This is a genomic window from Lactococcus muris, assembly GCF_042849115.1.
In the GTDB taxonomy this organism is placed as follows: domain Bacteria; phylum Bacillota; class Bacilli; order Lactobacillales; family Streptococcaceae; genus Lactococcus; species Lactococcus muris.
Genome location: NZ_BAAFQO010000008.1, coordinates 1 through 111664, shown reverse-complemented (window position 1 = coordinate 111664; position 111664 = coordinate 1). Strand labels below are relative to the sequence as shown.

The following is a 111664-nucleotide window of genomic DNA, read 5'->3' as shown; positions in this document are numbered from 1 at the left end:
GCTGGTTGAAGGCTTGGAAGGCGAAGGTGCCGCCTACCAAGAGCAATAAGAGGGACAGGAGCGCGAGGTTGCGCAGCCACCGCTGGTTTTTCTTTTCTGGTGTCATAAACTCCTCCTTTGACGTAACCTGTGGTTTAGATTTTCATTACATTTGTATTTCTAATGTTACGTTTACTTTCTGAGTCTATAGTATAAAAAAAAAAAAAGGTCAAATGAAATGAGTGTTTGATGAGAAAAGGGTGTTTGATTTGGCTGGGGGCTTTGCTTGTTTCTCTCTTCTGAACCAAGGAAAGCATGAGAAAAGAAGCCCCGACTGGAGCTTCTTGACTCTATGTTATTGACAGTTGACTGTCTTTTATTTGCGACGGCTGTAGTTCGCAACGTCTGCTTGGATATTTTCGATAAATCGATCCAAACTGATGACTTCTGTGTCATTTGAACCGTAACGGCGGATGTTTACTGTACCATCTGCCATTTCTTGGTCACCGACAACGATTTGATATGGAACTTTACGTGTTTGGGCTTGACGAATCTTATAACCCATTTTTTCATTAGATTCATCAACAACGATACGCAAGCCTTTTTCTTGTAGACGTTTTTTGATTTCCCATGCGTAATCCGCATGAATTTCGTTGTTTACTGGAATAATAATCGCCTGAGTAGGTGCCAACCAAGTTGGGAATGCCCCTTTATAAAGTTCAATCAAGTAAGCTGTAAAGCGTTCCAAGGTAGAGATTACACCACGGTGAATCATGACAGGGCGATGTTTTTCACCATCTGCACCAACATATGTGATGTCGAAGTTTTCAGGGTTAAGGAAGTCCAGCTGGATAGTTGAAAGTGTTTCTTCATTACCCAAGGCAGTTTTTACTTGGATATCTAGTTTTGGACCGTAGAAGGCTGCTTCGCCTTCTGCTTCAACGTAATCAAGATTCATGTCATCCATTGTTGCCTTAAGCATACGTTGTGATTTTTCCCACATTGCATCGTCTGGGAAGTATTTTTCTGTATCTTCTGGATCACGGTATGACAGACGGAAGCTGTAATCATCGATACCGAAGTCACGGTACATTTCCATAATCAATTCAAGAATTTTACCAAATTCTTCTTGAATCTGGTCTGGTGTGACAAATGTATGCCCGTCGTTCAACTGCATGACACGTACACGTTGAAGGCCTGAAAGAGCACCTGATTTTTCATAACGGTGCATTGTTCCAAACTCTGCGATACGGATAGGTAACTCGCGGTAGCTGTGTACATGATGCTTGTAGATAGCGATGTGTGATGGGCAGTTCATTGGACGAAGTTCCATTTGTTCGCCGTCACCCATATCCATTGGCGGGAACATGTCTTCATGATAGTGCTGCCAGTGCCCAGATTGTTTATAGATGTCCAAGTTCATCAGATTCGGTGTATGTACATGCAAGTAGCCTGCAGCGATTTCACGGTCTTCTACGAAACGTTGGATTGTACGGCGAATAGTTGCACCATCTGGAAGCCAATAAGCTGTACCGGCACCCAAAGATGCTTCGTTGAAGAAAAGGTCTAATTCGCGGCCCAGTTTACGGTGGTCACGTTCTTTCGCTTCTTCACGCATTTTCAGGTTTTCTTCCAGGTCTTCTTTAGTAAACCAAGCTGTACCGTAAACACGTTGCATCATCGCGTTATCGCTATTTCCACGCCAGTAAGCGCCGGCTACGTTGAGCAATTTAAAGTATTTGATGAAGCCTGTTGACGGCACATGTGGCCCACGGCAAAGGTCAGTATATTCACCTTGGCTATAAATAGTCAAACCGCCTTCATCGCCGTTATGCTCTTCAATAAGTTCGAGTTTATAAGGGTCATTCGCAAAGATTTCTTTTGCTTCTTCTTTAGTGACTTCTCTACGAATGGAAGGGAAATTTTCTTTCGAAATGCGGTGCATCTCTTCTTCTATCTTTTCCAAATCCTCGTTAGAAATTTGTCCTTCTTCATTATCTGTATCATAGTAAAAGCCATTCTCAATAGCTGGACCTACCCCAAGATGGATATTGGGAAAATGACGGCGTGCCGCTTGGGCAAAGAGGTGAGCCGCTGAGTGGCGAAGCAAGTCAAAAGCATCTTCATGCTCTGGAGTCACAATTTCGAAAGTTGCATCTTCCTCAATCGGACGAGTCACATCAATAAGCTTACCATTGACTTTACCAGCTAGGGCTTTTTTTGCCAAACCTGGTGAGATGGATTTTGCGATTTCAAGTGTTGAGATGCCTGCCTCAAATTCTTTGACAGCACCATCAGGGAAAGTAATTTTAACCATATAAGCCTCCTATTTTTTGTTAACATTAGTTAGTTTGTACGATGAGACTCGAAGAAAATAAAAAAAACGCAGACCAGCTTCCTCATATAAAGGACGCCGGCTGCGTGTTACCACCTTCTTAATTTTCTAGGCACAAAAAGCCTCAAAAATTGTCTCATCTTTGACGTAACGTGTCAGCGACGCTCCCTGTTCGCAGGGAGTAGAAATAGAGTGGTATCCTTAACAATCACAATACGAGTTTGCACCGACCACTCGCTCTCTTGAAAAGAATTGCTTAAAGACTTGTCTCTGATAATTATTTTATGTCTTTCTTTATCTTTTGTCAAGTCTTTTTATGCAATTTTTTGATTTTTTAGAAAAATATATTTACTTTTTCTTCACAATTTCTTTTACAAGTTCAGCAAAAGCCTTATCGTCATTAAAAGGTGGGAGATAGATATATTTTTCACCTCCATTTTCCAAGAAGTATGTCCTGTTTTCTTCCTCTAGTTCTTCAAGAGTTTCTAGACAATCTACTACAAATCCAGGTGCAACAATAAGGACTTTTTTCACACCTTGCCCAGGTAACTTTTTTAGGGTATCGTCTGTTGCGGGGGTCAACCACTCGGCAGGGCCAAATTTCGACTGATAAGTTTGATAATGCGGAAAATCGCCAATTTCTTCCATGATTAAGCGTGTCGTTTCCGTGCATTCTTCTGGATAAGTGTCGCCATCCGTTACGTAAGAAAGCGGAATACCATGATAGGAAAAAATAAGCGCCTCGATATCTGTTTCTTTTGCTAAGGCATTTTTTATCTTGTCGGCAAAATATTTGATATAGAGCGGTTCCTGATAGAAAGAACGAATAAAGCTCAAATCAACAATATTATCTTTTTTCAAGAAGTAGTTCATCACACTGTCAAAGACTGAACCTACTGTCGTTCCTGAATATTGCGGATACATGGGGAGAACAGTTAACTCTTCTACACCTTTATTCAAAAGATTCTCCAGACTGGTTTCAATGCTAGGTGCGCTGTAAGACATCCCCATAGCCACTTCAACATCGGGACAAAGTTCCTGAAGATTTTTTTCTTGGGCTGCTGTATAGGTAAGCAGCGGGAACTCCCCCTCTTGAACAATCTTCTCATAAAGTCGCGCTGATTTTCGCGGTCGAGTATTGAGGATAATACCGTGTAAGAGCGGTTGCCAGACCAAGGGATGTGTCTTGATGACACGCCTGTCAGACAAAAATTTCTTCAAATATTTTCTTAGTGCTCGAGGGGAGGTGTTCTCGGGTGTCCCAAGATTAACTAAGAGGAGGCCTCTTTTTTTCATGCTATATATTTCTCCTGTATTTTCTAAATTTCAACAAACAATACAATCATCTGCTTACTATTTTACCTGAATTTCACAAGTTCGTCATTAATAGTGTAGAAAAGTTGGAATCTCAACAGCACTCAAGTAAAAGAGAAGGGAAATAGAAAAATGCTCAACCCAGCATTATTATGCACATGATTAAGCATTTTTTCATTTTTGGAACTTCTTTCAGTAAAGCTTTACACTGGAAAATAAAATTTTCCGCTGACCTATGCTTCACTTTTTCAAACTAGGACTGATTATTTTTTGTTCTTTTTCCGTAAAACAACTGCACTGACTAGAGCTGCCAAGCCTGCAATTCCAAGACCGATGCCAATCATATCCCCCGTACTTGGTAATTCTGCTCTGATTTTTTGGATATTTTCAATGTCTCTCTCATCGTCTTGCCTAACTTCATCTTCAAGAGGTCTATCTTCTTCCGAAGGATAGCCCTTGTCCTGCTCATTGCTTTCCCCTGTATCACCTGTTTCAGTGTCTGGACGATTGTTTTGCTCCCCTGTATTGTCGTTATCTGGTCGACCATTTTCTCCTCCTGGTTCCCCATTATCAGACTGAGGCGGTGCTTCTCCTAAAGTCACAACAGTGGCACCAGCAATTATCTCTCCCTCGTAGCGATTATGATGTTCTGCTTGGCGGGCGAAGAGGAAATATTCTGTACCTGGTAACAAATCTGTGAAAAGAGTAGATTGCTGCCAAGCAGCTGCATCCAAATCTTCAGGATTTTCTGTTCTTGAAACTGCGTATTCAACCTGATAAGGTCCTGGATCAAAGTCAGTAGCTGATGCCAATAGATCGCCCAATCCTGTAAGTTCTGTCCCCACCACGTTAAAGGCAAGTGGTTCAAAGACAAAAGGCATATCTTCTAGGAAAAAGTCATGGCATCATGATTTGAGAGTGGAAAAGCTCAATCTCCGTCTTCTCCACACGTGCCGCTTGCGGTCTAGTAACCGAGAAACCTTGTGCCTTTGTGATACGACCAATCGTTTCAACATTGTCAGCAAAGACATACTCATAGTTACGGTTAACATTTCCGTCCGCATCACGCAGTTCAACAAGAACATCCGCTCTTTCGATAACATTACCTTGGGCATCAACAAAGACCAACTCATCCTCAGCAACGTGAGGCTGGCCATTAGCCAAACGTGACATTTGATTGACAAAAGTTATGGTTAAGTAGTGACCTCCGATAGCATCCATAGGCTCACCTGTATCCACATTGGTCCATTTTTCTGGTCTGTCGAAACCAGCTTCAACGCCATACTCGTAGGTTTTATCTTCTGCCATGAAATAGTAATCATAGTTGAAGACCCGCTCCGCAATCTTTCGACCATTAAAGCTTAGTCGAACAGGGTCAATGACTTGGCTTTCAAACAATGGATTAACGGACTGCACTGGTCGAGGGCTGAAGGATAAGAGCGCTTGACGTGCTGGGAGAATGGAGTTTAACGCACTGCTCATTGAAGGCTGCAACCAATAGTTGCCTGAGTATTCTCCTGAAATACTCCACTCACCTGTTCCTAAAGCATGAACGGGCATAGCAATAACATTTCCCTCGTCATCAAAGCGTACATTAGCATCATCAAACTGAGCTTGACCGGTCTGAATATTTACTCTAGGTTTATCAACTGCTAAGATAGGCAAGCTTGGCATCGCAGCAGCAGCAATTTTTGCTTCTGCTGTGCCATCATAGCGACGTCTTTCGACCTGCCCTTGTGTCCATTGGATAACCATAGGAGTAATTTCTCCAGTCAGCAAATGTTCGCTCATCCAATCCTTAAAGTCACTCTGCAAGGATACATTTCGTGAATCCAGATAGAAGCCTTTTATGGTTACCTGCTTATCATTGCCTGCATGGCGATCCTCAAAGACAATCTCATAGTCTTCACCAAAGAGGATGGGAATAACAACCTCCGTGCCCACAATCTCAATCCCAAGCTCTGGGAAGAGCTTAATATTCTCTCCAGCATTGTTTGGGTCAGGAATTTCTGGAACAGTCCAAGCTGTTTCACCATTATACTCCTTTCGGATAAGGGAATCGCCCACAAGAGAAATGACGGCTTCATCAAGATATGATTTGTTAAGTTCCCACGGTGTGATTCGTCCCGTGAAAAGCAGTGCCTTAATCTCACTTAATCCAGCATCAGAAAGCTCAACGTTGGCAAGGTTAAGACCATCAACACTTGTGATAACCCCTTTATCTGCAACATTTCCGTTATCATAAGCAACATTCTCATCTTGGAAGCGAACACTTAGATTTTCCAAGTTTTCAAGTGTTAATTTGATATCCTGCCCTTGTTCATTACGCAAGCTTAACTCTGGGCTGACTTCTACATCATCTGGGAGGTTGATTCGGTCAGTGCCATTATACTGCCGTTCGATATAACCGGATTGGATATAAAGAATGTTGTTCTTCATGTCGGATGGATTTTCTGGCATTGGCTGGACGTCCGTAATAGACACTGGCCAAATATTGGCTGAGGCAAAGTGAGGCTGTAGCATTTCTCCTGCCTCGCTATCGCTTCCAAAAGTGTAATTGGTTAATGGATGCTCGTCTTCTTTATCTGAATCTACCACCAGTTGCCAGTTATCATCTGAAACTACTGGAATATCCTCGCCCACCTCTGTCTGAGTAAACTGTGCGCCGCCCTCAGCCTCGGTAATAATGCCCCAATCACGCGCAACAATAGCACTTTCGAGCACAGTCACTTCTGGAGCCTCCACTCTTGAACCATCCTCTTCTGTATCAAGCAGACGAATTAACCTAGGGGGGTTAAAAATATTGTGAACCTTATCAGTATTATCCCATTCCTTATCTGAAGCTTGTCCTTCTGTCCAAGCAATACGGCGTGGCGTAATCTCAGCCTCTCGGAAGTTGAGAATATACTGTTCAATCTCCTCAATAATTTCTGCGATAGCACTTTCTTCAAAAAAGTTAATTTTCTCGTCAAGGACAATCCCGTTAAGGGCAAATTCAAGCTCTCTTGTACCCGCATTGTGATTGGCAAAACGCAATCCTTCTACACGGTAAGGCAAGGTAATCTCATGGTCGCCTTCAAGGGCAATCACAGCTACAAAGTCATTGTCTGAAATTTCAGTTTGTCCATCATACTCTCGGCTCTCCACGGTAAAGCCAGTCCCTATAATATCTTCTTTGACTATATTTACGGGGAGGATTGATGCGCTAGCTTTTCCCAATTCTGGTACAACATAGTTGCCCCTATGCCTTGGGTCTGCAAATTCGATGCTTAACCCCACAGCTTCAAACCAGTTAAAGGTATAGCTTCCTATCGCCGTATCAGGGAAGACAAGTTCAGATAAGAGATTTGAATTATGAGTAACCTCCACATGATTCGCTAAAATCTCATGTCCCACTTCTGATCTAACAAGTTCTGGCAAGCTAATCGTCCCTATAATATCAGTGCTAGAATTATAGGGGCGCGACGGGATACTCCCATTTTCCCAACGCAAGATACGCGGTGTGATTTCTGCTACAAAAAGGCTGTTGAAGTCAAAATCCTCAGCTAGAACTTGATTTCCTCTAAACAGGGTCTCTAACTGTGCACGAACCTTATCGGTATTTTCGATAGTAAGACTACGCTCTCTACCCGCATCTGCTGAATCAAAAGTCAGTCCCCAGCCCTCAACGTTTAAAACATCAGGATTTCGGACCCTACCAAAGCTTGGTAATCTATTGAGGGGTCTATTGAATTGATCTTCCAAGACTTTATTTGTATCATCAAAAATCTTAGTCGCAAATCCAGCTTGTGCACCTACTACATCTTGCCAAGAATTGATTTGCTTGACAGTGATTTCCCATTCGATATCAGGAGAGTTTATTAAGCGATAGTTGGTATGGTGTGTGCCACCAATATCCCAACCAGATAGAGCTGAAACTGCTGTCCCCACTTCACGGTTGTTCGTGTGAACAAGGCCTCCTTCAACTACTGTTATTCGATCGTTCATCTCACGCTCTAATAAGTCTTGCTTGTCCTCAAAAACTGTACTTAAGGTTGGCAGCAGGAAATCGGATAATTCTGGTCTTATCGGTCTTCCCGTGTAAGTTCTGCTTGAGTCAATCAAAGAACCGTTTGTGAAATGAACATCTAATGGACGGATTGTCGCATCAGCAAAGCTTGGCTTCATAAGCGCTGTATAAAAGAAATTCGGCATTCCAAAAGCAGATTGGCCAAAAAGGTTATCAGGCAAGTCAAAAGCGGCAGTTTCTCCAGTTCTATCTGGATCTGGCACTATCTCATAGTTACGCGCAAGGTAACCACTGATTGTCCAGCCCTCTGTTGCAACAACAGGCTGTGCGATAACATCTCCTTGGTCATCACGGGCAACATTTCTAGACTGAAATTCAGCTGAACCATGGTTCAGTGTGATGTATTCTTTGTCTAAGTCATGTATCGCGAAGTCATCCCTATCTATTGCTGAGAAAAGTTGTGGCATTCCTGTATCCGTAAGCGTAGCTGACTTATTTCCATCATAATCTTTGTCTTTCACTTGGCCCATGCCCCAGAAAATTTGACGAGGTGTAATTTGGCCAAGGAAAAGCTTATTGCGTAGATAATCCTGTAAGTTCTCAGAGAGTTCAACAGGCTGCGTTTCTCCTCCTTGACGTTGCAAGAGAATGGTTGACTCTTCTAAATAAACTTCCACATGATTGGCCGTGACACTATTGTCTTCAAAGCGAAGCACACCATCTTCAGAAAAGAGCAATTGATAAATATGTTCTTCTCCTTCATCAACCCCATTGATTGTGACAAAAATTGGGTCCAAACTTCCCTTATAGATAGCCGTCCTATCGTATTGACGAGACACCTTATTTCTCACAAATGTAAGGCGGTTGAAATCGTTAACCTCCAAAACTAAGGGACGGATGGTAGCAAGCTCAAACTGAGGCTGATCCATAATCTGATAGTTGAAATTACCACCACCGGCATGGTCCTTACGATTGAGCATACGCTCATCAAAGTCAAGTCCCTCAATTTCCCAGCTTCCCGGCAAACTATTGGCAAAGCGGAGACGCTCTGTCAAGGTGCCAAATTCAACGTCAATAATATTGTCATCACCAGCAACGAAGCCTTTTAATCGAGGGGGAACAATGCCCGATACGCGAGCAGTCCCATCATAGACCTTGTCATCAACACGTCCTGCTATCCACGTTACTGGCTTAGGAGTGATTGTCGCTTCGTTAAAGAGACCACCATTTTCCGCCATAATCCGAATGCTTTTTTCTATCTGCCCTCCGTAAGCCTCTATAAAATCACTCAGGTCTTCGGGATTAAGGATATCTCGTTCCCCACTTCTTATCTGTAAGTTCATACTAGAAGCCGCACGTAGATTAATCTTATGTGTCCCTACATTGACATGCTCAAACTCCAGATCGTTAGGGTTTATCACTAAGCTTGCTGTAACAAAACGTAGCGTCCCTTCACCCGCAGGATTCGCCCTCATGATTCCAAACTCAATCCTATATCCCTCCTGTACACCTGAGACAGTATTCGTATTATCAAACACCTTGTCTGGCACGCTTTGAAGATTTCCTAGAATCATCGGCGTAAAGCCTTCTTCTGCAAGAGTAATCTGCCCGTCATAGAGTCCATTTGAGTTGCCTGTAAGGTTGTGGACAGCTGACTGCGTGAGGATGCTCTGAGTTAACTCTCTGAGCATCTCATCGCTAAGGTCGTATGAAAGACCTGCTGCTGCCGTAAGCACAGCTTGATGCACTTCATCAAAGCGATTATTTCCTACCAGATGAACGAAGGAAGCCCAGAGACTTGCGCGGTCGTAACGTAAGATATCCACGGGGAGCTGTACTTGCAGAGGAGGAGGAAGAACAGGATTATCTTCAGGGTTAGCCATTTGAATCTCAAAGCTAAGTGAAATGTGCTGTTCAATAGACTGTACCATACGCGTGCCATCAAATGGACGCGTATGTACTCGACCACGATTAACCTGAATATTATGAAGCGCTACAGGAACATTTTCCAAAACGTTCCCATTATAAAAGAGACCTGTGCCAGTGAGGCTGTCACGGAGAGCTGCTGGGATCTCTACCCTATAGTACTGACCTACAGGAAGATTGTCTTGCGCATTGAGTGCATCTGCAATCTCCTGTTCAATCATGCTCCAACTCACATTCCCATAGTTGATTCGTGATGCCCCTACTTGTGTTACTCTTGCAAAAACAATGTCTGCTATTTTACTGGTAAAATCAAGATTTCCTCTAAACCCAAAGTCTGACAGGTCCAAGTGTGGCCAGTGCTCAACATCAGCTTCTGGTTCATCACCAACAAATTTGTCAGCAACCCTCCCTTGATGAATGTGCCTCTCTGTAAGAACTATAGGAACGAAAGGACTAGGACGTAAGAAAGCACCATCGAGACGGAAAGAGTTTTCATTATCTGGATCACCTACATAAACAGTGATATCACCAAAGGCTTCCTCCGTTATGCCTTCTAAGATAATACGGTAGAGTCCCCCTCCCGCATTTTCTCCAGAGTAGAAGGATACATTATCTAAAAACTTATCTCCTTCTCCTATCTCTACTACAAATTCCATTTTGCCAATCTGGCCAGTACCTAGCGTTTCATCATTGGAAAGTTCTCTTTTAAAAGTAATCTCAACCTGATCTTCACCTACCCACCTTGTATGAGTAATTTCCGCCCAAGGCCAGTTCTCTTTACCCACCCAGTTCACCGCTAAAGGCGCAATGCCCAAATAAGCATCATTCCCCTCAAAACTAGTCAATCCCCCCTCTGAAAAACTCGGAGCCACAAACGTTTGAGGAGCTTCAAAAGCTGGGAGAGTTCCTAAATCTTCTTGAATTTCTTGCTCTTTGCTAGCTTCTTCCTCTTCGATTATTTCTTCTGCAAGTGCTTCTGGTAGCACGATGTCTGCGATCTCCTGTTCTGAAACCTCAACCATCTGTTCAATACCCAGTGCCTCTTCATTGTGCCGACCCCGTACAAGCGTTGCAACTGGTGCTCCTTTAGAAACCACAAGAGGCAGTATCGCAGCGACAGTCCCCGCTTTTTTCAGTCGAGCACGACGTATCGCCTGCTTTCTTGCCTTGATTACTTTTCTTTCCGTCATATATTGTTCTCCTAAAATTTATTTGCACTTGTTTCATCACAGGTTCCAATATTCTTATATATCAAACTCCGCATAATAGTAAGCGCTTACTTCATAATTGCAGTAAAAGTCTTTGATGATATGATACCCCTTAAAATATTCCCTACATTACAAATTATATCAAATGTAAAAGTTAAAAAGAAATAATATTACGATTAGTTGTTTATGTTAAACAATGCACACATTAATGTTGCTTTTGTGTGATTTTTGAAACTAGCGTATATGCATAAAAATAATTACTGTCTAACTTTTTACCTCAATTGGCGAACAAAAAAAGCAGGTTCTTAAAGAATCTGCTTTAATGTTTACGGTTGATTTCTTGTTTAACTTTATATTCTAAAAAATCTTTTGCGACTTCTTTATCAAAATCATTGAGTTGCTTCACAACTTGATTTTGAATCGTATCAATCTCAATCTTTTCAAATGGAAGCTCGGCAATTACCTTTTCTACAACCTTGGCAACATTATTTGCAATCATGTTGGCATGCAAGGGTTTATCTGCGTATTTTCCATTAATAGCTGCCTTAAAAACAGCCGTTTGAATACGAAATGAATCCCAGTCAACTACTCGTCCGTTACGCTTAATAACTACTTTATTGAGCAATTTTGCTTCCATGTATTCTCTCCTTATTTGTGGTTTTATCTCTACTCACTTCAACAGTTTACTGTTTTATTATAGCAAATTATCGTTTTCCCTACAAAAAAAAATCTCAAAACTTGGGAAGGATACAAAATAGAGCGCTTCAATCTAAATATGCAAAAATAGAACCGCATGATTGAGCGATTCCACTTTTATCTTATGCTTTGCGGCTTTTTCCCTGCTTTGGATTTTTTAACTTATTTCACAACGATGAAACGGTCATCATCTTCCATATAAGTTTTCTCACCTGCTTCATCCTCAATGGAACCAAATACAAGCTGTCCACGTAATTTCCAGTTTGATGGAATATTCCATTCTTTAGCAACAGCTTCATCAATCACTGGATTGTAGTGTTGCAGGTTTGCACCGATACCAAGTTCAGCAAGTGCAGTCCACGCATTTACAGTAGTAATACCTGAAGCTTGTTCGCTCCATACGGGGAAGTTTTCGGCATAAAGGGCAAACTGTTCTTGCAAGCCTTTAACAACATCTTGATCTTCGAAGAAGAGGGCCGTACCATAGGCCGCTTTGAAACCATCGAGTTTTGCTTTTGTTCCTTCCCAAGCTGACTCTGGAACGCCTTGAGCTTTCATCGCTGCTTTCAATTCGTCAGCAACGATTTGCCCCCAAAGTTTTTCCTGTGCATCTCCTGTAACGATAAGGACGCGTGTTGTTTGGCTGTTAAATGCTGTTGGGCTGTGTTTCACAGCTTCTTTAATTGTTTCGATAGCTTGATCCGTATCTTTAATATGTTTGCCAAGTGCATAGATTGAGCGACGTTTTTTGAGTGCGTTGATAAATGACATGTTATGTCTCCTTTTTAAATTACTTATTTTTGTTTACAAACGTAATCTTATCACATAAATTTACGTTTGTAAACTATTTAGTTTGAAATATTTTTATAAAAAAACACTGAAAGCTGAGTTCAACTTTAAGTGTTTTAAATTGACTTTTTATTTTGTTCCAAACAAACGGTCTCCAGCATCACCAAGACCTGGAACAATGTAACCATGCTCGTTTAGATGATCATCAAGTGCTGCAACATAGATATCAATATCTGGATGTGCTTCTTGAACTGCTTTAATCCCTTCTGGTGCAGCCACAAGGCAAACAAATTTGATGTTGTTGGCGTTACGTTTTTTAAGGCTATCAATAGCAAGGATGGCAGAGCCTCCGGTAGCCAACATCGGATCAACTAGAAAGATCTGACGTTCTGCAATATCCGTTGGAAGTTTTACCAAATACTCCACTGGTGTAAGTGTTTCTTCGTCACGATACATACCGATATGACCTACACGCGCAGCTGGGATGAGTTTCAAGATACCATCCACCATACCAATACCTGCACGAAGAATCGGTACAATAGCAAGCTTTTTACCTGCAAGTTCTTGTGCTGTCATATGTGCAACAGGTGTATCAATCTCCACATCTTGTAAAGGCAAATCTCGTGATACTTCATAAGCCATGAGCATACCAATCTCATCGACAAGTTCACGAAACTCTTTTGTTGATACATCCGCACGGCGTAAGATTGAAAGTTTGTGTTGGATAAGTGGATGTTTTACTACTTGAAAGTTTGACATAAGAAACCCCTTCATTTTATATACTTTGACTATTTTATCATTTTTTTCCTTATAAGTCTGTTATTATTGTCAGCTTATTCCCTTTTTCAAAGATTGCTTAATCAAAAATGGTGCGATAAGTGTACTCAAGATAATGACGATGACAAGTTCTGAATAAATGTCACTGTTAATCACTTGTGAAGCCAACCCAATCTGCGCGATGATGAGTGCCATCTCCCCACGAGAAACCATACCAGTACCAACCAAGGCACTCTCTGATGTTGTGAGCCCCGTGGATTTTCCAATAAAGTATGCTGGGATAAACTTGGTTAAGACCGCTAGAAGTGTAAAGAAGAGAATCAAGAGAGGCTGTTCAAAGATACTCTCAAAAGTAACCGATATAGCTATGGAAACAAAGAAAACAGGGATAAAGACGACATAAGCAATAGCTGAGCTGTATTCTTCAATCTTATGTGAAACATCGGTTTGACTCAGTGCCAAGCCCGCAAAAAAAGAACCAATTACTGCTGACATTCCTGCAGCATCAGCTAAAAGACTCAAAACCAAGCAAAGAATCAGTGCTGCGGTTGTGTTTTTCGCATAGATGGGCAGTTTCTCAACAAATCGCCAAATTTTTGGTACAGACTTGTGAACAAGAACCAAAAAGACGAGGAACAGAAATTCCATAAAGAACTGTTGCGGCAAGTTTCCTGAAGAACTGTTTGCTGATGTAAAAATAGATAAGGCAAGAACAGCCAGGATATCATCCACAACTGCTGCACCCAAGATAATCGAACCTGCTTTTGTCGAAAGTTTACCATACTCTTGCAGAACTTCGACCGTAATCGATACAGAAGTTGCTGCAAAGACAATCCCATAAAAGATGGCTGTAGAGAAAGCATAACCCATCAGAGCAGTAACACCCCAGAATACCAGCAAAGGGACAAGTACACCTGCTAAGGCAACCAGTAAAGCGGGTTTAAAATTTTTCTTAAGTACACTAAGGTCACTCTCTAAACCAGCAAGGAACATGAGCAAAATCACGCCTATTTCAGAAAGAACCTCAATCGTATGTCCACCATGTAACCAGCCTAAAGCAGCAGGAGCTAAAACAATACCAATAAGTATCTGTCCAACTACTGCTGGAATTCTTATTCTTCTTGCAAACAAGGTTGCAACCAAAGAAGCAACCAAAATCAATGTAAGTTGGAAAATATCATTCATACCTTCTATTATAACAATTTACGCCTTGTTTTTCCTCTCAGCCTTCTTAAAAAATAGAAAAAAGATAGCGCTATGTCTATCTTTGACCGTTAATTTATTTCGACAACATAGGTACAAGTAAATTTTTCTTGAGGGTCAAGTTGATTCATACCGAACTTCTCCGTCAACTGCCCATTGGTAGCAACTTCATCAGCAATCCCCGCCCAAGGCTCAATGCAAACAAAACTTGCCTCAGCTGGATAAGGGCTCCAAAGTCCAAAGAAAGGCATCTCTTTCCAAGTTACTTTCACGCTCCGCTTGTCTAAACTGTTTGTCAATGCCACGGACATTTCATCTGAAGAAGTATAGACAAGGGCATCCTTAGCAAAGAGTTCATGCTTTAGTGGCAACTCACTCACTTCTACTTCTGCTTGTTCCTCTCTTTTAAGCATACCTGTCGGCAAGTCTAAAGGAATAAAGGTGCGCTTTTCTGAAGGAGAAACTGTCAATTTATAGTCTTCAAAAGTCCCCTTTTCTATAGGAACGTTAAAGGCAGGATGTGCTCCAAGACCGAAAATCATCTGTTTATGGCCCTTGTTTTCAACCTGATAGCGCACACGAATCTGATTATCCATGAGTTTATAGCCTACTTTAAAGCTAAACTCAAAAGGATAGCTTGCAAGAGTTTCAGCGGTTGATACAAGCTCATAAATGAGTTCATCTTCTTCCTCTTTGACAAGTGTAAACACGCTATCACGGGCAAAACCATGTCCAGACATAGCATAGACCTTGTTCTCATAAATGTATTGGCCCTCTTTAAGCTTCCCAACGATGGGGAAGAGCACCGGCGCATGACGTCCCCAAAAGTCTGCATCTGCCTGCCAAAGGTACTCAATGCCATCCTTTTTAACAGAGTTCAGTTCTGCGCCAAAAGCGTTAACTTCGACAGTTAATGTGTCATTTTTCAGTGTATGTTTCATCTTTTCTTTCTATACTAGTTATTCAAGGGCTTGTAAAAGTTACGGTTTTCCAAGGCAAAGACACGCTGGCTGGATTGTCCGGGATCGACATTGTTAAGGGCAGTCATCATCATCATCATGCTGGCATCCATCATGTCAATCTGATGTATGATTTCAGCTTCCATGATTTTAGGGCGCACAGGGCTGCCATACTCCAGCTGTCCATGGTGACTCAATAACACATGTCGCAGCAAAAGTAAGTCTTCTTTCTCCTCATCAATTCCTAACTCCATGGCTGCTTTACTCACTTCTTCATCAATAAGTACAATATGCCCTAAAAGATTTCCTCGCAGAGTATAGCTTGTGTTTTCAACACCGGTAAACTCTATGCATTTAGCCATATCATGCAAAAGAATTCCTGCAAACATTAAAGATTCGTTGAGCTGAGGATAAACTTCACAAACCTTTTCAGCCAGCTGGAGCATGGTTGTCGTATGGTAGGCCAAGCCACCCTCAAAAGCATGGTGATTGGTTTTGGCTGCTGGGAACTGGTAAAACTCACGGTCAAACTTCTTCAAAATATGACGTACAATGCGATTCCATGTCGCGTTTTCGATTCGAAAAAGAATGCTTTCAACATATTCCCGAAGCTCCGTCTCATTTACAGGGGACTTTTCTCGATAATCTTCTGGATTTATCGGCTCATTTCCCTCTGCTAAGCGTAAACTGATGCGGTTGACTTGGGGCATGCCATTATAAAGCTCTTTTAATGCCTTCATATGCACCACGCGCCCCGCAACGAACTGTTTTATAGCTTTCGGATTTGCATCCCAAATATTTCCTGAGATAGTTCCTGTACGATCTTGAAAAACAATCGCAAGAAAGTCTTTGCCTGCACGTGTTTGACGGAGTTCAACTGATTTTATCAGGTAAAAACCCTCAAAAAATTCACCAATGGATAGATTTTTTATCAGAACCATATTAGTCCCCTTCTATTTCTAAAAGCGCAGCACTCGTCTCTTTATCAATGGCATCAATCGTGCGCAATTTACGATTCATGACATTTGTTCTTGTCGTAATCAGCGTGTTGATTTCCTTTTCAGACTGTTGCAAACGTTCATGAACTTTCTTGAGCGAGGTTTCAAATTTGCCAAATTCGGTCTTGACTGCCCCAAGCATTTCGTACACTTCACTGGATTTTTGTTCAATCTGTAAGGTCTTAAAGCCCATTTGTAAGCTGTTCAAAACAGCTGTCATGGTTGTTGGACCAGTAATATTCACTTTATAATCACGGCTGAGTTGCTCATAAAGCTCTGTATTATTCACCACTTCCATGAAAAGTCCCTCAATAGGTAAAAACATAATGGCAAAATCCGTTGTCTTTGGCGGTAAAATGTATTTTTCCGAAATTGATTTTGCCTGAGCTTTAACCGCCGCAAACAGAGCTTTTCTTGATGCTTCAATCGCCACCGTATCGTTTGTTTCAAGAGCAGCCTGCAAGCGCTGATAGTCTTCCAAAGGAAACTTTGAGTCAATCGGCAATAAAACATCGCTGCCCTCTAATTTACCAGGCATCACAACCGCAAAGTCCACAGCATTTCGCTCTTGAATATTGACTTGTTCCTGATATTGTCCTGCGGTAAAAATCTGATCCAAAATCCGCCCAAGTTGCACTTCACCAATAATTCCTCGCGTTTTCACGCCTGTCATCACTTTTTGCAAACTGTCAACATCGCTGGCGAGATTGCGCATCTCTCCCAGTCCTTTGTCCACAGAAGTCAGAAGATTAGTGACTTGCTCAAAGCTTTGAGAAATTCTTTTATTCAGCGTTTCCTGAAGTTTTTCATCTACTGTGTTCTGGATTTGACTTAATTTTTTATCGTTAGCTTCTTGCAATTCTTGGAACTTTCGGTCAAATTTTTCAGTCATTGCCTCTGACATCTCTGCTAAGTTGAGGGCAATCTTATCCAGTTTTTGCTCATTGGAACTTTGTAAATCCTTAAACTGATGGTCAAATTTGGTATTGATATTTTCTGTCAAATTCGACAGGTTTTCATTCAGATTATGGGAAAGGTTTAATACAGTACCCGACATTTCTTGACGATTTTGCCCCAGCTGTTGAGACATTTCTAAACGTAGTTCTGTTAAATTTGACGAAAGGTTTTCCACTCTGGCATTCAGTTTGGAGTCTATGGCTGGTTTTTTGAAAAGATTAGCTGTTCCTATCAGAAGAGCTAAAATCAAAAGAATAATGATAAATATGTTCATAACTTATCTCTCAACTTCTGAACCTTAGCAGCTACATCTCCCTTGAAAACAAAGGACCCAGCCACAAATACATTTGCCCCTGCATCACGTGCTTGCTCTATCGTTTTATCGTCAATGCCACCATCTACCTCAATCTCAAAAATCAAGCCTTTGGTTTCACGTATTTTCACAAGCTCACGAACTTTATCCATGGTTTCTGGAATAAAAGCTTGACCTCCAAAACCAGGATTGACAGTCATTACTAAAACCATATCAACCATACTGAGAACGGGCTCAATGGCTGAGACGGGTGTTCCAGGATTGATGACCACGCTTGCTTTCATCCCCGCAGCTTTGATCTTCTGCAATGCCCCGTGGATATGCGCTGTCGCTTCAACATGAATGCTCATGATATCTGCACCAGCCTGAGCAAATTCTTCAACATATTTTTCTGGATTTTCGACCATCATGTGCACATCCAAAACCATATCTGTATGTGGGCGAAGTGCTGCAACCACGCCCGAACCAAAGGTCAGATTATCGACAAAGTGACCATCCATAACATCAATATGTACATAATCTGCACCAGCAGCTTTAATCTTTGCGACTTCTGCTGTAAAGGCACCAAAGTCAGCTGCGAGAATAGACGGTGCTATTTTATTTGTAAATTGTTGCATGTTTCCTCCTATTTTTTCAAGCCAAAGAAGGCTTTATTGATTTGATATAAACCCCAAACAGTCAAGACAACCAGAAAAGCAAATAACGGCCACTTCCAGTCTCCCAAGCTATTTTTAAAGAAAATGATTAAAGCCCAAAGAATCACTAAACCTAAGAAGCCGGCCTGCTTCATCCAAATGTTTCCTTTAATTTTGTTTTTTTCTTTGTTTGGCATAAGTTTCCCTCGTGTTATTTATTTCTGTTAATAATTGCAGATAGTCCTCATAGCGACTCGCTAAAATTCTGCCTTCTTCAAGTGCAAGCTTGACAGCACAAGAAGGCTCATGTGTATGGGTACATTCTCTAAACTTACACCCATGACTCTCTCGTAAAATTTCTGGAAAGGCTGCATTTAAATCTGGTTGGTTAGAAACATCATAGTCTAGATTTGAGAAACCTGGTGTATCTGCAATTAAGCCTGATGCAACTTCAAAGAACTCCACATGACGTGTTGTGTGACGGCCACGGCCTAACTTGTCTGAGGTTTCGCCAGTCGCCAAATTCATGCCCGGTGCAATCAAATTTAGCAAGGTCGTTTTCCCTGCCCCTGTTTGTCCCATAAAAACAGTTACCTTACCAGCCAAAGACTTTTCCAGCTCTTTCCAGTCAAAGAAAATCTGATACCCAATCTGTTCATAGTCTTGTTTAAATTTTTGATAAGTGCTTAAATCCTCCATCAGGTCAAGCTTGGAAATATAGATAAGGGGACGGATATTTTTATGTTCCAGAAAAACAAGAAACCGATCCAGCAGATTCAATGAAAAATCTGGGTTAACCGTCGACATGATGATAACCGCCTGATCAATATTTGCAATCGAAGGACGAATCAAACTGTTTTTCCGTTCGTGTATATCTAAGATATAGCCTTCTGAGTTTTCTTCAGCTGAAAAGTCCACAAAATCGCCAACGATTGGCTTCATTCCTTTCTTCCGAAAGTTCCCCCGCGCACGCGTTTGATAAACTTGTCCCTCAGATTCTACATTGTAAAATCCTGCTAAAGATTTAATAATACGTCCTTTTTTTACCATATTGATATTTTAGCAGAAATTATGTTTTTATTCTCTTTGCACTCCTCTATGCTGCTCTCTTTCTACGATGCGCTGCTTTTTCTAGAGTTAAAAACAATAATAACTTTCCTCTTGCTCCCCCTCTCCTCTAGCTCTCGCTTAGTTTTTCAGCTTAACCCTTTCGTTCCAGTATAGGTTTGTTTACATCCTTTCCTTCACTTTCATCCCCCTCCATAAGCACGGCTTTTTGAAAGAAGTTAGACCAAAAGTTTTTTTACACCTACAAGTAGAGATACTTTTCCTTTGACAGTTTTTTATCAGACCGTTTATCTCGCCTTTGCTGGCAGGAAAGAAAATATGTGTACTTCTCTATTATAACATTTTCTCGTACTGTTCTTGCTTATCCCCCACATGTTTATAATCTTCCGATAAACTTAAATCTAGGGAAGATTATAACCTTTACAAATATCTTCCTATCTTTGATAGACATCTTGGACAAGCTGATGCGTATCCAAAAGTTATAAGCACTTGCCTCCATTATCTAAATGTTTATCACCAGTTCCTTTCTTGACAAAAGATGTAATTGCATGTACAATATTAAATGCATTTGCATGTATTTTTCAGTGAAAGGATTTTATTATATGGATACTATTGCTAAAACGATCGATCCTAAAATACGGTTGATTGTTACTCTCTTGTTATTGTTTACTTGTTTTGTTAGTTTAGCTAGTCAAACAATGATGGTCACTGCTCTACCTGTCATTGGACATGATATGAATGTTTCACTGTCTTTAGTCCAATGGCTTACAACAGGTTATACTTTAATGATGGGAGTTATCACACCCCTGTCATCAAACCTGTATGAAAAATTCAAAAAGCGCAATATTTTTTTGTCTTCTCTTACGCTCTTTGTTTTGGGAACTTTGCTCGGCTGTTTTGCGACTAGCTTTTGGATGTTACTCTTTGCACGCTTAATCCAAGCCTGTGCTGGTGGTATATTAATGTCCTTTCAGATGACCACGATGATTTCAATCTATCCCAGCGAAAAACGTGGAACAATCCTCGGTTTGTCAGGTTTAGTCATTGCCTTTGGACCAGCAATTGGGCCTACTCTTTCAGGATTAATTGTTAACACGTTAGGATGGCGCTATATTTTCATCTTAGTTTTACCGCTGATGCTTTTCGTGTTATTGGTGGGTTGGCTTGCCTTCCCTAACTTTTCTGAACCAAAAGATATCCAGATTGATTTTACCTCTGTAACATTATCCTTGATTGGATCAGGCTTGACTCTTGCCAGCTTGACTGTTTTCCAAACTTCGGCTATTCAGGGTTGGAGCATGCTGGCTATCGGAATCCTTGTCTTGTTCATCTTTATCAAGCGACAATTGCGTTTAAAGCAACCCATGCTCAAAGTTCAGTTGGTTAAGAACCGTCCATTTAGACTGATGACCTTAGTTGGTATCTGTGCTTTTATGGTTTTACTTGGAACTGAACAAATGTTACCAATCTTTACTCAGAATGTTTTACACCTCGACAGTATGGTATCCGGGATGATTCTTTTACCTGGAGCAATTCTAAATGCACTTTGTGCCGCCCTAGTGGGACGGCTTTATGATCGGTACGGCCCTAAGTACCTTATTATCTCAGGAGGGCTCTTAATGCTGATTGCAGCAATTCCTTTTGTCATGATTTCAGATACAACTCCCGTATGGCTGTTGACCATAGCTTATATGGTGCGTATGATAGGCAATGCTCTGGTCTTTTCACCTGCGATGTCAGAAGCTTTTATAGCCATTGCTCCTGATGAGATTAGTCACGCCACAGCACTTAATAATAGTTTACGCCAAGCTTTTGGAGCTTCAGCGATAACTGTTTTGATTGTCTTAGCTGATATTCCAAGCAATTTTGTTACTGGAATGCGTCTTGCAATGTGGGCAACAATCTTCATCGTTGTTTTGATGTTAAGCTTCTTCGGACTTTATCTACGTCAAAGTTCTCGAAAGGATGCTTAATTATGGAATTTAGAATGGACAAGTTAACTTTTATTTTGAATCATAAGTTACATACGGAACTCAACTTTCAATATAAAAAAATAGGTCTAAATAGCAAAAACTATATCTATCTTGAAAAAATAGACGAAAATCCAGGTGTTAGTCAAGCATTCTTTATCAAGGAGTTCCATCGCGAACAAAGTATCGTAACGCGACAGATAAATGAACTTGTCTCTGCCGGCTGGGTCAGAAAGCAACCTGCCTCTGATGATCATCGTCGCTCTGAATTATATTTAACTCCAAAAGCTCAGCAAGCTTTACCCACGGTCAAAAAAATCTACTGTCAAGTTATCCGTCAAGCGCTTGATGGATTGACAGCAGATGAGTCGCAACTGTTCGCTTCACTTTTATCACGCCTTGTCAACACCTATCAGCCACTGAGTGATAAAGAACCGCCTATCAATTGATAATATTGAATGGCACAAGCCCCGTAATGGCTTTCCCTAGAACCTGTGTTTTTTCATACAGAAAATGTAACCGAAACCCGAATTGACAAATCCTAAGTTACTCCCCGTCTGGGACCTGTCCAACAAGCCTTTATTTTATAAATTTCATCATCTTTCACATAATCATTGCCCGATCCTACTAGATAATAAAAGCTCCACCGCTTTCTCACAGACAGGCTCTTCTCTTGCATTATGTCTTTTATTGATTTTTTCAATTTTTACACTTGACTTTCAACCCTTATTAACTTATAATATTGATAAATTCAATAAAAGAGGTTGAGGTATGAATTTAGGACAAAACCTTAAAAAGTTGCGTAAAAAGCATCATTTTACTCAAAAAGAGCTTGCTGAAATGCTTGATATCACTCAAGGAACTTATGCACTTTGGGAGAAAAAAACAGGCAATCCAGCTCTAGAGATGATTGTCAAGCTCGGGGACATTTACAATACCCCTATTGACCTTATTCTCAATGAACAAAAATCTGATTCTCCTTTTATTGAGCTTCTCAATATTTACAATACACTAGATGCTGAACAACAGAACAGTATTCTGGATTTTTCTAGGTTTCTCGCCACTCAAAAAGCTGAACCTCTCCCTCCCTCAGATAACATTATCCCTTTGCAAACTTATCGCCGTGAGGAGCTCTATACGATTGAGGTTGCTGATGAACAACTTTCTGCTGGATTTGGTCAGTCTTTAAACGATACACAGGAAACTTATACCGTATTCACAGATATTCGCCCCGGGCGTTATGATGGTGCTGCGCGTATCAAAGGTGACTCCATGCAACCAGAATATCCTGACTCCTCTATTGTAACTTTTATTGCAACTGGGTTTGATCGGGATGGAGATATCTATGTGATTTCGGAAGGTGGTCCTGGAGAGGAACAGCTCTACTGCAAGCAAGTTTTCCGAGAAGAAGAGAGTTTTCGCTGTCACTCTCTCAACCCTGACCCTCAATACAAGGACTTCTATCTTGATGAGGAAACATCAAGAATCGTAGGACCTGTGGTTGATTGTATCGAAGCGATAGATCCTGAATTAATAGAAAACTAAGAAAAGCTAAAAGAAGGTCTAAGATGGAATATATAGAGATTGTTTTAATATTTGGTGGTATGGGTTTAGGTTTTGCAGCTCTCTATGAGCTCGTCCTCTGGTTTAGCCCAGAAGAAAGAGAGTTACGCGAGGCTAAACAGAGCAAAAATAATGAATCAAAAAAACTTATTGATTTAGCTGCAACGTTAAAGCTTAAAGCGAGACAAAAAGTCTCGTGACAGTAAAAAAGATAGAAAGCTTCCTAAAAAACATAAAACGTTCAAAAGAACCATAAATGGTTCAATATTGAACGTTTTTTATTTATTTCATTGGTTTTGTTAACGGATGATAAGGGCTGGGCGGAGACCGCCACTACCAGCAGTCCAACCATGTCCAACAACACTCAATTCGCCACCAATACCATCACCATTGTTTACGAACCAACCTCTGACCGAGGATTCGCCATGGGTACGTAGCCTCCACCAAGTATCACCGCCCCCCACACGTTCTGCATGGTTAGGGAAAGCACGGCCTGGCCCTGATAAGCGTGTCACATCAGCCAAGGAAAGGGAAAAGGCACGGGAAGTTCCGCCAGTATCCACCCGAGTCACATCGGCCGCAACCTCTGGAAAATCGTCCAGATTGTTGGGGATCCAGCGCGGTCCTGGCCCGTCAAAGGTAATATCTCCATAAGGAACATTTCCTGTCACAAAGTCATCAGACACAGGTTGCACTCGATCTTGAACTGCTGGTTCTAGCCCATCAAACCAAGAATCGAAAACTTCTTCTTCCTGAGCAAAGCTTGTGTTAGCAAAGGTATGGTTTCGGATAATCATGTGATTACCAGAACCCATATTTTCCAGATAACGGTACTGTTCACCCGCCATGGTGAAAACACGTCCTGGGTTCATGGCACTAAAGTTAAACGCCTCTGGCTGTGCATCCTCAAAAACGCCTGGATTACCGTCATTATTTGTGATTTCTTGGAGTAAAAGAGACAAGTGAATATGCGGAATTGTTCCATCTGCTTCAAGTGTCAAGAATTCCTGAGTTTGATCTGAACTGATCAACTGACTGTCCACATGAATACTGTAATAGTATTGACCCGGGATGTTACCAGCAGCCGCAGCCATCTCTGCCGCATCAATCAAGTAAGAAGTCGCTTGCCCTGACTGGAGCGTATTGGCCCAATAGGCCCAGCCCGTCCGGCTATCAATCACCCAAAAATTACCTGTTTTATCTGCAGCTGGTAGGGCATACCACTGGTCTATCGTCATCGGAGCACGGTCTTGTTGTAAGTTTTGTGCAGCATCGTTTGTGATAGTTTCTCCCGGCCAAGTCCCGCCACTATTGTCAAAATCATCGCCTGATGACCAGTAAGCATCTGTACCGTCACCGGGATGAGTCGCGCCATCTGTTACCGCATCTGTAGCTCCGCCACCTGCTATCCAGTCACGGGCGTGCCCTGCAGCTGCTGTCATTAGGTCTGTGTTATCATGGTTAAAAGTTGGCATGAACCATGGCGCATCTTGTCCTGCACGTTCCCAACCAAAGGTCAGTCGCGAGTAGCGATTGAAAGCTGCTGAGGCACCTGTACGAGTATTTAGATCATTTGCAGCTGGTCGCATGATTGTCCAGCTGTCCACATCATCACGGGTGGTGCCTGGTACCAGAGGCTCAAAACCTGTTGTACCCCCTCTTTGAATTTCCATAAATTCCGACAATCTGATGCGCACCATGATTTCAACATCACCGAAGTTTTCAACGAAAACATCTTTGTTTTCAGTATCACGGTTATAGTAGTCGTGGGTACGTCCGCCGACCGAGTTCTCCCGAATGCGGTCATTGATGGCCCGCTGATTGAAGGCTTGGAAGGCAAAGGTGCCGCCTACCAAGAGCAGTAAGAGCGATAAGAGTGCGAGATTGCGCAGCTGCCGCCGTTTTTTCTTTTCTGGTGTCATAAACTCCTCCTTTGACGTAACATTTACTTTTGGGTTTTCATTACATATGCATTTCTAATGTTACGTTTACTTTCTGAGTCTATAGTATAAAAAAAAAAAAAGGTCAAATGAAATGAGTGTTTGATGAGAAAAGCAAACTCTGGATTTAAAATGACTATCGGAATTAGCCTTAGAAACTATAAGAATAACAGTATTCCCTACATAGTAAGTCTGCTTTTCGTAATCTTTATAGAATGGACATTTAGAATACTGTCTCTATAGCAAAATAAAAAGCAGTTGTGTAAAGCTCCTTTCATAGAGCTTCACACAACTGCCTCTGTACAAGAGGGTTCTAACCTTACTTATTAACTCAACACGTTAATCTGAAGTGTTTTACGTCCCCACGCCTGAGCTTGGGCTGTAGTAGGAAAGTGGACATCGATAATATTCCCCACAATCGCGCCTCCTGTATCTCCCGCAATCGCTATACCATATCCCGGTACTTCAACCATCGTTCCTAAAGGAATCACAGAAGGATCTACAGCGATGCACATAGGGTTCAGATGGAGGTTTATGCCCGTTGCCGTAATAAATCCTAGTCCATTATCTGAAGCGTAAGCTGTAGCTGAAACGATTAATGAATGAGCTCCGCCGCCCGATGGCGTCATTATAGAATTGCTCTCATCAGAAACTTCTGAATCTACTGTCCTATCGACTGAAAGGGAATCTATTTTTGATTTTCCTGAATCTCTATTGAGCGTTGCAGCCTTTATACGCATTTCATCAAGGATACTCTGATTATCTGTCACCTTGTTTTTGAGTAGAGCTATGCTTTCCTCAAGTTTTTCTACCTGCTTCTCATAATCCGTTTGAGCTGCTTCCAACTCAGTTTTTGCTTTAAGAAGCGAGTGTTTCATTCTCTCTAAGTTTTGCTGAGTATCAACCAAGGACTTGGCTTGGGCATCTTCTGCATGTAAGATAAGCCTTAAGTTCGTCAGCGCTTGCACAGCTTCGTGAAAATCTGCTGCGTTGAGCACTATATCAAGAACTGAAGGAAAAACGCCGCCGCGCTCCTGCATTGCACGCATTTGACCCGCTACAGTTTCCTTTAAAGAATTATATTTTTCTTCGGTTTTCTCAATCTCTGTATTCAAATGTTCAATCTTTTCCTGAGTTGCTTTGAGTTCAGTTTGTGAATCATTTGCTTTGGTATAAATTGCATTCGCCTGAGAAAGTTCTGCATTGAGTTGCCTTTGAAAGTTTTCGATTTTTGCATCTATCGAACTTTCATCAGCTTGCACAGCTGGTAAGCCTAAAGTAAGCATGCCAACCGATAAAACCAGTATAGCTGCTTGCTTTTTCCAATTTTTCTTTTTCATATTTTACCATTCTAACACAAAAGTAGTTCAGAAAGATTTCATATGCTTTACATGTGGTTATTTAAACTTAATATAAAACGCTTTTATTAACACTTCATCTCTTGACTTTTTAGAATTCTTATATGAAGCAGAAAAAAGTTCGTGGTCTGCTACATTTTTTGCATATTAACATTCTTTTTGTGAAAGTAGTCAAGATCTAATCAAAGTGTACAAATAAAAATACTCAAAATAGCTTTCTTCGCTATCATGAGCATTTTTCTGTTTTTTAAGACAGCTGTACCAACTTCTGTCCTTTGTTAACGGATTTCAGCATTGAGTTTTTCTACAAGATTTTTTGTAATTTTAGCCATAGCTCTGGCAATTTCTTCTTCTGTCATTGTATTTTCACGACTTTGGAAGGTCAAGCTATAGGCCATTGACTTCTTGCCTTCTGGTAAGTTATCACCTTGATAGATATCGAAGAGCTCTACTTTACTCAAGCTTCTCACTTTGCTTGATGTAATCACTTCTACGATGTCAGCATGTGTTTTGTCTCTATCAACAAGCATAGCAATATCACGGTTTACAGCTTGTACTTTTGGAATATCGACAAAAACCGTTTGGGCTGGAGCAAGCTCAAGCATCGCTTCCAAGTCAAGGGAAGCCACGTAAGTTTCCTTAATATCATAAGCTTTTGCTGTTGCAGGGTGTACTTGTCCAACAAAACCAACTTGACGATTGCCCACTAAAACTCGCGCTGTGCGCCCTGGATGCATTTCTTTGATATCTGAGTCGGCTTCAAAGGAAAGATTTTCATAGCCTGCCAAAAGCTGTTCAACAATGGCTTTTGCATGATAAAAGTCAACGGCTACAGCTGCTGAATTATAGGTTTTGTCCTCTACATTTCCAGAGATGGCAAAGGCAAGATGAGGAATTTCTAAAGGACGGGAATCTTCTGAATCTGATGCAAGGAAAATGTTGCCTATCTCATAGATGGCTACATCTGCATTTTTACGGTTCTGGTTATAATTGATGATATCCAAAAGTCCTGGAATTTGGCTAATCCGTAATGTTTGACGATCTTCGGTCATTGGCAAGAGTAATGAAGTTGTTGGTTTTTGCCCATTAACAAATTCCCGAGCTTTTTCAGAGCTTGTCAATGAGTAGCCAATAACTTCCGAAAGTCCGGCAGCTTCAACGTTGGTGCGTACTTTTCGGCGTAATTTCTGCATAGCTGTTAACTCTCCAACTGTAGCTCCTGCAGGCAAGGTACTTGGCAAGTTGTCATACCCATAAATTCGTGCGATTTCTTCAACAATATCTGCTTCAATCTTGATATCCCACCGACGTGATGGGATTTGAATATGGAATTCGCCCTTGTTTTCTTGGGTTTCAAATCCAAGTTGCGCTAAAATTTCTAACACTTTCTCCACTGTAAGATTTGTTCCAAGAGAAGCATTGATACGTTCTAAAGTAGTTTTAACCTCTTGAGGTTCTGGCATAAAGTCGTTTGACTCAACCACACCAGAAAGAACTTCACCACCAGCAAGCTCTTGAATCATTGCGGCTGCAAAATCCAAAGCTTCACGGACTGTGCCTTGATTAATTCCTTTTTCAAAGCGGCTTGATGATTCTGAACGTAGTGCAAACTTGTGCGATGTTTTCCGGATTGATGTGCCATTGAAAAGCGCAGCCTCCAAAGCAACATTTGTGGTTTGCTCTGTGATTTCGCTATCCAGCCCTCCCATGACACCACCAAGTGCTACTGGTTTTCCGTTGGCTGTGATGACTATGTCTTCTCTGCTGAGCTCACGCTCTTGCTCATCAAGGGTCACAATCTTTTCACCGTCTTGCGCTTGACGCACCAAGATTTCGTCTGCACCAAATTTGTCAAAATCAAAAGCATGCAATGGCTGTCCATAATACATCAAGACATAATTCGTTACGTCAACGACATTATTTATTGGACGAATACCCGCATTCATCAGTGTATTTTGGAGCCAAAGCGGAGATGGGGCGATCTTTACATTTTCAATTATACGAATTTTATAGGTTGGTACTTGTTCTGTACTTGTCTCTACCTTTACAGCAATTTTATCTGTAGCTTTTCTGTCAACCTCTGTTAGTTTTTTATCTTCAAAATTAACTGTTTTGCCGTAGATAGCTGCTACTTCATAGGCCACACCGCGCATAGACATCGCATCTGCACGATTTGCCAAGATATCTGGCTCAATGATTTCATCATCCAAGTCAAGATAAGGAAGGACACTGTCGCCAACCACAGCGTCTTCAGGCAGGATATAGATACCTTCCTCGTGTTTCATCGGATTTACAGACTCCGGAATACCGATTTCATCAAGTGCACAAAGCATCCCTAGTGAAACAATACCTCGGATTTTTCCTTTTTTAATTTTATAATTATCGGCAATGCGTGCTCCCACGAGCGCAGTGATTGCTTTAATTCCTGCTTTTACGTTTGGCGCACCACAAACGATTTGAAGAGGTTCTTCTTCACCAACATCAACTTGGCAAATATGAAGATGAGTGTCCGGTACATCTTCACAGGTTAATACTTCACCGACTACTATTTTTGATAAACCCTCTCCCGGTACTGTGACACCCTCAATTTCAATACCAGACAAGGACATTTTTTCTGCCAAATCTGTGACAGGAATGTCATCAATGCCGTTGACTAATTTTTTTAACCATTTGTATGATACTAACATTTTACTTTTCCTTTTATTCTGCTTACTTCTGTGTTCAGTTCTGAAATTATTTTCCAAATTGTTCTAAGAAACGCAAATCGCCTTGGTAGAATCCTCGAATATCATTGATACCATAACGTAGCATTGCGATGCGTTCTTGCCCCATACCAAAGGCAAATCCAGAATATTCTTTACTGTCAATGCCACTCATCTCTAAGACGTTCGGATGGACCATGCCGGCACCGAGAATTTCGATCCATCCGGTGTGTTTGCAGACGTTACATCCCTTGCCGCCGCATTTAAAACAGCTCACATCCACTTCAACTGAAGGCTCAGTAAACGGGAAATAGGAAGGACGGAGACGGATTTCACGATTGGCACCAAACATCTTTTGTATAACAAATTCAAGGGTGCCTTTAAGGTCAGCCATCGTGATATTTTTATCCACAACCAGTCCTTCAACTTGGTGAAATTGGTGGCTGTGTGTCGCATCATCTGTATCACGACGGTAAACGCGACCTGGCGCTATCATACGGAGACCGCCTTTATTAAAGTCATGCTTATCCATGGTACGCGCCTGCATAGGTGAGGTGTGGGTACGCAGTAAGACCTCATTTGTGATATAAAAACTATCTTGCATATCACGCGCAGGATGATCTTTGGGAAGATTCATGCGTTCAAAGTTATAGTGGTCTGTTTCAACTTCATAGCCATCAACAATTTCATAGCCCATACCTAAGAAGATTTCTTCTATCTCTTCTGCTGTCTGAGTCAAAATATGACGTGTTCCTTTTTTCAAAGCAGCCCCTGGTAAAGTGACATCCAAAGTTTCAGCGCTCAAAGCTGCATTTAGCGCTCTCTCTTCAAGCTCTGCCTTTTTCTCTTCCAGTTTCGCTCCAAATTCATCACGGAAAGCATTGGCTAAAGCGCCAATAACAGGACGTTCTTCATTTGTGAGCTCTTTCATTCCTTTGAGAATTTCTGTCAATTCTCCTTTTTTACCCATGATAGCTGTGCGCAGATCATTTAACATTCTTTCTTCAACGGCAGCTGTCAAGTTGTCCAAGGCCTGCTCTCGCAAAGCTTCAATTTTCTCTTGTAAGTTCATTCTTTCTCCTCATGTACTCTTGCGGTGATTATAAAAAGACCACGATTTTCTCCCCTACTAATTAAGGAGCGAAAACCGCGGTACCATCCCATTTTATCACTTAGTTAAAGCTTCTTTTAAATTTAGAATGAGGTGAACTTCAATCACTTTCCCGTGTGGTGATTTTCAGTCAACGACACCACTCCCTCAAACGTTTCAGTAATCTACTCTTCTCATTCTTGCTATGTACTTATTTTAGCAGATTTCTTTGATTTGTCAATTTTTAATACGCTGCTCTCATTGTGCCTAAAGGCACTAAGGAGAGGCGACAATTCTTATATGAATTGCCTTAGCGTCTTATTGGTTCTCAATCAAAAAAATATCGTTTTTGATTGAAAACGGCATCGCTGCTCTCATTGTGCCTAAAGGCATTAAGGAGAGGCGGCATTTCTTATATGAATTGCCTTAGCGTCTTATTGGTTCTCAATCAAAAAAATATCGTTTTTGATTGAAAACGGCATCGCTGCTCTCATCACGAGAGTAAGAAACGATGAAAAATCTTGGAGGAGGGCTAAGAGAAAGCAAAAAGACAGAAAATTAATCCGATTCTTTCGCATTAATAATCACATCCACTGTGCTTTCAGTAATTTTCTCTTCTTGTTCTTTCTCATAAAACTCTAATAAAATCTGTGCTTTATGTTCCCCCTGCAAGTGTTCGTTTTTCAGTGGAATCTCCGATACACCGTACCCCGGATCAAGTAATTCTGAACGAAAGAATGGCTCTGTTTCCCCTTCTCCTATCACTGAAAATCTTAAGCGTGTCTCGTTTGTGGGTAAATTTTGCACAACAACTCTGCCGACTTTCCTACTCTTTTCCACTTTAATCTCTAGAGATACGCGGACTCTTGCCATATCATCGTCAATAGGAACATCAGTTTCTTGCTCCAAGTCTTGTTCACTCATCTGTCGCGGTCTGCTTTGAACTTCCGCTTCATATCTAAGTGGGAAATGTCCGCCCAAAATTTGAAGAAATTTCCCTCCTGCCATCGCAAGAGTAATAAGTAATACTAAAAGAACAAGTAAAATCACAACTCTCTTAGGCCACTTTTTTACTTTTCTTTTCCTAACACCCGATGAGCGGGAGCTCTGCGAGGAATGAGTCGGTTCTAAAACATGTGTCATTTGGTCCAGCAAATTTTCTGACTCCGCAAATAATTCTTCATACTGACTTTGACTCATTTACTCACCTCCTCCTGCTCCAGAATATAAACTTCAAAAGCTCACTTCCATATTTCCAAGCCATTCGCTCAAAAAGCGCCTTATCAGCGCTTTACTTTTTTAGCTATTTTTTAATTTAATCACTTCTAAATTCCAAGTTTCATCAGTTCACCCAAACGGCCGATTAACTCTTTTGCTGCATTCTTCGTGTCTGCTATCTGACCATTGAGTTCCGTTAATTTTTGCTCTGTCTCATCCAGCTTCTCTTGACCTTTTTGCTCTGCTGCCTCAATAATTGTTTCTGCTTCCTTTTGCTTTTGAACCACATAAGCATTTGCTTCTTCTTTTATCTTTTCAGACTCTTTGTGCGCTTCAAGACGTAATGCTCTATTTTCTTCTTCAATGCCATTTTTTACAACGACGGCATCTTTTTCCAGTTGTTCTATATCTTGCTCTGCTTTTGCTTTTAGCGCTTCGTGTTCTTTAAGCATGGCTGCTTTACGATTTTCTGATTCTTGAGCCATTTTTTCAATCTCACGTCTAGCATTTACTTTGAATTGCTCAGCTTCTTTTTGGGCTTCCTTTTTCAAAGTTCCCATCTCTTGAATCATCGTTTCAGCTTCTTTTTTCGCGTTTGCCTTGAGCTCACTAATTTCTCTCTCTGCTTTATACTTCATCTGGTTACATTCGAGCTTTGTTTTCTCCAAAACATCTTTTTTCTCTTGCTCGAGTACCTCTTGACGCTTTTCATTCTCTTTTTGCAGCTCTAATAAATAGTCTGCAATTTGAGCACGAATATCTACGTTCTCTTTTTTCAAGGCTTCATTTTCTTGCTTTAGTTCTTCAAAGGCTTGCATATTTTCTTGACCATTTTGAATGTTTTGTTCAAGAGACTCTTCCAACTTTTTTACCTCTTCCTCTTTTTCCAAGAGCTTCTTTTCTTTTTCTTCTTTTAGTTTTTGGAGTTCTTCTTCCAATTTTTTCTTTTCAAAAATGACCTTATGCTTCTCTCCTTCTGTTTTAAGAAGCGCATCCTTTAAGCTTCTGTTATTTATCTCTAAATCTTCTCTGAGCTTATTAAATTCTTCAAGATGTACCATCGTTCTGCCTTCCCTCTGAGTCGAAGTATTTTCTTCATTGCGACTGTTTCCAAATAGGTTCTTCATTTTATCTTCCTCATTGCTTCCGGGCAAACAAAACCCTTCCATCCACTATATAAATTCCATCTCTCGCATTGTTATTTTGTATAATTATATTATATATCCGTATCATTTGTAATGTAAAGCAATAATTAAATTAACCACTTTCGTCAATATTATGTCGAAAAAACCATATAAATATTTATATAGTTGTGAAATACTTGTATAAAAAGATTGTTTCAATCTTTTTATTATTATTTTTAAATTATATTGATAAATAATATATGAATAAAGCCCGAAAATACGGGTTAATTATATATAAAATGATTGTTTAGATTTATATTTATCATTGCTTTAGATTACTTTGGTAATAATTTTGTTTCGTCTTGACAACATTTTCTAATATAATAAAATAAAAAGGACATAAGGGAGATTGTGATATGGCCAAAAATACTAAAGAAATAGTCATCCGAACCTTGCTCAATATCGCAGCGGAGGATGGTGTCGTTAATGTCGAAGAAATTACACGACGTACCGGTATTACCCGAAATACTATTCGACATAACTTTGGAAATAAAGGTATTGATAGCATTATTGCTCACATCTATACAGAAATTTTCCAAGAGATAAATGAACAGCTTTTTCGCCATGACCCCAGTGAAATTCCTGTCGAAATTTTTGCTGATATCTTACTCCCCATCTTATGGAAGCACCGTGATGTCGCACACATCCTTGTAACAAGCAACTTGCTTTACCGAACAGCTGATGGGGCAACCGATTTTGTTTTTCCTTGGGCGAAAGAACATTATGATTATCTTGTAAAAGAACATCAGCTAAGCCCTTACTTCTCCTCTAAACAATTGCTTTCCTTTTGGATTTCATATTTGGATATCATCTTCACGCTGTGGTTTAGCTCACAAATCCCCCTTGAACCCGAAAAATTCAAACCTATATTTATCAAACTTATCAAAACATCAATGTATGATTTAATCTATAAGGGAATCGGTCATTGACCCTTTCTGCCGTTCAAAAAGCTCCTCAGTTTGAGGGGCTTTATTTGTCTATTTTAAGCACATATTCCTTACGTCCGTTAACTTTTTTCTCCTCCACCTCTGTTTCTGGTGGAAGTGTGAAGGCTGGGCGGATATGGGCGGGATAGGGAACACCCCCACCTCCCAACTTCCCTTCATAGCTAACTACTTTAACCACTACAGAATCCGTCGCAAATGCAGTACGGAGCCACCAGCTATAAGGAGTTGAATCCCCTTCTAAACAAGCTAATCTGTCCTCTTTTACTCCACCTTTTCTCTTAAAATACAGTAAGTTACGCTCATCCCCCATACGATGCTTGCCTCTATCGTTTCCAACATCAATGTCCGAAAGTAAAAATAATTTCCGCTTTATTTTTTCTATATGCCCCATTCCTGCATTTTCTGCCGAAGGTTTTATCCCCAACTCTGTAAGGGGGATGTTCCCTTGTATATCTTTAGACAAACGCTTGATAAAGTCTTTGTTCATAAAAGCATCGGGTATGCTATGTCCGTAGTAGGCTTCTTCCCAACCATCCCGAAAAGACATTGGCGGATCCAGCAAGTATTTTCGAAGCAGCAAGACATTCCCTTGACCAATATAGTTTTTCGCGAGAACAAGATAGGGCACTAGCTTGCCTTCTTCTTTGATGTGAACGGTATAGCCTAAGCGTTTATCCTTGTCATAAGCTAAATCTCTTAGGATTTGGGGTTCTTTAACAGGAAGCAAATATACAAGTTCCTCTCTCTTTATGAGGACAATTGAGAGGACAATGCTTATGAGCAGTGAAGCAATAAGAAAAAATATTTTTTTACCGGTTCTTTTGGTCATCTAATCTCCACCTCCCCTTTCTTACTTATCCATTTTAAGCACATATTCCTTATGCCCATTGATTTCTTTCTCCTCCACCTCTGTTTCTGGTGGAAGTGTGAAGGCTGGGCGGACATGGGCGGGGTAGGCAACTCCATTCCCTCCAAACTTCCCATCATTAATCGTATCTGCTACTGCAGAAGCCGTTTCAAAAGCAGTACGAAGCCACCAAGTATAAGCGACAGGGTCGTTTTCCAAATAAGCGAGTCTAGTCGTATTTCCACCATCCTTTCTCTTGAAATATAACAAATTTTCCTCTTCTTCCAAACGAATTCTTTGCTTATAGTTCCCTACATCAATATCCGAAAGCAAGAAAAGTTTCCGCTTTATTTTATCTATATGCCTACTTTCAAAGTTAGGTTTTAGAGCTTTTATCCCAAGCTCTGTGAGGGGAATATTTTCTTGCACATTTTTAGGCAAACGATTAATATACTCTTTGTTCATAAAGGCATCAATCATACTATGCCCGTAATAAAATCTTTTCCAGCCTTCTTGAAAGGGCATGGGCGGATCCAGCAAGTATTTTCGAAGCAGTAAGACATTGCCTTGACCGATATAATTTTTTGTGAGAACTAGATAGGGCACTAACTTACCATCTTCTTTGATATGAACGGTATAACCTAAGCGTTTGTCTTTATCATAGGCTATATCTCTTAGGATTTGGGGGTCTTTTGCAGGAAACAAATATACAAGTTCCTCTCTCTTTATGAGGACAATTGAGAGGACAATGCTTAAGAGTAGTGAAGCAATAAGTAAAAATATTTTTTTACTGGTTATTTTGTTCATCTAATCTCCCCTTTCTTACTTATCTATTTTAAGCACATATTCCTTACGTCCGTTAACTTTTTTCTCCTCCACCTCCGTTTCTGGTGAAAGTGTGAAGGCTGGACGGACATAAGAAATGTAGGCAACACCATTTCCTCCAAACATCCCTTCATAGTCAACTACCTTAGCTACCGCAGAATCCGTCGCAAAAGCAGTACGGAGCCACCAGCTATAAGGAGTTGAATCCCCTTCTGAATAAGCTAACCTGTCTTCTTTTACTCCACCTTTTCGCTTAAAATACAGTAAATTACGATCATCTCCCTTGCGATGTTTGCCTCTACTATTTCCAATATCAACGTCTGAAAGCAAGAAAAATTTCCGCTTTATTTTTTCTATATGCCCCCTTCCAGCATGTTCTGCCGAAGGCTTTATCCCCAGCTCTGTGAGAGCAATATTTTCTTGTATACCTTTAGACAAACGCTTGATAAAGTCCTTGTGCATAAAGGCATCCGGTATGCTATGTCCATAATAGGCTTCCTCCCAACCATCCCGAAAAGACATGGGTGGATCTACGAGGTGTTTTCTTAAAAGCAAAACATTACCTTGTCCGATATAATTTTTCGTGAGCACCAGATAGGGCACTAGCTTCTCATTTTCCTTAATATGAACGGTATAACCTAAACGCTTATCCTTGTCATAAGCTAAATCTCTTAGGATTTGGGGTTCTTTAACAGGAAGCAAATATACAAGTTCCTCTCTCTTTATGAGGACAATTGAGAGGACAATGCTTAAGAGTAGTGACGAAATAAGAAAAAATATTTTTTTACTGGTCATTTGGCTTTACCTCTCTAAACTTCGCAACAAGTTCTTCCTCAGCTTTTACTTGGTGCTGATAAGTATTTTCCGAAGATAAAAGCACATCTCCTTTGTACCAACCCACAAACTCCGCATTTTCTCGTGGAAGAGCATATAAGGGCGAATAGTTGGCAAAGCGAGTCATTCCACCCCCTAGGACAAAGCCTAGGTTTTCGTTTTCCACTCTAATATTTGTCGAGTAATATTTTGATGACTCTTCTTTACCGCTCGTTTCTGAGCTTAGCTGTTCTCCCTCCTTGACGAGTTCTGTAGCTTTATCTTCTGATTCTTTATAGAGGTTTATCTCAACTTTTTCTCCCGCATTTAGTTCAACATCTTCAAACTCTTCGGTCAGAACTACGCTTCCGTCCTTATTATCAATGGTCTGTACAGTATAATCCACCTTTGTCGCCTCGCTGGCTTGGACAAGGACTGTCGTGTCTTCTGCTGCTGAAGTGGAAAGCTCCATGACTTCATCCGTCGAATATTTCTCCATTTCTCCTGTTTCACGTTTTACCTTAATGTCTACATCTCCTGCTATTAGGATACGTTTTGAGGTTTTGCTTGGCTCAGGAGCCTCAATCTTTTTCTTTTGATAATTTTCATCCTGCGCCCTCAACCATGCGAGGCAAAGGTCAGGATGATGGGCTTGGGCAACTGGGTCTAAGTTTGCTATGAGAGTCACTGAAAGATTAGGATGTTTAATCATAAATTTGAACACAAGCTCTCGAAAAGTCTCTGCTAAAGACTCAATTCGTACCTCTGAATGATTGACCAACCCCATGTTTCTCAACCAATCAATAACAAAATTTTTCACCCTCGTTGCATTACTTCCTAACATCATAGAGGTGACAAGATTTTTAAATAAACTTTTTGTAAGTTTTTCCCTATCTTCAACCCGTGTTGTGAAATAGAGTTCAGCTAGTATTCGTATGTCCTCTTGATACACGTTAACATACTTATTTCTATGCTTTATTTGCTCAACTGCAAAGGTTCTGATGATGTCATCCAGAGATTCATTCATTCTCTTACCCTCTGGATCATCCACAATTAAGCCATTAAAAATATCCAGTATACTTATTTTTTTAGCTTGAAATTCTTCTAGTTTATAGTTTAAGTTAGAGTCTAGCTTTTTTAATTCCGCTTCCATTCGACTTTTGGCAGATTCATAAACCTCTTGGGGAAGTAGAGTTTTATCAGGCAAAGACGAATCCTGCCCATAACGTGTAAACTCAAACGGATAGACCTCCGGTCCCACTTTAGTCACCACATCATTGACATTAATAACATTGACAATATTATCATGTCGTTCATTATCATTCCCCGTTCCCTTCAAAGTCCCCGCAGGTGCTTCAAAGCAGAAAGCATACATATCTTCTGCTTTGAGTTCACCACTGGCCAACTTTCGCCCCTTATTTAAAGCGCCAGCGGTCAAGTTGGTTACTGCAGCTGCTCGGCTATAGCCGTTAATCCAGAGCTTTATCTTGCCTGTCACCTTGTTTTCTTTCAAGTATTGGTCTAAAAAGGTCAACACTTTTTCGCTGGCTTCTCTAAAACCTTGATGCTCGCCTGACCGTCCTAAAGTCAGGTTACTGGCCCACTCTGCTTCGTAACCCCCGCCTCGGATGGCTAGAGCTATCAAGGTGTAGTCTTCTTCTTTGACGGTCAGTTTTTTCTGGGCAATGACCGCACCAATCGAGTCTTTCGAGGGTCTTTCTTGAAAATGCTGGTTAGCCTTGAATTTTTCAAAACCGATTTCTTCCAGTAGCTGCTTCGCATTTCTATTTTTTAAAAGATAGTTTTTTTCTTGGATACTGGACCAAGCAGCAAGTTCTAGGTTGAGGGACATGGTCGCTAGCCTTGGGTCATAAGGGCGATTTTTCTCCTTGCGATAAGCATAGGCACTCTGCTCAAAATAAGAATCACTGTAGTGGTAGACGGCTTGAGAATCCTTGACTTCTTTTCCTGCAGGTGCGGAACCATAGTTAAAAGTCCCTGATTGGAAATCCTTTCCCGCCTCCTTACTTTTAAAAACAAAATCCATATCTTGTACATCTTTAAAATCAAAGGCCCCATCTGTTTGAATATTTTGGAAAAAGGTTCGGGCAAATGCTTTGGTCGAGTCCACAATCTTATCCATAAATACGAAAGTCCGAAAGCTTACCTGCTGTTCTGCTTTCATCTTTTGCGCCAGATTATTCGCCGCATTGGCAAACTGATAGCTGTAGATGTCTTTGCTTCCATACTTTCCTGTATTTACTTTTTCCCCTGCGGTTGGTGTCCGGTCACTGATGATGAAGATATTTTTTTGCCCCTCATCCTTGACTTCTTGCAGGAGCTGCTCTGCACGTTTCAAACCACTGTATAAGTTGGTCTTCCCTCGTGTTTCTATCTTTTCCAAAGCGGACAGCAGTTGTTTCTCATCAGGAGTAAAAGCTTGAAGCACAGTTGCCTCATCTCCAAAACCCACAAGCGCAATTTGATGCTCCTGCTTGGACGCACCCGACTCTTTTACAAACTTGCCAACCATATCTTTGGTCTGCTTGACACTTCTTCCACCCATACTTCTGGAGCTATCCATCAGAAAAATACTGTACTGCTTTCTCTTACTGTCATCAGGAGCTTCAAAGCTTATCTTTTGTCTTTGAACTTCTGACAAACTGATACTTAAATCCAAATCTTTCACTGCTGTAGCAGATACACGTGTACCAAAAAATATGGGTTGACACAGCATAAATAGCAATAAACATAATTTTTTAAACATCTTCTTCTCCTTTATTTATCTGTCTTAAGCACATACACTGTCTGGCCGTCACTCTCTTTTTTCTCTACCTCTGTTTCTGGCGGAAGCGTAAAGGCTGGACGGACATGGGCGGGATAGACAACACCCCCGCCTGACAACATCCCCTCGTAATCAACTCCTTTAACTACTGTGGAGGCCGTCGCAAAAGCCGTACGGAGCCACCAGCTATAAGGGGTAGGATCCTCTTCTAAATAAGCTAACCTGTCCTCCTTTACTCCCCCTTTTCGCTTAAAATACATTAAGTTACGGTCATCTTCAAAACGAACTCTACCCTTGTAATTTCCTACATCAATGTCTGAAAGCAAGAAAAGTTTCCGCTTTATTTTTTCTATGTGCCCCATTCCTGCATTTTTTGCCGAGGGTTTTATTCCCAGCTCTGTGAGGGGGATATTTTCCTGCACATCTTTAGACAAACGCTTGATAAAGTCCTTGTGCATAAAGGCATCCGGTATGCTGTGCCCGTAGTAGGCTTCTTCCCAACCATCCCGAAAAGACATGGGCGGCTCTACGAGATGCTTTCGAAGCAATAAAACATTGCCTTGATCAATATAATTTTTCGTAAGCACCAGATAGGGCACTAACTTGCCATTTTCCTTAATGTGAACGGTGTAGCCCAAGCGCTTGTCTTTGTCATAGGCTAAATCTCTTAATACTTGTGGCTCTTTTGCGGGAAGTAAATACACATGTTTTTCTCTACTTGCCAAAAGAACCGTTACTGCGATACTAAAAAGCAAAGAAAATACAATCAGAAATACTTTTTTTATGGTCATTTGAATCCACTCCTTTATTTATCAGTCTTAAGCACATACACTGTCTGGCCGTCACTCTCTTTTTTCTCTACCTCTGTTTCTGGCGGAAGCGTAAAGGCTGGACGGACATAAGCAGGATAGGGAACACCCCCACCTCCAAACATCCCCTCATAGTCAATGACCTTAGCTACTACAGAATCCGTCGCAAAAGCAGTACGGAGCCACCAGCTATAAGGAGTTGACTCCCCTTCTAAATAAGCTAACCTGTCCTCTTTTACTCCACCTTTTCGCTTAAAATACAGTAAGTTACGATCATCTTCAAAACGAACTCTACCCTTGTAATTTCCTACATCAATGTCTGAAAGCAAGAAAAGTTTCCGCTTTATTTTTTCTATGTGCCCCATTCCTGCATTTTTTGCCGAGGGTTTTATTCCCAGCTCTGTGAGGGGGATATTTTCCTGCACATCTTTAGACAAACGCTTGATAAAGTCCTTGTGCATAAAGGCATCCGGTATGCTGTGTCCGTAGTAGGCTTCTTCCCAACCATCCCGAAAAGACATGGGCGGCTCTACAAGATGCTTTCGAAGTAGTAAGACATTCCCTTGATCAATATAATTTTTCGTAAGCACCAGATAAGGTACTAACTTGCCATTTTCCTTAATGTGAACGGTGTAGCCCAAACGCCTATCTTTGTCATAGGCTAACTCTCTTAAGGTTTGCGGTTCCTTTGCGGGAAATATATAAATAAAATCCTCTCTTTTCACAACTATAAACACAGCAATAAGTATTTGTACAAGACTTAATCCTAAAAACAACACCAGCTTTTTTCTACTTTTCAAGAGCCTCTCTCCTTAAAATACCATGATAACTTTTTCACTAACTAATACGATAAAAAAGATGTATTCTCACCAAAAAAAAGCAACCAAATCAATGGTTGCTTGCTTTTGAAATTTATTTAATTAAGCTTCCCAAACATTTTCTAAAACATTTGTCTGGTCGCGATCTGGACCAACTGAAAATGTTGAGATACGAACACCTACAAGTTCAGCGACACGAAGAACATAGTTGCGCGCTGTTTCTGGTAACTCCTCAAGTGTACGCACTCCTGTGATGTCTTCAGACCAACCCGGCATTTCCTCATAGATTGGTTTACAACGCTCTAGCTCTTTAAGGCTTGCTGGGTAGTGCGTGATTTCTTTTCCATCAAGTTCGTAAGCCACACAGATTTTTACCGTTGGCAAACCTGAAAGAACATCAATCGAGTTCAAGCTAAGATGAGTCAAACCTGAAACACGGCGTGAGTGACGCATAACAACTGCATCGAACCAACCTACACGACGTGGTCGACCTGTTGTTGTGCCATATTCATGGCCAACTTCACGAATTTGATGACCTGTTTCATCAAAAAGTTCTGTTGGAAATGGACCGTCTCCAACACGTGAAGTATAGGCTTTGCATACACCAACTACTTTATCAACTTTTGTTGGACCAACACCTGAACCGATAGCTACTCCGCCTGCCAATGGGTTTGATGATGTGACGAACGGATAAGTTCCTTGGTCGATATCTAGCATCACACCTTGGGCACCTTCAAAGAGGACACGGTGACCTTCGTCAAGCGCATCGTTCAAGATAACTGAAGTGTCCGCTACATATTTTTTAATTTGTTGACCGTATTCATAGTATTCGTTAAAGATTTCATCGAAATCAAGTGCTTCACTGTCGTAAAGTTTAACGAATTCACGGTTTTTGTTTTCGAGATTTGTACGTAGACGTTCTTCAAAAATCTCCTTATCCAAAAGGTCTGCGATACGGATACCAACACGAGCTGCTTTATCCATATAAGCTGGTCCAATACCTTTGATTGTTGTACCAATCTTTTGATCGCCTTTCGCTTCTTCTTGAAGGGCGTCTAATTTGATATGGTAAGGCAAAATAACGTGGGCGCGGTCTGAGATACGCAGGTTATCTGTTGTTACACCGTTTTCGTGGAGGTAAGCAATTTCTTTAACCAAAGCTTTGGGATTGATCACCACACCATTACCGATAACAGATGTTTTCTCCGGGAAGAAAATACCTGATGGAATAAGGTGAAGTTTGTACTTAAAGCCGTCAATCACAATCGTGTGACCGGCATTATCCCCTCCCTGGTAACGCGCAATAACTTCGGCATCTGAACTGAGGAAATCTGTAATTTTACCTTTCCCTTCATCTCCCCACTGCGTTCCTACAACAACAACTGATGGCATAATAGCTCTCTTTTCTTTTAATATTTGTACGCTCTATATCTCTCTTGTGATGATACAGCTGGCATTTTGATATTGAAAAGCTCCTATCGCACTATTCCCATTATAGCAAAAATTATTTTTGAAAATCTAGAACAAATAAATGTCTTTTATAAAAAATATGCTTTTGTTCGGAAATATCAAACTTTATTTCAACTTTTCCTAAAAATATTGACTTTTTGACCGCCCTTATACTTTATGTAAAACATCACTTTAGAAATACAGGCATAACAATCACTGTCCTTAAAAATATGTTAAAATAGAAGGAGTTATGACTGATAAAATACTAAAATCCATTTCAAAAAATGGTCACTTTCGTGCTTTTGCTCTTGATTCAACATTGACAGTCCGTGAAGCGCAAGAGCGGCATCAAACGATGCCTTCTTCTACTGTTGCGCTCGGTCGTACCCTGATTGCTGCTCAAATTTTGGGCGCTAATGAAAAAGGGGACAGTAAAATTACGGTCAAAATCTTGGGTGATGGTGCTATGGGTGCAATTATTGCTGTCGCTGATGCTAATGGAAACGTTAAAGGTTATGTCCAAAACAAAGAGCTCGACTACAAAAAAACCTCGACTGGCGAAGTACTCGTTGCTCCTTTCATTGGAAATGGCTTCTTTGTTGTTATTAAAGACATGGGGTTACGTCAACCTTATACTGGGCAAACGGATCTCATCACAGGGGAAATTGGAGAAGATTTAGCTTGGTACTTCCTCTCAAGTGAGCAAACTCCTTCTTCTGTTGGTCTAAATGTCCTGCTGAACGAGGGAGAAGACAGTGTCAAAATTGCTGGTGGGTTTATGCTACAGGCCCTGCCAGATGCAACTGATGATGAAATTGCCTTGATAGAAAAAAATATCAAAACAATGCCAAGTATTTCAGAAATACTTTTAAATGAGAATCCCCTTGAATCAATGTTCGCCGCAATTTATGGAGAAATGGACTACACTGTTCTTGCTGAATCCTCTTTAGCTTTTAGATGCGACTGTTCAAAAGAACGCTTCGCTAAAGGATTACAAGGTCTTGGTAGCAAAGCGATTACCGAGATGATTGAAGAAGACCATGGTGCTGAAATTGTTTGCCAGTTTTGTAATCGTAAATATGAATTTACAGAAAAAGAGCTTAATGATTTAATTTTAGGAGCTGTTCAAAAATGAAGCTGCTGCTTAAAGATTTGTCACAATCCTCAAACAAAAATATAGGTTTAATTTTTTTAAGCCTATTGGTTGGACTTACAGCTGGCTTCCTTGCCAGCTTTTATCGTTTAGCTCTTTCCGCGGCTGAAAAATTTGGGGCCTTCTTATATCAGCAAGCTGGAAGACATCTCATCTATGTTCTTCTCTTACTTCCCGCTTTGCTTCTCCTCGCGTTTATTGTCAGTACTTTAATGAAAAAATATCCCATGTCTACCGGCAGTGGAATTCCTCAAATCAAGGGGCAGCTACTTGGATATTTCCAACCTGACTGGTTTACGACTGCCTGGGCTAAGTTTGTCGGTGGAACTCTGGCTATGTTTGCAGGTCTTTCTTTGGGGCGTGAGGGACCTTCTATCCAACTTGGAGCTGCTATGGGACAAGCCATTGGAGAAAAATTTGCTGCTACTGAGCGTCATCAGCGTTTGCTGATTGCTTCAGGTGCTGCAGCAGGTTTATCCGCAGCCTTTAACGCACCACTCTCTGGTATCATGTTTGTTTTAGAGGAAATTTTCAGCTACTTTTCACCACTGATTTTATTAACCTGTATGACCTCTGTTATCATTGCAGATGCTGCCTCCCGTGTTATTTTTGGGTCTGCAAGTATCTTTAACTTTCAGATCGTCAGTGGCTTTCCTCTTTCAGACTACTGGCTTCTCTTGCTTTTAGGCATACTCATGGGAATCTTCGGTGCTGTGTATAACTACGCTCTTGTAAAAGGGCAAGATCTCGTGCAAGATAAAATAAAAAGTCCTTTTCTTCGTGTTTTTTTGAGTTTTATCATTTCTGCTCTTGCAGCGCTCTTTTTTCCAATAATCAGCGGAAGTGGTCATCACTTAATCGCTCAACTCACTCTAGGTTGGGGGCTTGCTTTTCTCTGCCTCATCTTTGTATCGAAATTTATAATTTCTATCATAAGCTATATCTCTGGAGTTCCGGGAGGAATTTTCTTTCCACTTTTAATTCTAGGTGCCAGTTTGGGTAGTATTTTTGCTACAGTGGTTATTTCCTCTTTGCATCTGTCTCCCAACCTCTTTCCTAATTTTATAATTTTAGCCATGGCTGCGACATTTACTGCTATTGTTCGTGCACCAATGACAGGTATCTTACTTTTGGTCGAAATGACCGGCTCTTTTGATCATCTTTTACCTCTGGCTTTTGTTTCTCTTATTTCCTATCTTGTCGCTGAACTTTTGCATTCTGAACCAATCTATCATTCATTACTCCACAATCTTCTCACCACAGATTCTGAAATTGCTACTGAAAAAGGGGGGCATATTATGATTGAAGCCTTGGTACAGTTTGATTCTGAAGCCGACCATCAGCCTGTTCAAAATCTTCACCTGCCACAAGACAGTCTTCTCATTTCCATTCAGCGCAATGGGGAAAAGATTATTCCACATGGAGATACACTACTCCACGCCGGCGATATTGCAACTTTTTTGACAACCCAAACCCAAGAAGTTTCCGTTCGCCAAAAAATAAAGCGGTTATTTACCACTTAAAAAATTCAAAAGCCTTCGCAAAATAACCTGCGGAGGTTTTTTCAGTGCAAAGTTTGAGTAAATCTTCTAAAAAATGTTAAAATATTCTCTATGACTATGGATTCAAAATACACACGCCCTTGGAAAATTGGGGATATAGAAATTGCTAATAAAATCGTACTCGCCCCAATGGCGGGGATTAATAATAAAGCCTTCCTGACAACAGCTAAAGAGTTTGGAGCCGGTCTTGTCGTTACCGAAATGATTTCTGATAAAGGGATCGAGCACCGCAACAAAAAAACCCTTCAAATGATGGACTTTGAAGGCGTGCCTCATCCACTTTCGATGCAAATTTTTGGTGGCGAAGTTGATACACTGGTTGAAGCGGCTAAATTTGTGCAAGAGAATACAGTAGCTGATATCATTGATATCAATATGGGCTGTCCTGTTCCTAAAGTCACTAAAAATGAAGCAGGCAGCCGCTTACTTCTCAATCCAGATAAGGTTTACGATGTCGTGAAAGCTGTCAGTTCAGCGATTGATCTGCCACTGACTGTAAAAATCCGTATCGGCTGGGATTCTGATCATCTCTACGCTGTCGAAAATGCCAAGGCTATCGAAGCGGCCGGTGGCGCAGCTGTTGCCATGCATGCACGGACACGCGCCCAACTTTATGAAGGTAAAGCCGACTGGACATGGCTTGAGAAAGTAGCAGGCAACATTAACATTCCTTTTATCGGAAATGGTGATGTGAAAACACCTGAAGATGCCAAACGTATGATTGATGAAACGGGTGTTGATGCAGTCATGATCGGTCGTGCTGCTCTCGGAAATCCGTGGATGCTTCATCGTACAGAACACTATCTTCGTACAGGTGAGCTCCTTCCTGAACCCACTGTAGATGAAAAAATGCGCATCGCTAAGATTCACTTGCAACGTCTTGTTGACCTCAAAGGCGATAATCTCGCTTCACGTGAATTTCGCCAACATGCAGCTTACTACCTCAAGGGAGCCAAACGTGCAGCCAAAGTTAAAGTTGCAGTAAATCAGGCAACAACTCAGGAAGAAATCGTTACTATTTTAGATGATTTCGTTGCGCAGAACTAATGGATCAGCTCTTTTGTTGGTCTTTTTTTATCGACTCCCAGTTTTCTATTAGACCAAAGTCAAAAGTTGGATGTTTCTTGACTTTGGCCTTGATCGCAAATTATAGAAAAGCAGATTCTTTACTTTTCTGTTATAATAAGGTTAGTACTATAAAACAAGGAGGGACTCTATGCGTACATCAAAGGCTATTGTCGAAATTGAAAAAGCTATCATTCATCTTAAGAAAGCTAAACGTGAGATTAGCAACTATAGTTTTGAAAACCAAACACAAAGTTTGATTCAAATCAACCAAGCTATTGATCGCTTACAAATTATCAAAGATGGTGTCAATGCAGATTCTTCTGACGTAGAAGGTGTTTCTTCTGTTGGTCGACTTGAGGGTGAACGCTTGACATCTAAGTTGTTCCAATAACAGCTGGTCAAAATAAAAAAGAAGAGTCTTGATGATTCTTCTTTTTTATTACTCACTTTTTCTTACGTTTATACTTACTTTGAGGATAAGTAAAGTCTCCCATAACTTCATGGACATTTATTACTGTTGAAAAGGCTTGAGGATCTATCTCCCCAATCAAGGCCTTAACGGTCATAACTTCTCGAGGGTTAAGCACCACATAGACGACGCGTTTCTCAGTTCCAGAGTAAGCTCCTTCTCCATGTAAAAATGTCGCACCGCGTCCAAGCTCTGCAAGAATCGCATTTGCAATTTCTTGATACTTGGGACTGATAATGAGCATTCCCCGAACAGTATATCCTCCTGACTGGATAAGGTTGATGACCTGAGCCGCAACGAAACTTGCAATTAGTGTGTAAACCATATGATTCACATCAATGTAAGTAAGAGAGAGTGTCATTACAAAAAGGTCAATCGTGAAAATGACACGTCCCACTGCTGTACCGCGCTTAATTTGCAACAGCTGTGCAATGATATCTGACCCCCCAGTTGTTCCGCCAAAACGGAAGATGATTCCAACTCCTGCTCCAGCAAAGACCCCAGCTAAGAGAGCTGCAACTAAGTTATCATGCAGAAGATTGATATTAAAATCAAAGGTCTGAAAGACAGAAAGGAAAAGCGAAACATTAACAATCGCATAAACTGTATAGATAAAAGTCCGCTGTCCTAAGAAACGGTACCCAATAAAAAGCAAAGGAATATTCAGAATGAACTGGCTAATAGCCGGATCCAATCCGAGTAAGGCATGTAATATCAAGGTTATCCCAGAAAGTCCCCCAGCAGCCAGCTGATTGGCCATGTTTAACTTTACAAATCCAAAAGCAAAGATGACTGCTCCTAAACTAATGGCAATAAAGTTGCGAAAATGGATTTTAATGAGGCTCATATCCTTCATACAACTCTCCAATCTAATACTATTTTTATTAATATTGTAAAAATAGCTTTGTAATTTCTCGTAAAACCTCTGTCAAAAATGACAGAGGCTTTCTCTAATTTATACTAAAACAACCGTTTTGTCAACTTAATCTGTAATCTCACTAAAGTTACCGATAACACGGACATTTTCCGAGATGGAAACAAAGGCTTTTGGGTCATATTTAGTAATGATTTCTTTAAAATCTTGATATTCGTACATTGTAATAACTGTAAACAAGATTGTCCGTTTTTCATGTGAATAAGCACCTTCAGCATTATTCAAAATTGTTGCACTATGATGCATCTTTTCAAAGAGTTTGCGGATGATGATTTCAGGATTCTCGGTGACAATCATGACCTGCATCCGTTTTTGACGTGTAAAGATAGCATCTGTGACACGTGAGCTCACAAAAATAGCAATCATGGAGTAAAGCATGTATTCCCAGCCAAAAAGCACTCCAGCAGTAAAGATAATCACACCATTAACGATAAATCCTAGTGTTCCAACATTATGTCCCGTTTTCTTGCGGATATAAAGGGCAATGATATCCGTACCCCCACTTGAAATACCATTACGCATGGCATAACCAACTCCTGCACCCATAATAGTACCACCAAAGATGGCATTGATGATCGGATCAGGTGTCAGCGTTGTTTCTGGGACAAAGTGGATAAAAACAGAACTCATGGTAACAGTCAGCAAAGTAAACAAGGTAAACTGTTTTCCCAAGCGGAACCATGCCAAAATCATCAAGGGAACATTAATCAGAAAGAGCGTTACCGATATGGGCAGATAGTTATACCCCATCATCCGTGTAAAAATCTCAGTTGCCACCTGGGCTGCACCTGTAGCACCACTAGAATAGACTCTTCCAGGTTGGTAAAAGAAATTCAGTGCAAAAGCAGAAGTGATTCCATATAAGACAGATGCTGAGAAACGATGTGTCAACTTTTCCCAGCCACCAAGCATGTTGATAAATTTAGTCAAGTTTTTCAAGTTTAATTCTCAATTCTTCCAGTTGGCTTTCACTGACTACTGATGGCGCTTGTGTCATCGGGTCTGTGGCTTTATTATTCTTAGGAAAAGCAATGACTTCACGAATATTGTCTTTGCCTGCAAGCAACATCACGAAACGGTCCAAACCAAGGGCCAATCCTCCGTGTGGTGGGAAGCCATAGTCTAAAGCTTCCAACAAGAAACCAAATTGCGCATTGGCATCTTCTAAACTAAAGCCGAGTGCTTTAAGCATTTCTTCTTGCAATTCACGGGTATTAATACGGAGTGAACCACCACCGAGTTCGTAGCCATTCAAAACGATGTCGTAAGCATGCGCACGGACTTTACTAAGGTCTCCTGAAAGTTCCCCTTGTGTTTCAGCAGTTGGTAAAGTGAACGGGTGATGCGCACTCATATAACGGCCTTCTTCTTCTGACCACTCAAACATTGGCCAATCAATAACCCAGAGGAAATTGAATTTCGAATAATCAATTAAGCCTTGCTCTTTGGCAATCGTTTGACGTAAAGCACCCAGTGCTGAATTTGCCACTTCTAAACTGTCTGCCACAAAGAGAACCAAGTCGTTGTTTTCTAAGCCCAAAGTTTCAACGAATTCTGATGTTTTATCTGTCAAGAATTTAGCAATAGGACCAGCCAATTTATCGTCTTCAAACTTGATCCAAGCCAAGCCTTTGGCCCCATTTTGCTTGGCTTGCTCTGTTAATTTATCAATAGCTTTACGAGAGTACTTATCGGCATTATTTTTAACGACAATGGCTTTAACAACAGGTGCTTCGCTAAAGACTTTGAAATCTACAGTTTTCGCAAGGTCTGTCAAGTCCTGCAAGAGCATCTCGTAGCGTGTATCTGGCTTATCTGAACCATAGAAGTTCATGGCATCATCGTATTTCATACGTGGGAACGGTAAAGTTATATCGACATTTTTAACGTCTTTCATAACTTTCGCAATCAAGCCTTCCGTCAAATCTTGAATTTCTTCTTCCCCAAGGAAGCTTGTTTCTAAGTCGACCTGTGTAAATTCTGGTTGACGGTCGCCACGCAAGTCTTCGTCACGGAAACATTTTACGATTTGGTAGTAGCGATCGAGACCTGCAGTCATCAACAATTGTTTCATAAGCTGTGGACTTTGTGGCAAAGCATAAAACTCGCCTTTATTGACACGAGAAGGGACAAGATAATCACGTGCACCTTCTGGTGTTGACTTGTTCAAGAAAGGTGTTTCGACATCGATGAATCCTTGATCGTCCAAGTAACTACGAATAGCACGCGTTGTCGCATGACGCATCGTAATGTTGTTCAGCATTTCTGGGCGGCGTAAGTCGAGATAACGATATTTCAAACGCGTATCGTCAAGCACTTCCACACCATCTTTAATCTCAAATGGTGTTGTTTTTGAAGTACTAAGAATTTTCATTTGATTCGCTTCAATTTCAATTCCACCTGTTTTAATATTTTCGTTTTTGCTGGCACGCTCAACAACTTTACCTGTAACTTCAAGTACGTATTCGTTACGAACTTTATCTGCAGCTTCTACGATTTCTTTTGTTGCTGTTTCAGGATTAACCACAATCTGGACAATGCCTTCACGGTCGCGCAAATCAATAAAGATTAAGCCGCCAAGATTACGGCGCTTTGCAACCCAACCTTTTACGGTAACTTCTTGGTTTAAATACTCTTCTGTAATATTTCCTGCATAGTTTGTTCTCTTCAAGTTTAATCTCCTTACGTTTCTTTAGTCCTCAGGTTCCTTGGAACTACTGAACTTTTTATTCTCCAAGCGCTTCTTCAAAGATAGGCGCAAAACCTTTCGCAACTTCTGCCAAAGTTGTTTTTACTTCTTTACGCGTTTGGTTATGTTTAACTGTAATTTCACTTGTTTCCACTTCATTGTCACCAAGCGTAATTATCACTTCTGCTTTTGCCTTTTCAGCTGATTTAAATTGAGCACCTAGTTTACGGTTAGAAAAATCTCGTTCAACTTTAAAGGCTTGAGCACGAAGACTTTCTGCAAGTTGTGTCGCTGCTAAGCTGGCTTTGTTTCCCATAACGGCAATATAAACATCAAGTGTATCTTCTTCATGGAAATCAACGCCTTGCATTTCAGCAACCATCAACAAGCGCTCTACACCCAGTCCAAATCCAAAACCTGGTGTGGCAGGTCCATCAAAGTATTCAACCAGACCATCATAACGGCCACCTGCACAAACCGTCAATTCTTGTCCTTTGACATCCACGATAAATTCAAAGATTGTATCATTGTAGTAATCCAGACCGCGAACCATATTGGTATCAATGACATAATCAATACCCAAACCATCGAGCAGTTCACGGGTCATGTCAAAGTGATTTTGAGACTCTTCTGTAAGATAGTCCAAGATAGATGGTGCACCCTTGACGATTTCCTTGTCTTCTTTTTCCTTGCTGTCAAGTACTCGCAGAGGGTTTTCGTGAAGGCGGCGTTGGCTGTCTTTCGAAAGCTGACTTTCAAAAGGTGTCAAATAATCAATCAAAGCTGTACGATAAGCCTTACGTGTCTCTAAGTCACCCAAAGAATTCAAGTGAAGTGTTACACCAGAGATACCGATTTGTTCAAATAATGATTGCGCCATGGCGATAATTTCGACATCAATCGCTGGATTTTTCGCTCCGAAACATTCCACACCAAATTGGTGGAATTCGCGTAATCGTCCAGATTGAGGACGTTCGTAACGGAACATCGAACCCATATAATACATTTTTACTGGTTTGGGCACTTCTGGAGCAAAGAGTTTATTTTCAATATAAGCGCGAACAGTTGAAGCTGTCCCTTCAGGACGCAAAGCGATATGACGTCCACCTTTGTCGTCAAAATCATACATTTCTTTAGTTACGATGTCACTTGTTTCACCTGTTGCCCGACTGAACAGCTCGTAACTTTCAAAAAGTGGTGTACGGATTTCTCTGAAATTATAATCTTCAAATACTGCACGGGCCATCATTTCTACATATTGCCATTTTTGTGACTCTTGAGGCAGAATGTCTGCCGTACCTTTTGGTTTTTGTAATTTCATATTATCTCCTTTGTAATTGAATACATTTGTGGTTAAAACATTATCAGGAAAGCCCTTGTGAGACCTGCTGACCAACATTAACAGTCTTAGCTATAGGATAAGGCATTATCAGGTAAGGCCTTGTAAGGCTTGCCGCCCAGCATGAGTACCTTCAAGCACGCGATGGTATATTATGACGGTAAAGTGCAAAAAACGATAATTTTTTTGCATTTTACCTAATAAAGTGTTTAGGCAAGGTCCTATAGGGCTTGCCGCCCAGCATTAGCGCCTTCAGGCGCAATGCTGGTAACACATTAAAACGCCCCAAGCAAGAGCTCTAGGGCGTCAGTAATCTTATCGCGGTACCACCTAAATTTGTCCTGTCTTCCAGAACCTCAGTTTAGCTATAACGTTGCTATCGTTTTATACAGTCACATTAACTTTATGTAAGCTTTCAGCCGAGTCTTACTCTCTTTAAGTTAAGTATAACGCAGACCTTCTTTTTTTTCAAGCCCTAATATTGAATTAGTCCTTAAATACTTGCATATTTTTGGCAAAGTAATCATAGCCGGAATAAATCGTGAAGATAAGGCAAACATAAAGTAAGAGTGTGCCAATATAAATAGGATCACCAATTAACAAGAAAATAATCGACAACATTTGTGTAAATGTTTTAATTTTCCCTGGCATAGCTGCAGCCAAGACTGCACCACCTTGTTCAACCAATAAAAGGCGAAGTCCGGTCACAGCAAGTTCACGACATACGATGATGGCAACAACCCAAGCTGGAGCTAATCCTAGTGCAATTAACATCACAAATGCAGCCATTGTTAACATTTTATCCGCTAACGGATCTGCAAACTTACCAAAATTAGAAACAACTTTCCATTTGCGTGCCAAATAGCCATCAAGCCAGTCAGTGATTGAGGCTACAGCAAAGATAATCGCTGCAACAATCCACGAAACATAGCTTGTACCAACAGCTGCACCATGTGGCAGATAAAGAACAATAAGAAAGAGTGGAATCATAAAGATTCTTAGTATCGTTAGTTGATTAGGGAGTTTTTCTTTTTTCATAATTGCTTTCTTTTATAATTTTAACAGTGTCTCATTCTGCTGGAGTGGCTGTTGTACTTGCATAAGTTATAGTAAGCTGGATGTTTACTGGAACGCCCTGTCTTAAGTTAGACAAGTCAACATTATTACCATTAATCGTCATCGTAAGTCCTTGTGTATTTGAAAGTCTTATCGTTGACTCTGTCAAGCCCGTACCTATGATTGCTGTTGCTGTATTTTCTGCATCAGATAACGTACGCGCTGTAGCCCAATCCGCATTTGTCAGTGAAATGGTGGTGACTGTCCCTGCTGCTGTCGTGAATACAATTTGAGAAGGAAGGCTCGCATTCGTCAAGTTAACATTGAGCTGCGTTCCACTCCCTGTGACCGCAAGTTGATTTTCTGGCTCTGGTTTTGTCTCATCTGCTTTTTCTGTTGATTCTGCTGTTTTTTCATCTTCTGTCGTTTTTGCAGTTTCACTGGTCTGATAAGTGTAAGAAACATCGTTCAAATTACTATTTTGCGGACGATTTAAAAGTACGACAGCAGTAACACTTCCAACAATCGCTAAAGCAACGGTAGAAAGTAAAATAATCGGAAGGTAGTAGCGCCATGCAGGTTTATTGTTCTCCTCTTCCTCTTCTTCTACACGTTCACTCGGTTTTACAAAACGATAAGTTTCCTGGATGTCCTCGTGTTCTTCAACAGACATCGAACCATCTTTTTCATAAGCCAACATGATTTGATCTGCATCAAGTTCTAGCTTCTCAGCGTATTGTTTAAGGTAGGCTTTAATATAAAAATCACCAGGTAAAGCCTTATAGTCACCTGTTTCTAAGGCAATAATATATAATTTCGGAATATTTGTAAGTTTTTCGGCTTCACTCAGCCCAAGGCCAAGTTCTGTTCTCTTGTCTTTGAGGACTTCGCCTATTGTTTTAATTGCCACCATGTCCTCCTCTCAGATTTATAAAATACATGGATTTACTCATAACTGTTCGTATTATTTGGGGTAGATAATAAAATCTACAATTTGCATATTCGCTACAAATTTTTCAGCATGCCTGCTGATTTTTTCAAGGGTCAACTCGGATAAAATCTCAGGAAGATCAAAGAAGTTAAGATCGCCATAAATATTTGAAGAAAATTGATTGGCTATGTAGTCTAAAGAGTTTAAGGATTTATAATAATCTCCTAATGTTTCACGCTTCAGTATTTCTAGATTTTCTTTTTCAAAATCTTTATCTATTTTATAACTTTTTAAAGCTTCCTGCAAAACTTTACTTACTTGTTCTGGTTTTTCAGTATCTGCTGTAATATTCGCAAAGTGAAAACTCTTGTCCATGTCAAAACCATATCCAAAAGAATCATCCACTAAGCCTGCATTGTACATCTCCTCGTATCGGTGACTCGTTTTGCCAAAAAGCATATCTAGAAGCAACTGATTAGAAAGCTTATACTCTAACAATTCACGCGCATCCGTTGGAAGCGGGTCTTCTCCACGAAAACCCAGAGCCAGCTTAGGCATCGCGACTTCAAATTTTAAGGTTCTTCCTTGAATTGGCTGACTGCCTTCAACTATTTTTCTCTGAATCGCTTCTGTCTTAACAAAAGTTTTTTTCTCCTGATTTTCACTCACAAACTTCGCCATCTGCTCAACATCAAAAGGTCCTGTTAAAAAGAGATTCATATTTGATGGGTGGTAGAACGTTTCATAGTTTATGTAGAGATCTTCTGCTGTTATTTCTTTAATGGATTGTGGCGTTCCAGCAATGTCATCTGCTAGGGGTGAATCAGGGTAAAGTGAAGCCAAAAGTCCTGAAAATAAGCGCCAATCGCTATCATCTTGATACATCTGAATTTCTTGCTGAATAATTCCCTGCTCTTTGGCGACATTTTCTGCTGTAAAATAAGGCTTTTGGACAAAATCAAGCAGCAAGGCGACACACGCATAAATATTTTCACGTGTCGAAAAAAGATAAGACGTTCTTGAAAAACTGGTAAATGCATTTGTTTGAGCACCATAGGCACCAAACTTGCCCATCACATCGCCTTCCTCTTTCTCAAAAAGTTTATGTTCTAGAAAATGAGCAATTCCTTCCGGAAAGGTCTTCATTTCTTGGCTACCCAAGGGAACAAATGATGTGTCAAGCGACCCAAAATTGGTGGTAAAAAGCCCATATGTACGATTATAATCCGGCTTTGGCAGGTAATAAACGGTCAAGCCATTTGCCAAAACATCAGTATAGAGAATTTCTCCTGTTTTTTCATAACTCTTCTTCTGCATAGACTTCCCCTTTCATGAAATATTGGGCCTGTAGTGTTAAGTTTTGCGCCAAGCGCATGATATCTTCCTTAGTCACAGCCTCCAGTTCCTTCAAAAAGGTTGCTTCATCAATATAGAGTTCAGGTAAAACTTCATGAATAAAAGCTTGCTCAATCAAGTTTGAAGAAGAATCGAGCGACATGAAGTAAGAATTTTTAAGCATTATCTTCGTTTGCTCGACTTCTTGTGCTGTAAAGTCTCCAGACTGGAGAGCCTGAAGCTGCTCTAAAATAAGTGCACGGGCTTGCTGATAATTTCCTGCATCGATTCCAGCATTGACCCTTAATAAACCTGTAAAACTATCAAATGCTGAACTCGCATAGTAAGCCAGACCTGCCTTTTCACGGACATTCATAAATAATTTAGAATGAGCGAAGCCACCAAAAAGACCGTTCATCACTTGTAAAGTCATATAGTCCGGGCTACCATAAGTCGCTGGTTGTGCAAAAGCCATTTGCAAAATAGACTGTTGCACCTCTTTCTCTTCAGTTTTTTCCTGATAATCTTTAATTCCCTGTTTATAAAAAATATCGGAATGTCCCTGACGGTCCTTGAAGTCAAAGGTCTGGAACAAGCGCACAACTTCAGTTTTTTCCACATCACCTAGGACAAAAATATCAATAAGGTTGTGATTGAGCATCTCTGTATAGTAATTAAAGACAGCTTCTGCTGTTTCACTCTCTAAAAGTTCTACAGTAGCCACACCCGGAAGGGCTTGATTTTCATCAGTAAAAAAAAGGGTAGCCAACTGACGACTCGCATAATAAGAACGGTCTTCGTTCATTGCCTTAAGATAGTTAATAAGATTTGTCTTTTCACGTTGGAAGACCTCAACATTCTTATCTGGGCTAAAGAGTGCCTTATGCATAAAATCAACAGCACCTGCCAAAGTATCCACACCAACAAACTTAGGATTGACAAGACTCATATGGATGCTTAAAAGATGTTGACTGCCCTTTTTATTCACTGCTGTTGAAAAAGAGGTGCCATAGAGTTCTGATAAACGACTCGAAAAAGCTTGAGCCGTTGGATATGCTGTATTAGTAGTTTCCCATAGATTAGAAATAATCACACGTTTAGCAATATTTTCTCGTGAAAGTTCTTCACGTAAACGTACCATGATACGTATTGTTTTAAATTTTGTTTCCCTTATAACATGGAGATTTACTCCGTTGGCTAGTTTCATAGTTATCCCTTGTCTACTCCTCCTTTTAAAGGATGAAAAAACACATTCCAAGCTAAAAGAGCAAGAGCTGTAATATATCTATTATAGCAAAATTTCCACTATTTTTGAGACTCTTTATGCTAAAATAGTATTATGCAAAATTATACTTTATTTGAAGAATATATTACATTAGGGCAAGTCATCAAAGAGTTAGCTATCGTGAATACAGGAGGACAAGCCAAGCTCTTTCTTGCTGAAAATGAGGGCAATATTTTCTTAAACAAGACAGCTGAAAACCGCCGAGGAAAAAAACTCCGTGCAGGTGATATTTTAGAAATTCCGAAATTTGAGCTATTCATCAAGTTTGTTCAGGCCTCTGCTGAGGAAGTTGCTGCATATGAAGAAGACAGGGCTGAAGAAGAACGTGTCAAAGCTCTTGTTAAAAAGATGAACGCTCAGGTCAAAAGCCAAAAACCTAAGAAAGCCACTAAGCCAAGATTTCCTGGCGCTAAATAAACATGAAACTTAACAATATTCAGCTTTATAATTTTCGAAATTATACTCATCTCTCCCTTGACTTCCATCCTCATCTGAATATCTTTTTGGGGCAAAATGCTCAGGGGAAAACTAACATTTTAGAGAGCATCTACTTTCTCGCCCTCACAAGAAGCCATCGCACACATCACGATCGTGAGTTGATACGCTGGGACGCGAAAGAAATGAAGGTTTCAGGAACGGTTTATAAAGGACACAGCAATGTGCCATTAGAAGTTGCCTTGACTCCTAAAGGGCGTACCGCTCAGGTTAATCATCTCAAAGAAAACCGTTTGGCTGACTACATCGGTCAGCTTAATCTCATCATGTTTGCGCCCGAAGATTTAGAGCTCATCAAGGGAGCACCGAGCGTTCGTCGCCGCTTTCTTGACATGGAGATTGGCCAAATTCGTCCTGTTTATCTCCATAATTCTGTTCGCTATAACCGCGCTTTGAAGGAGCGCAACGCTTATCTTAAATTAGAGCGCAAGCAGATTGATACTACTTTTTTAGACGTCCTCGATAGTCAGCTAGCTGAACATGGGCAAAAGATTAGTGCGGAACGTCACAGTTTTATTTCCAAGTTAGAAAACTTAGCGCAAAAAATTCATCATCAACTCACACACGGTTTGGAAGAGCTAAAGATTGGCTATAAAATAAGTTCTGAATCTCTCCTTGATGATTTAGAAAAAGCGCGGGATAAAGATATTTTTCGCCATCAAACCTCTGTCGGTCCTCATCGTGACGATCTCACTTTTTTTGTCAATGGCATCAATGTTGCTGACTTTGGTAGTCAAGGGCAGCAAAGAACAGTGGCCTTATCGATTAAGTTAGCCGAAATTGATTTGATCTTTGAGGAAACAGGCGAATATCCTATCCTTTTGCTTGATGATGTTATGAGTGAACTTGACAATAACCGTCAGCTGGATCTTTTAGAAACAAGTCTTGGAAAAACACAGACCTTTATTACCACAACAACACTTGATCATCTCAAAAATTTACCTGAAAACTTGAGTATTTTCAATGTGAAACAAGGAGAAATTATAAAACATGAATAAGAAAGAGCCACCACTGACAGCAAAGCGTCTCAGTAAATTTAGGTCCCTATCTCAAGAGGGAGACGCTACATTACTGGAAAGAATTTCACTTCTTGTAGAGCAAGAACACGCCTTACGTCAACAAAAGGATAAGCTAGAAGAAGAGCTTCGGATTTTGGTCCACATCAAAAATGACCACTACTCAAAATTAGAACAAAAAAATTCGGAACTCTGATTCCGAATTTTTAATACTCTTTACAATCCGAGTAACTCTCTTAAACCATAATGATTACCCGCCAAGCCAATAACTGCAAAAATTGACAATGTAATAATCAAAAGAATCGACAGTACTTCGACATGAGAAAGTTTGCTCTTATTTTCTTTCTTCGCCATATGATAGAAGACAAAACCGATAGCATACAGAATAGACCCCATCCAAACATATTGCCAGCCAGAAAGCCAAAGTGCTAAAGCTTGAAAAGCAAAAGCAATGAATCCTATCCACATATTTTTAATATTTTTTTCTTCCCAGCCATGTTTCATCATATAAGCACCAACCAAAGCATAACAAATCATGATACAGGCAGTACAGAGATAAACCATGACATTATAAGCATTGGCTACAAAGAAAGTGACAATGATGAAAAGTTGAACAAAAATTTGCGTGAGCCACAGCGAATTTGCCGGTGCATTATACTTGTTCAAACGGCCAAACCACTCTGGGAGTAATTTTTGGTTGGCCAGCTGTGTTGTTGACTCCACTGGAAGCATAGTCCATGAAAGCCAAGCACCTAGTACCGAGACGACTAAACCAACTGCCATCAAAGCCCCACCAAAATCACCAAGCATATCTTTTAAAATATAAACCATCCCTGGTGTTTTCATAGCAGCCAACTCGGCTTGTTCATAATAACCGAACGGCAATAAGGAAAGTAAAACATAGATAAAAAGTAAAACGATGAGTCCAACGATGGTTGCACGCCCCGCATCAGATTTTTTCTTGGCGCGATCTCCCATCATCGCAGCTCCCTCTATACCAACAAAGACCCAAATCATGACTATAAGGGAGCTTTTGACTTGTTCAAGTAAACCGCCTGCTGTCATAGCCCCCTGTATTTGAATCATACCTTGAGCATTTTCAGAAACATTGTTCCAAAACTCTGTCGTGAAGATGCCTAGCTTAAACATCAAAATCCCGGCAATCATAAAGACAAAAATCGGTATCAGTTTACACACTAAGACGATAGCATTAACAACCGCCGCAGACTCCACACCCTTGCTGACAAGTAAAGATAGAAGCCAAGAAAGAGCAGATACTGTAACAACTGCAAGTATGGTTAAGCTCCCATTCGGATTTGCAAATTTTCCGGGAAAAAAATAATCCATGGAAATCATCATCAGTACTGCAAAAGCGATATTTCCAAGCCAAGTGGAAAGCCAATAGCCCCAGCCAGAAAGAAAACCAACCAGATCCCCAAAACCCTCCCGAGCATAGTCAGAAACCCCTGAGAGTTCTGGTTTATTAATAATAAGATGGTTTAAGCTTAAAACAAGAGTCAAGAGCCCCAAACCTACAAAGAACCATGCGACAATAACACCGCCAGCCGTGGCTCCATTGGCCAAATCATTGGAAAGGTTAAATACCCCTCCACCTATGGCACTTGACACAACGATGGATATCAGGGCTATTAGTCCCATTCCTTTTTTATTTTCCATTTATTTTCCTATAATTTCACTTTCATTTACATCAAAAACATTTCCTTAATATAACATTTTTTGCATTTTCATGCAACTTTTATCTGCTTATTTTCTCTCCTTGTTTATATTTTTACATTTTTTATTTTTTCTCTCAAAAGCAAAAAATAGCCTTTCTATTAAGGCTACTTTTGCTTTTCTTAATATCCATTTGGATGTGAGCTATGCCATTTCCAAGCATTCTCAATAATGTGTTCCAAATCATTTTTTACATGCCAGTCTAAGATTTTACCCGCCTTGGTTGAGTCTGCAACAAGCATATCCGGATCACCCGGGCGACGTTCTCCCATCTTTGCAGGGATTTCTTTGCCCGTCACACGACGTGCTGTTTCTAAGACTTCGAGATTTGAGTAACCTTTAGAAGAACCAAGATTAAACTGGTCAGAAGCTCCGCCAGACTTTAGATATTCCAAGGCTTTAATGTGCGCTTCGATCAAATCTTCCATATCGATATAATCACGAACACAAGTGCCATCAGGGGTATTGTAATCATCACCATAAATCGTGATAAAATCACGCTGTCCCAGCGCTGTCTGTAAGATAAGTGGAATCAGGTGGGTTTCGTTTTTATGCGCTTCACCGATACTGCCGTCATCTTTTGCCCCTGCAACATTGAAATAGCGTAGTGCTACATAAGTCATATCTGTTGCTTGAGATTGCCATTTCATCATTTTTTCCATGATGAGCTTACTTTCACCGTATGGATTTATCGGTTTTTGTGGTGTTTTTTCAGAAATTGGACTTTCTTCTGGTATACCGAAAGTTGCTGCTGTACTTGAGAAAACGATATGTTTGATACCAAATTCTTCCATAGCTTCCAGTATAACCTGCGCTCCCCCCACATTGTTATTAAAATACATCAGCGGTTTTTGCATCGACTCCCCCACTAATGAATAGGCGCAAAAATGCATCAGGCCTTCAATGTTATCTTCTTTTTTGAAAACCTCAGCCAAAAAGTCATGATCGCGGACATCTCCTTCATAGAAACGAACCTTTGCAGGTACTGCTTCACGATGCCCTGTCACCAGATTGTCTATCACTGCAACATCATAGCCACGCGCCAGCAGCATATCAACAGCATGACTTCCCACATAGCCTGCGCCTCCAAGCACTAAGACTGTCATTTTATTTTACCCTCCATTACTTTGAGTCACAAAGTTTTTCATTAATAATATTTAAGTACAAGTATAGCTTTATTCATTTATAAAAGCAACATACACATGTCTGCATTTTCCTAGACTCTAGATACTGATGTCTACCTTTTTCTACTCATATTTTAAACGTTCAATTTTAACGCCCGTATATTGACCAATCACATCAATGGCATGATAGTAACGGCTGAGATAAGCATGAGTATCACGAGCTGTTTCCTTATCATCCAAACATACCATTTTATCTGTCAACCCCTGCTTCTCTATCTCTTTCAAAAGAGAGGCGTCTTTATTTGAGGGAATGAGGAGAACCAAGTCCATGTTTGGTGCTAAGTTATTATCAATAAAGACCAATCCCTGATTTCCCGAAGAAACAAGAGCCTTTTCAATGTCTTTTGCAAAAGGCGCATCGTTAAAAGAGCGCGCTAAACGTCGAGCTAAGGTTGTCTTACCACTCTGCTTCCCTCCAACAACTCCAACAATTTTAGTAAAATGACGGCGAAAAACAGGATTTATATCCTGCCAATGCAGCAAAGGATCTTCACGGATTTCTGTTGCCGATATCTTGACATCTTGTCTGTCTGCAATTTCTACCCTGTACTCGCGTTCGTCTTTCGGAAAACGAGCCTGCAACTCTGTCACATAATCAGGCTCCCCTACATAAAAGGTAATCCTCTGACTGTCATAATCTTTTAGCAATTCCAGCAAGCGAGAAAACCAATCGTCCCAGCCTTGAGGCATTGGTGGCAAGTCTGTTTCATCCAACTTTGCAACAGAAATATCAGCCTCATCTGCAAAAGCTTCTTGCAAGTAACGATAGCGCTGCTCCAGAGGTAAACCAATCTTATCTCCTCTATCCTTTGCATAACCTGATACAACCAAAAGCACTTGATCATTAAGCGCCGCGCACTTGTATATTTGCTGCTGATGCCCTTTATGCAAAGGAGCAAATGTACCAAAATAAACACCCAGTTTTTTCTTTTCAATCATTGCATGCCCTTACTCTATTTTTTAGGCACGGACAGTCTTTGCTGCGCCTGATTTATCATAGAGGTTGATTAAACCAGCCCCTGATTTCCGAATCATGTCACCAGGCTTCACAGGGGTTTCCACATCAATATACAAAAGTGTCATTGGGTTTGGTGCGCGATCAATTGGTTCACCGGTTTCTGCTAAACGCAAGTTTTGGATTGTGGTTTCAGAATGACGGAAACCTGGTCCATAAAACTCAATCGTGTCCCCCTCTGTAATCACATTACGCTGGCGAATCGTCGCCACTTTGCGCTCTGCATCGTATGCCACAACTTCTCCGATAAACTTGTATTCTGGAATCTTGCGACGTGCGCCAAAGAGTTGCTTGTTTTCATCAGGAATACCGTAATAAAAGCCTGTATCTAGTTCACGCTGTGCAACCTTCCACAGTTCATCAATCAGATCCTGCTTGATTTCTTCAAACTTTTCAGGACTTTCGAGATAAGCATCGATAGCTGCTTTGTAAACGTTAGAAACTGTAGAAACATAATGAATAGACTTCATACGCCCTTCAATTTTTAGAGAATTTACACCATTTTTAATCATATCTGGAATATGTTCAATCATACTCATGTCAACAGCTGACATTGAGAACTCTTCAGGAATTTCTCCATTGATGGACTTACGTTCCCTGCCAAAAGGCATATCATAAAGGTCATATTTCCAGCGGCAAGACTGAGAGCATCCTCCACGGTTAGCATCACGCATACTCATATAGTTTGAAAGAACGCAGCGTCCGCTGTAGGAAATACACATGGCCCCGTGAACAAAGGCTTCGATTTCAACAGTCGTATGTTTCCGGATTTCCGCTAATTCTTCCATAGAAACCTCGCGCGCCAATACCACACGCTCTAAACCTAGCCCTTTCCAGAATTCCAGAGTTTCATAGTTCGTTGCTGAAGACTGGGTAGACAGATGGATAGGAAGGCCAGGTGCTTCTGCAGCACAGATGGCAATTAGTGCTGGGTCGGAAACGATAACCGCAGATATTCCTAAATCACGCAGGGTACGGAACCACTCGCCTGCTCCTTCTTCATTTCCCTCATGTGTCACCATGTTTGCTGCAACATAAACTTTGGCATTGTGTGCAGCTGCATATTCAACTCCCTCACGCATTTCTTCAAAGGTGAAATTTCCCGCACGTGAGCGTAAACCATAGGCTTGACCGCCAATATACACAGCATCTGCACCATAATCAATAGCGACTTTAAGCTTTTCGAGTGTGCCTGCCGGTGCAAGTACCTCAGGTCTTGTATAATTTTTTTGCATTTTTTCTCCTATTTTCAAGATAAGATTTTTGATAAGGTCTGCCGACCAAAACTTTTTTTATTTTTTAAACTTAGCTACAACTCGTTTTTATTTAATTTCGTTCGGGTCAAAATCATAGAAACCATGAGATAAAGTCCGTCCAGCTGGATGCAATTTGCGAACTTCTTCTTCGAGTTGAAAGGCTTTATCTGCTGTAAACTCTCCTGCTTCAATACATTTTTTCGCCTCAATAAATCGTTTTGTTACTTGAACAAAAACATCACCACGTGTATAAATCCCGTCAAGTTTCCAGTGGTCAAAGCCCATTTTCGTCAAGTCTGACAGTTCACTCATCATATTAAGATCGTCGTTGGCAAAGATATGTGTCCCATGATTGTCTTCAAAAATACTGTAATGGGTATCCTCTTTTTTAGGCTCCGAGACAAAAAGATTACGCTCGCGGTCTTTGCCAGTTTCCTTTGTCTTGATAAAATTATAGTAATTCTGAATCAAAGGACGCTTACTTTGATGAATGACCGTCGCACCGTAGACTAGAATTTCTCCCGGCACTTCCAGATTTCCCGTCATCGCTTCAAGTTCTGCCTTGGGAAGCTCGCGAGCTAAAACAGCTTCTACAGCCCCTTGTCCTGCCCAAAAATTTACCTGACGGCTTGATGTAACCATCGTTGAAGCATCATAAACAAAGGGTAGATTATACTTGTCTCTTTGAAGGACAAAAATGACACCTGCATCTCCCACCGCTATCTTGTCTACTCTAATTTCTTGCAAGAAGTCTAAGAAGGGTTTGATTTTAGCCATCATATCCACGTGCATCAAGGCATTCACCGCAACAGTAACTGTCTTTCCTGCCTCATGCGCCAAAGCAGTAATTTCTCGTATTTCTTCATAGCTAAGTGCCGTGGGTAAACGCAAGCCAAACTCAGCTTCACCAATATAAAGATTGTCAGTTCCAGCTTCAAGGAGCGCTTTGGCTTGCTCCACACTTTCTGCTGTTGTAGTAATTTTAATCATAATCTCAATTATAACAAAAAAGCAACAAAGCTGCCTTTCATCAGAAATATCATACTCTGACAAGGTCTGAACAGCTGATTTTTACTGTATTTTATTTTTTTCTCAAATGAATTGTAACATTTGTTACGAAATCACCTTGCAAACATTTGCATAATTTGTTATCATGTAATATAGAACTTAATTATCGGGAAAACTTAGGAAGTAAATATGGAATTAAAAAATTTAAACGATTTTTATGAAAAACAGGAATATTATTCGTATGATGAGCTGAACTCCGAACAAACGCACCTTAATAAACGTGTGCATGAGCTAACTTTCTTTCTCAACGTTGCCAGCTTTTCAATTATCATGGCAATGATGATTTACATTTTCACCACAGTAACAAGTAGTCTAGTCGCTGTTCCAGCTGCACTTGTCGTTGGTTTTATCGTTTTTCTTCTCTGTAAGAAGGGGATTAAAAAACTTGTTTACCTCATCACAAAATAATAATTTTTAATTCCTAGTAAAAGCTAGCTCAAAGTCAAAATAGCACAAAAACCTCAGTTGAGGTTTTTTATTTTGTTCCAATTAAAACTTGGACATGGATTGTTGCCTGAGTTGGTGGCTTTTCTCTCGCTTTCTCCTTTACTTCAGAAGAAGCAGCCCATTCTAGAGGGCTCATTTCCAGAAAATCCAGATACAGCTCTTCTGGCAACTCAAAACAGTAATGCAATTCTTTTTGTAAAGCATCTGGGTATTCCTGCTTAAAGCGTTGAATAACGTCACTGTTGTCATAATCTATAGGCAGACCATAAACGGCACGTAACTCTTGCAAGTAAAACCTGTCTGGTATGATTTTGATGATTTTCCCTTCATTCTTTAAAACGCGTTTAAATTCCTCGTAATTTGAAGGACTAAAGATATTTAATACGGTTGACATGGAGGCATCTGCAAAAGGAAGATTTGTCAGATCAGCCAAACTGAGGAAGACTGAAAAAGGCAAATCTGTCGCCATCTCAATCCCGTCTCTTGCAATATCAAAGCCAAACTTATTCCCTTCAAGAGACAGCAACTTTAAAAACTTTCCCTCACCGGTTCCAACATCAAGAAGATTTCCTGCTTGCAGATGTTTTTCAATTTCTTCCAGTACCGGCGTGTACATCCCAGCAGCAATCAAACGACGCCTCGGCTCAAACATCCTTTTCGTATAGTGTGCCGTATCGGGCTTCGTTTGCAAGAAGTTCACATAGCCTTTTTTATTCAAATTAAAGGTATGATTTTTGTCGCAGCGGAGCGCATAAGGCTCCAAAGTAAAAGAATGGTGACATAAAGGGCAGCGTAGATTATCTATATTTTTTTCTAAGTATAGATAAGCTTTCTCGATTTTTTTTAACATGGTTTTATTATAACATTTAGCTCCAAGCTTTAAATTTTAAAACTCTGCCAGCTGAAGTCAGAATAATAAATCCAAATAAAGTCTCTCACTCTCTTTTTCGATCGTTTTCATTTTTTCATAACCCATTTTCTTTTTGCTATAATATATAAAAAGCCAGAAAAGGAAAAATAGATGATATGATTATTCGTGAACTTTGTGTCGAAAACTTTACTGAAATCCCTCGTGCCGTTGCTGCTGGAGTCGAACGTATAGAACTTTGTGATAACCTTACTGTCGGAGGAACAACACCAAGCTACGGCGTGATTCAACAAGCGGCTGAATTTATCGGTGATCAAAAAACTACTTTAGCTGTCATCATCCGTCCACGTGGGGGGAATTTTGTTTATAATTCCTATGAATTAAAAATCATGGAAAATGATATCTTAAAAGCTATTGAAGCAGGGGCTCAAAACCTAGTTTGGGGTGCCTTGACAGAAGACAATAAGATTGATACCGAAGCTCTCGAAACACTCATGGTCGCCTCACAGGGACTTCCTGTTACTTTCCACATGGCTTTTGATGAAATCGAAGATCAGTATGAAGCTATTGATACTCTGATTGAAGCAGGCGTGGACAAAATTCTCATGCACGGTGACAGCTTAGATAAGCCTCTCAATACAGCCAAAATCGCAGAACTGGTGCAATATGCCCAAGGTAAAATCACGATTATTATCGGTGGTGGTGTAACTGTTGATAACTTTGAAGAATACGCAAGTTTGACTGGAACAAATTTCGTACACGGTACAAAAATTCTTTCAGAATGAGAGACTGCTTAGAAACGATAATAAAAATCATGACAAATAAAACAAGGAATCGCTCAATGCTCACGATTCCTTGTTTTGTGTTTCTTAGACAAACTCGCCTTTTTCACAGCCGCGATTAAAGACGAGCTTTTTCTTTATTTCTCGGAAGTTTATTTTAAATAGCTTTGCTTCTTATTTGCCTCACCAGTTATTTTTTATCACTTTTCAACTGCTCCTTTTGCTCAGTTATTGTTGAACAATAAGGGCTGGACGAATCCCTCCAGAAGAACTTACTGTGTTAGTCCGAGTTGAATGCAACCGTCCGTAACCAGCAGCATTAGATATTTGCCAATTAAATTCATTGTTTGAATCAGCAAAGGTTCGAAGAGCCCAATAAGTATCATTAGAGCCCACCCGTTCATCGTGGTTAGAGAAAGCTAGCCCTGATCCGGATAAACGTGTCACATCTGCTAATGAGAGTGCAAAGGCACGAGGGGCACCGCTTGTGTCAACTTGGGTAATGTCTGCCGCGACAACTGGGAAGTCATTTAAATTCGTTGGTCGCCATCTAAACTCTCCCTCCCAAATAATATCATTTGCCGTTACATTTCCCACTGTAAAGCTATTCGCAACAGGTTGAACCATCATTTGGACTGTTAAATCAAGAGCATCATACCAAGTGTTTAATGCTGTGTCTTTTCCTTCAAAACTCACGGAACGTATACTTTCATTCCGGATAATCAAATGATTCCCACCACCTTGATTCTCCAAATAACGATACTGCTCATTAGCCATGGTGAAGATAGTTCCCGGTGCCATGATACTAAAGTTGATTTGGTCGGGTTGGACATTGTCATCTGGTCCCGGGTTCCCCCAGTTGTTATCAATGGAACCATTCTGTACAGCTGTCAAGAAGTCAGACAAGTCATCATGGTGGGTAAAGCTTCCATCTGCAGCCAAGAAATCATTGATACGGTCAGGACTGATCAGTTGCCCGTCCACATGGATACCGTAGTAATATTCTCCCGGGATAGCATTCGCTGCTGCGGTCATCTGTGCTGCATCCAAGAGGTAAGAGGTGGTCTCTCCTGCTTGGAGTTGATTGGCCCAGTAAGCCCAACCTGTTTGGTGGTCGATGACCCAGAAGTTCCCAACTTTCAGGTTATTAGGCAAGGCTGCCCACTGGCTGATGGTCATCGGGGCACGCTCTTGTTGCAGGTTTTGGGCTGCATCATGGCTGACTTCTTCGCCCGGCCAAACTGGACCGCTATTGTCAAAGCTGCCGCCAGAGGACCAGTAGGCATCTGTACCATCTCCGGGGTGAGTAGCGCCGTCTGTTACCCCGTCTGTGGCTGTACTTGTGAGCCAGTCACGGGCATGTCCTGCGGCTGCTGTCATCAGGTCTTGGTTGTCCCGGTTGAAGGTCGGCATAAACCATGGGGCATCTTGACCTGAACGGCTCCAACCAAAGGTCAGGTTAGAGTAGGTGTTGAAGGCTGCCGAGTCATCTACACGGGTGTTCAGGTTGGTTTCTGAGGGACGCATGACCGTCCAAGTGTCCACTTGGTCACGGATGGTGCCGTTCACTATAGGGGTGAAGTCTGTATCTCCTGTTGAGCGTTTCTCCATGAACTCGGAGAGGCGGATACGGGCCATGAGGGGCACATTGCCATAGTTCTCCACGAAGACGTCCTTGTTTTCGGTGTCACGGTTGTAGTAGTCGTGGACGCGGCCTCCGGGGATGTTTTCTCGGATGCGGTCATTGATGGCCCGCTGGTTGAAGGCTTGGAAGGCGAAGGTACCGCCTACCAAGAGCAATAAGAGGGACAGGAACGCGAGGTTGCGCAGCCGCCGTTGGTTTTTCTTTTCTGGTGTCATAAACTCCTCCTTTGACGTAACGTTTGGTTTAGATTTTTCTTTACATTTATATTTCTAATGTTACGTTTACTTTCTGAGTCTATAGTATAAAAAAAAAAAAAGGTCAAATGAAATGAGTGTTTGATGAGAAAAGGGTGCTTGGTTTGGATTGGGGCTTGCTTGGTCTTCTCTGCTGGAAATGTGAAACTGCTAAACCTAAAAAACCTTACTAAGTTAGAACCTCCTCTATGAAGTTCATTACTTACATTTTCTTGCAGCACTTTCCCTCTCTACTCCACATTTTTCTAATTCGTGCAAATTTGTTAAAATAAGGTGTAGATAAAATAATTAAAGGGAGTGAAAGAATATGAAAAGGAAAGATCGCCGAAAGAAAAAAAGTATGACCAAAATTTTATTACTGCTTTTGGTTTTGATAATAGGCGTGATTGTGTATGTCTTCCTCAATCAAAAACAAGCTGATAAAAAGGCTGAAAACTCTGTAGCAAATATTGCTTCAAAAGAAAAAAATACTGTTTCAAAAAATTCCTCTGAAAAGAAAGTGTTGCTTTCTAAAGACGAAAATCACTTGCCTATATTAATGTATCATTATGTTACTTCAAATTCTGATGAGCTCCCTCAAGATTCTAATAATATAGACATTGTGGCTTTCGAAAATCAACTAAAGGCCCTAAAAGAAAACAACTACAAAACTGTCAGTGCTGCCGAAGCACAGCAGTTGCTAACAAAAAAGGAAAAGTTGGATAATAAACTGGTCTGGCTCACATTTGACGATGGCTCCGTTACAATGTACACAAGAATTTTCCCATTACTAAAAAAATATAACATGCACGCCACCTCATTTATTATTACAGATTATGTGAATAACGGACAAGGTGGAATCCTTACATGGGACCAAATCAAAGAGATGAAAGAAAGCGGGCTAGTGGATTTTGGAAGCCATACAGCCCAACACTTTGATCTAGGTCTACAAACTGCCGAACAACAGCAAGAGGAACTTTTGAAGTCCAAATCAGATTTAGACAAAGAGCTAAACCAGAATACCGATATGATCTGTTACCCAGCTGGTGGATACAATCAAGATACGCTTAATATTGCTGATAAACTTGGCTATAAATTTGGGGTTCTTGATCCTGGGCGTAATGGTGCTATCGAATCTGATGCTAAAGAGAGTGACGGACTTCTTATGCTTCCTCGCTATAGAATGTTAGATACAACAACACCCAATGACTTGTTGAAAATGCTTGAACAATCTACCGTCTATAATACAGAAAACACGATTGAAAAATAATCAAGCTTATCACAGAAGAACGGACTTAATTTCGACCTAAAAATAATTTTTCACAAACACAAAAACCTCTCTATTAAGCGGTTTTCATAATCATGTAAAGTCATGTAGGTGTATATTTAAGGCGCCTAAGCCTTGGCGACTCACAAAATTTGACAAACTCGGTCGTTATGATATAATGGTTTCAACGAATATTGTAGTGAGCATTGCTCACCGCTTAAACCGAGGACTGGCAAATTTCCTCGGTTTTTTGTTTTTCAAATTTCAAACAGCAAAAAATGCCCCTCTGGCAAAGGGGCGAAATAGTGGACTAACGGCGCTTACGTCGGTCTTTCAACCAATCCTTGACCAGCTCAAGGACTACTCCGACCACTATCGGAGCGACAACTGATACGAATATTGTAATGAGCATAAACTCACCTCCTTTCTAAGACGTGATTGCATCAGAAAGGTGCGCCGAAAGTTATTATAGCATAGTCTGACAAGTCTATCGGTTAAAACCAAAAAATCCACCCCTAGACTTTCCAAAGTTCAGGACGGTTTTAAACTACACATCTAAGAAATTAGGAGTGCCAAGAAATCTTTCTCTACAAGATATGTACATCAAACATAACATTTGACAAGTCATTCAAGAATTGATAGACTAATCTTGTGCATCAAGATTGCACAATTAATATAGTTAAATCATCTCTTGATAGTAAACCCCCCACATATCCGGGAAAGGTTGAGGTCAGGAGATTTTTGTATTTTAAGGAGAAAAAATGACTAAAGTTGCAATATTAGTAGATGGTGGATTTTATCGCAGAATATCGAATAATGTTAAAGGACATAAAACAGCAAAAGAAAAAGCTGATGAGCTTTACGGTTACTGCTTACGCCATCTTAAAGGCATACATAAAGAGGACGAATATGATGAATTATATCGTATTTTCTACTACGACAGTGCACCGCTCAATAAAGTTGTCTACCATCCATTAACCAAGAAAAATATAGATTTTTCTCGATTAGATAGCAAAAAATGGGCAGAGGATTTTTATAGTGAACTTTCACGAAAAAGAAAAGTCGCTTTAAGATTTGGAGAACTTAGCGATGGTAGCGCTGCTTATAACATAAAGGCAGAAACAACTAAAAAACTTCTTAAAGGTTCTAAGAAAATCGAAGATTTACAAGAACATGATTTATCATTGAATGTTCAACAAAAAGGCGTTGATATGCGTATTGGGTTAGATATAGCTACCCTTGCTTTCAAAAACCAAGTTGATAAAATTGTTCTCATAGCAGGCGATAGTGATTTTGTTCCGGCTGCAAAATTAGCACGTAGAGAAGGGATTGATTTTATGCTTGATTCCTTGGGAAATAATATCAAGGACTCATTATCAATGCATATTGATGGTCGAAGAACCTGCGATAATGATTACATCAAGAGATATTAAAACAAAAAAGCCACCCAAGTTTGGCGACTGCGGAACGGCTTTAGATTAAGTACAAAAACAACACGGCACTTGTGTCTTTTCTTGTACTCCGTTTTACAAGAAAAAAGGAGTTAAATGAAATTATGGCAAGTTTCAGAAAGCGTGGAAAAACATGGGAATTTACAATTTCAAGAGCAAAAGAAAATAAACCACCACTCACAAAAGGTGGCTTTAGAACCAAAGCTGATGTAATTGAAGCAGCTGATAAAGCGAAGACCGAACTTAAAAACGAGTCACAATTTGCATGAGACATTACCCTATATGATATATGATTATTTTGAGCATGTATGACTTTACTTGATTTTTGAAACACAAAAACCGCTCTATTAAGCGGTTTTTAATATAATACACTATAATACAATGCATTAGGAAAGGCGGCAGACGGATTTGAACCGACGATCAAGCTTTTGCAGAGCCATGCCTTACCACTTGGCTATGCCGCCACAACATTAATCATTATATCGAAATCTAAGCGTAAAAGCAAGAACTTTTGTGGCTTTTTCCCCATCAAATTCCTGTTTCATTCTTCCATTTTAACAAGCACCTGCTAAAGACGAATGTATATCTTCTCTTGAACATCACGCGTTTTTGAGCCAACTCTTGGTGCTTCAGAGCAATCAATAGCCCAGAATACATGTAAAAACAAAAAGTACTCAACCTCACCATTCTTATGTATGGGCTTGAGTACTTTTTCACTTTTGGGAATGTTGTCCCAAATCGTTTATTTTTCTCAAAGTTTTTGTCTATTATATTACTGGTTTTCCAGCGCTTGAATACGTTTTTCCTGACCGATGATTTCACCAGCCAAGTCTTTGAAGGTAATTGCGTTCATCAGATGGTCTTGAGCATGTACCATATAGAGGTCTATTTCTGTATGGATACCCTGTGCTTCCTTCGTCAACATATCTGTCTGAACATCATGGGCTTGAAGCAACTCTTGATTAGACTCCTGAAGGGACTTTTCTGCTGCTTCAAAATCTCCTTCTTTTGCCTGTTGGATTGCTTGAAAGGCCAGACCTTTAGCATTTCCTCCATGCATGATAATGCCCATCACAATTTCCATTCTTTCTTCGTTCATTACATCCCCTTTATTTCCTAATCTTTATCTCTGTTTTACTTCATCAGTGCTTCTGCTGCTTCTAGGACTTTATCTCCTCGCATCATGCCATAATCTTGCATTTTTATCACATCCATCGGCACATCAGCGGCAGCTGCTTTCTTTTGTACTTCTGCCTTCATGAAGCCTACTTGTGGTCCTAAAAGAAGAACATCTGGTTTAGGATTGGCAGCGAGCATATTGTCAATATCCGCTGTTGATTTTGCAAAAATTTCGTAGTCTTTTCCCTTGTCTGCAGCTGCTTTTTGCATTTTTGAAACCAAAAGAGATGTGGACATCCCCGCTGCACAAGCCAAAGCGATTATTTTATCAGCCATATTAATTTTTCCCCTTTTTCTTTTATAGTTTTAAGTATACCGCTTTCATTTCTGTTTTGCAAGTGCTCTCACTAATGAAGACAAGGTATTTTATAAGTAATCACCATTATTTTCGATTAAGCTCTTATACCAGTAATAAGAATCTTTAGGAATTCGTTTTAAACTCCCTTCCATACGCTCATCTTGGTCAACATAAACGAAGCCATAGCGTTTTTGATAACCATTCAGCCAACTTAACAAATCTGTATAAGACCATGTATGATAACCTATAACCTGAGCACCATCTGACATTGCTTCTTTTATGGCTTTCACGTGAGCTTCTAGATAGTTGATCCGGTGGGCATCATGAACTTTTCCAGATTCCAACTTATCATATTCTCCAAGACCATTTTCCGTAATCATCACTGGGATACGATAGCGGCTAGTGATACGGCGTAATGCAATCCGCAAACCTACAGGGTCTATTTCCCAATCCCAGTTTGTCCGCTCAACAGCTGGATTAGTCACGCGCTTGTACAGTCCCGGAATCCCTTGCTCACCACCAGAGCCCTTGACACCAGTCGTGTTCATTTTACCCAGAGTTACCCCACCTTCTTTTGGATTCCACGCATTTGCAGCAGTTTGATAGTAATTAATCCCTAAAAAATCAGGTTTGGCGGACTTTAACAGTTCAAAATCACTTACTTCTGTTTCAAACATCAAGTCATTTTCTTTAAGATAACTTAAAGCTGCGATGGGATACTCCCCATAACAATAAACATCCATCCAAAAGTGCGCAAGCATTTCTTCGGCATTTTCAGCAGCTAAAACATTAAGAGGATTTGCATCTATCGCATAGTTCGGCGTGTAGGCAAAGGAAGGACCTATTTGCCCCGGCATTGCCATATCATGAAATTTATTGATAACTGCTGCATTTGCTAAGTTTGCATGGTGATTCACCTGATAAAACAGTTTCATATCAACCTTCCCCGGCGGATGTGTCGCTAATACCCAGCCGTGCTGAGTAAAAATATTTTGCTCATTAAGGGAAACCCAATATTTTACTTTTCCTTTGAAGGCTATAAATAAAGTTTCAGCATAATTGACAAAATCCTCAATGATTCGACGACTTTCCCACCCACGGTACTCATCTTCCAAAGCCTGAGGCAAATCCCAATGGTAAAGGGTGACCACAGGTTCAATATCATGTGCAAGCAGTTCGTCTACTAGGTCCGTATAAAATTTCAAACCTTTTCTGTTGATTTCTCCTCGTCCTTCAGGAAAAATACGTGTCCAAGCAATCGAGAAACGGTAGGATTTCAGTCCCATTTCTGCCATAAGTGCCACGTCTTCCTTATAGCGATGATAGTGATCAACAGCTATATCACCAGTTGTTCCTTGAAATGTTTTCCCCGGAATTCGGACAAAATTATCCCAAACAGAAAGTCCTTTGCCATCTTCATCATGTGCCCCCTCAACTTGATAAGCCGCTGATGCAGAGCCCCATAAAAAGTTTTTCGGGAAAGCTTTAAGTTTTTTATGTTCCATTATAGTTCCTCTCCATTTGAGGCAATGACTTTACTGTACCAAGCAAAAGAATCTTTCTTCGAGCGTTCCAAAGTTCCATTTCCTTCGTTATCTTTATCCACATAAATAAAGCCATAACGTTTCTTCATTTCACCTGTTCCAGCAGAAACAAGGTCAATAAAGCCCCAAGGTGTATAACCTATCAAGTCCACGCCATCGTAGTTCACTGCCTCCTTCATCGCTTCAATGTGGGCTTTCAAGTATTCCACACGATATGGATCATGAATGCTGCCATCTTCTTCGACTTTATCCACGGCTCCAAAACCATTTTCAACGATAAAGAGTGGTTTTTCATAACGTTCATTGAACCAGTTCAAACTGTAGCGTAGCCCTAATGGATCGATTTGCCAGCCCCATTCTGACACTTGGACATATTGGTTTTTTACTAAATCTCGGTTTTCAATATAATCAAAAGTTGGAGCCCCTAGCTTCTCTTGCTTTTCCGATTTTTCAGCTGTACTTGGCATATAGTTCAGTTTAAGACTTGGGTCAATCTTTTCAGCCTGATCTTTGATGGCAAAACTCATATAATAACTAAAGCCGATATAATCTACTTCTCCTTTAGCGAGTTTTTTAATATCTTCTTCTGTTATATCCAAGTCAAAACCTTTGCGTTCAAAGTATTTGAGAATATAGCTTGGATAATGTCCACGCGCATACACATCAGTAAACCATAGACGTCGTTGCATCGCAATCTGCGCCGCCATCATATCTTCTGGTTTACATGTCGCCGGATAGATAGGACACATGGCAATCATACATCCTATTTGAAACTCCGGATTAATTTTGTGGCCGAGCTCAACAACCCGTGCTGAAGCGACCAGCTCATAGTGTGCAGCCTGATACATAATCTTTTCACGATTTTCACCTTCCACAAACTTCAGGCCCGAGTTAGTAAAGGGGGCAAAATCCATGTCAAAATTCGCCTGATTATTAATCTCGTTAAAAGTCATCCAATATTTGACTTTATCTTTATAACGTGTCATCACGACTTCAGCAAATCTTACAAAGAAGTCAATCAATTGACGATTACGCCAGCCTCCATATGCCGTAACCAAATGATAAGGCATTTCAAAGTGCGAAAGCGTAATGACTGGTTCGATACCATTTTTCAAGCATTCATCAAACAAATCATCGTAAAATTGTAAACCTTCTTCATTTGGTTCCTGTTCATCCCCATTTGGGAAAATACGCGTCCAAGCAATGGAAGTGCGGAAACAATTCACACCCAATTCTGCAAAAAGTTTGACATCATCCTTATAACGATGATAGAAGTCAATGGCTTCATGATTAGGGTAATTTTCACCGGGTAATACCCCATCGGTAATCCGACGCTCAACCCCATTTGCTCCAGCAGTCATGACATCAGCAACGGAAACACCTTTTCCACCAGCCTTCCAGCCACCTTCAAGTTGATGGGCAGCTACCGCGCCGCCCCACAGAAAATCTTTTCTTAAAGTCATTTTTCCTCTCTCTTTTCTCTAATTCTAAGGTTTGAACCTGCGTTTCTTTGCATTCTAAACATCCTCCCCTTTTCTAAACGCTCAGCTCCCCTCTATAAATATAATCTCATATGCCACTTTGTGAAATTACATTTATAGAAGGGAGATCAAGCATTGGCTTAATCTCAACTTTCTATTATGCTTGTTCGGCTTGCTCTGCTTCGTATGCTTCTTTTTCTTGTTGTACAAGAATCGCATCATATTTCTTAGCAAATGGCCAATAAATAATCCCTGTGACAAAAATCATTAATGCCTGCCATAAAGCCCCTTGCCAACCTCCAACAATCAAACCTGAAAGGATAGGTGGTGTTGTCCAAGGCACATACATCCCATTAAATGGAGGGATAATATGTAGTGCAATAGCTGCATAGGTTCCGAAACCTGAAACCAGCGGTGCAATCAAGAACGGGAAAGCCAAGATTGGGTTCAGGACAATAGGCATACCAAAGAGTACAGGCTCATTGATATTGAAGAATGCAGGTGCCAGAGTCAATTTCCCAATCGTTCTCATTTGAACGGAACGTGCACGATAAATCATAAAGATAACGAAACCAAAAGTCATTCCTGAACCTGTTACTGTAATAAATTGGTCCATGAAAGCTTGCGTTACAATGTGTGCACCATGTTCAAGTGACAGCTTTCCTTCTTGGAAAAGTTTAAGGTTATCTGCGTTATTTGCTAAAAGCAATGGACTCATAATACCGCCAATAACTGTTGCACCATGCACACCAAACCACCAGATAAACACAGGGAGGAAAGCAATTAGGAAGACACCTAGAGGCCCATCTGCAACATGTTGCAATGGTGTTTGAATCAAAGTATAAATCCACTCAATTGGTGTTTGGTCTGTTGTCAATACAGACAGGGCATAGACCAACATAGCGCCAAATGTAATCGCAAATGCAGGAATCAAAGCCCCAAACGAATCAGCAACATTCGCTGGCACTTGTTCAGGAAGTTTGATACGGATGTTTTTCTTCATGAACCAAGAATATGACCAGCCGACAAGCAAACCACCTACAATCGCAAGAATCATCCCTTTGCCGCCCAACCAGGCCGCATCAATAACTCCATTAACTTGATATTCCCCAACTACAGCAGAACCATCAATAATTTTAGTCACTGTTGAAATGGAGCTTGGTTGAAGCATAACCATAACGATAATAGCAGTCAACCCTGCAGAAGCGCCTTCAAAACCTTCACTTTTTACCCACGAATAAGCAATACCAAAGGTTGCAAACAAGGCCATAATACCAAATGATGCAGCATATGCTTGATTAAAAATCGGTGTCCAACCAATCTGTGAAATCCAATCTGCAACATTTTGTTGCGGGAAGTTTGCTAAGATAAGGAAGATTGCCCCAATAATGATGAAAGGAATAGGATATAGCATACCGTTTTTAATCGCGGTCACGGCTTTTGTATTCAAAAATTTCATCATTGGAGGCATTAGTTTTTCATTGATAAATTTATTCATATTTATACTCCAAAATTTTATTTTATATATTAACGCATTAAGGCCTCTGCAGCCGCAACTACATTTTTGCCGTTCATCATACCGTAATCCTGCATTTTGATGACGTCACATGGAACGCCTGCTGCAGCTGCTTTTTTTATGGCTTCTGCCTTCATGTAGGCCACTTGCGGACCAAGTAATAACACATCCGGTTTATTTGTTCCAGAACCTACTAACATGTTATCAATCTCTGCTACTGATTTAGCAAAAATTTCATAGTCTTTTCCTGCTTCTTTAGCTGCTTGCTGCATCTTGGTAACAAGCAGCGAAGTAGACATGCCTGCTGCACATGCAAGTGCAATAACTTTTTCTGCCATTTCCTCCTCTTTCTCCTTTCTTTTTCTTTTGAGCTCATAATTATTATAACGCTTTCAGAAAAGGCTTTCAATGCGTGGTCTTCTGCGGTTTTTGTAAAATGAAACAAAATAAAAAACGCTTAAAATCGCGGTTTTTGAGATTTTCATTATTTAAAAAAGCAAAAAAACTTGCACAAATTCGCAAGTTTTTTAAAACATGTTTCTCTTTTTGAAACAAATCTCCTTTTCAATTTTCTAAAAAATGGAGTGTTTTATGCGCAAGAACTTCAAGGACGGCAACAACAGGCAACTGAGTTGTCAAATTTCCTAAAGGATAAAGTTTGGACCACTCTGGAGTCAAGTTATAAAAAAGTTGTAAGTCTGCAAGTCTCCCTACTGTACTGTCTTCATTATTAGTTAAAGAAATGATTTGCGCTCCTTCCTGCTTAAATTCTAACTCCTTATTGATAATCTGGATTGTTTCTCCTGAAGCAGAGAGAATCAGAGCAATAACATTTCCTGTATCATTAATTTGAATGGCCTGAAAAGGATCATTGATGACAAAGGCCCGCAAACCAGCATTAACAAAGTACTTACATGCATAATCAGCCAAAGAACCTGAATTTCCAATCCCCATAAAAACAGTATAATCTGCCTTAGCAATCATTTTTGCCGCTTCATTTAAACGTTTTTGATAACTTTCGGAATTCATACGACGTAAAAACATGTCAAACTCTAACATGTTGTCATAATGCTGTTCTTCCGCTGTTTTGGGTTTGCTTTGATTTTTAAGAAAGAATTTTAGTTCTGACCAGCCATTAAAGCCTAACTTTGTACTCATTCTTACAATCGTTGTCGTTGAAACATGGAGCTGGCTTGCCAAACTCCGAATGGTTGACTTTTGCACCTTTTCTGGCGATTTTATGATAAAATCAAGAACCAGCGTTTCTAGCTCATTGAGCTTGCTTATCTGTTCTGGCTGAAACATCTGAAAACTCCTTTATACAGCTGAAAATAGTGTGAATTTAATTAAATAATAGCCCAGAGCCAAGGTCTCTCTAGCATAATGCCCAGCAACTCGCAGAGGAGACGTGCGAGTTACAGCAGCATAGCCTTGGTAATTCTCATATCCTGACTTTGAAGCCAAATAAAGGCTGCGATACAAATGAAAATCACTAGTGACAATGAGTACCTTCCCTCGAACATACTTTTTAGAAAACGCGAAATTCTCAACAGTATTTCGCGCTTTCTTTTCCTCAATAATCCGACTAGCCTTAAGTCCATGTGCTTTAAGATAGTCCGCCATACCTTCAGCTTCCGTCACGGGAGAACCCGCACTCTGATAACCCGAAACAATCACACGCGCTTGTGGATGCTGTTGCGCAAGTTTCAAACTCACATCTAGTCTCTCCTGAGTCGTCGGCTCTGGTTTTCCATTTGGAGCGATTCGACTTCCAAGAACCACTATCGTTTCTAATCCCTCTATGTTTTCTGGGCGATGATTAGAGGCACTCAAAATCAAGCCTAGGCAAAATAAGGCATAAACACATCCCAAGGCAAGAACTATATTTAAAACCCTAAAGAATTTTTTCATTAAAATTTTTGTTTACGCGCTTCACGTTGCTTACGTGCATTTTTGTTATACTCTGCACGACGCTTTTTCATATTTTCTTCTTCTATAGCCCATTTTAGAGCACGTTTGTAACCTGGTTTGACCTTTTTCTTACTTTTAGCCAGTTGACCACGTAACTTGTTAGACAATTCACCCGTCTTGGCTGTACGTTTTTCACGACGGTCACGATCATAGGAGTCTACAATTTCGCCGTTCTTCACAGCTTTAGGTTGGAATCTTATTCCCATTTTTTCGATTTCACGAATGGCTGTGTCATCTGCTGGGCTATAAAGTGTAATAGCCGTTCCAGATAGGCCATTGCGCCCTGAACGCCCCACGCGGTGAACAAAGAAAGACAGGTCACGTGGAAGCTCGTCATTAATAACATGGCTCACCCCTTCAATGTCAATACCGCGTGCTGCAATATCTGTAGCAACAACAAACTGATAGTCCAAGTTTTTGATGCTGGCCATGGTACGTTTGCGCTCACGTGGAGGAATATCCCCATGAATTTTAGCCACTTTTATACCATTACTTACAAGAAAATGGTGAATATCATCCACGCGACCTTTTGTATTTGCAAAAATCATTGCCATATAAGGATTTGTTGCTTTTGAAAGCTGAAGCAAGATTTGATTATGTGAGGCGCCTTTTGTTGATATCAACCAGTTTTCAATCGTATCTGAGATCACCGTTTTCGTTGCAATCTTTTCCATAACTGGATTATTCAAATATTTTTTGAGGAAAGGCTGCAATTTTTGAGGAATAGTTGCAGAAAAGACCAGCATTTGTACTTTTTTACCAAAACTTGCGGCAATCTTATCCACATCCGTCAAGAAGCCCATATCCAAAGTCATGTCCGCTTCATCAACAACAAAGGTAGAGGCTGTATGAACATCCAAAGCCCCTGACTTGATTAAATCTTGAATACGCCCTGGTGTACCAATAACAATATGCGGTTGTGCTGTTTCGAGCTTCTTAATCTGGCGTGCCTTATCTGTCCCTCCGACATAGTTCACCACTCGAATCGCCTCGTTAAATTTAACAAATTCTTGAGCAGCATGATAAATTTGTGTGGCAAGCTCACGTGAGGGCGCAGTAATAACAGCTTGGACCTCATCAAGATCTGTATTCAATTGTTGGAAAATAGGGAGTAAGAAAGTATGTGTCTTTCCTGAACCAGTTTTAGATTCCCCTACCAAATCACGGCCTGATAAAACGACAGGAATCAGTTTTTCCTGAACGGGGGTCGGCGAAACAAACTTGATTGCCTCAAGCGTTTCATTGATATAATTCTTAAAGTTAAATTCTGTAAATTTCATAGCTCCTATTATAGCATGAATAAAGTATTTATAAAACCAGAGTCAAGTTTCAAGTGTAATTCTGTCATAAAAACTTCGCTTTAAAAAGAAGTTTCCTTTAAAGAGTCATTTCACATAAGGAGCTGTTTTAGCTCATGGATTATTTCTAGAAATGGCATTGATAGGCTGCCCTTCCTGTTTCCAACAGTTTCAAAACCCTGAAGCATCTCCTGACCAAAGCAAAAATAGTCAAACCGAACTCTGACTATTTACTTCATATTCTTTTTCATTTTATATGTGTATAAGAAAAAATCCAACGCTTTATAAACTTAAGTCTTATAAAGTATTTTTTGTCAGTTGACTTAATAAATCTTCAAAGGCAACTTCATATTGTTGGATATTTCCAGCACCCATAAAGACATAAACACCACGATCGTGGTCCAATAAAGGTGAAACATTTTCTACCGAAATCACACGGGCAGGTTTACGCACTTTATTTGCAAGGTCTTGCGCCGTGATTTCATGATGATCAACTTCACGTGCTGAACCATAAATTTCTGCAAGATAAACCGTATCTGCCGAATCCAGCACTTGAGCAAACTCATCTGCAAAAGCAATTGTCCGTGTAAATGTATGCGGTTGGAAAACAGCAACGATTTCACGATCTGGATATTTTTGGCGTGCAGCATCGATAGTCGCTTCAATTTCTGTTGGATGATGTGCAAAGTCATCAATAATAATTGTCTCCCCGACCCTTTTCTCTGTAAAGCGGCGTTTTACACCGGAGAAAGTCAAGAGATAATCAGCAATATCATTCATATCTAAGCCAAGCTGATGTGTCACACCGACCACAGCCAAAGCATTGGCAATGTTGTGCTTTCCATAAGCAGGTACAACAAAGTGTCCTATCTTCTCACCACGGAAGTAAGCGTCAAATGATGAACCACGTGTGGAGCGAATAATATTCTTTGCTTGATAATCATCCCCATCTTCAAAACCATAGTAGTAAATAGGTACTTCTGCCTTAATTTTACGCAAATAAGGATCTTCACCAAAAACAAAAATACCTTTTTTAATATTTTGAGCGTAATCTTGGAAAGCAGAAGCGACATCCTCAATATTTTGGAAGTAGTCTGGGTGATCAAAGTCAACATTTGTGATGATTGTATACTCTGGATGATAAGGCATGAAATGGCGCTCATATTCATCAGACTCAAAAACAAAATACTTACTCTCTGCGTTCCCGCGTCCTGTACCATCCCCAATCAAATATGAAGTATCCGCAGCATTTTTCATAACATGAGCAAGGATGCCTGTAGTTGAAGTTTTTCCATGAGCGCCAGCCACACCGATGCTGATAAAGTCTTCCATAAAGTGCCCCAGAAATTCGTGATAGCGCTTGAAGTCAAAGCCATTTTTTTCAGCAAAAGCAACTTCTATATTATTGTCTACACGAAAAGCATTACCCGCAATTATTTCGACATCTGGTGTGATATTTTTCTCATCGAAAGGCAGGAGAGGAATTCCAGCTTCTTCAAGGCCTCGTTGGGTAAAGTAGTAATCTGTCGTATCAGATCCTTGAACCTTTTTCCCCATTTGGTGGAGCATAAGCGCGAGTGCACTCATACCTGCGCCTTTAATTCCGATAAAATGATATACTTTTTCCATGATAAATAAGAAATTTCAGCCGGAACTGAAATCTTTTCTCCTTCTTTTATTTAAAGTCCACGATCAAACAAGTTCTTGCGTTTATTGTCAAAATACTCATTTTTAGCAGTTTTATTTTTATCTTCCACTTTTTGGGGCGAACCTGAAATAATTGCTTCATCAAGATTCAAACCACGTTTTTTCATATCCCGAATAGGATTATTGTTTACCGGACGCCTCGGAGACATCGGTTTTTGCTCAATTGCTTTTTTCTCACCAAGGGGAGATTTAGAAGCATTAAGTATTGCTGATGAACGGCGCATAGAAAAGTCATCCTTGTCGCGCTCTAAAGGATGAACATAGTTTTTGGGACGTTTAGGAGGCACTGCGGCTTCTCTTTTAGCTTTTTCTTTTGACTCGTCCACACTTGTTTTTTTAGGCATCTTATCAAAAGAACTGTAACCACTATGATTGCTATTTAGCGGACGATGCTGTGTACTATAGCTAACCTTAGTTTTTATTGGCTTATAGACATCCGAACGTTTTTTATCAGACATTTGAACATTACTAAAAGAAGCCTCGTCTTGTTGACTAGGATTTTTGGTGATTAACTGTGAGTTCGTCATGATGACACGTGTATCTTTTTCAAGCATTTCATCATCATCGATGATTGGAAATACAACTCTTCTTCCTTGGTTCATTGCTTGTCCTACTTATTTTTGTTGGTCTTAAAGCTTTTTCTTTACATTCGTTAAAAAGCTTATTTTTTCTTATTTTTTTCTTAGGTAAATGATTCAACTATTATTATATCGCATTTTCAGTGATTTTTAAAGTTATAGTCCCAAAATTTCTCGGATTTCTGCTTCACTGAGTGTCTTGTCAATCACATCCCCATCTAAAACATTAGCAATCAAACCCTTCTTACGCTCTTGAATCTCCATTATTTTTTCCTCAATCGTCCCTTGTGTAATCAAACGAATGACTTCAACCGTACTTTTCTGCCCCATACGATGTGCTCGTGCTATTGCTTGTTCTTCTACCGCTGGATTCCACCAGAGATCAACAAGGATAACCAGATCTGCACTGGTAAGATTAAGGCCTACTCCTCCTGCCTTAAGAGAGATAAGGAAAGCATCACGACTTCCCGCATTGAAAGCTTGAACCATTTCTAAGCGCTCTTTTACTGGTGTTGACCCTGTCAACTTATAAGCTGTAAGGTCCAATTTTTCCATCGCTTCTTCAATATGAGGAAAAGTTTTGGTGAATTGTGAAAAAATAAGGGGACGATGACCGGAGCCCTTGACCTGCGCCAAAAGCTCCATCAAACTATCAAGCTTACCAGAGCCCCCTTCATAATTCTCCATGAAGAGAGCTGGTGTATTACAAATTTGACGAAGACGTGTGATACCTGCAAGAATTTCGATGCGCGATTTCTTAAGACTTGCGCTGTCCATTTGACGTACCGAACGTTGCATCAGCTCCAGCTGCGCCAAGTAGATAAGTTTTTGCTCTTCAACCATATGATTACGCAAAGTCATCTCCATCTTATCTGGCAACTCTGTCAAAACATCTTCTTTTTTACGGCGCATAATGAAAGGATGTATGATACGCGCAATAACTTCTGGTGACATTTTATTGAATATCTCACGCTTGGGCAAAAAACCTGGCATGATGACTTGGAAAATGGACCAGATTTCTTCCAAACGGTTTTCCAGTGGTGTTCCTGACAAGGCAAAAGTATGTGCCACATTGAGCTGACTCAGTGCTCTGTTTGTCTTGCTGCTGTAGTTTTTAACAGCTTGCGCCTCATCTAGGAGAAGGTAATCAAGTTCCTTGCTCTGATAATCATCAAAGTCTTTGAGGAAACTTCCATAGCTTGTAATGTATACTTGATGTTTCCCCTGAATCATCGCATCACGTTCTATTTTCATCCCATCTACAACAACATAATCAATCTTATCCGTGAACTGCTCAAACTCACTCGCCCAGTTATAAATAAGACTTGCGGGAGCAGTAACTAAAGCCGTCTCACCTTCCTTCAGATTTGAAAGCAGATAAGTGATGGCCTGGATTGTTTTCCCCAGTCCCATGTCATCCGCTAAAATGCCCCCCAAATGGTAATGCGTAAGCATAGACATCCAACGTACACCCGTTTCCTGATAGCTACGCAACTCTGCTTTCACATGCTCAGGTTTTTCGTAAGGATAGGTTTCCGGATGTGTCAAATGCTTATAGAAGGCCTTAAATTCTGCCGAAAAGCTGCTGCTTGATATATTCTCAAATATCTTAGAAACCTGAAAACTCCGTGTGACATTGACTTCCAAGCTCGTTCCACTGATAGTAAAATTATCATCAAGCTCGCGTAAAGCCGACTTCAGCTGGCTAAATTTCTGGTCAAAGATAAATAATTTGCCATTTTCACTGACATAATACGCTGCATTATTTTGCAATTGTGCAATGACATCGGCAAACTCATTTTCACCGATACTTGGCATTTCAAAGGCAATATCGAGCAAACTCCCACGACGGTCAATTACGATTTCGGGAACTTCATCAACTCTCATAGCCTTCAAAGCAGGTGAAAGTTCCACCTGGCCGAGCTTCTGAAATTGTGGCAAAATGTTGATGAAAAAGGTTTCCGCAAATCCTGCCGAAAGTGTCACACTCCCTGTAAAAGAACGCGCAAAACCAAAACGCGCCATAAGTGTAAATATTTTATTTTCTAGGCGTAAATCACGTGAAAATTCAAGAGTTTCCAGCTCATGGAAATGGGACACTTGGAAATTGCCATAGTCAAACCGGACAGACAATTCGATAGTCTGACCGTCAGGGTTAGAAAAATAAAAAATAGGCCTAAAAGGACGAATAACAAAATTCTCAGGTGCTGAGATTTGGCCTAGAGTAGAAAGCTTCTGAAGGGCTTGAGCTACCTTATCTTTATCCGTGTATGAAAATTGATTGTGTTTTTCACCTTCCAACTCCTTCTGAACCAACTGTAAAAGACGTTTCTGTTCATGGTTGACCTTATAAAAGACGTTCTTGTAATACAGGAGCGAACCGCTATAAAAAGAACTGAACGCATGATCTTCAATCTTTAATTCAATAAAGTCTCTTTGGCTCATAACACTGAACTTGAAAATTTCCGAGTCTTTGTCTAAAGAAGCAAACGTAAAATAGTTAAGCAAACTTCCAAATATTCTTAGGCTAAAGCGTGACAGATTTGAGGCCAAGTCCATAGCTTCCTCAATAAAAAGATAAGGAAAATTAAGATAGCGTCCGTTTTTGATATAGAGCTGATTAGCTATTTGTGTATCTAACTTGCCATGAATCTTTAACAGAAAGTTTAAAAAATCCTGACTGGCCTCATCAAAGTTGTCAAAAAAGAGATCAACATAATGAAGGGCGCCCAATGAATACTGCCCAAAATTTTGTAAAGTTCTCAAAAAATAAGGGATATCTTTGATGACATAGGCTCTTCCTAGACGTTCACTGTATAGGCGCAAGTCAAAATACATGAAATAATCCATAGAGAAAACATCATAAAGTTGCGCACTATCTTCAACATATACCTCAAGCGAAAACTGATCTGCTCCAAAACTTACCTGTGTTTCACCATTCAAAGCATCCAAAAAAGAGACATTGGCAGCCAAGTCATCATTTGCAACCAACTCTATCTTTTCCAGATTTTTCTTATCCACTTTGTTCTCTTTAGCTTCGTTCTTGAGATATTCTTCAACTGCAGCGATATGCTTACAATACCGATGATTACGCTGAAAATCAGGACAGGAACAATAATCCTGTGCGCCATCCATATCATAAATCACCTGCTCTCCATCAACATCAACGGAAAGCTTAAAATCTTCTATTGACGGATCCATCAAAAGCCCCTGATCGTATAGGGCGATTCCCTCACTGCGCACGCGCGCCGGCATCATTCTGCTCATCTTATTTTTATCCTATTTTGATGCCTTCTTGCATCAACTCTCCGTCTTTTTTCTTACTCATCCTATTAAAATGTGCATATATTATACCATATCTCAAAGCTTTTTTCACGACAGTCTCCAGAAAAAGAAGCTTTGCTTTTGACCATAAAAACTCTTTTTATAAGCGGTGTTCATCTTTCAGTAAGTCATTACTTGATGCTGTCAGTAACTCCAAAAATGTTTTCGAAAAAGCTTCTGGTGGTTCAGGAAAATCTTGGTTCAGCCAAGCTGTAACAATGCTGATAATATTTTTAGAGATAATCCTTACTTTGAACTCTTCTGACACATGCATTTTCTTCCGTGAATCATTTTCATCTAAAAATGGCAAAAAGTATGTACTTAGCCTCGTTTCAACTATTCTTCCATAATAAGAATCCATAGAAGTGGTCGTTAAGACCCTAAACCAAATCCTATACTTATAGACAATGGGTAAAATTTCCTTCGCAAAAAATGTAAATGGTGATTCCTCTTCCTTCATAACTGCGCTGTCCAAGCGCTTAAATATTTCCAAATTCATTTTGTTTCTGATGTCTTCCAGTATCTCCTCTGTATTTTTATAATGCTTTTTATAAATAGCCTGTCTGCTTACATTCGCTTCTCTCGCGATTTCACTTAGCGTAAAATGCTGTTTATTTGGCTCTTGTAATGCTAAACGGAAAAAGGAATTGATTATATTTTCACGTGTTCCTAACCCCATCTCTCGTCCACCTTCTCTTTAATTTTTTAATTATTAATTTTTATTAAAAGACTTCAGGGATAATTTTAATAAAAAAGTTGACACTTTGCAACTAGAAACTCATTTAAAGATAATAAACAACTTGTGTTATTGCATTTTTCGATGCTTGAAAACCGCGCAACTCATACAGAGTGTCAACTTTTAACAGATTTACACTTCATGAGAATTGTGTTAATTTTAATATAAAGAAATACACATTCTATATATTCACATTAAATTTATAATGAAAGGATTTTTATGCTTAAATCTCAAAAAATATTAAAGACCTTCCCCTATGTAAGCTGCATACTGCTTCTTATCAGTGGAACATTTTCTGGAATTCCTGCAAGTCCTGCAAGAGCCAATACGCTGCAGGCCCAAGAAAATCCCTCTGGAATTACTGGACTAACCGATGGTATCATACATAAGGGGCAGCCGAAAAAACAGATTCCTGGAAATGGGCAGCCCTATCAGATTGCCCAAGGAATAACAGTATCTGGCAACCAAGGCTCTGCCGAGTGGATATTCACTGCCGATGAAACTGCAATACCTCATACCAGCCTCACTGTCTACGTTTGTGGTGTTGGTAACAGCTATGTTACTTATACAATCACGATATACGGTGCCGGAACATACGTTCTCAATGCAAGCCAATACGGTGCATTTAATCAAGGTTTAGCCCTTGAAGCACCTGAACAGCCCATCGCATTAAGCGGTTCTGTACGCGTCCATTATGTTGATGAGTCTGGTCACTCTATTGCAGCAGTTGAAAACCTAAAAACACTGTCATGGCTTGAAGGGGATCCCGTACCACAGTATCAAACCCTCAATACGCCTCTGTATCGTGAAAGCATAACTTACAATGGGGAAATGTATAAACTTGATACAAATCTCATCCCGAGCAATGCCAACGGCTTTTATCTTCCCGGTCAAACTATTGACATTACTTACTTCTACAAGCTCTCTGCTCCATTAGAAGTGAGTGGTGATGTGGTTGTACGTTATGTTGATGAAGGGGGAAAAAGTATCGCAAACGATAAAAAGCTTTCAACCTTGTCCTGGTTTGTCGATGAAACAGCTCCTGCCTATCAAACCTTAGATACTCCCCTATATCAGGAAAGAATTAACTCTAAGGGAAAGGTTTATGAGCTAGATGTAAACAAGATTCCTGATAACGCGAACGGCTTTTATATGGCCAACCAAACACTCTCTGTAACCTATATTTATAAGTTAAGAGAAATTCCAGAAAAACCAGAAGAAATTTCTGATATTCCAAAGACAAGGGATGACTTCACCCTTGAAACAAAAGCTGTTTCGCCCAAGCCTCTAGACAAATCATATGCAAAAGAGAAGCTCCCAAAAACCGGTGAAAGGCCTACCTCGAGCATCGTAAGCATTGCAGGTAGCGGAATATTGCTCGCCCTGTATTACATTATACGAAGAAACTAAATAGAAGATGTGAGATAATTCCGACAAAAAAGCTTCACACAAGGTATTCTGCCCCTTGTGTGAAGCTTTTTTTAAACTTTTTATCGTCTCCTTCTTCCATTAGTCGTTTCAACAAAAGCCAAGTGCTACAAAGAGCTGTTTTTCTCTACCAGCTCCAGCTTACAAACACAGCTTATTTCCTGTCCTCACAGTTAAAGTAAAAAGCCGACTCAACAGTCAGCTTAAATTTTGAATCAATGTTTCGATGAGTACATCCCTATCCACAATCCATTGCGCTCGATTGTCTGCCAGATGCACCCGATTGGACAGGAAAATCACTGCTTTTTTCATTTCTAAATTCATCAAGATAAACGTTCCTGTATAACCGGTGTGCAACAGCCATTGATTCTGAATGAAATCCCAAGCCAAACTCCTTGGACGTTGACCAAAAGCAAAATTCTTTTGAAGCATCAGATACTTTTCATCTGCAAAATAAGCCTGTACAAACTTCACCAAGTCACCCATTGGCGCAAAAAGCCCTGCGGAGCCACAATGTCTACCAAGCACTTGCGCCTTAGGGTCGTGAACGCTACCTACTTTTACATCTTGACTTGTAGGAACAGCATTTAAGACAGGACCAAATGATGTATCATACATCTCCCATTTCTCAAATACCTGCGCTTTCAAAATTTCATCTAGAGGTCGATCATAAACTTTTTCAAGCATAAAGCCCAGTAAGATGAAGTTAATATCCGTATAGTGGCAACTCTTGTCCGCTGTCACTTCAATGTTATCAATGGCAGCCTTCAAACCAAAAAAATCCAACTCATCACGATTCTTTATAAAAGGATTAATTCCTGTTGTATGTGTCAGAAGCTGCCGTAACGTTAGCGTATCATCATGAAAGTCAGGATAATACTGTGTGAAAGGAGCATCAATGTCCAACTTGCCAGACAAAACTAGATTAATCACGGCTGTGCCCGTGCCCACAACCTTAGATACAGAAGCCAAATCCCATTTTTTGCCCGAAACCAATAGTTTTTCTTCTGGTACAATTTCCTGATTCCCGCGAATAAACTCTCGGACATGCTGTCCTTCCAAAAGAGCAAACTGACAGCCAGGAAAAACGCCTTGATTGACGTAGTCATCAATCTTCTCTAAAAACTCTTTTTCTTTTTTCATAAGCCTTGCTTTGTGAACCAAAGTTCCATATGCTGCGGAATATCAACCGCAAGTGTCTTCGCTTTTCTATCCAAATACAGTTTGTCTGTGGATAAACTCTCTGCAAAGCGCACGAGGTCAAAGTCTTGAGACACCTGAAAACGCAAAAGCATCAAGTCTAACTTTTCATCCACAGATGCTGACAGATCAGGGCCCTCATCTTCATAAAAGACAAGGCGTAAGTTAGGGAGCTCAATGTTATTCCCCACCGCTTTTACCCCAAGTATGTGTTCGTACGCTGTAACAATAGCTTTGTCCTCTATATTAATCTGAACTTCTTTGACAGAAAAATCTGACAAGCCCAAAAACTCCCCCTCATCAAAGTCCACATCAGACTTATCCACCTCAACTAAATCTGACCAATCCTCTACAGAAACCATTAAAAAAACATCATTTTCTGGAGACACAGCTTCAAAAGCCCAGCTGTCTTTTACTTGATAAAGATGAGAAACTTTGTCTATATTACGAGCGAGAAGCTGCTCAATCTCATCTCCATCTGCCTGAATAACTGTACGGCCGTGTTTTTTTACGCCTTGAACAGAAGCCAAACCTGGAGATTCTTCCAGTATTATTTTTGGATCTTTTACTGTATAACCCGCCAAAAAAACTTCAGCATTTTCTTCATGAAGAACTTTCAAACCTAAAACTTCACGGTAAAAATTTAAATTTTCTTCGCGGTCTAACACGCGATAGCCAGGCAAGCAAACTTCTAAGTTATCTATAAATTCTTTCATTTTATTTCTCCATTAATCTTCTTACATTTTATTAAAAATTATTCAAAGTATCAACGATTATATGTTAGAATTATTTTATGAACAGATTTAAAGACATCATAAAAAAACCTTGGACTTGGACGATACTCCCTGCTCTTCTCTTTGCCCTTCCCTTTTCTTTAGGGAAAGGCTGGCTTCAGTGGTTATGCCTCAGCCTCATTCTTTACCTTATTAGTTTGATTTTTACCTATAAAAAAGCGATATGGTTCGTGTTATTTGTGCTTTCTTTATTACCGAGTTTTACTACGGTACTTATAAGCCAACTGCACTCAGAAAAAGCTTTTTCTTCACTCGAACAAGTCGTCTTCTTTTTTATTTTCTTTCTCTCTTTAGGCTTATCTTATTTTCTAGCGCGGCGCCGAAAGATTATCCCTCCCATTGCACTTAAGGAATTTTCTCTGGGGAAAATTTTTCTAGGTTTTGGTGCTCTTTTCCTCACTTCTCTCTTCGTGAACCTACTTGCCCAAGCTCTTGGACTACATACCAGTACGGAAAACCAAGAGGCCTTAGATAAACTTGCTCAGATAATTCCCCTAGGCATCTTTGCCACTCAAACCATCTTTGCTGGTTTTTTTGAAGAGCTGACTTATCGTGTCGGTCCTTTTGAGATTCTCTTTGAAAAAAACAAAATTTTAGCCTTTCTTACAGCCAGCTTACTTTTTGCTGCTGTGCATAGCCCAACAGACCTTTACAGCTGGCTTCTCTACGGTTCCATGAGCTTAGTCCTAACAAGCTTCTATTTTAAATATCGAAACTTCTACCTCAACATGACTATCCATATGCTCTGGAACTTCCTTGGCATAAGTGCGACATTTTTGATAAACTAAAGCCATTATGATATAGTTAATACTGTAAAATTTAAAAAATTTGCACAATGGGTGCTCTTAGAATCTCTAAGAGCTGAGAAACACCATCTGACCTGATCTGGTTAGTACCAGCGTAGGAATGTGTCTGTATAGGAGGTCTTTATCCTCCTTCTCTTTGACCCTCCTTTGTGCCTACAAAAGGAGATTTTTTTATGTCTAATTCTAAAGCTATAGAGCTTACTGAAACGGCTATCGCAGCTGCCTTAGCACTTATCTTGAGCTTTATTTCTGTCAACTATGCTCAGGTGTTCTACCTTGAACTTGCAGTCATCCCACTGCTTGTTTTAGCCTTGCGCCGAGGGGCGGTTTGGGGAATGGCTGGTGGTCTTATCTTTGGCTTACTCTTGATTGTTTTAGGGCAAGCGACAGTGCTTACACCTGTCCAAGTTATTTTAGAGTATATCGTTGCGCCGGTTTCTCTTGGAGTAGCCGGAACTTTACGGCGAAAAGACTCAAGTAAGCCTGAAACAATCTTAGCCCTTGTCTTTTTCGGTGTCCTCAGCAAATATTTTTGGCACTTTATCGCAGGTGTTATCTTTTGGGGACAGTATGCTTGGAAGGGTTGGGGAGCTATTCCCTACTCACTGGTTGCTAATGGCATCAGCGGGCTCGCAACGGCTACGCTTGCCTCTCTTGTTTTACTCCTTATATCAAAGGGAGCACCTCAAATTTTTCAGAGGAAAAAGTGATATGATATAATGAAAATATGAGCAAGAAAAGAAAACTAAAGAAAACACTGGTTGAACAAATCTTGGACAAGCATCACATTAGTCACGAAGCTCTTGCCATAAATGCCTTGGAAGATAAGCTGCTGCCTAGTGATATTGAGCGCAGTGACATTTACAAAACACTTGCACTTAGAGGTGATAAGAGCGGACCTATCATTGGTATCCTCCCCTTAACAGAACATCTTTCGGAGAAAAAGTTAGCCAAAGTTTCAGGCAATAAAAAAGTCCACATGATTCCACAAAAAGATTTGCAAAAGACTACGGGGTATATCCATGGTGCGAACAATCCTGTAGGGATTTGGCAAACTAAAAAATTCCCTATCTATATCGATACTCTCGCACTTGAAGCAGATAAGATTATCGTATCAGCAGGAGAAGTCGGGCGTTCCATCCGTCTCAAGCCTAGGGATTTGGCAGCTTTTGTCCATGCAGAATTTGCTGACATCCGTGAATTTTAGAGAAAAGGGAAAAACTAGTTTCGCCCAATGATAGCTTTCTCTTTTTTCGCCTTCTCAACCTCCTACTCTATAAAATAACACTTTACAAAACTGGCTAAAACAGCTAAAATTAAGCTATGTTACCTAAGATTATTGCCACTTTGTATCCTCTTATCACATGGCTTATACTTGTTTTTGCTTTTAAATTTTTGCGTATCCGTCAGTTGACACGTCGTAAACTCCTTATTGCCGATGTGTATGTTCTGTTCTTGATTTATGGACTTCAACTTTTTTCAGAGCAACTCACTGCTGTAAACATTTTACCCTACTATCTTTTAATCTTATCAATCTTGGCTCTAATCTTGCTGTTGCTTGATTTATTCTACTATAAAGCTTTCAGCTACAAACGCTTCTTTAAGCTTTTTTGGCGTATCACCTTTATAGTAACGCTGGCTCTCTATATCGCCATGATTGTGATGATTTATTTACATTAGGAAACAAAACATTTTTTCAATGCTTCTTAAGTTAGGAAGATAAGGATAAAATCCCAAAACAAAAAACGCTTAACTCTGTGCACAAGGATGCCGCAGTTGAGCGTTTTTTCTTCTCGTTTCAAGCGCTTCTACTCTTTTTGTTTCTGAAAAAGCTGTCTTATTGGCGAACGATTAGGGCTGGGCGTGTACCTCTAAGTCCCCACATGTTATCTCTGGCGCCACCATCGCTGAGCCCTCCACTACCAGGGAATACATTCCAAGCATGTATGTCTGTTGCAGGTGTACGAAGCCACCATCCAGAATCTCCTGTTGCCAGTCTTTCTGAATTACTAGGAAAAGCACGGTCTGAACCTGATAAACGTGCCACATCAGCTAAAGAAAGGGAAAAAGCACGCGGCGTTCCACTTAAATCAACTTGGGTTTCATCGGCCACCACCTCTGGGAATTCATGCAGATTTTCAGGAAGAAAGCCAGCATCTATAATGACGCTCCCCAAACCCGTTTCTCCTGTGGTAAAACTATCCGACACAGGTCGCACCATGGCTTGGACATCTAAGCTAAGTTGACTATACCATTGATTATTACGGTCATTTTGACTATTGAAGCTTGCACCTAGCACTCCATTCCGAATAATCAAATGATTCCCACCCCCTTGATTCTCCAAATAACGGTACTGTTCCCCAGCCATAGTAAAGATGGTCCCCGGTGCCATAATGCTAAAGTTGATTTGGTCGGGTTGGACATTCTCCTCAGGGCCCGGGTTCCCCCAGTTGTTATCAATGGAACCCGTCTGTACAGCTGTCAAGAAGTCTGACAAGTCATCATGATGGGTAAAGTTTGCATCTGCAGCCAAGAAGTCATTGATACGATCAGGACTGATCAGTTGCCCGTCCACATGGATACCGTAGTAATATTCTCCCGGGATAGCGTTCGCTGCTGCGGTCATCTCTGCTGCATCCAAGAGGTAAGAGGTGGTCTCTCCTGCTTGGAGTTGATTCGCCCAGTAAGCCCAGCCTGTTTGGTGGTCGATGACCCAGAAGTTCCCGACTTTCAGGTTATTAGGTAAGGCTGCCCACTGGCTGATGGTCATCGGGGCACGGTCTTGTTGCAGGTTTTGGGCTGCATCATGGGTGACTTCTTCTCCCGGCCAAACTGGTCCGCTGTTATCAAAGCTGTCGCCAGAAGACCAGTAGGCATCTGTGCCGTCTCCGGGGTGAGTGGCGCCGTCTGTTACCCCATCTGTGGCTGTGCTTGTGACCCAGTCACGGGCATGTCCTGCAGAGGCGGTCATCAGGTCTTGGTTGTCCCGGTTGAAGGTCGGCATGAACCATGGGGCATCTTGACCTGAGCGGTTCCAACCAAAGGTCAGGTTGGAGTAGGTGTTGAAGGCTGCCGAGTCTCCTACACGGGTGTTCAAGTTGTTCTCTGAGGGACGCATGACCGTCCAAGTGTCCACTTGCTCACGGATGGTGCCGTTCACTATAGGGGTGAAGTCTGTATCTCCTACTGAACGTTTCTCCATGAACTCGGAGAGGCGGATACGGGCCATGAGCGGCACATTGCCATAGTTCTCCACGAAGACGTCCTTATTTTCCGTGTCACGGTTGTAGTAGTCGTGGACACGGCCTCCGGGGATGTTTTCTCGGATACGGTCATTGATGGCCCGCTGGTTGAAGGCTTGGAAGGCAAAGGTGCCGCCTACCAAGAGCAATAAGAGGGACAGGAGCGCGAGGTTGCGCAGCCGCCGCTGGTTTTTCTTTTCTGGTGTCATAAACTCCTCCTTTGACGTAACGTGTGGTTTAGATTTTTCATTACATTTGTATTTCTAATGTTACGTTTACTTTCTGAGTCTATAGTATAAAAAAAAAAAAGGTCAAATGAAATGAGTGTTTGATGAGAAAAGGGCTGCTTTTTGAATCTATAAAAAACTGCTCAGTCGGTTTCCATAACCAACTGAGCAGGTCTTATTCAATAAATCTAAACATTCATTTTCCTTTTAAGCGAAGTTTTATATAGAATTTCACTAAAAAGAAGTTGACGAGTAGCACGAGTAAAATATAAAGTTTGACATGCAAAAAAATTAAGCCAAACACAAGCTCTACAGCTGTGACAAAGAGCATTATACGCGACAGAACGCATTTAATAGCCGCAAACTTTGAGGAGCGACGCAGTGGGTAAATACGTGTCAAAAGTTGATAATCAAAGGATTCTTGCAAAGCAAACAATTGAAAAAGCAACAGATAGTTAAACACAGCCACCAAAATCACCGCAACAACAGGATTCCCAATAAAAATTAAGGATAAAATCGCCAGGAACAGTAAGCGCAAAGTCAGTGATAAATAATCCCCAGAACGTAAAAAGGCACGGCTAAAGAGATATTCATAGGTACGAAGTGTTTTCGGTAATAGAAAGTCCAGATATCTCCGGCGACGACTTTGTGTTTTTAAGCCCTTGACATTGGTAAAGAGCGCAAAAAATCTCAAAGTATTCGTCTTACGGTTTTCTTCATAGGAAATTAATGCCTCCCAAGCAATAATCCCTTTTGGAAGCATCTGGCTTAGGCGAAAAGCCAAAGTAGCTGCTTTCAAGAGGAACAATAGAGCAAACCACAGCCCAAGAGAAAGCAGGGACCAGTTTAAAAGAGGCGCAGAAAGCCCAATCAGGCTAAAGCTAATAAAGGCTGGTAAGATTAAGGAACGTAACCAGGAAACATATAGATGTTTACGAACTGCTCTCTCTTGTGGCAGAAGGAAAACCTTATCAGCAGACTCAACAAAGCTCGCCAGTCTTCCAAAAGCTTGACTCAGAGCTGATATTAAAACGATCAAGACCACTTTGCCAGCCGTATTTAAACTATGCGCTTGTAAAAATTGAGCATACTGCACAGCCAGTGCACCCAACAAAATCATCAAGAAAAGCACAAAATGATCATTAAAAACATAGCGCAAGTATTTGAGGTTTTGCCGGTAGTATGCTTTGCGGCGTTCTTCAAACAAGCTATTCATGAGCATTTACACCTTTCGTCAGTTCTAAATAAATTTCATCAAGGCTGGCATTTTCCTTGCCGAACTTTGCGCGTAATTCATCAATAGTACCAGCAACCAGCACTTGTCCTTCATGTAGGATAACAAACTTATCACAGAACTTTTCTGCTGTCGAAAGTATATGTGTACTCATCAAAATGGAAGCTCCAGCATCACGCATAGAAAGCATCAACGTAATCAAGTCTTGAATGGCTAAAGGATCCAATCCTAAAAATGGTTCATCAATAATATATAGGCTTGGGTCTGTCAAAAAAGCGCAAATAATCATCACTTTTTGCTTCATCCCTTTAGAAAAGTTAACTGGGAACCAGTCCAACTTATCTTCCAGACGAAAGGTTTTCAAGAGCTTCTCTGCACGAGGCATAGCCTCCTCCACAGGTACTCCATAAGCCAAAGCTGTTACTTCAATGTGTTCACGTAGCGTCAACTCTTCATAAAGACTTGGGGTTTCAGGTATGAAACCGATCTTCCGACGATAGCCTTCCAAATCTTCCTGCAAGGTAATACCGTCTAACTCAATTTGACCAGAATAAGGCGTTAAAAGTCCGATGACTTCCTGAATTGTTGTTGATTTTCCCGCACCATTAAGACCGATAAGACCAACCAACTCCCCATCTGCTATATCGAAACTCACGTCATTAAGGACTGGATGGCCAAAATATCCTCCAGTCAGATTACTTATTTTAAGAGCCACATTAATATCTCCACTTCTTTTCAAATTTGTTATACGTTAATTTTATCATATCCCCCCTTCTTTTGCTCCCCTCTACTGCATAAGGCCTTTAGTCCAGCTTTTAATTAGCTAACTCATATTTCCCTTCATTATCGCGCCCATAAAATGTAATAAAGCTGGGACAAAAGTCGAAAGCGATTGCTTCTAGGCAAAATCACAAGATGAAAAACGCTCAACCACGGCATTCTTGTTTGTCATGATGGAGCGTTTTTTCATTATTTCGGACTTTTGTCCCGGTCTCTATTTTTCATGTACAGCCCTCTTGGACTTCAATCCTGTTTAGCTTCGCTTACGCCTTATTAATGCCAGTAACACTTAGAACGATCAATAATGCTCCAAATGGGCTGGCGTTTATCTTCTTTTCATCCTTTAAAACAAGAAAACACGGAAAAGGAGAATATCTTAATGGATACTCCTCTTTCATCTTTTTAAATATGGACAGCAGCCCTCACTAATCTGTTTAAAAATTCCCCTTAATTCTAAGGCACTTATTTCCGATAATATTTTTAGAGAACGGCTAACAAGTTTTTTCCTGCAATTTTATTGTCAAATGGATAAAACCAGCATCCCTTTACAAAAAGTAAAGCAAAATCTAACTTATCAAATGAAATAAGCGTCTTACCATTTTCAAAGAGGACAAGATTGATTTTGACAAACAAAAACAGATTGTTCGAATCTAAAAGCATGAGGCATTCTAACTTAAAACCTATAGCTTCAGCAAATCTTCTACATGATTAATCAAAAAATTCGGCGCTTCATTATCTAAATCCTCAAAACTATGTGCTCCCCATGACACAGCACAGGTCTTAATCCCTGCTGCTTTTCCCATTTGGATATCAAAGGATGCATCACCTATCATAATCGAATCTTCCGGATCAATCCTATAAGTTTTTAAGATATATAAGACCCCGTCAGGCGCTGGCTTGTAATGTTCAACTTGGTCAGAACCAACAACACCTTCAAAATATACAGCAATATCCAGATATTCTAAATTTCTTTTTAAGGCGACTGAATGTTTACTAGACACAACATATAATCTTTTCCCCAAGCTCTTTAGTTTCTGAAGTACTTCTTTAATGTGAGGAAACAGTGTCAGATTTTCTTGCTCATATTCCTTGTAGTATTGTCGAAAAGCAGAGAGCAAAGCTTGAAACTCTGTTTCCCTGAAAGCATAATCTGGAAGCATTTTTTTAAAGGACTTTTCAATTGGGATACCTGTATAATAATTAATCATTTTTTCTGAAGGAACCTTTAAATTAAATTCTTGAAACGCAGATTGGGTTGCCAATATCCCCGTCTTTCCTGAGTTAGCCAAAGTACCATCAAAATCAAAAATATATGCTTCCATTGTCAACCTTCTCCTTTGTAACGGATATAATTTATTAGAAATTATTATAACACAAATGTAATTGATTTTGTTTTTTGCTTAGCCCTCACACAAGATGAAGCGCAAGCACAGCTGTTCTCTGCTTTGCTCTACAAGCAGCGGGCGAACTCTTATAAATTTTATTTGTCTCTTTTTATTTCCTTATTAATTTTGGCCAGTTTATTTGAAACAACATTCTTTGACCAGTTAGACTAAGCAAAATTAAAAGATTTTGTTATAATTTACTTATAACAATGCAATAAGCCACCGCTGGCTTCTGCTACTAAACAGGGAGATTTCTTATGGATAATTGTATTTTTTGTAAAATCATTGCGGGCGAAATCCCAAGCACTAAAGTTTACGAAGATGAGCATTTAATCGCTTTTCTAGACATTACACAAACCACAAAAGGTCATACGCTTGTTGTGCCTAAAAAACATACACGAAACTTGCTGGCTATGGCCCCTGAGGAAGCTTCACAACTTTTTGCCAAAATTCCGGAAATTGGCAATAAACTTGTGAACTCTTTTGGCGCAAAAGGCATGAACATCTTACAAAATAATGAAGAAACAGCTGGTCAAACCGTCTTCCACACTCATGTACATTTGATTCCTCGCTATGCTGAAGATGACGGTTTCCACGCTAAATTTACAGCACATACTTATGATTTACGTGCCATTGCGGAGGAAATCCAATGAAAGAGTTCATCCATGATATCTCAGAAATCTTTTCAAAGCTCGGTAAAGAAATAGATGACGTCAAAGTTAACTTGGAAAAAGTAAAACTTGAAGCAAAAAAAGCTGAACTCACAGGTCAAGAAATTCAAAGAAAAATAAATGAATTTCAAGCTGTCGCTCAGCCTAAAGTTGATAAAATCAACGAAATCTTAGAAAAACTTGCAGAAAAAAGCAGCGAAAAATAAGAATCTATTGTAACTGGGCAAGCGCTATAATCAAAAAACGTTCAGCTTTGGTACATTTTGTATCAAAATTGAACGTTTTCTATTGTTAAAAATTATGTTCCCTCTTTAATTTTCTCAATTTTATTGATACTTTTCAGCAAATTAAAAAATAAGTACTACTTTTTATGATTATCCATATAAAACTGCCTGCCCCAGAAAATGCCTACACATTGGGAAATAACAAAAAATCCCGCAACTACTAAAATTTCGGTCAATGCACCATTGTAGCGAAAATATGTAAAAAAATAACGTGACGTATAAAGGACAAAAAGCAGAATAAACAACATCACATCTATTACAATTAGGTGAGTCCAAGCTTGTCGTCCGTCTTTTTTTATAAGCCAAAAACTCGCAAAAAGTAATAAAATTGAAATCAATTGTAAACTCAGCATCGGAAATCCAAGTATTGTTCCCATAATTATGATTGTCCAAATCATTACTGTAAAGGTTAGCAGGAAGATAATTCGTTTCATATTATCATTGTATCATGAAAGTGTCATTTTCTCTAATATAAATTACTAAACATTTCCTTTATGTTTCTAAAAGAAGACTGTCCAGTCTTTCCAAAGATTATAATAGCAACAAAAAAAGAGAAAAAGACTGCAGTCAAAAGTCACAAATAAAAAAGGGCCTAACCTCAGCATTGCTATGCACAGGTCAAGCACTTTTTTCATGTTTGGGACTTTTTTCAGTCACTTGTATTTATCGACTTAGAAGCTTGTTGTGTCAACTTTAACACCAGCACCCATAGTTGTAGTCACTGAAAGGTTTGTGATGTAAGTACCTTTAGCTGTAGCTGGCTTAGCAGCCATGATAACAGCATTAAGAGCTTTAAAGTTTTCAACAAGTTTTTCGTTGTCGAATGAAACTTTACCGATTGGTACGTGGATGTTACCAGCCTTATCAGCACGGTAGTTCACTTTACCAGCTTTTGATTCTTCAACAGCTTTAGTTACGTCCATTGTTACAGTACCAGTTTTAGGGTTTGGCATGAGGTTACGTGGACCAAGGACACGACCAAGACGACCTACAACGGCCATCATGTCAGGTGTTGCGATAACAACGTCAAAGTCCAACCAACCACCGTTGATTTTAGTCACGAGTTCATCAGCACCTACGAAGTCTGCACCAGCTGCTTCTGCTTCTTTAGCTTTTTCGCCACGAGCGAAAACAAGAACACGAGCAGTTTTACCAGTACCATTTGGCAATACCATTGCACCACGGATTTGTTGGTCAGATTTTTTAGTATCGATGTTGAGGTTGTATGCAACTTCTACAGATGCATCAAATTTTGCGATTGAAGTTTCTTTAGCAAGTGCTACTGCTTCTTCAACGCTGTAAAGTTTAGTTGCGTCTACTTTTTCAAGAGCAGCGCGCATTGATTTGCTTTTTTTAGCCATTTCTATATTTCTCCTTGTGGTAATATCGGTTGTCTGTTATTATAACAGCCTTCCACTTGTGTGGAATATGAGCGATGATTAATTAAGAATTAACCTTCTACTACAAATCCCATAGATTTTGCAGTACCTTCGATCATTGACATTGCTGCTTCAAGTGAACCAGCGTTAAGGTCAGCCATCTTAGTTTTTGCAATTTCTTCAACTTGTGCTTTTGTTACAGTTGCAACTTTAACTTTGTTAGGTTCACCTGAACCTTTTTCAACCTTAGCTGCTTTTTTCAAAAGAACTGCTGCTGGAGGAGTTTTTGTAATGAATGTAAATGATTTGTCTTCATATACTGAGATTACAACTGGGATGAGCATACCCGCTTGGTCAGCTGTACGCGCGTTAAATTCTTTAGTGAATCCCATGATGTTGATACCTGCTTGACCCAAAGCTGGACCAACTGGTGGAGCTGGTGTTGCTTTACCGGCAGGAATTTGCAATTTAACGAGTTTTTCTACTTGTTTAGCCACGATAAATTTCTCCTTATTATATTGTTTTCGTGATGTGGTATGATGATAGACCTTTCTATCTTCCACGCCTGTATGCTAAAGACATACCTAAGTAGTCTATCAAATATGGACACTTTTGTCAAGTTTCTATATTTCAATGAATTCGTCACATGCCGCAACAACAGCTGGATCATGTGTGACGATGATGACTGTTTTCCCTTTGTCTACCTCTTGCCGAAGCAAGCTTAATATCAGGCCTCTATTTTCTCCATCTAAGGAGCCTGTCGGCTCATCAGCCAAGATAATCTTACTGCGTTTCAGCAAAGCACGCGCCAATGCCACACGCTGTTTTTCGCCACCAGACAGGGCATACACTTTTTCACTCAACTTATGAGTAATTCCGACCTGATTTAAAGCTTCTCTCATCCTGCGACGCTTTTCTTTTCCATTTGTTTTTTCGTAGACCAGAGAAATATTTAAATTTCGCTCAATACTATCGTCTTCAATCAAGGCGAAATTTTGAAAAAGAAAAGAAATAAAGTTACGTCGCATGAGAAGAGCCGCTTTGCTATTTATCTTAGGGACTTGCTGTCCAGCTACATAAATCCTTCCCGCGTCTGCTTCTTCGATCAGTCCAATCAGATTAAGCAGCGTTGACTTTCCGGCACCACTTTTCCCGAGTATCGCTGTCATTTTCTCAGCTGGGATACTTAAGGAATAGTTATCAAAAATCTGATGTTTTCCAAACTTTTTACTCACTTCTTGCAGTTCTATCATGTGTTTTTATGCTCCTTTCAAGGTGGTGACCAGTTCTTTCTTTTCGAGACGGGTGAGGAGGTGGAAGACTAAAGCAAGCTCGATGATTGTAAACAACACATAGGCTTGGATAACCTCTGTATCATAGCCAATAGACCTTGAGTGAAGGGCAAATGCAAGATTTTGAATGAAAATCATCGCAAGTAAGCTACTGTAAGTTCTTATAAATGAGAAACCCTGTACACGATAAAGTACTAACTTTTTTCTGTTACTTTTGAAATAAATTATCGTTGTAGAAAAAATCATCAAAAGGAAAAGAATAAAAACCAAGAGATTTCTAAATACCCAACTCCAAGGCTCTCCTATAGTATGCTTCACATCTGTTTCAGCTATTTTTCTCACAGGAACAAAAGACGTGAAGATACTAGCAATCTTGTCTTTTTTTAAAGCTGGCAAAAGCTCCAGATAAGTTTTCTCCGCATTTTCTTTAATGGGGACCAATACACCCAGAGGGTTAGCCCCTTGAAACATATTAATATAGGTATTATAGCCTGCATTTTTTACTGTATGCACTTCAACCAAATCCGGTTGAATTTTTTCTTGCCTTGCCTCATAGAATCCCGTCTCGTCCATTTCAAAAACAGGAATTTTTTGATTGCCTTTGATCAAGAGGTAACGTATTTCTTTTCCCTGAAACCAAACATCTGGTAATTCTTGTAGCTCTTTATACCCCTTTTTAATTTCAGATATCTTATTTTTCAAATGCTCATTCACCAGAACAATTCCTTCACTACTATGTTTGTCTATATTTACAGGTTTTCCTTCTGTATCTCTAATGGTATATTTTTGTAAATAAGCAGAGTTGATTTCCACAGCCTGATATTTTTCTAAATTTTTCTGAGGTAGATATTTCTTTACTGCATGTAACCCTCCATTATTTTCCAAATAAGTAAAAAGATTTTTACTTCTCACAGCTTGTCCATAACTTTCTGAATAGCCTAGACCACCTTTATAAAATATTCCATAGTCATCTATGGGAGACTTCTGAAATAAACCTAGACTACTGTTGAGCAAAAAGATAAGTCCCATGCAGGCATAAACACTGCCCACAAAAGCAGCTGTTTTTGCAATATAAACGACTATATTTGCCTTTTTCAAGAAAGACTTATCATTGGTTTGATTAACGAGAGAATTTCTAATCACAAGTCCGATAATCCCACTCATAAGAAGCAGACTTAGTATAAAAAGAAAGGCAAAGCGAGACAGGTAATGAATATCAAAGCGCCGTAAAATAAAAACACTGGCAAACAAGGTGATAAAAGTTTGTGTGACAAGAAAAGCTTTAAGATATATTCGCTTAACAATCTCCCAAGCTGAAAGACCGTTAAGAGAATAAATAGCCACTTCCTTACTCCTTAGTATCGTCCATACGAGCAAGAGGATGAAGTAAAAAACGAAAATGACTTTGATAAAAAACTCTAGTCTTTGATTATTTCCCAAAATCGGAGGCATCTCCACATACCACTTGGGTTGCGTAACCAAACTTGTGGGTGTCGTTCTCAAGGAAAATCTTTGATTTAATTTTTGACTGAGTGACTGTAAAACATCTTCTTTTACTTTTGATTTAAAAAGGATAGCTGCGCCTTGGTATTGTTCATCCGTCAGTTTATTTATCGGTGCATTTTCAATACTTACCTGCTCTCCATGGTCTTCAAAAAACTTTTCATCAGAGGACTGAAAGTCTGTTTTGAAAAAAGTAATCTTTGAGAGGGGCTGAGCAAAATTAACCCTGCCTTTTCCATTATCTTCTGCACCAATAAAGCGGGAACGAACGATAAAAGGAGTATTGAACTCCTTTGAGACTTCTTCCATCACTTGAATAAAATCTTTACGCTCCAGAAATTCATGCTCTGAACCTTCCGAGAAGTTTTCTATATGTTTTTCAGGTTGATAGATTTGGGTATATTCTGGGAGCGAAACAGCTTCGATAAGCTTCTTTGCTTCTTTATCATTGTTGCGTATATAGGCAAGCATCAGAGACAAGATTGAAAAAAGGAGCAATAGCGAAATTTTTAAAACTTTATTCATAGATTACCAGCGATTTCCTTGAGCGTAAAAGCCCCAATCATAGGGATCATAATGATCCCCACGAGAAGATGTCCAAACCTTATAACCTGCTGGATACCAGCCACTATAGGTACGTCCTCCTCTTCGAACATAGGCCATACTTTGATGTGGTACAGCCCAGTTATAATACTCCGCTGTCAAGGTCTTCTTCCCCCAGAATGCATCTGGACAGGTCCTAGAGTGTGCCACCTGCCGTCCATGGCGTGTAAAATTATTCTGTAAGATGCGGACTGCGCGCTCTAGCTTTTCCACGCTATCCCCAAAAACACCATCGGCAGAGGCTTTTTCAGCAGTCACTAACTGGCTTGACCCAAACAGAGCAAGTCCTAAAACTGATATAGCAACAAGTTTTTTGATTTTCATAGAAATTCTTCCCTTCAAAGATAAATCTTTTTTAACCGAACCGTACTTGTTAATCTCCTCCCTGTGTCTTCTATTTCCTTTTATCAGTCTAACATAATAAGTTTCTTCTATTTTTTTCAATTCCATGAAAAAGCAGAAATACTTTAAGCTTAAAAAATGCTGCTGCTATATTCCGATGGAAATTAAAAAAAGACCGAAATAATTCTATTTCTTTACTTGTAAATTAAAGTTCGTCTTATCAAGTTCAAAAGAAAAACTGCTCATTTTCTAAACGGTTTAACTTTCAAAAGCTTTATATTTTTTGGTTCTGAACCAAATTCTCCATACATTCTTCTACTTGCCGAACTTATTAAGCTCCTTTCAGAGTCGTGACGAGTTCTTTCTTTTCGAGACGGGTGAGGAGGTGGAAGACTAAAAATAGTTCAATCAAGGCATAAAGTATATAGGCTTCAATAATCGCTAATTCATGTCCCCGCAACATGGAGTGAACTAAGAAAATAAAATTTTGAATAACAATGAGTATAAAAAGTGTTTTATATGTTCTAAAATAGGAAATACCTTGTACTCGACTAAGTACTAACTTTTTCTTATTCACCTTGAAATAGATTACCGTTGTTGATAATATCATCAGGATAAAAAGAACAAAAGCTAAGATATTCATAAAAACCCATGTTATCGGTTCACCAATAAAGCGTTTCACCTCAATTTCTGCGATTTTTGATGTAGGCACGAAAGAAACAAAATTTGAGGATAGCTTATCTTTCTTTAGGCTTGGAAGTATCTCTAAATAGGTTTTTTCTGCACTCTCTTTTATAGGAATCAAAACGCCTAGGGTATTACTACCGTAAAACATATTGCTATAAGTATTAACTCCAGCGTTATTTACCGTATGCACCTCGATTATATCTGCTACAAGCTCTTGTTTTTTACCATTAGAATAAACACCGCCTGCTTCCCCTTCAAATATTGGGATACTTTGTTTATCTTTCATTAAGAACAACTTGATTTCTGTTGCTCGAAACCATGCGCCCTGCATCTCTAGCAAGTCATTATAAGCTTTTTTTATCTCCTCTACTTTACTTTTATAGCGTTCGTTGACAAGTATAACAGCTTCTTTAGTGCTTTTATCTATGTGAATTGGGTTGTTTTCTCTATCTCTAACAGAATATTTATCGAGATAGGCAGAGTTAATCTCTACCCCTTGATAGTCTTTAAGCTTATCATGCCCCAATAATTTCTTGGCAGCGTGTAAACCACCGTTATTTTCGATATATTTAAATATCTCTATGTGTATCGAGTTATCCTTAGCTTCAGAATAACCTAAATTCCAGCCTGCAAAAACACCATAGTCGTCCAAGGGTGTCTTATGCATCAAACCTAGACTGCTATTTAACAAAAGAATAATCCCCATACTTGTAGAGACACTAGCAGCAAAGATATAAACTTTAACCAGATAAACCGAGACGTGGACGCGCTTTAAGAAAGATTTATTATTGGTTTGGGCTACTAAAGATGCTCGACTTACAATACCAATAACAAGTATTACCAGAAGCAGACTTAGTCCCATCAACAGACCGTGACTTATCAAATATTGAAAATCGAAAGTTTTCAGAAGAAATATGCTGTTCAATAACCCTACAAAAAGCTGCACAAACAGAAAACTCCTCATATAAATCCGCAGAAGAATTTCCCAGTTTCCCATTCCATTAAGAGCATAGATAGCAATCTCCTTACTTCGCAAGACCATCCAAACAAGGAGGAAAATAAAATAGAAAAAAAGAATCATCTTGATAAGAAAACGGTACATGTCATTCCCTCGGGTGATTAAAGGCAGAGGATTGTACCATTCAGGTTGAGAGGTTAAGCTGCTTGAACTTGTTGCCAGATTAAATCTTTGGTTTATTTTTTCACTTAAAGCATCTAATATTTTCTCTTTAACATCGGACTCAAAAAATATTGCTGCCCCTTGGTACTGTTCATCGGTCAAGTTTTTTAGCGGTTCATTGCTTACCATTACTTTAGCACCATAATCTGTAAATTCTCTTTGATTTTGCTTTTTATAAGCAGTCTGAAAGTATGTGATATTGGCCATTGGTCGACTAAAGTAGATATTTCCCTTACCATCATAGTCGGCACCAATAAAGCGGGAACGAACAGTAAAAGGAGTATTGAACGCCCTTGATACTTCCTCTATAACTGAGATAAAATCTTTTCGTTCAAGTATTTTTACATCATTTGTCTCATATCGTTCACCCTCGCTTACCTCAGGTGGGTACACTTGTGTATAAGTCGGCTTACTTACATAACGCATCAGCCGATCTGCCTCAATGTCATTAAATCTCATATAGGCAAGCATCACACTCACTAAAGAGAATAAAAGCAACAATGTAATCTTTAAGACTTTATTCATTATTACTTACCACTTATTACCTCTTGCTTCATACCTCCACTCCATTTTCCCATAATAATCACCTGTAGAGGAAGTCCAAACTTTCCAACCAGGTCCATACCAGCCACTCTCCCCTCTCCTGCCTCCAGATACATAGGCACGACTTTGATGAGACACCGCCCAGTTATAATACTCCGCTGTCAAGGTCTTCTTCCCCCAAGAGGCATCTGGCCAGGTCCTAGAGTAGGCTATCTGCCGTCCATGACGTGTAAAATTATTCTGTAAGATACGGACTGCGCGCTCTAGCTTTTCCACGCTATCCCCAAAAACACCATCGGCAGAGGCTTTTTCAGCAGTGGCTAACTGGCTTGCTCCAAACAGAGCGAGTCCTAAAGCTGATACAGCAACAAATTTTTTGATTTTCATAGCAATTCTTCCTTTCAAAGATGAATCTTTTTCTAAAGCAACAGTACTTCTTTTTCCTCTTTTTATCTTAGTATATTCAGTCTAACATAAGAAGACCCTTGTATTTTTTCACTCATATTGGGTTTTTATGAAAAAAACAAAATACTTTAAGCTTAAAAAATACTCCTGCTATATTCAGACGGAAATTAAAAAAAGACCGAAACAGTTCAGTCTTTTTACGTTTTATTTCACTCCGCAATCACTTCAACCTTATAACCATCTGGGTCAATAATGAAGTAATAACGCGTGTCTGAGTTAGGAAGCCCCTTAAGCTCTGTAACTTCAAAGCCCGCTTGTTTTTGCTGTGTGTGCAGTTCTTCCAAGTTATCTACAGAAATAGCGATATGACCATAACCATTTCCCAAATCATAGGCTTCGTGATTATAGTTATAAGTTAGCTCTAACTCATAATCATCACCCGGCAAAGTCAGATAAACTAAAGTAAATTCATACTCCAAAAAGTCGCGGCGACGTTTTTCTTCAAAACCAAAAGCTTCTTGATAAAACTTGATTGAAGCTTCCAAGTCTCTTACGCGGTAACAAGTGTGTGCCATTTTCATTGTTTTTTCCTCCATTTTTAGGCTTCTAAATACATTGCCCAAATATCATCAAAAAGTCCCAGGTTAAAGTAAAAAGGGGCATAAGTTTCCAGATAGGTGGAAATTTCATCAAAGTCCTTTGATTGTTTGGGAAATTGTGTATCCGCAAAAGCCAGATTAGCCAAGCGTGTCACGTCATCCACCTCAACTGGTGCGCGATGGCGCATCAAATAAGTATAAAAGGGCTGTCTCATTTCCAGTTTTCCTCCAAAAACTCATGACGTAAACGGCTAGATAAAGCATAACGCTCTGGATTTTTCTTATAAAAGCCTTGATGATAATCTTCTGCTGGCCAGAACTTTTGCGCAGGTTCTATCGTTGTGACAATCGGGCGATCAAAACGTCCTGAGTTTTGAAGGGCTTCTTTTGACTTCTCCGCAGCTTTCCTTTGAGTTTCACTGGTATAAAAAATCACAGGACGGTAGTTATCCCCACGGTCCTCAAATTGCCCAAACATATCGGTTGGATCTGTCTGTTCCCAGTAAAGTTCTACCAAATCTTTATAAGAAATTTTTTCCTTGTCAAAGATAATCTCCACCGCTTCAGTATGCCCTGTCTGATGGTTACAAACTTGCTCATAAGTAGGATTATCCACATGACCTCCTGTGTAGCCACTTGTCACAGCAAGAATCCCCTCCTGTTCCTCAAAGGGCTGTACCATGCACCAAAAACAGCCGCCGGCAAATATCGCTCTCTCTTTGCTCATCCTCTTCCCCCGTTCTTCTCCGTTGAAGATATTATAACAAAACTCCCTCTCTCATGCACTTATTTTTTTCTTTTATCAGAAACAGTGTTCCTCCTAAAACAAAAAAAGCTGGATCTTTCACCAACTTTTTAATGATGTTTTAGGAAAGAAGCTCTGTTCCTTCAGGACTTTGTTTGATTTTTTTATTCTTCATCAAACCACCAAGCGCTTTCTTAAATTGTCCCTTAGAGATACCAAATGTCGCTTTGATATCATCTGGCGCTGACTTGTCGTTAAAAGGCATTTTTCCGCCCATACTTTCAAGATAAGCAAGAATCATCTGTGCATCAGCATCTAACATTTCATAGGCGCGTGGTTTCGCACTAAGGTTTAAGCTACGGTCTTGATCACGAAAACCAATGACGCGCACTTGAAGTTCTTGCCCAATACGAAGTGTCCCAAAGGTTTCAGTAGGGTGGATAAAACCAAGCATGTTGTTATCTGGAAGATAAACAAAGGAACCTGTTTCTTTGTTACGGTAAACAATCCCTCGTAAGTCTTGGTTTTGCATATTGTTGTAGGCAGGGCCTGACATTTCCCAAAAATCTTGATGCCAAGCTAACTTGCCCCAAAGGCGATTTTTAGAGTCAACGACGATTTTGACAAAGAGCTTATCCCCTTTTTTAGGCCATTGCTCTTTATCTTCAGGTAAGGGAAGGTCATCGAGCGAAACTACGATATCTTTTCCAGCTAAACCGATATCGACAAAGGCGCCCAAGTCGCGACGGACATCTGTCACTGTACCCCAACCGAATTTTTCGCGCGTGGCAGCTGGTTCTTGCGTGGTTAAGCACATCTTATCAGATTTATCCATATAGGCAAAACCAGTGACGATATCCCCTATCTGATGTTCTCCTTCTGATTTTGCCAGACGGAGAATGTTATCATCTTTCTGTAAAAAATAAAATTGATCATTTTCTGCTGTAATAATCGCTGAAAATGTAGTTGCTAATAAATTATTCATTCTTTTTCCTTAAAAACGGCCCCACAGAGCCGTTTATTTTTGATTGTTTTTGTATGCGTACATCAATCATTCTATGTTCATGCTATACAAAATTAAACATCCAAAAGTTCTTTTTCTTTCTCTGCAGCCATTTTGTCTGCTTCTTTAACAGCATTATCTGTTACTGCTTGGATGTCTTTTTCAAGTACTTTCAAGTCGTCCTCTGTAATTTCTTTTGCCTTTTCTTGCTTTTTCGCAGTATCGATAGCATCACGGCGGATGTTACGAATCGCAACTTTTGCACCTTCGATGTATTTGCCCATCTCCTTAACCAGCTCTTTACGACGTTCTTCGGTCAACATCGGAATAACCAAGCGGATAACAGAACCATCATTAGCTGGTGTGATACCAATGTCACTGGCATTCAATGCTTGCTCAATATCTTTCAAGATTGTTTTGTCAAAAGGCGTAATCATCAAAACACGTGCTTCCGGGATTGTGATTGAAGCCAGCTGATTCAGCGGTGTAGGTGCACCATAATATTCTACAGAGATGCGGTCAAGCAAGCTCGCATTGGCACGTCCTGCACGGATGTGTCCCAGCTCACGTTGCAAGCTGTTCAATGAGTTATTCATACGTTCTTTTGCATTGTCAATAATTTCGTTTGCCATGATTTTTCCTTTTTATTTTATTATTATACTTATTCTACTGTAGTTCCGATGTCTTCACCCTGAACAACACGTTTGATATTTCCAGACTCGTTCATATTGAAGACAACGAGCGGAATGTGGTTATCCATTGACATTGTAGAGGCAGTAGAGTCCATAACATGAAGACCTTTTGTGATAACGTCCATGTGTGTCAAATTATCAAATTTAACTGCTGTTTCATCAAGTTTTGGATCGGCATTGTAGACACCATCTACACCATTTTTAGCCATTAAAATAACGTCTGCGTTAATTTCTGCTGCACGAAGTGCTGAGGTTGTATCTGTGGAGAAGTAAGGGGAGCCTGTTCCTCCTGCAAAGATAACAACGCGTCCCTTTTCAAGGTGACGCTCTGCACGACGACGAATATAAGGTTCTGCCACAGCCTTCATCTCGATAGCCGTTTGAACACGTGTTGGCACGCCAAGTGCTTCAAGTGTATCTTGAAGAGCCAAACCATTCATAATCGTAGCCAGCATCCCCATATAGTCTGCTTGCGCGCGCTCCATACCGATTTTTTCACCAGTTACACCACGCCAGATATTACCACCGCCACAAACAATGGCAATTTCTGCCCCCAGAGCATACACTTCCTTGAGCTCCTCAGCAACTTTTTTAACTGTCTCAGGATCAATTCCAAATCCCTTGTCACCTGCCAAAGCTTCTCCCGAAAGTTTTAACAGCACGCGTTTATATTTAATATCAGCCATAGTTACCTATCTCTTCTCTATTCTTTTTTATCCCTACTATTTTACCATAAATTCAATCTGAAAAAAAGACCGTGAGGTCTTTCTAAAAGATTATTTATTTTTTGCGGCTTCGACATCACGTGCAATAACTAATTCTTCGTCTGTCGGAATAACCAAAACTTTAACACGTGACTCTGGGGTAGAAATGATACCATTCGCACCACGCACATTCTTTTCTGGGTCAATTTCCATACCAAACCATGACAAGCCAGCGACGATATCACGACGGGCATCTGTATCATTTTCACCGATGCCAGCTGTAAAGATAAGCGCATCTGCACCATTGAGCACACCAAAATATTGAGCGATAAACTTCTTCAAGCGGTCAATAAACATTTCGTAAGCCAGCAAGGCTTTTTCATTGCCGGAGTTACGCGCTTCTTCTAAGTCACGCATGTCACTTGAAAACTCTGATACGCCGAGTAACCCGGATTTTTTATTGAGAACATCAATGACATCTTGCGCTGAACGTAGACTAGGGTCACTTTCAAGCATATAAGAAATCACAGAAGGGTCCATTTCGCCAGAACGTGTCCCCATCATGACACCCGCTAGCGGTGTGAAGCCCATTGAAGTATCTACTGACTTCCCACCTTCGATAGCTGTAATCGAAGCACCGTTACCAATATGCGCTGTGATAAGTTTTAAATCTTCAAGTGGTTTTCTTAAAGCTTTTGCTGCTTCACGAGACACATACATGTGTGATGTACCGTGTGCTCCATATTTTCGAATAGCATAATCTGTATAGTATTTTGTCGGAATAGGATAACGGTATGCTTTTTCTGGTAATGTTGTGTGAAAAGCCGTATCAAATACCGCCACAGCAAGCGCATCTGGCAGCAGACGTTGGAAAGCTTCTATTCCGAGAACATTTGCAGGGTTATGCAAAGGTGCCAAGGTCGAAAGGTTTTTTATTTCTTCCAAAACCTCGGGTGTAATAACAGTTGACGCCTTAAAAAACTCCCCCCCTGCTACGACACGATGACCAATAGCTGTGATTTCACGGAAGCTACCGATAAGCTTAAAATATATCAACTCGTCCATCAAGAGTAAGACTGCTTGACGATGATCAACTATGTCTTGCTCTCTCTTATGCACTTGATCATCAAACTTGGTTGTTGAAATAGAATCCTTCAAACCAATACGTTCAAAGATACCTTTAGCAATAACCTTTTCTTCAGGCATCTCATAAAGTTGCCATTTTAGAGAGGACGATCCAGCGTTAACAGCGAGTGTTTTTTCCATATTTTAAAAATCCCTTTCAACATGTAAGTGTTTTCTTTTGCTCTTACTAGTATAACATAAGTTTAGGCAATATCTCTATTGATATCTTGTAAGAAGAGGTAAAAATCACTTGTATCAGCGTGCAGAATGCTGTCTTGAGCATACTTTCTGTTTTATAAACTTGTTCTTTAGTTGGAAGAGTTGATGATGAGGGCGGGGCGGGCGCCGCCATTATCTGGGCTAACTATCATATTGCCATTACCGTTTCCTAATTCACCATTTTCTTCCGCATCACGGAAAGCTCCTACGTGCCATGCCTGTGTTGAAGATCTAGGGGTGCGTAACCACCACCATGCCGGTCCAGGATGGGTATTATTCTGAAAAGCGGCAAGACGCCCTAAACGATTAGGAAAAGCACGTCCTGGGCCTGATAAACGTGTAACATCTGCTAAAGATAGTGCAAAAGCACGTGGAGTACCATCTGTATCCACTTGAGTTAAATCTTCCGCAACCGTTGGGAAATCACTTAAGTTTATTGGTAACCATTGACCGGGGCCCTCAAACACAATATCTTCAGAAGCTACAGTCCCCGTCACAAAAGTATCTGCCACCGGTCTTACCATCGCTTGAACTGTTGGTTCAAGGTTATCATACCATTCATTCATACGGATATCCTGATTATTCCAAGAAACACTTGTAATAGCAGCATTCCGGATAATCATGTGGTTTCCGTTATCCATATCTTCAAGGTAGCGATACTGCTCCCCAGCCATGGTAAAGATACGCCCCGGACGCATGGTCGAAAAGTCAAAAGCATCTGGTTGACTGTCTTCGTTAGGCAATGGGTTCGGTCCGTCATCATACATCACCCCGTTCTGGATACCACGGAGGAATTCTTCTAACTCCGGATGGTGTTGCTCCCCGTCATTAAGGAACTCCTCATGCTGGTCAGGACTCACTAAGCCACTCTCGACATGAATCCCATAGTAGTAAAAGCCGTTAAAGACCTTGTCCTCAATGGCAGCTGTCATCTCCGCTGCATCAAGCAGGTAAGAGCTGGCTTGCTCACTGTCCAGCCTGTTGGCCCAGTAAGCCCAACCTGTGTTGTGGTCAACCACCCAGAAGTTGCCTATCTTGTCTTCGTTAGGCAAGTTGCTCCACTGGTTCATGGTCATTGGGGCACGGTCTTGTTGTAAGTTTTGAGCGGTTTGGTTGGTCACTTCTTCTCCCGGCCAGATTGGACCACTGTTGTCAAAGCTGCCGCCTGCTGACCAGTAAGCATCGATACCGTCC

The 111664-nt window shown here is 40.2% G+C and carries 102 protein-coding genes, 1 tRNA gene and 1 riboswitch; of the genes, 24 read left to right on the top strand and 79 right to left on the bottom strand.

Features of this window, described 5'->3' with window-relative positions; translation table 11 throughout:
* Nucleotides 1-355: 355 nt before the first annotated feature.
* The 14 genes from thrS to rsgA form a co-directional block, all read right to left on the bottom strand.
* Nucleotides 356-2296: a threonine--tRNA ligase gene (gene thrS, locus ACGHCK_RS06365; RefSeq protein ID WP_271328128.1), complete on the bottom strand. Its 1941-nt coding sequence runs from the start codon at nt 2294-2296 to the stop codon at nt 356-358.
* Nucleotides 2297-2662: 366 nt separating this feature from the next.
* Nucleotides 2663-3610 carry a ferrochelatase gene (hemH, locus tag ACGHCK_RS06360; RefSeq protein ID WP_251422875.1) on the bottom strand — a complete coding sequence of 316 codons (948 nt, stop codon included), beginning with the start codon at nt 3608-3610 and terminating at the stop codon, nt 2663-2665.
* A 281-nt stretch (nt 3611-3891) separates the two neighbouring features.
* Nucleotides 3892-4509, bottom strand: a complete 618-nt coding sequence (locus ACGHCK_RS06355; protein WP_251422878.1) for an LPXTG cell wall anchor domain-containing protein — start codon at nt 4507-4509, stop codon at nt 3892-3894.
* A 16-nt stretch (nt 4510-4525) separates the two neighbouring features.
* Nucleotides 4526-10753: an LPXTG cell wall anchor domain-containing protein gene (locus tag ACGHCK_RS06350; protein ID WP_251422881.1), complete on the bottom strand. Its 6228-nt coding sequence runs from the start codon at nt 10751-10753 to the stop codon at nt 4526-4528.
* Nucleotides 10754-11090: 337 nt separating this feature from the next.
* On the bottom strand, nt 11091-11408 hold the full coding sequence (locus ACGHCK_RS06345) for an ATP cone domain-containing protein (protein WP_202230961.1): 318 nt from the start codon (nt 11406-11408) through the stop codon (nt 11091-11093).
* A gap of 221 nt (nt 11409-11629) precedes the next feature.
* Nucleotides 11630-12238: a nitroreductase family protein gene (locus ACGHCK_RS06340; protein WP_251422884.1), complete on the bottom strand. Its 609-nt coding sequence runs from the start codon at nt 12236-12238 to the stop codon at nt 11630-11632.
* 147 nt (nt 12239-12385) lie between these two features.
* Nucleotides 12386-13015, bottom strand: a complete 630-nt coding sequence (gene upp, locus ACGHCK_RS06335) for a uracil phosphoribosyltransferase (RefSeq protein WP_202231169.1) — start codon at nt 13013-13015, stop codon at nt 12386-12388.
* 69 nt (nt 13016-13084) lie between these two features.
* A complete protein-coding gene (locus ACGHCK_RS06330; RefSeq protein WP_202231170.1) occupies nt 13085-14218 on the bottom strand; it encodes a cation:proton antiporter in 1134 nt (377 codons plus the stop codon).
* 89 nt (nt 14219-14307) lie between these two features.
* A complete protein-coding gene (locus ACGHCK_RS06325) occupies nt 14308-15177 on the bottom strand; it encodes an aldose 1-epimerase family protein (protein ID WP_251422887.1) in 870 nt (289 codons plus the stop codon).
* Nucleotides 15178-15191: 14 nt separating this feature from the next.
* Nucleotides 15192-16136 (bottom strand): 3'-5' exoribonuclease YhaM family protein, encoded by a 945-nt coding sequence (locus ACGHCK_RS06320; protein WP_251422890.1) that lies wholly within the window; start codon nt 16134-16136, stop codon nt 15192-15194.
* Between the two features lies 1 nt (nt 16137).
* The gene (locus tag ACGHCK_RS06315; RefSeq protein WP_202231173.1) at nt 16138-17424 is read right to left on the bottom strand and encodes a DNA recombination protein RmuC; all 1287 of its coding nucleotides are present in this window, start codon (nt 17422-17424) and stop codon (nt 16138-16140) included.
* Nucleotides 17421-18080: a ribulose-phosphate 3-epimerase gene (rpe, locus tag ACGHCK_RS06310; RefSeq protein ID WP_202231174.1), complete on the bottom strand. Its 660-nt coding sequence runs from the start codon at nt 18078-18080 to the stop codon at nt 17421-17423. The genes ACGHCK_RS06315 and rpe overlap by 4 nt, the downstream gene beginning before the upstream one ends.
* 8 nt (nt 18081-18088) lie before the next feature.
* Complete coding sequence (locus ACGHCK_RS06305) at nt 18089-18295, bottom strand: hypothetical protein (RefSeq protein ID WP_202231175.1); 207 nt, start codon at nt 18293-18295, stop codon at nt 18089-18091.
* Entirely contained in the window at nt 18267-19148 is an 882-nt protein-coding gene (rsgA, locus tag ACGHCK_RS06300; RefSeq protein ID WP_202231176.1) for a ribosome small subunit-dependent GTPase A, read from the bottom strand. The genes ACGHCK_RS06305 and rsgA overlap by 29 nt, the downstream gene beginning before the upstream one ends.
* Before the next feature lie 620 nt (nt 19149-19768).
* On the opposite strand from rsgA, the gene ACGHCK_RS06295 reads away from it, so the two are divergent.
* The 4 genes from ACGHCK_RS06295 (at nt 19769) to ACGHCK_RS06280 (ending at nt 22899) form a co-directional block, all read left to right on the top strand.
* Complete coding sequence (locus tag ACGHCK_RS06295; RefSeq protein ID WP_271328127.1) at nt 19769-21139, top strand: MFS transporter; 1371 nt, start codon at nt 19769-19771, stop codon at nt 21137-21139.
* Between the two features lie 2 nt (nt 21140-21141).
* The gene (locus ACGHCK_RS06290) at nt 21142-21585 is read left to right on the top strand and encodes a MarR family winged helix-turn-helix transcriptional regulator (RefSeq protein WP_202231178.1); all 444 of its coding nucleotides are present in this window, start codon (nt 21142-21144) and stop codon (nt 21583-21585) included.
* Between the two features lie 322 nt (nt 21586-21907).
* The gene (locus ACGHCK_RS06285) at nt 21908-22681 is read left to right on the top strand and encodes an XRE family transcriptional regulator (RefSeq protein ID WP_251422896.1); all 774 of its coding nucleotides are present in this window, start codon (nt 21908-21910) and stop codon (nt 22679-22681) included.
* A gap of 23 nt (nt 22682-22704) precedes the next feature.
* Nucleotides 22705-22899: a hypothetical protein gene (locus ACGHCK_RS06280; RefSeq protein WP_251422899.1), complete on the top strand. Its 195-nt coding sequence runs from the start codon at nt 22705-22707 to the stop codon at nt 22897-22899.
* 99 nt (nt 22900-22998) lie between these two features.
* Here ACGHCK_RS06280 and ACGHCK_RS06275 read toward each other — a convergent pair whose 3' ends face one another.
* The 6 genes from ACGHCK_RS06275 to ACGHCK_RS06250 form a co-directional block, all read right to left on the bottom strand.
* Nucleotides 22999-24621, bottom strand: a complete 1623-nt coding sequence (locus tag ACGHCK_RS06275; RefSeq protein ID WP_251422903.1) for a hypothetical protein — start codon at nt 24619-24621, stop codon at nt 22999-23001.
* Nucleotides 24622-24965: 344 nt separating this feature from the next.
* Nucleotides 24966-25979 carry a 3D domain-containing protein gene (locus ACGHCK_RS06270; protein WP_251422907.1) on the bottom strand — a complete coding sequence of 338 codons (1014 nt, stop codon included), beginning with the start codon at nt 25977-25979 and terminating at the stop codon, nt 24966-24968.
* A 296-nt stretch (nt 25980-26275) separates the two neighbouring features.
* A complete protein-coding gene (gene pheT / locus ACGHCK_RS06265) occupies nt 26276-28684 on the bottom strand; it encodes a phenylalanine--tRNA ligase subunit beta (RefSeq protein WP_251422910.1) in 2409 nt (802 codons plus the stop codon).
* Between the two features lie 46 nt (nt 28685-28730).
* Nucleotides 28731-29771: a phenylalanine--tRNA ligase subunit alpha gene (pheS, locus tag ACGHCK_RS06260; protein WP_251422915.1), complete on the bottom strand. Its 1041-nt coding sequence runs from the start codon at nt 29769-29771 to the stop codon at nt 28731-28733.
* Nucleotides 29772-30347: 576 nt separating this feature from the next.
* A complete protein-coding gene (locus ACGHCK_RS06255; protein WP_251424025.1) occupies nt 30348-30989 on the bottom strand; it encodes a hypothetical protein in 642 nt (213 codons plus the stop codon).
* 125 nt (nt 30990-31114) lie between these two features.
* The gene (locus ACGHCK_RS06250) at nt 31115-32134 is read right to left on the bottom strand and encodes a coiled-coil domain-containing protein (RefSeq protein WP_271328126.1); all 1020 of its coding nucleotides are present in this window, start codon (nt 32132-32134) and stop codon (nt 31115-31117) included.
* A 413-nt stretch (nt 32135-32547) separates the two neighbouring features.
* Between ACGHCK_RS06250 and ACGHCK_RS06245 the strand changes: the two genes are divergently transcribed.
* Complete coding sequence (locus ACGHCK_RS06245; protein WP_251422473.1) at nt 32548-33120, top strand: TetR/AcrR family transcriptional regulator; 573 nt, start codon at nt 32548-32550, stop codon at nt 33118-33120.
* A gap of 40 nt (nt 33121-33160) precedes the next feature.
* Here the strand turns inward: ACGHCK_RS06245 and ACGHCK_RS06240 are convergent, their stop codons facing one another.
* From ACGHCK_RS06240 to ACGHCK_RS06210, 7 genes are all read right to left on the bottom strand, one after another.
* On the bottom strand, nt 33161-33967 hold the full coding sequence (locus tag ACGHCK_RS06240) for a DUF6273 domain-containing protein (RefSeq protein ID WP_271328125.1): 807 nt from the start codon (nt 33965-33967) through the stop codon (nt 33161-33163).
* A gap of 21 nt (nt 33968-33988) precedes the next feature.
* The gene (locus ACGHCK_RS06235; RefSeq protein WP_274708639.1) at nt 33989-34792 is read right to left on the bottom strand and encodes a DUF6273 domain-containing protein; all 804 of its coding nucleotides are present in this window, start codon (nt 34790-34792) and stop codon (nt 33989-33991) included.
* Between the two features lie 15 nt (nt 34793-34807).
* Nucleotides 34808-35605 carry a DUF6273 domain-containing protein gene (locus tag ACGHCK_RS06230; protein ID WP_251422467.1) on the bottom strand — a complete coding sequence of 266 codons (798 nt, stop codon included), beginning with the start codon at nt 35603-35605 and terminating at the stop codon, nt 34808-34810.
* Nucleotides 35595-38390 carry a vWA domain-containing protein gene (locus ACGHCK_RS06225; protein WP_271328124.1) on the bottom strand — a complete coding sequence of 932 codons (2796 nt, stop codon included), beginning with the start codon at nt 38388-38390 and terminating at the stop codon, nt 35595-35597. Before ACGHCK_RS06225 ends, ACGHCK_RS06230 begins: the two co-directional genes overlap by 11 nt.
* 11 nt (nt 38391-38401) lie before the next feature.
* A complete protein-coding gene (locus tag ACGHCK_RS06220; RefSeq protein ID WP_394304509.1) occupies nt 38402-39199 on the bottom strand; it encodes a DUF6273 domain-containing protein in 798 nt (265 codons plus the stop codon).
* A 14-nt stretch (nt 39200-39213) separates the two neighbouring features.
* Complete coding sequence (locus ACGHCK_RS06215; protein ID WP_251422455.1) at nt 39214-40017, bottom strand: DUF6273 domain-containing protein; 804 nt, start codon at nt 40015-40017, stop codon at nt 39214-39216.
* Between the two features lie 120 nt (nt 40018-40137).
* Entirely contained in the window at nt 40138-41427 is a 1290-nt protein-coding gene (locus ACGHCK_RS06210) for an adenylosuccinate synthase (RefSeq protein WP_251422452.1), read from the bottom strand.
* A gap of 307 nt (nt 41428-41734) precedes the next feature.
* Here ACGHCK_RS06210 and hslO point away from each other — a divergent pair, with 307 nt between their 5' ends.
* The 4 genes from hslO (at nt 41735) to ACGHCK_RS06190 (ending at nt 45658) form a co-directional block, all read left to right on the top strand.
* Nucleotides 41735-42619: an Hsp33 family molecular chaperone HslO gene (hslO, locus tag ACGHCK_RS06205; RefSeq protein ID WP_251422449.1), complete on the top strand. Its 885-nt coding sequence runs from the start codon at nt 41735-41737 to the stop codon at nt 42617-42619.
* The gene (locus tag ACGHCK_RS06200; RefSeq protein ID WP_251422446.1) at nt 42616-44160 is read left to right on the top strand and encodes a ClC family H(+)/Cl(-) exchange transporter; all 1545 of its coding nucleotides are present in this window, start codon (nt 42616-42618) and stop codon (nt 44158-44160) included. The genes hslO and ACGHCK_RS06200 overlap by 4 nt, the downstream gene beginning before the upstream one ends.
* 90 nt (nt 44161-44250) lie before the next feature.
* Complete coding sequence (gene dusB, locus ACGHCK_RS06195; RefSeq protein WP_251422443.1) at nt 44251-45246, top strand: tRNA dihydrouridine synthase DusB; 996 nt, start codon at nt 44251-44253, stop codon at nt 45244-45246.
* A 169-nt stretch (nt 45247-45415) separates the two neighbouring features.
* Nucleotides 45416-45658 (top strand): hypothetical protein, encoded by a 243-nt coding sequence (locus ACGHCK_RS06190; protein ID WP_202231163.1) that lies wholly within the window; start codon nt 45416-45418, stop codon nt 45656-45658.
* A gap of 52 nt (nt 45659-45710) precedes the next feature.
* Here ACGHCK_RS06190 and ACGHCK_RS06185 read toward each other — a convergent pair whose 3' ends face one another.
* From ACGHCK_RS06185 to yfmF, 8 genes are all read right to left on the bottom strand, one after another.
* Nucleotides 45711-46592, bottom strand: coding sequence for a YitT family protein (locus tag ACGHCK_RS06185; RefSeq protein WP_202231162.1), 882 nt, complete (start codon nt 46590-46592; stop codon nt 45711-45713).
* 126 nt (nt 46593-46718) lie between these two features.
* Nucleotides 46719-47582 (bottom strand): YitT family protein, encoded by an 864-nt coding sequence (locus ACGHCK_RS06180; protein ID WP_202231168.1) that lies wholly within the window; start codon nt 47580-47582, stop codon nt 46719-46721.
* A gap of 10 nt (nt 47583-47592) precedes the next feature.
* Nucleotides 47593-49341 (bottom strand): aspartate--tRNA ligase, encoded by a 1749-nt coding sequence (gene aspS, locus ACGHCK_RS06175; protein WP_251422440.1) that lies wholly within the window; start codon nt 49339-49341, stop codon nt 47593-47595.
* Between the two features lie 55 nt (nt 49342-49396).
* Complete coding sequence (gene hisS, locus ACGHCK_RS06170; RefSeq protein ID WP_202231160.1) at nt 49397-50680, bottom strand: histidine--tRNA ligase; 1284 nt, start codon at nt 50678-50680, stop codon at nt 49397-49399.
* Nucleotides 50681-51184: 504 nt separating this feature from the next.
* Entirely contained in the window at nt 51185-51736 is a 552-nt protein-coding gene (gene pgsA, locus ACGHCK_RS06165; protein WP_251422437.1) for a CDP-diacylglycerol--glycerol-3-phosphate 3-phosphatidyltransferase, read from the bottom strand.
* Nucleotides 51737-51767: 31 nt separating this feature from the next.
* Complete coding sequence (locus tag ACGHCK_RS06160) at nt 51768-52667, bottom strand: helix-turn-helix domain-containing protein (protein ID WP_251422434.1); 900 nt, start codon at nt 52665-52667, stop codon at nt 51768-51770.
* A gap of 51 nt (nt 52668-52718) precedes the next feature.
* Nucleotides 52719-54002 (bottom strand): EF-P 5-aminopentanol modification-associated protein YfmH, encoded by a 1284-nt coding sequence (gene yfmH, locus ACGHCK_RS06155; protein WP_251422431.1) that lies wholly within the window; start codon nt 54000-54002, stop codon nt 52719-52721.
* On the bottom strand, nt 53983-55227 hold the full coding sequence (gene yfmF, locus ACGHCK_RS06150; protein WP_251422428.1) for an EF-P 5-aminopentanol modification-associated protein YfmF: 1245 nt from the start codon (nt 55225-55227) through the stop codon (nt 53983-53985). Before yfmF ends, yfmH begins: the two co-directional genes overlap by 20 nt.
* Nucleotides 55228-55359: 132 nt before the next feature.
* Between yfmF and ACGHCK_RS06145 the strand changes: the two genes are divergently transcribed.
* Genes ACGHCK_RS06145 through ACGHCK_RS06135 form a run of 3 tightly spaced genes read left to right on the top strand, consistent with a single transcriptional unit; the run spans nt 55360 to nt 57012 of the window.
* The gene (locus tag ACGHCK_RS06145) at nt 55360-55722 is read left to right on the top strand and encodes an RNA-binding S4 domain-containing protein (protein WP_251422425.1); all 363 of its coding nucleotides are present in this window, start codon (nt 55360-55362) and stop codon (nt 55720-55722) included.
* Nucleotides 55723-55724: 2 nt separating this feature from the next.
* The gene (gene recF, locus ACGHCK_RS06140) at nt 55725-56798 is read left to right on the top strand and encodes a DNA replication/repair protein RecF (protein WP_251422422.1); all 1074 of its coding nucleotides are present in this window, start codon (nt 55725-55727) and stop codon (nt 56796-56798) included.
* On the top strand, nt 56791-57012 hold the full coding sequence (locus ACGHCK_RS06135; RefSeq protein ID WP_271328122.1) for a MerR family transcriptional regulator: 222 nt from the start codon (nt 56791-56793) through the stop codon (nt 57010-57012). The genes recF and ACGHCK_RS06135 overlap by 8 nt, the downstream gene beginning before the upstream one ends.
* 20 nt (nt 57013-57032) lie before the next feature.
* Here the strand turns inward: ACGHCK_RS06135 and ACGHCK_RS06130 are convergent, their stop codons facing one another.
* The 5 genes from ACGHCK_RS06130 to ACGHCK_RS06110 form a co-directional block, all read right to left on the bottom strand.
* Nucleotides 57033-58493 carry a basic amino acid/polyamine antiporter gene (locus ACGHCK_RS06130; RefSeq protein WP_251422416.1) on the bottom strand — a complete coding sequence of 487 codons (1461 nt, stop codon included), beginning with the start codon at nt 58491-58493 and terminating at the stop codon, nt 57033-57035.
* Between the two features lie 179 nt (nt 58494-58672).
* A complete protein-coding gene (gene galE, locus ACGHCK_RS06125) occupies nt 58673-59656 on the bottom strand; it encodes a UDP-glucose 4-epimerase GalE (RefSeq protein ID WP_251422413.1) in 984 nt (327 codons plus the stop codon).
* Between the two features lie 141 nt (nt 59657-59797).
* The gene (locus ACGHCK_RS06120) at nt 59798-60673 is read right to left on the bottom strand and encodes an adenylyltransferase/cytidyltransferase family protein (protein ID WP_251422410.1); all 876 of its coding nucleotides are present in this window, start codon (nt 60671-60673) and stop codon (nt 59798-59800) included.
* A 21-nt stretch (nt 60674-60694) separates the two neighbouring features.
* On the bottom strand, nt 60695-61984 hold the full coding sequence (locus tag ACGHCK_RS06115; RefSeq protein WP_202231150.1) for a peptidase U32 family protein: 1290 nt from the start codon (nt 61982-61984) through the stop codon (nt 60695-60697).
* Between the two features lie 87 nt (nt 61985-62071).
* On the bottom strand, nt 62072-62995 hold the full coding sequence (locus ACGHCK_RS06110) for a peptidase U32 family protein (RefSeq protein ID WP_251422408.1): 924 nt from the start codon (nt 62993-62995) through the stop codon (nt 62072-62074).
* A 207-nt stretch (nt 62996-63202) separates the two neighbouring features.
* Here ACGHCK_RS06110 and ACGHCK_RS06105 point away from each other — a divergent pair, with 207 nt between their 5' ends.
* Nucleotides 63203-63481 (top strand): DUF3270 family protein, encoded by a 279-nt coding sequence (locus tag ACGHCK_RS06105; RefSeq protein ID WP_202231148.1) that lies wholly within the window; start codon nt 63203-63205, stop codon nt 63479-63481.
* A gap of 67 nt (nt 63482-63548) precedes the next feature.
* Here the strand turns inward: ACGHCK_RS06105 and ACGHCK_RS06100 are convergent, their stop codons facing one another.
* A complete protein-coding gene (locus ACGHCK_RS06100) occupies nt 63549-64370 on the bottom strand; it encodes a putative RNA methyltransferase (protein ID WP_251422405.1) in 822 nt (273 codons plus the stop codon).
* A 176-nt stretch (nt 64371-64546) separates the two neighbouring features.
* Between ACGHCK_RS06100 and ACGHCK_RS06095 the strand changes: the two genes are divergently transcribed.
* Entirely contained in the window at nt 64547-65173 is a 627-nt protein-coding gene (locus ACGHCK_RS06095) for a copper homeostasis protein CutC (RefSeq protein WP_271328121.1), read from the top strand.
* Nucleotides 65174-65398: 225 nt separating this feature from the next.
* On the opposite strand, the gene ACGHCK_RS06090 is transcribed toward ACGHCK_RS06095, so the two are convergent.
* On the bottom strand, nt 65399-67030 hold the full coding sequence (locus ACGHCK_RS06090; RefSeq protein WP_394304507.1) for a hypothetical protein: 1632 nt from the start codon (nt 67028-67030) through the stop codon (nt 65399-65401).
* 346 nt (nt 67031-67376) lie between these two features.
* Here ACGHCK_RS06090 and ACGHCK_RS06085 point away from each other — a divergent pair, with 346 nt between their 5' ends.
* The gene (locus tag ACGHCK_RS06085) at nt 67377-68318 is read left to right on the top strand and encodes a polysaccharide deacetylase family protein (protein WP_202231215.1); all 942 of its coding nucleotides are present in this window, start codon (nt 67377-67379) and stop codon (nt 68316-68318) included.
* A 307-nt stretch (nt 68319-68625) separates the two neighbouring features.
* Here ACGHCK_RS06085 and ACGHCK_RS06080 read toward each other — a convergent pair whose 3' ends face one another.
* Entirely contained in the window at nt 68626-68727 is a 102-nt protein-coding gene (locus ACGHCK_RS06080; RefSeq protein ID WP_202231214.1) for a type I toxin-antitoxin system Fst family toxin, read from the bottom strand.
* A gap of 349 nt (nt 68728-69076) precedes the next feature.
* Here ACGHCK_RS06080 and ACGHCK_RS06075 point away from each other — a divergent pair, with 349 nt between their 5' ends.
* Complete coding sequence (locus tag ACGHCK_RS06075) at nt 69077-69748, top strand: NYN domain-containing protein (protein WP_202231213.1); 672 nt, start codon at nt 69077-69079, stop codon at nt 69746-69748.
* A gap of 122 nt (nt 69749-69870) precedes the next feature.
* Nucleotides 69871-70035, top strand: a complete 165-nt coding sequence (locus tag ACGHCK_RS06070) for a hypothetical protein (protein WP_202231212.1) — start codon at nt 69871-69873, stop codon at nt 70033-70035.
* A 124-nt stretch (nt 70036-70159) separates the two neighbouring features.
* On the opposite strand, the gene ACGHCK_RS06065 is transcribed toward ACGHCK_RS06070, so the two are convergent.
* From ACGHCK_RS06065 to ACGHCK_RS06000, 14 genes are all read right to left on the bottom strand, one after another.
* Nucleotides 70160-70230, bottom strand: a tRNA-Cys gene (locus ACGHCK_RS06065).
* A gap of 308 nt (nt 70231-70538) precedes the next feature.
* A complete protein-coding gene (locus ACGHCK_RS06060) occupies nt 70539-70865 on the bottom strand; it encodes a PTS lactose/cellobiose transporter subunit IIA (RefSeq protein ID WP_202231211.1) in 327 nt (108 codons plus the stop codon).
* A 35-nt stretch (nt 70866-70900) separates the two neighbouring features.
* Nucleotides 70901-71221, bottom strand: a complete 321-nt coding sequence (locus tag ACGHCK_RS06055) for a PTS sugar transporter subunit IIB (RefSeq protein ID WP_251712123.1) — start codon at nt 71219-71221, stop codon at nt 70901-70903.
* 90 nt (nt 71222-71311) lie between these two features.
* A complete protein-coding gene (locus ACGHCK_RS06050) occupies nt 71312-72748 on the bottom strand; it encodes a glycoside hydrolase family 1 protein (protein ID WP_271328262.1) in 1437 nt (478 codons plus the stop codon).
* The gene (locus ACGHCK_RS06045; protein ID WP_251422075.1) at nt 72748-74250 is read right to left on the bottom strand and encodes a 6-phospho-beta-glucosidase; all 1503 of its coding nucleotides are present in this window, start codon (nt 74248-74250) and stop codon (nt 72748-72750) included. The genes ACGHCK_RS06050 and ACGHCK_RS06045 overlap by 1 nt, the downstream gene beginning before the upstream one ends.
* A 175-nt stretch (nt 74251-74425) precedes the next feature.
* Nucleotides 74426-75766 (bottom strand): PTS sugar transporter subunit IIC, encoded by a 1341-nt coding sequence (locus tag ACGHCK_RS06040; protein ID WP_202231207.1) that lies wholly within the window; start codon nt 75764-75766, stop codon nt 74426-74428.
* A gap of 29 nt (nt 75767-75795) precedes the next feature.
* The gene (locus tag ACGHCK_RS06035) at nt 75796-76122 is read right to left on the bottom strand and encodes a PTS sugar transporter subunit IIB (RefSeq protein WP_202231206.1); all 327 of its coding nucleotides are present in this window, start codon (nt 76120-76122) and stop codon (nt 75796-75798) included.
* Nucleotides 76123-76348: 226 nt separating this feature from the next.
* A complete protein-coding gene (locus ACGHCK_RS06030) occupies nt 76349-77089 on the bottom strand; it encodes a MurR/RpiR family transcriptional regulator (RefSeq protein WP_251422071.1) in 741 nt (246 codons plus the stop codon).
* A 12-nt stretch (nt 77090-77101) separates the two neighbouring features.
* Complete coding sequence (locus ACGHCK_RS06025) at nt 77102-77695, bottom strand: YdcF family protein (RefSeq protein ID WP_202231204.1); 594 nt, start codon at nt 77693-77695, stop codon at nt 77102-77104.
* Nucleotides 77695-79035 carry a DEAD/DEAH box helicase gene (locus ACGHCK_RS06020; RefSeq protein WP_251422068.1) on the bottom strand — a complete coding sequence of 447 codons (1341 nt, stop codon included), beginning with the start codon at nt 79033-79035 and terminating at the stop codon, nt 77695-77697. Before ACGHCK_RS06020 ends, ACGHCK_RS06025 begins: the two co-directional genes overlap by 1 nt.
* Nucleotides 79036-79350: 315 nt before the next feature.
* Nucleotides 79351-80682, bottom strand: coding sequence for a UDP-N-acetylmuramate--L-alanine ligase (gene murC / locus ACGHCK_RS06015; protein ID WP_202231202.1), 1332 nt, complete (start codon nt 80680-80682; stop codon nt 79351-79353).
* A gap of 50 nt (nt 80683-80732) precedes the next feature.
* Nucleotides 80733-81362 carry a hypothetical protein gene (locus tag ACGHCK_RS06010; RefSeq protein ID WP_202231201.1) on the bottom strand — a complete coding sequence of 210 codons (630 nt, stop codon included), beginning with the start codon at nt 81360-81362 and terminating at the stop codon, nt 80733-80735.
* A gap of 132 nt (nt 81363-81494) precedes the next feature.
* The gene (locus ACGHCK_RS06005; RefSeq protein ID WP_251422065.1) at nt 81495-84605 is read right to left on the bottom strand and encodes a DEAD/DEAH box helicase; all 3111 of its coding nucleotides are present in this window, start codon (nt 84603-84605) and stop codon (nt 81495-81497) included.
* A 157-nt stretch (nt 84606-84762) separates the two neighbouring features.
* Entirely contained in the window at nt 84763-85341 is a 579-nt protein-coding gene (locus tag ACGHCK_RS06000; protein ID WP_394304506.1) for a TetR/AcrR family transcriptional regulator, read from the bottom strand.
* A 276-nt stretch (nt 85342-85617) separates the two neighbouring features.
* On the opposite strand from ACGHCK_RS06000, the gene ACGHCK_RS05995 reads away from it, so the two are divergent.
* On the top strand, nt 85618-86808 hold the full coding sequence (locus ACGHCK_RS05995) for a MucBP domain-containing protein (RefSeq protein WP_271328261.1): 1191 nt from the start codon (nt 85618-85620) through the stop codon (nt 86806-86808).
* Nucleotides 86809-87024: 216 nt separating this feature from the next.
* Here the strand turns inward: ACGHCK_RS05995 and ACGHCK_RS05990 are convergent, their stop codons facing one another.
* Nucleotides 87025-87969, bottom strand: a complete 945-nt coding sequence (locus ACGHCK_RS05990) for a serine hydrolase domain-containing protein (protein WP_251422056.1) — start codon at nt 87967-87969, stop codon at nt 87025-87027.
* Nucleotides 87966-88742 (bottom strand): CppA family protein, encoded by a 777-nt coding sequence (locus tag ACGHCK_RS05985; RefSeq protein WP_251422053.1) that lies wholly within the window; start codon nt 88740-88742, stop codon nt 87966-87968. The genes ACGHCK_RS05990 and ACGHCK_RS05985 overlap by 4 nt, the downstream gene beginning before the upstream one ends.
* A gap of 77 nt (nt 88743-88819) precedes the next feature.
* Between ACGHCK_RS05985 and ACGHCK_RS05980 the strand changes: the two genes are divergently transcribed.
* The 4 genes from ACGHCK_RS05980 to ACGHCK_RS05965 all read left to right on the top strand — a co-directional run bounded on the left by ACGHCK_RS05980 (nt 88820) and on the right by ACGHCK_RS05965 (nt 91306).
* Complete coding sequence (locus tag ACGHCK_RS05980; RefSeq protein WP_251422051.1) at nt 88820-89608, top strand: CPBP family intramembrane glutamic endopeptidase; 789 nt, start codon at nt 88820-88822, stop codon at nt 89606-89608.
* A 37-nt stretch (nt 89609-89645) separates the two neighbouring features.
* A riboswitch (TPP riboswitch) is annotated at nt 89646-89744 on the top strand.
* Between the two features lie 55 nt (nt 89745-89799).
* On the top strand, nt 89800-90336 hold the full coding sequence (gene thiT / locus ACGHCK_RS05975) for an energy-coupled thiamine transporter ThiT (protein WP_251422048.1): 537 nt from the start codon (nt 89800-89802) through the stop codon (nt 90334-90336).
* Nucleotides 90337-90353: 17 nt separating this feature from the next.
* Nucleotides 90354-90833: an aminoacyl-tRNA deacylase gene (locus ACGHCK_RS05970; RefSeq protein ID WP_251422045.1), complete on the top strand. Its 480-nt coding sequence runs from the start codon at nt 90354-90356 to the stop codon at nt 90831-90833.
* A gap of 116 nt (nt 90834-90949) precedes the next feature.
* Nucleotides 90950-91306 (top strand): DUF3397 domain-containing protein, encoded by a 357-nt coding sequence (locus tag ACGHCK_RS05965; RefSeq protein ID WP_251422042.1) that lies wholly within the window; start codon nt 90950-90952, stop codon nt 91304-91306.
* 157 nt (nt 91307-91463) lie between these two features.
* On the opposite strand, the gene ACGHCK_RS05960 is transcribed toward ACGHCK_RS05965, so the two are convergent.
* The 4 genes from ACGHCK_RS05960 to ACGHCK_RS05945 form a co-directional block, all read right to left on the bottom strand.
* Nucleotides 91464-93077, bottom strand: a complete 1614-nt coding sequence (locus ACGHCK_RS05960; RefSeq protein WP_394304505.1) for a hypothetical protein — start codon at nt 93075-93077, stop codon at nt 91464-91466.
* Nucleotides 93078-93291: 214 nt separating this feature from the next.
* Nucleotides 93292-94311 (bottom strand): ABC transporter permease, encoded by a 1020-nt coding sequence (locus ACGHCK_RS05955; protein WP_202231677.1) that lies wholly within the window; start codon nt 94309-94311, stop codon nt 93292-93294.
* On the bottom strand, nt 94304-95044 hold the full coding sequence (locus ACGHCK_RS05950) for an ABC transporter ATP-binding protein (RefSeq protein ID WP_271328295.1): 741 nt from the start codon (nt 95042-95044) through the stop codon (nt 94304-94306). The genes ACGHCK_RS05955 and ACGHCK_RS05950 overlap by 8 nt, the downstream gene beginning before the upstream one ends.
* Before the next feature lie 745 nt (nt 95045-95789).
* Nucleotides 95790-96431 (bottom strand): HAD family hydrolase, encoded by a 642-nt coding sequence (locus ACGHCK_RS05945; RefSeq protein ID WP_251422036.1) that lies wholly within the window; start codon nt 96429-96431, stop codon nt 95790-95792.
* A gap of 320 nt (nt 96432-96751) precedes the next feature.
* Here ACGHCK_RS05945 and ACGHCK_RS05940 point away from each other — a divergent pair, with 320 nt between their 5' ends.
* Together ACGHCK_RS05940 and ACGHCK_RS05935 are read left to right on the top strand one after the other, a co-directional pair.
* Complete coding sequence (locus tag ACGHCK_RS05940; RefSeq protein ID WP_202231631.1) at nt 96752-97147, top strand: HIT family protein; 396 nt, start codon at nt 96752-96754, stop codon at nt 97145-97147.
* A complete protein-coding gene (locus ACGHCK_RS05935) occupies nt 97144-97371 on the top strand; it encodes a hypothetical protein (RefSeq protein ID WP_202231632.1) in 228 nt (75 codons plus the stop codon). Before ACGHCK_RS05940 ends, ACGHCK_RS05935 begins: the two co-directional genes overlap by 4 nt.
* Nucleotides 97372-97526: 155 nt before the next feature.
* Here the strand turns inward: ACGHCK_RS05935 and ACGHCK_RS05930 are convergent, their stop codons facing one another.
* The 16 genes from ACGHCK_RS05930 to ACGHCK_RS05855 all read right to left on the bottom strand — a co-directional run.
* Complete coding sequence (locus tag ACGHCK_RS05930; protein ID WP_202231633.1) at nt 97527-97883, bottom strand: hypothetical protein; 357 nt, start codon at nt 97881-97883, stop codon at nt 97527-97529.
* A gap of 237 nt (nt 97884-98120) precedes the next feature.
* Nucleotides 98121-98810 (bottom strand): 50S ribosomal protein L1, encoded by a 690-nt coding sequence (gene rplA / locus ACGHCK_RS05925; protein WP_202231634.1) that lies wholly within the window; start codon nt 98808-98810, stop codon nt 98121-98123.
* An 89-nt stretch (nt 98811-98899) separates the two neighbouring features.
* Nucleotides 98900-99325, bottom strand: a complete 426-nt coding sequence (gene rplK, locus ACGHCK_RS05920) for a 50S ribosomal protein L11 (RefSeq protein WP_202231635.1) — start codon at nt 99323-99325, stop codon at nt 98900-98902.
* A 126-nt stretch (nt 99326-99451) separates the two neighbouring features.
* Complete coding sequence (locus ACGHCK_RS05915; protein WP_251422033.1) at nt 99452-100081, bottom strand: ABC transporter ATP-binding protein; 630 nt, start codon at nt 100079-100081, stop codon at nt 99452-99454.
* A 6-nt stretch (nt 100082-100087) separates the two neighbouring features.
* Nucleotides 100088-102148: a DUF1430 domain-containing protein gene (locus ACGHCK_RS05910; RefSeq protein ID WP_271328293.1), complete on the bottom strand. Its 2061-nt coding sequence runs from the start codon at nt 102146-102148 to the stop codon at nt 100088-100090.
* 3 nt (nt 102149-102151) lie between these two features.
* Entirely contained in the window at nt 102152-102550 is a 399-nt protein-coding gene (locus ACGHCK_RS05905; protein ID WP_251422027.1) for a hypothetical protein, read from the bottom strand.
* 349 nt (nt 102551-102899) lie between these two features.
* Nucleotides 102900-104960, bottom strand: a complete 2061-nt coding sequence (locus tag ACGHCK_RS05900) for a DUF1430 domain-containing protein (RefSeq protein WP_251422024.1) — start codon at nt 104958-104960, stop codon at nt 102900-102902.
* A 6-nt stretch (nt 104961-104966) separates the two neighbouring features.
* Nucleotides 104967-105365: a hypothetical protein gene (locus ACGHCK_RS05895; RefSeq protein WP_251422021.1), complete on the bottom strand. Its 399-nt coding sequence runs from the start codon at nt 105363-105365 to the stop codon at nt 104967-104969.
* 227 nt (nt 105366-105592) lie between these two features.
* Nucleotides 105593-105964: a lactoylglutathione lyase gene (gloA, locus tag ACGHCK_RS05890; protein ID WP_251422018.1), complete on the bottom strand. Its 372-nt coding sequence runs from the start codon at nt 105962-105964 to the stop codon at nt 105593-105595.
* Between the two features lie 17 nt (nt 105965-105981).
* Complete coding sequence (locus tag ACGHCK_RS05885; protein ID WP_202231651.1) at nt 105982-106197, bottom strand: YozE family protein; 216 nt, start codon at nt 106195-106197, stop codon at nt 105982-105984.
* Nucleotides 106194-106709: a peptide-methionine (S)-S-oxide reductase MsrA gene (msrA, locus tag ACGHCK_RS05880; RefSeq protein ID WP_251422016.1), complete on the bottom strand. Its 516-nt coding sequence runs from the start codon at nt 106707-106709 to the stop codon at nt 106194-106196. The genes ACGHCK_RS05885 and msrA overlap by 4 nt, the downstream gene beginning before the upstream one ends.
* 139 nt (nt 106710-106848) lie before the next feature.
* On the bottom strand, nt 106849-107712 hold the full coding sequence (locus tag ACGHCK_RS05875; RefSeq protein WP_251422013.1) for a CvfB family protein: 864 nt from the start codon (nt 107710-107712) through the stop codon (nt 106849-106851).
* A gap of 92 nt (nt 107713-107804) precedes the next feature.
* Complete coding sequence (gene frr, locus ACGHCK_RS05870) at nt 107805-108362, bottom strand: ribosome recycling factor (RefSeq protein WP_251422010.1); 558 nt, start codon at nt 108360-108362, stop codon at nt 107805-107807.
* Between the two features lie 29 nt (nt 108363-108391).
* Nucleotides 108392-109108, bottom strand: coding sequence for a UMP kinase (gene pyrH / locus ACGHCK_RS05865; protein ID WP_251422007.1), 717 nt, complete (start codon nt 109106-109108; stop codon nt 108392-108394).
* 90 nt (nt 109109-109198) lie between these two features.
* Nucleotides 109199-110392 (bottom strand): acetate kinase, encoded by a 1194-nt coding sequence (locus tag ACGHCK_RS05860; RefSeq protein ID WP_251422004.1) that lies wholly within the window; start codon nt 110390-110392, stop codon nt 109199-109201.
* 167 nt (nt 110393-110559) lie between these two features.
* A partial coding sequence (locus ACGHCK_RS05855) for a DUF6273 domain-containing protein (RefSeq protein WP_394304503.1) occupies nt 110560-111664 on the bottom strand: 1105 nt, incomplete at its 5' end.

Coding starts and splice junctions, on each gene's coding strand:
- thrS (WP_271328128.1), bottom strand. CDS start 2,296: ATGGTTAAAATTACTTTCCCTGATGGTGCTGTCAAAGAATTTGAGGCA.
- hemH (WP_251422875.1), bottom strand. CDS start 3,610: ATGAAAAAAAGAGGCCTCCTCTTAGTTAATCTTGGGACACCCGAGAAC.
- ACGHCK_RS06355 (WP_251422878.1), bottom strand. CDS start 4,509: ATGCCTTTTGTCTTTGAACCACTTGCCTTTAACGTGGTGGGGACAGAA.
- ACGHCK_RS06350 (WP_251422881.1), bottom strand. CDS start 10,753: ATGACGGAAAGAAAAGTAATCAAGGCAAGAAAGCAGGCGATACGTCGT.
- ACGHCK_RS06345 (WP_202230961.1), bottom strand. CDS start 11,408: ATGGAAGCAAAATTGCTCAATAAAGTAGTTATTAAGCGTAACGGACGA.
- ACGHCK_RS06340 (WP_251422884.1), bottom strand. CDS start 12,238: ATGTCATTTATCAACGCACTCAAAAAACGTCGCTCAATCTATGCACTT.
- upp (WP_202231169.1), bottom strand. CDS start 13,015: ATGTCAAACTTTCAAGTAGTAAAACATCCACTTATCCAACACAAACTT.
- ACGHCK_RS06330 (WP_202231170.1), bottom strand. CDS start 14,218: ATGAATGATATTTTCCAACTTACATTGATTTTGGTTGCTTCTTTGGTT.
- ACGHCK_RS06325 (WP_251422887.1), bottom strand. CDS start 15,177: ATGAAACATACACTGAAAAATGACACATTAACTGTCGAAGTTAACGCT.
- ACGHCK_RS06320 (WP_251422890.1), bottom strand. CDS start 16,136: ATGGTTCTGATAAAAAATCTATCCATTGGTGAATTTTTTGAGGGTTTT.
- ACGHCK_RS06315 (WP_202231173.1), bottom strand. CDS start 17,424: ATGAACATATTTATCATTATTCTTTTGATTTTAGCTCTTCTGATAGGA.
- rpe (WP_202231174.1), bottom strand. CDS start 18,080: ATGCAACAATTTACAAATAAAATAGCACCGTCTATTCTCGCAGCTGAC.
- ACGHCK_RS06305 (WP_202231175.1), bottom strand. CDS start 18,295: ATGCCAAACAAAGAAAAAAACAAAATTAAAGGAAACATTTGGATGAAG.
- rsgA (WP_202231176.1), bottom strand. CDS start 19,148: ATGGTAAAAAAAGGACGTATTATTAAATCTTTAGCAGGATTTTACAAT.
- ACGHCK_RS06295 (WP_271328127.1), top strand. CDS start 19,769: ATGGATACTATTGCTAAAACGATCGATCCTAAAATACGGTTGATTGTT.
- ACGHCK_RS06290 (WP_202231178.1), top strand. CDS start 21,142: ATGGAATTTAGAATGGACAAGTTAACTTTTATTTTGAATCATAAGTTA.
- ACGHCK_RS06285 (WP_251422896.1), top strand. CDS start 21,908: ATGAATTTAGGACAAAACCTTAAAAAGTTGCGTAAAAAGCATCATTTT.
- ACGHCK_RS06280 (WP_251422899.1), top strand. CDS start 22,705: ATGGAATATATAGAGATTGTTTTAATATTTGGTGGTATGGGTTTAGGT.
- ACGHCK_RS06275 (WP_251422903.1), bottom strand. CDS start 24,621: ATGACACCAGAAAAGAAAAAACGGCGGCAGCTGCGCAATCTCGCACTC.
- ACGHCK_RS06270 (WP_251422907.1), bottom strand. CDS start 25,979: ATGAAAAAGAAAAATTGGAAAAAGCAAGCAGCTATACTGGTTTTATCG.
- pheT (WP_251422910.1), bottom strand. CDS start 28,684: ATGTTAGTATCATACAAATGGTTAAAAAAATTAGTCAACGGCATTGAT.
- pheS (WP_251422915.1), bottom strand. CDS start 29,771: ATGAACTTACAAGAGAAAATTGAAGCTTTGCGAGAGCAGGCCTTGGAC.
- ACGHCK_RS06255 (WP_251424025.1), bottom strand. CDS start 30,989: ATGAGTCAAAGTCAGTATGAAGAATTATTTGCGGAGTCAGAAAATTTG.
- ACGHCK_RS06250 (WP_271328126.1), bottom strand. CDS start 32,134: ATGAAGAACCTATTTGGAAACAGTCGCAATGAAGAAAATACTTCGACT.
- ACGHCK_RS06245 (WP_251422473.1), top strand. CDS start 32,548: ATGGCCAAAAATACTAAAGAAATAGTCATCCGAACCTTGCTCAATATC.
- ACGHCK_RS06240 (WP_271328125.1), bottom strand. CDS start 33,967: ATGACCAAAAGAACCGGTAAAAAAATATTTTTTCTTATTGCTTCACTG.
- ACGHCK_RS06235 (WP_274708639.1), bottom strand. CDS start 34,792: ATGAACAAAATAACCAGTAAAAAAATATTTTTACTTATTGCTTCACTA.
- ACGHCK_RS06230 (WP_251422467.1), bottom strand. CDS start 35,605: ATGACCAGTAAAAAAATATTTTTTCTTATTTCGTCACTACTCTTAAGC.
- ACGHCK_RS06225 (WP_271328124.1), bottom strand. CDS start 38,390: ATGTTTAAAAAATTATGTTTATTGCTATTTATGCTGTGTCAACCCATA.
- ACGHCK_RS06220 (WP_394304509.1), bottom strand. CDS start 39,199: ATGACCATAAAAAAAGTATTTCTGATTGTATTTTCTTTGCTTTTTAGT.
- ACGHCK_RS06210 (WP_251422452.1), bottom strand. CDS start 41,427: ATGCCATCAGTTGTTGTTGTAGGAACGCAGTGGGGAGATGAAGGGAAA.
- hslO (WP_251422449.1), top strand. CDS start 41,735: ATGACTGATAAAATACTAAAATCCATTTCAAAAAATGGTCACTTTCGT.
- ACGHCK_RS06200 (WP_251422446.1), top strand. CDS start 42,616: ATGAAGCTGCTGCTTAAAGATTTGTCACAATCCTCAAACAAAAATATA.
- dusB (WP_251422443.1), top strand. CDS start 44,251: ATGACTATGGATTCAAAATACACACGCCCTTGGAAAATTGGGGATATA.
- ACGHCK_RS06190 (WP_202231163.1), top strand. CDS start 45,416: ATGCGTACATCAAAGGCTATTGTCGAAATTGAAAAAGCTATCATTCAT.
- ACGHCK_RS06185 (WP_202231162.1), bottom strand. CDS start 46,592: ATGAAGGATATGAGCCTCATTAAAATCCATTTTCGCAACTTTATTGCC.
- ACGHCK_RS06180 (WP_202231168.1), bottom strand. CDS start 47,582: ATGCTTGGTGGCTGGGAAAAGTTGACACATCGTTTCTCAGCATCTGTC.
- hisS (WP_202231160.1), bottom strand. CDS start 50,680: ATGAAATTACAAAAACCAAAAGGTACGGCAGACATTCTGCCTCAAGAG.
- pgsA (WP_251422437.1), bottom strand. CDS start 51,736: ATGAAAAAAGAAAAACTCCCTAATCAACTAACGATACTAAGAATCTTT.
- ACGHCK_RS06160 (WP_251422434.1), bottom strand. CDS start 52,667: ATGGTGGCAATTAAAACAATAGGCGAAGTCCTCAAAGACAAGAGAACA.
- yfmH (WP_251422431.1), bottom strand. CDS start 54,002: ATGCAGAAGAAGAGTTATGAAAAAACAGGAGAAATTCTCTATACTGAT.
- yfmF (WP_251422428.1), bottom strand. CDS start 55,227: ATGAAACTAGCCAACGGAGTAAATCTCCATGTTATAAGGGAAACAAAA.
- ACGHCK_RS06145 (WP_251422425.1), top strand. CDS start 55,360: ATGCAAAATTATACTTTATTTGAAGAATATATTACATTAGGGCAAGTC.
- recF (WP_251422422.1), top strand. CDS start 55,725: ATGAAACTTAACAATATTCAGCTTTATAATTTTCGAAATTATACTCAT.
- ACGHCK_RS06135 (WP_271328122.1), top strand. CDS start 56,791: ATGAATAAGAAAGAGCCACCACTGACAGCAAAGCGTCTCAGTAAATTT.
- ACGHCK_RS06130 (WP_251422416.1), bottom strand. CDS start 58,493: ATGGAAAATAAAAAAGGAATGGGACTAATAGCCCTGATATCCATCGTT.
- galE (WP_251422413.1), bottom strand. CDS start 59,656: ATGACAGTCTTAGTGCTTGGAGGCGCAGGCTATGTGGGAAGTCATGCT.
- ACGHCK_RS06120 (WP_251422410.1), bottom strand. CDS start 60,673: ATGATTGAAAAGAAAAAACTGGGTGTTTATTTTGGTACATTTGCTCCT.
- ACGHCK_RS06115 (WP_202231150.1), bottom strand. CDS start 61,984: ATGCAAAAAAATTATACAAGACCTGAGGTACTTGCACCGGCAGGCACA.
- ACGHCK_RS06110 (WP_251422408.1), bottom strand. CDS start 62,995: ATGATTAAAATTACTACAACAGCAGAAAGTGTGGAGCAAGCCAAAGCG.
- ACGHCK_RS06105 (WP_202231148.1), top strand. CDS start 63,203: ATGGAATTAAAAAATTTAAACGATTTTTATGAAAAACAGGAATATTAT.
- ACGHCK_RS06100 (WP_251422405.1), bottom strand. CDS start 64,370: ATGTTAAAAAAAATCGAGAAAGCTTATCTATACTTAGAAAAAAATATA.
- ACGHCK_RS06095 (WP_271328121.1), top strand. CDS start 64,547: ATGATTATTCGTGAACTTTGTGTCGAAAACTTTACTGAAATCCCTCGT.
- ACGHCK_RS06090 (WP_394304507.1), bottom strand. CDS start 67,030: ATGACACCAGAAAAGAAAAACCAACGGCGGCTGCGCAACCTCGCGTTC.
- ACGHCK_RS06085 (WP_202231215.1), top strand. CDS start 67,377: ATGAAAAGGAAAGATCGCCGAAAGAAAAAAAGTATGACCAAAATTTTA.
- ACGHCK_RS06080 (WP_202231214.1), bottom strand. CDS start 68,727: ATGCTCATTACAATATTCGTATCAGTTGTCGCTCCGATAGTGGTCGGA.
- ACGHCK_RS06075 (WP_202231213.1), top strand. CDS start 69,077: ATGACTAAAGTTGCAATATTAGTAGATGGTGGATTTTATCGCAGAATA.
- ACGHCK_RS06070 (WP_202231212.1), top strand. CDS start 69,871: ATGGCAAGTTTCAGAAAGCGTGGAAAAACATGGGAATTTACAATTTCA.
- ACGHCK_RS06060 (WP_202231211.1), bottom strand. CDS start 70,865: ATGAACGAAGAAAGAATGGAAATTGTGATGGGCATTATCATGCATGGA.
- ACGHCK_RS06055 (WP_251712123.1), bottom strand. CDS start 71,221: ATGGCTGATAAAATAATCGCTTTGGCTTGTGCAGCGGGGATGTCCACA.
- ACGHCK_RS06050 (WP_271328262.1), bottom strand. CDS start 72,748: ATGGAACATAAAAAACTTAAAGCTTTCCCGAAAAACTTTTTATGGGGC.
- ACGHCK_RS06045 (WP_251422075.1), bottom strand. CDS start 74,250: ATGACTTTAAGAAAAGATTTTCTGTGGGGCGGCGCGGTAGCTGCCCAT.
- ACGHCK_RS06040 (WP_202231207.1), bottom strand. CDS start 75,766: ATGAATAAATTTATCAATGAAAAACTAATGCCTCCAATGATGAAATTT.
- ACGHCK_RS06035 (WP_202231206.1), bottom strand. CDS start 76,122: ATGGCAGAAAAAGTTATTGCACTTGCATGTGCAGCAGGCATGTCTACT.
- ACGHCK_RS06030 (WP_251422071.1), bottom strand. CDS start 77,089: ATGTTTCAGCCAGAACAGATAAGCAAGCTCAATGAGCTAGAAACGCTG.
- ACGHCK_RS06025 (WP_202231204.1), bottom strand. CDS start 77,695: ATGAAAAAATTCTTTAGGGTTTTAAATATAGTTCTTGCCTTGGGATGT.
- ACGHCK_RS06020 (WP_251422068.1), bottom strand. CDS start 79,035: ATGAAATTTACAGAATTTAACTTTAAGAATTATATCAATGAAACGCTT.
- murC (WP_202231202.1), bottom strand. CDS start 80,682: ATGGAAAAAGTATATCATTTTATCGGAATTAAAGGCGCAGGTATGAGT.
- ACGHCK_RS06010 (WP_202231201.1), bottom strand. CDS start 81,362: ATGAACCAAGGAAGAAGAGTTGTATTTCCAATCATCGATGATGATGAA.
- ACGHCK_RS06005 (WP_251422065.1), bottom strand. CDS start 84,605: ATGAGCAGAATGATGCCGGCGCGCGTGCGCAGTGAGGGAATCGCCCTA.
- ACGHCK_RS06000 (WP_394304506.1), bottom strand. CDS start 85,341: ATGGGGTTAGGAACACGTGAAAATATAATCAATTCCTTTTTCCGTTTA.
- ACGHCK_RS05995 (WP_271328261.1), top strand. CDS start 85,618: ATGCTTAAATCTCAAAAAATATTAAAGACCTTCCCCTATGTAAGCTGC.
- ACGHCK_RS05990 (WP_251422056.1), bottom strand. CDS start 87,969: ATGAAAAAAGAAAAAGAGTTTTTAGAGAAGATTGATGACTACGTCAAT.
- ACGHCK_RS05985 (WP_251422053.1), bottom strand. CDS start 88,742: ATGAAAGAATTTATAGATAACTTAGAAGTTTGCTTGCCTGGCTATCGC.
- ACGHCK_RS05980 (WP_251422051.1), top strand. CDS start 88,820: ATGAACAGATTTAAAGACATCATAAAAAAACCTTGGACTTGGACGATA.
- thiT (WP_251422048.1), top strand. CDS start 89,800: ATGTCTAATTCTAAAGCTATAGAGCTTACTGAAACGGCTATCGCAGCT.
- ACGHCK_RS05970 (WP_251422045.1), top strand. CDS start 90,354: ATGAGCAAGAAAAGAAAACTAAAGAAAACACTGGTTGAACAAATCTTG.
- ACGHCK_RS05965 (WP_251422042.1), top strand. CDS start 90,950: ATGTTACCTAAGATTATTGCCACTTTGTATCCTCTTATCACATGGCTT.
- ACGHCK_RS05960 (WP_394304505.1), bottom strand. CDS start 93,077: ATGACACCAGAAAAGAAAAACCAGCGGCGGCTGCGCAACCTCGCGCTC.
- ACGHCK_RS05955 (WP_202231677.1), bottom strand. CDS start 94,311: ATGAATAGCTTGTTTGAAGAACGCCGCAAAGCATACTACCGGCAAAAC.
- ACGHCK_RS05945 (WP_251422036.1), bottom strand. CDS start 96,431: ATGGAAGCATATATTTTTGATTTTGATGGTACTTTGGCTAACTCAGGA.
- ACGHCK_RS05940 (WP_202231631.1), top strand. CDS start 96,752: ATGGATAATTGTATTTTTTGTAAAATCATTGCGGGCGAAATCCCAAGC.
- ACGHCK_RS05935 (WP_202231632.1), top strand. CDS start 97,144: ATGAAAGAGTTCATCCATGATATCTCAGAAATCTTTTCAAAGCTCGGT.
- ACGHCK_RS05930 (WP_202231633.1), bottom strand. CDS start 97,883: ATGAAACGAATTATCTTCCTGCTAACCTTTACAGTAATGATTTGGACA.
- rplA (WP_202231634.1), bottom strand. CDS start 98,810: ATGGCTAAAAAAAGCAAATCAATGCGCGCTGCTCTTGAAAAAGTAGAC.
- ACGHCK_RS05915 (WP_251422033.1), bottom strand. CDS start 100,081: ATGATAGAACTGCAAGAAGTGAGTAAAAAGTTTGGAAAACATCAGATT.
- ACGHCK_RS05910 (WP_271328293.1), bottom strand. CDS start 102,148: ATGAATAAAGTTTTAAAAATTTCGCTATTGCTCCTTTTTTCAATCTTG.
- ACGHCK_RS05905 (WP_251422027.1), bottom strand. CDS start 102,550: ATGAAAATCAAAAAACTTGTTGCTATATCAGTTTTAGGACTTGCTCTG.
- ACGHCK_RS05900 (WP_251422024.1), bottom strand. CDS start 104,960: ATGAATAAAGTCTTAAAGATTACATTGTTGCTTTTATTCTCTTTAGTG.
- ACGHCK_RS05895 (WP_251422021.1), bottom strand. CDS start 105,365: ATGAAAATCAAAAAATTTGTTGCTGTATCAGCTTTAGGACTCGCTCTG.
- gloA (WP_251422018.1), bottom strand. CDS start 105,964: ATGAAAATGGCACACACTTGTTACCGCGTAAGAGACTTGGAAGCTTCA.
- ACGHCK_RS05885 (WP_202231651.1), bottom strand. CDS start 106,197: ATGAGACAGCCCTTTTATACTTATTTGATGCGCCATCGCGCACCAGTT.
- msrA (WP_251422016.1), bottom strand. CDS start 106,709: ATGAGCAAAGAGAGAGCGATATTTGCCGGCGGCTGTTTTTGGTGCATG.
- ACGHCK_RS05875 (WP_251422013.1), bottom strand. CDS start 107,712: ATGAATAATTTATTAGCAACTACATTTTCAGCGATTATTACAGCAGAA.
- frr (WP_251422010.1), bottom strand. CDS start 108,362: ATGGCAAACGAAATTATTGACAATGCAAAAGAACGTATGAATAACTCA.
- pyrH (WP_251422007.1), bottom strand. CDS start 109,108: ATGGCTGATATTAAATATAAACGCGTGCTGTTAAAACTTTCGGGAGAA.
- ACGHCK_RS05860 (WP_251422004.1), bottom strand. CDS start 110,392: ATGGAAAAAACACTCGCTGTTAACGCTGGATCGTCCTCTCTAAAATGG.